Here is a 115,343-nt window from a genome sequence, read left to right as displayed (position 1 = left end):
CCGCGGCGCGCGCCTCGACGAGGTCGGCCCCGGCCCCGGCGGTGACCAGGCCCGCCTTCCGGGCGTGCGCGACCGTGTCGGTCACGCCCTCCTCGCCCGCGTCGAAGACGTGGTTGCCCGCGAGGGTGACGACGTCGAACCCGGCGGCGGTCAGCGCGCCGAGCGCGGCCGGGTCCGCCGGTGGGGCGGGGACGTCGGTGGAGACCTGCACCGTGGTCGTCGAGTGCGGGCCTCGACGTGGCCGACGGTCACGTCCGCGGCGCGCAGCAGTGCCGCCGACGGCGCCAGGAACGACGCCGGGTCGGGCTCGTCGAGGATGAGGTCCCCGACCGAGGCGACGGTGATGCCCGTCGGTGCCGTCATGCGGGGACCTCCCGGGTGTGGCGGGACAGGAACGTGCGCAGCCGCTCGCTCGACGGGTCCCCGAAGATCTGCGACGGCGGCCCGGTCTCGACGATGCGGCCGGCCTCCATGAACACCACGCGGTCGGCGACCTCGCGGGCGAAGGCCATCTCGTGGGTGACGACGACCATCGTCAGGCCGTCGGTGGCGAGGCCGCGCAGGACGCCGAGGACCTCCTCGACGAGCTCCGGGTCGAGCGCCGAGGTGGGCTCGTCGAACAGCAGGATCCGGGGCCGCGTGGCGAGCGCGCGGGCGATCGCGACGCGCTGCTGCTGGCCGCCGGAGAGCTGGCGCGGGTAGTGGTGCATGCGGTCGCCGAGACCGACCCGCTCCAGCAGCGTCGTGGCGTCGCGCTCGGCGTCGGCGGCGCTGCGGCCGTGCACCCGCCGCGGCGCCTCCGTGACGTTGCGCAGCGCGCTGAAGTGCGGGAACAGGTTGAACTGCTGGAACACCATGCCGATGCGCCGGCGCTGGGCGGCGGTCCCCCTCGGGGTGAGCGGGCGCAGCGCGCCGCGGTGCTCGGAGTAGCCGAGCAGCTCGCCGTCGAGGTACATGCCACCGCCGTCGATCGACTCGAGCTGGTGGACGCAGCGCACCAGGGTCGACTTGCCGGAGCCGGACGGCCCGATCACGACGACGACCTCGCCCTCGGCCACGTCGAGGTCGACCGCGTCGAGCGCGGTGTGGTCGCCGAAGCGCTTGGTCGTGCCGCGCAGGGACAGGACGGGGTTCACGAGGCACCTCCGGAGGGGGTCGTCCGGAGGTGACCGCGGGCGAAGCGGCGCTCCAGCCTGCGCTGCCCGATCGTCAGCAGCGTGACGACCGTCAGGTACCAGAGGCACGCCACGATCAGCATCGGGACGATCTCGTAGGTCTGGTTGTAGATCACCTGCACGGAGTGCAGGAGGTCGTTCATCGCGATCACCGAGACGAGTGCGGTGCCCTTCACGACCGTGATGAACTGGCTGCCGGACGGCGGGATGATCACCCGCATGGCCTGCGGCAGGATGATCCGGAAGAAGGTCTGCGCCGGGGTGAAGCCCATCGCCGAGGCGGCCTCGCGCTGGCCGTGGTCCACGCCGAGGATCCCGGCGCGGATGATCTCGGCCATGTACGCGGACTGGACCAGCGACAGGCCGATGACGCCCGCGGTCAGCGGGGTGATCAGGTCGTTGGCGTCCCAGCTCAGCAGCGTCGGGCCGAACGGGACGCCGATCGAGATCCGCGGCAGCAGGTAGGCCAGGTTGAACCAGAAGATGAGCTGGACCAGCGGCGGGATGCCGCGGAAGACGCCGACGTAGACGGTCGCGGCCCACCGGGTCGGCCCGAAGTCGGACAGTTGAGCGGCGGCCAGCGCGCCCCCCAGCACGGAGCCGATCAGCATGGCGAGGACGGCGAGCAGCATCGTGGTGCCCAGACCGCGCAGCACCGACGGATCGAACAGGTGCTCGGCCACCACGTCCCACTGGAACCGCTCGTTGCCGACGCCGAACGCGACGAGCTGGACGGCGATCAGCGCCAGCACGGCCGAGGCGATGATCCGGCCCGGCCGGAGCCGGGGACGCGCGGTGGCGACGTCGTGCGGCCTGCCCGGTGCGGCCCCGGCGGTGGTACCGGTGGCAGGCGTGCCGGTCGTCCCGGCGGCGGTCACGGTGCGGTCCCCGCGTTGTACTCGGGGGCGGGCACGGTCACGTCGTCCAGGCCCCACTTCTGCATGATCCGGCGGTAGCTGCCGTCCCGGAACAGCTCCTCGAAGGCGCCCTGCATCGCCGGCCCGAGCTCGCTGGACTTGGCCACGTAGAGCGCGAGCTTGTCGGCGGTCGCGCCCTGCTCCTGGGTCTGCGTGACGTAGGTGTAGGCGCCCTGCTGCTGGCTGGTCACGTCGATCGCCGCGGCCTGGGTCATGCCCGCGGCCTCGGCCCGGCCGGACTGGGCGGCGAGCAGGGTGGCGTTGGTGTCGGCCAGCCCGACGGACTCCACGGCGCCGCGCCCGGTCCGCTCGCAGTAGCCGGAGAGCCGGCGCAGCTGTTCCTCGACGACGCTGGCCGAGACGACCGCGACGCGCCGCCCGCAGAGGTCCTCGGTCGCGGCGATCGGGGTCGGGGCGTCCGCCGGGACGACGTAGGACGTCCGGGTGGTCATCCAGGTGACGGTGTCGAACTGGCGCTCGCGCTCGGCGGTGACCTTCACCGGTCCGTTGAACGCGTCGTAGCGGCCGGCGAGCATGCCCTGCAGCGCCGCGGGCAGGCTGTCGACCACACTGGTCTCGATCCGGACGCCGAGCACCCGGCTCAGCTCGTCCTGGATGTCGGCGTCGATGCCGGTGATATCGCCGCCGCCGCCGACGGTGCGGTAGGGCGGGTGCGAGTCCCCGGCGAACCGGATCACTCCCGACTCCTTGACCGAGTCCGGCAGCGTGGCGTGCAGTGCGGTGTTCGCGCCGGGCTGCGGGGGCGTCCGGGTGGGTTCCCCGACGGTCGCTCCACAGCCGGTGGCCAGCGCGGCCGACGCGGCCACGACCGCGAGGGCCCAGCGACCTGGGCGCGAGTGGCGGATGAGGCGCATGGCGAGGTTCTCCCTGCGTTGGGTCGAGCCATGTGGTCGTCGGGGCCGGGATGGTGCACCGGACCATTGCCGACGATGATGGCGACGAGCGTCGCATGAGATGTCGCCTAAGACAACACCCCGCTTCCGCTGTGCGGAAGTCCGACCGGCGACACGTACGCTCCCGGACGGAGGGATGCCGATGTCGGACGACGGGTGGGCCAGGGCCGAGCCGCAGCTGCTGCTGACCTCGCTGCTCGGCGACTACTGGTACTGGCGGGACGAGCACATCCCGTCCGCGGCGCTGGTGCGGCTGCTCGCCGAGTTCGGCATCGGGCAGGAGAACGCGCGTGCCGCGATGCGCCGGCTCGCCGCGAAGGACCTGCTGACGGTGTCCCGGCACGGCCGGACGACCGCCTACGGCATCCCGCCCCGGACCAGCGACGTGATCGTCGACCGCACGCACCGGATGCTCACCTTCGGAGCGTCCGCCCCCGAGTGGGACGGGTGCTGGACGGTCGTCGCGTTCTCGGTGCCGGAGCAGGAGCGCGAGGTCCGCACCGCGTTGCGGTCCCGGCTGCGGGTGCTCGGCCTGGCCGCCCTCTACGACGGGCTCTGGGTCTCGCCGCGCGATCTCGCCGGGCCCGCCCGCGACCTCGTCGCGGAGCTGGGCGTCGCGCGGGCCACGGTGCTGCGCGCGACCGAGGTGCCCGGCGGGCCGTCCGGCGGCGGGCCCGCGGCGGCGTTCGACCTCGACGGGCTGGCCGCGGACTACCGCGGATTCGTGCGGACCTACGAGCCGCTCCGCGAGGACCTGGCGGCCGGGCGGATCGGGCCGGCCGATGCCCTGCGGATCCGCACCGAGCTGCGGGTGGCGTGGCGGGCCTTCCCGGAGCGGGACCCCGACCTCCCCGCCGAGATGCTGCCGCCGGGGTGGCTGCGCACCGACGCCCAGCGGCTGTTCCTGGAGGTCTACGACCGGCTCGGACCGCTGGCCGAGCACCGGTTCCGGCAGCTGCTCGCCGAGTCCGACCCGGATCTCGCCGAGCTCGCCTCGCACCACGACAGCACGCGGATCTCCCGGCTGCACGACGAGCTCGGCGACCGGGGCTCGCGCGGGGACACGCCGTTCGAGCAGGCCGTCCGGGCGCGCAGGCTGGACGAGGTGCGGCGCGGCCGCCCCTCGGTCTGAACGACAGGAATCCTTCCGCTCTACGGGTGACACGGGCCACTCGGTCTTGCGCTCACGCATCTCCTCGCCGCACTCTCGCCTCATCTTCATCAGGGAACCTGATGATCAACCAAGGAGGTTCGGGTGGCATTCCTCGATCCCGCGACGTGGCAGGACCGGGTGTTCACCGGTGCCTGGACACCCGGTGGCGACGGCGTCCGCGAGGTCCGCGAGCCGGCCACCGGTGCCGTCCTCGGCTCGGTCGGCGCGGCCGGCCCCGCCGACGTCGACGCCACCGTCGAGCGGGCCGTGGCGGCGCAGAAGGAGTGGGCGGCGACCCCGCACACCGAGCGCGCCGCCGTCCTGCTGCGGGCCGCGGCCCTGTTCGCCGAGCACGCGGGCGAGATCTCCGACTGGCTGGTCCGCGAGTCCGGGTCGGTCCGGCTCAAGGCCGGCATCGAGATCGACGGCTCGGCGGGCGAGTGCACGCAGGCCGCCGCGCTGGCGTCGGCCCCGTACGGCGAGCTGCTCCCGGCCGCGGGCCGGGTGAGCCTGGAGCGCAGGGTGCCGGCCGGCGTCGTCGCGGTGGTGTCGCCGTTCAACTTCCCGCTGCTGCTGTCGATGCGGTCGGTCGCCCCGGCGCTCGCGCTGGGCAACGCGGTCGTCGTGAAGCCGGACCCGCGCACCGCGGTGTGCGGCGGCGTCGTCATCGCGCGCGTCCTCGAGGCCGCCGGGCTCCCGGCCGGGGTGCTGCAGGTGCTGCCCGGCGGCGCCGGTGCCGGGGCCGCGCTCGTCGAGCACCCGCGGGTGCCGGTGCTGTCCTTCACCGGGTCCACCCGGGCCGGGCGGGCGATCGGCGCGAAGGCCGGCGAGCTGCTCAAGCGCGCCCACCTCGAGCTCGGCGGGAACAGCGCGCTCGTCGTGTGTGCGGACGCCGACCTGGAGGCCGCCGCCTCCTGCGGGGCGTTCGGCAGCTTCCTGCACCAGGGGCAGATCTGCATGGCCACCGGCAGGCATTTGGTGCACCGCTCGCTCTACGACCGCTACGTGGAGCTGCTCGGCAAGAAGGTCGAGCAGCTGCCGGTCGGTGACCCGTTCACCGGCGAGGTCGCGCTCGGCCCGATCATCGACGACGGCCAGCTCGCGAAGGTCGCCGATCTCGTCGAGCGCAGCGTCGCCGCCGGCGCCCGGCTCGTGCAGGGCGGGACCGCCGACGGCCCCTTCTTCCGGCCCACCGTGCTCGCCGACTGCCATCCGGGCGTCCCCGCCTACGCCGAGGAGGTGTTCGGCCCGGTCGCCTGCGTGCGTCCGTTCGACACCCTCGACGAGGCCGCCGAGATGGCGTCCGACACCGAGTACGGGCTGTCCCTCGGCGTCATCACCGCCGACCCCGCGGCTGGGCTCGCACTGGCCGACCGGATCCCGACCGGCCTGGTGCACGTCAACGACCAGACCGTCAACGACGACCCGTCCGCCCCGTTCGGCGGTGTCGGAGCCTCCGGCGTCGGCCGGGTCGGCGGCGCCCGCGCCAACGTCGAGGCCTTCACCGAGACCCAGTGGGTCACCGTCCGCGCGGAGTCCGCGCGCTACCCCTTCTGAGAGGAACGACCATGACCGAACCCTGGGGCAACACCGTCCTCGTCGAGTTCGACGAGGGGATCGCCTGGGTCTCGCTGAACCGCCCGGACAAGCGGAACGCGATGAGCCCGACCCTGAACGACGAGATGGTCGCGACCCTCGACGCCCTCGAGGGCGACCCGCGCTGCAGGGTCCTCGTGCTCACCGGCTCCGGCGACGCGTTCTCCGCCGGGATGGACCTCAAGGAGTACTTCCGCGAGGTCGACGAGTCCGGCGACCCCGGCCTGCAGATCCGGGTCCGCCGCGCCTCGGCCGAGTGGCAGTGGAAGCGCCTCTCGAACTGGTCCAAGCCGACGGTCGCGATGGTCAACGGCTGGTGCTTCGGCGGGGCCTTCACCCCGCTCGTCGCCTGTGACCTGGCGATCTCCGACGAGGAGGCGCAGTACGGCCTGTCGGAGATCAACTGGGGGATCCCGCCGGGCGGCGTGGTGTCCCGCGCGCTCGCGGCCACCGTGAGCCAGCGCGACGCGCTGTACTTCATCATGACCGGCGAGCCGTTCGACGGGCGCCGGGCCGCCGAGATGCGGCTGGTCAACGAGGCGGTCCCGGCCGGGCGGCTGCGCGAGCGGACCCGCGAGCTGGCGCTCAAGCTGGCGTCGATGAACCCGGTCGTCATGCGGGCGGCGAAGGTGGGCTACAAGCTCGCCCAGGAGATGCCGTGGGAGCAGGCCGAGGACTACCTCTACGCCAAGCTCGAGCAGTCCCAGTTCCTCGACGCCGAGCGCGGCCGGCAGCAGGGCCTGAGCCAGTTCCTCGACGACAAGTCCTACCGCCCGGGCCTGTCGGCGTACGCGAGCGAGTAGCCCGGTGCGCGACGACGGACTGGGGTCGTGGCCCGCGCGCCGCGCCCGGATGACGCCGGGCCGGACGGCGCTGGTGCACGGCGACCGCCACGACACCTACGCCGACCTGGCCCGGCGGACCGCGGCGCTCGCCGCCGGGCTGCGCGGGCTCGGGGTGCGGCGCGGCGACCGGGTCGGCTACCTCGGCCCGAACCACCCGGCGTACCTGGAGACACTGTTCGCGACCGCGTCGCTCGGGGCGGTGTTCGTGCCGGTCAACGCCCGGCTGGCGGCCCCCGAGCTGGCGTTCGTGCTCGACGACGCCGGGGTGTCGGTGCTGGTGCACACCCCGGCGGCCGGGGCGCTGGTCGACGCCGCCGCGGCCCGGACGCTGCGCGAGCGGCTGGTCGTCGGCGGCTCCTACGACGCGCTGGCCGGCGCCGCGGCGGAGCCGGTCGACGAGCCGGTCGGGCCGGACGACCCGTGCCTGATCATGTACACCTCCGGCTCGACCGGCCGGCCGAAGGGTGCGGTGCTCTCGCACGGCAACCTGACCTGGAACTGCGTGAACGTCCTGGTCGAGTCGGACCTCTCCGGCGACGAGGTGGCGCTCGTCGCGGCACCGCTGTTCCACACCGCGGCGCTCGGCATGACGTGCCTGCCCACCCTGCTCAAGGGCGGGACGTGCGTGCTGATGGAGGCGTTCGACCCGGCCGCCGCGCTGGAGCTCGTCGCCCGGCACCGGGTGACGCTGCTGTTCGGCGTCCCCGCCATGTACGACGCGCTCGCCGCCCGCCCCGAGTGGGCGGACACCGATCTGTCGAGCGTCCGGACCCTGCTCTGCGGCGGGTCCCCGGTCCCGGCCGCGACCGCGCGCCGGTGGCTGGAACGGGGCCTCGCGTTCGTGCAGGGCTACGGGATGACCGAGACCGCGCCCGGCGTGCTCGTGCTGGACCCGGCGTCGGCACGGACCAAGGCGGGCACCGCCGGGGTGCCGTCGTTCTTCACCGACGTCCGGATCGCCGGCCCGTCCGGCGCGCCGGTGGCACCGGGGGAGCGGGGCGAGATCCTGGTGCGCGGGCCGAACGTGATGCTCGGCTACTGGAACCGGCCCGACGCCACCGACGAGGCGCTGGCCGGGGGCTGGATGCACTCCGGGGACGTCGCCACCGCCGACGCCGACGGCTACGTCACCGTCGTCGACCGGATCAAGGACATGATCATCTCGGGTGGGGAGAACGTCTACCCCGCGGAGATCGAGTCCGCGCTGTACGAGCATCCGTCCGTCGAGCTGTGCGCGGTCGTCGGCACGCCGGACGCGCGGTGGGGCGAGGTTCCCCGGGCGGTCGTCGTCCTGCGGGCCGGGGCGGCGGCGGACGCCGACGGCATCCGGGCGCACCTGCGCGACCGGCTCGCCGGGTACAAGGTGCCCCGGCACGTGGACTTCGCCGACGACCTGCCGCGCACCGGGTCCGGGAAGGTCCTCAAGGCCGCCCTGCGGGAGCGGTACGGATGACGGCGACGACGCCCGCCGCGCCGGTGCGGGAGGATCCTGCGGTGCCGGACCGACCGCTCACCCTGTACCTCGTCAAGCGCCTGGAACTGGCGATCCGGGCCCGGATGGACGAGGCGCTGCGCCCGCACGGGCTCACCACCCTGCAGTTCACGGCGCTCACCGCCCTGCGCGAACGGGACGGGCTGTCGTCCGCGCAGCTCGCCCGGCGCTCCTTCGTCACCCCGCAGACGATGAACGAGATGGTGCGCTGGCTGGAGAAGCACGGCCACGTCGTCCGCCGCCGGGACCCGGACAACCGCCGTGTCCTGCTGCTCACCCTGACCACCACCGGCCGTGACCTGCTGGAACGCTGCGACCCGCTGGTCGGGGCGATCGAGGAGGAGATGCTCGGCGCGGTGCCCGGCGTCCAGCACCCGCTGTTCCGGCAGAGCCTGGAGCTCGGCTACACCGCACTGACCGACCCCGGGGAGGGGACATCGCCGTGACGCTCGACCTCGACCGGCTCGTCGCGATCGACGTGCACACCCACGTCGAGCAGGACGGCCACGGCTGCCTGTCGCTCGACCAGGGACTGATGGACGCCTCGGCCGGGTACTTCCGCGCCGGCCAGGACCGCACCCCGACCGTCGCGACGATCGCCGCCCACTACCGGGAACGGTCCATGGCGGCCGTGGTCTTCACCGTCGACGCGGCCACGGCGACCGGGCATCCGGCGCTGTCGAGCGAGGAGATCCTCGACGCCGCGGCGGAGCACCCGGACGTGCTGATCCCGTTCGGCTCGGTCGATCCGCACGGCGGTGCCGCGTCGGTGGCCCGGATCCGCCGGCTGGCCGAGCGCGGCGCCCGCGGCTTCAAGTTCCACCCGTCGCTGCAGGAGTTCGAGCCGGACGACCGTGCCCACTACCCGCTGTACGAGGCCGTCGCCGAGGCCGGGGTCCCCGCCCTGTTCCACACCGGCCAGACCGGGATCGGCGCGGGCCTGCCGGGCGGGCGCGGCATCAAGCTGCGCTACTCGAACCCGATGCTGCTCGACGACGTCGCGGCCGACCACCCGGACCTGACGATCGTGATGGCGCACCCGTCGGTGCCCTGGCAGGACGAGGCGATCGCGATCGCCACGCACAAGGCGAACGCCTACATCGACCTGTCCGGCTGGCGGCCGAAGTACTTCCCTCCGCAGCTCGTGCGGGCCGCGGGCAGCTACCTGCGGGAGAAGGTGCTGTTCGGGTCGGACTTCCCGGTGGTGACGCCGGACCGGTGGCTGGAGGACTTCGCGGGCCTGGACCTGCGCGACGAGGTGCGCCCGCTGATCCTCAAGGAGAACGCGGCCCGCGTGCTCGGCCTGCGCTGACGGTGCACCATCTCCGTGGAGGGGCGGACGTACCGCACGGCCGCCCGGAGGAGGCCGCCATGCCCCAGGACCCGTTCCGCGATGCGCTCGGCCCGCTCGAACCGCTGCTCGGCCGGCTGTTCGAGACCCTGGGCGACCTCGACGGCACCTCCGGTCAGGACACCGACCCCGACCGTCGCCCACCCGGGAGCCGGGGGACCCGCGGGCTCGACCGGTTCGGCCGCGACCTCACCGCGGACGCCGCCGCCGGGCGCCTGGATCCCGTCGTCGGGCGCGCCGCCGAGATCGACGCCGCGCTGGAGGTGCTGGGCCGCCGGGCGAAGAACAACCCGGTGCTGGTCGGCGAACCGGGCGTCGGGAAGACCGCGATCGCCGAGGGGATCGCCGCCCGGGTCGCGGCGGGCGAGGTCCCCGCGGTCCTGCGCGGCGTGCGGGTGGTCGCGCTCGACCTCGCCGGGATGGTGGCGGGCACGAAGTACCGCGGCGAGTTCGAGGAGCGGCTCACCGCGGTGATCGACGAGGTGGTCGCCGCGGACGGGCGGATCGTGGTGTTCGTCGACGAGCTGCACCTGGTCGTCGGAGCGGGCGGCGCCGCCGACGGGGGCGCGATGGACGCCGCGTCGATCCTCAAGCCCGCGCTCGCCCGCGGCGCGCTCCGGATGATCGGCGCGACCACCACCGAGGACTACCGCCGCCACATCGAACGGGACGCGGCGCTGGAGCGGCGCTTCGAACCGGTCCCGGTGCCCGAACCGACCGAGCCGGAGACCGTCGCGATCCTGCACGGGCTGCGCGCCCGGTACGAGAGCCACCACGGCGTCCGGCTGACCGACGGCGCGCTCGACGCCGCGGTCGCGCTGTCCGCCCGCTACCTCCCGGACCGGTTCCTGCCGGACAAGGCGATCGACCTCGTCGACCGGGCCGCCGCCCGGGCCGGGATGCGCACCGCGGGCGGCGACGCCGCGGCCGGTGCCGCCGCGCGGCAGGCGGAGGAGCTGGGCCGGGCCCGGGAGGTGGCGGTCGACTCCGAGGACTTCGAGCGGGCCGCGATGCTCACCCGGGAGCTGGAACGGCTGCGTGCCGCGTCCCCGTCCGGCGGGCGCCCGGAGATCACCGCCGACGACGTCGCCGAGATCGTCTCGCGGCGCACCGGCATCCCGGTCGCCCGGCTCGGCACCGACGAGCGCGACCGGCTGCTCGCGCTGGAGGACCACCTGCACGCCCGCGTCGTCGGGCAGGACGACGCCGTGGAGGCCGTCGCCGACGCCGTCCGTGCCGGCCGGGCCGGGCTCGGCCACCCGGACCGGCCCGTCGGGTCGTTCCTGTTCCTCGGGCCCAGCGGGGTCGGGAAGACCGAGCTGGCCCGGGCGCTCGCCGACGCGCTGTTCGACTCGCCGGACCGGATCGTGCGCCTCGACATGAGCGAGTACACCGACTGCGCGTCGGTGTCCCGGCTGATCGGCGCACCGCCCGGCTACGTCGGGCACGACGACGGCGGCCGCCTCACCGAGGCCGTCCGCCGCACCCCGTGCTGCGTCCTGCTGCTCGACGAGATCGAGAAGGCACACGTCGAGGTCACCTCGGCGCTGCTCGGTGTGCTCGACGCCGGCCGGCTGACCGACGCCCGCGGCCGCACGGTCGACTTCCGGCACACCATCGTGATCATGACGAGCAACCTGGGCTCGGAGCAGCTGCTCGCCGCCGCCACGGCCGGGACCCCGCTCGACGACGTCCGCGAGCCGCTGCTGGCGCTCGCCCGCGGCCACTTCCGGCCCGAGTTCCTCAACCGGATCGACGAGATCGTGCTGTTCGCCCCGCTCCCCCCGGCGCAGCTGCACCGGATCGTGGAGATGATGCTGGCCGAGACGGGGGAGCGGCTGCGCGTCCAGGGTGTCACCCTCGACGCCGACGACGCCGCGATCGACCTCCTCGCCCGCCGCGGGCACCGGCCCGAGCACGGCGCGCGGCCGCTGCGCCGCACCATCGGCCGCGAGGTGGAGCGACGGCTGTCCCGGCTGCTGCTGTCCGGGGACCTGCGGCCCGGCGGGACCGTCCGGCTCACCGCCGACGGTGACGAGCTGGACGTCGCGGTGACGCCGGGGTGAGGTGGGCGCTCAGCGCGCCATGCCATCCGCGGCGAGGTCGTCGGGGCGGCGCCGAGCCGGGGGAGACCGAGGATCCGCCGCCGCACCGCGTCGCGGCCGCCGTCGGCGGGTGCGGTGCCGTCGACGAACTCGTGCAGCAGCGCGGCGAACCGCGACGGCTGCTCGGCGTGCGGGAAGTGCCCGGCACCGGGGAAGACCTCCAGCCTGCTGCCGCTCAGCCGTTCGTGGGCGGCGAGGGTGTGCTCCAGCGGGATGACCTTGTCCCGGTCACCGCCGACCAGCAGCACCGGGACCTCGTCGAGCAGGTGCAGTCGCTGCGCACCGTCGAGGCGCTGCCCGGACGGTTCGAGTGCGCCGCGGGCGGTGTGCACGAACGCGCCGCGGGTGCCGCGGTCGGCGAAGGACTCCCAGGCCGCGTGCACGCCGTCGACGTCGGAGGCGGGGACGCTGCCCACCCGGTGCGCGATCTGGTGCACGGTGCGGCGCATCCAGCGCGGGGTCAGCGACGCCGCCGACCGCAGCACCAGCTCGGTGCCGGGCAGGCTGGCGGCGCGCAGCGCCAGTGCGAGGTCGTGGCCGAGCCCGCCGCTGGAGACCAGCACCACCCGCTCCACGTACTCGGGGAACTGGTGCGCGAACTGCATCGCCACGCCGCCGCCGAACGAGTGCCCGACGATCGTCACCCGCTCGATGCCGAGGGCCACGAGCAGGTCGCGCAGGCCGGTCGCGAACCCGCCGAGCGAGCAGTCGCCGCTGCGCGGGGCCTCGCTGGAACCGTGACCCAGCAGGTCCGGGGCGATCACGCGCAGGTGCTGCCCGAGCGGGGCGAGCACCGGTGCCCAGGTCGAGGAGCTGCCCGCCAGGCCGTGCACGAGCAGGACGGCCCGCCGGTGCTCCGCACCGGTCTCGCGGTAGCTGACCCGCTGGCCGTGCAGCAGGATCTCGCGCTCCGCAGGCGACTCACCCGTCATCCGACACCTCCACTCCCCGGCCCGCCGCTCTTCCGGGCGGGGGCCCCGGGGTCTCGACATCGACGTTACCGCTGGTACCGGGGCGGGGATCCGCCGGTGTGGCGGGGCACTCGCCCCCGGTCGACCGGCGTCGTACGCCCGGGTGAGGGCGGTCGCACACGCCACCCGGCAGGCCCCCGTCGCACCCCGGGTGCCCGCCGGAACCGGGGTCGAGAGCCGTCCGTATCCGCCGCTCGACCACGCGCACGGTGTGGTCGAGCGTTCGGGTACGCATCGGACTCTCGCGAACAAGACCAGGGCGGAGAACTCAGCCATCGACTCCCCCCGGCGGTCAGACGGCCGATCCCTCAGCCGGAATAGAGGCTCAGGGATCGGGTCATCGATCGCACGATGTCTTCGTCGCCCAGCACGCCGATGGCGATGAGGTCGAGGTCACCGTCCGCGGCTGTCACCGCCGCTCGATAGGCACAGAAGTCATTGTTCAGGCTGCGACCTTCTTCGCTGAACACGACGTGCTCGACCGAGTCGTCTCCCAGCGCCCTTGTTGCCAGGGGTGCGCAACTGGCTGGGCCGTCTCTTCAGGACGACCACATTGTGGCGCACGCCCGCATGTCGAAGTACCCTTGAATCCAGAAGTGGATCGGATTCGAAATAGCTGGGAACTCTCAGGGCGATCTGGCCCATGAGAATCGCGCAGACATTGGCAACGACGCCGCTTTCCAGATTTCGGGATACGGCAAGTGCGGCACGAATGGCTGCCTCCTGGGTAGAGGTGTGGAGAGCGCCTTCGGCGAGGCGGTGACTCACGGATGGTCACTGCGGCCGTGGGGTCGAGCGAAGACGACGAAGGCCATCCGTTCTCCTTTAGCAAGAACCTGTAAGGGTTCGCGCCGGTGGTGCTCTGCCACCAGTCGGTTCGTGACTGCGAGCGACCGCGCCTCCTTCGTCAGGCGCACGCCTGCGTCGGTATTGGAGCTCACTTCGACGCGGTGGTTGTATTTCACGCTGAGCTTGCTCGTCAGTTCCAGAGTAGCGGGGTGGTGGTAGAGAATATCGAACTGGCTCTCCTTCGTCTCGGCTCCCTCGGAGGTGATCAGAACAATGTCTGGCAGTGAGGCGATGAAGGTTTCGACGGCAGTCAGCCCTGGGTTGAAGAAGAACCGCCTGATCTCCGGGTAGGCTGCTGGCACGAGAAGTCCGACCGAGAATCCGTCGAGGACTACCTGCGCCGCTTCTTCGAAGGACGGATATCCGTCGATTCGACCCGTCAGTCCGCGAAATTCGTGCAACGCGACCTCCACGCTGCACGTGAGTCCGTCCGGTTCGTCGGCCAGCGTGCTGATCGAGTTGTACCGGTGCCTCGAGGTGAAGGTGAAGCTGTAGGCAGGGCGTGACGGCGGGTCCATCGTCCGCGTGGGCCGGGAGGGCCTCGATGGGCTCGGCGTGACGTCGTCAGCAGACATGACTCCCCTGTGTGTCATTCGTCGACCCCGGCGTCGGTCACGGTGTGAACGCCACCCGCAGTCCGAGTGCAACTAGCACGACACCGGAAATGTGATTGATGGTTCTTCGAACGGAGTCTCGTGTGAGAATCCTGTGCGTCGCGCCGGCCAGCCATGATGTGACTCGCCACCAGGCAAGTGCGATCGCGACGAAGATGACCGTGAGTGAGATGGAAGTGTGCACGCGCGACTCGGAGATGCCTATGAACTGCGGGAGCAGGGTGATGAACAGTAGAGCGATCTTCGGGTTCAGGATGTCGCTGATGAAGCCTTGCCGGAACGCGGTCCGGCGATCGATGACGATGATCTCCTGAGACGGCCGAGGGCTGGGTCGTGCACCGCCTGTTCTCGTAAAAGCATCCTTGCCGTCAGGGATGTCTGGGGCTTTCCCCGTGAGTTCGACACGTTCACTCCACGTCGTCCACAAGGTAGAGACTCCAAGCCAGATCAGATACATCGCGCCCGCGATCTTGACAATGCCGTATGCGGTTGCGGATGCCGCCAGGAGCGCCGACAGTCCCACGACGGACGCGGCGGCGTGGACAACTATCCCACTGCATACCCCGAGTCCGGTCCACCACATTGCGTTGCCGCCACCGCGCATGCTGTTGCGGAGGCCGAGTGCCGTGTCCGGTCCGGGGACAACGGTCAGAACAGCAACCACGACGGCAAAAGATGCTGCGTGCTCAGGCAGAGTCATTCTGCACTCAGTCCTTCGTGGTGGCGGTCCAGATGCTGCAGATCGGCTCGGCGGCCTCTGCTTCCGCAGGGATTTTCTCGCGGTGCGGATCGTACATCGAAGGTGAGGAAGGTGAACATTCTTGTGTCGCGATGTCCGGCCCCGGGGCTTGTCGGGCCGCTGCACGATGTGCCGTTCCGGGGGCGGTAGCGCTGTCGCGCGTGCCGTGTCGAGGAACTCACATCGACATCGTCTCGTCGGTGGCGGTTCGGCGATGAACTCATCCTCGCCGTGGACAGGTGCTCGACGACACGCCGTGCGAAGGGAGGAATCCGCGTCGGACACGGGGGTCCCGGCGACAGGACACCTCCGACGACATGGCCATCGCCGGAGACGCTCGCGATGCTCGAGCGGCCTGACGGCGGCCTGGTCGGTCGCCGGTGCCACGGTGTGAGCATCGGGTGCTCACGTCGATGGCCTCGGCGCGGGAGATCGATCCTGGTCGGGCCGCCATCGCTCCGCCATGCCGGCCCGCCGGGAGAAATCAGGCCGAGGCGGCGCGGCCCCGGTCCAGGGCGGCCGTGTACCAGGTGAGGAACCCCTCCACGGACGCCTCGACGACCGGGGAGAGCGGCCCCGGCCGGTACCCGCGCGACGCGATCCCGGCGTAGTTGTTCTCGCACAGCTCCCAGTCCTGCTCCGAGGTCGAGCGCCACACCGCGGTGAGCGCGTCCGTGTCGACGCCCGAGGCGTCGGCACGGACCAGGAAGCAGACCTCGACGTCGGTGGTGCCGACGTCGACGGGGGAGAGCCGGGTCGTCACCGCGTAGTCGCAGTTGGCGTGCGCCCACAGGTCCGGCAGCCCCACGATGCGCAGGCTGCCCGCGTCCTCCGCGGTCAGCGTGCCGAGGAACGGGGCGACGGGGCGGCCGTCGAGGGACTCGGTGACGAACCCGTCTCGCAGCGGGAGCCGGGCGGTCCGGTACCAGGCGCCGCCGGGGAAGCTGACCTCCTCGCCGGGGAGCCCGCGCCGCGCCCACCGCGCCCGGGCCTCGGCGAGTGCGGCCTCGTAGCGCGGGCTCGACCGGACGTCGCCGTTCACGCCGTGGTCGAAGTTGGACAGCGTGAACTCGGGGTGGCTGCCGCGGCAGTGGTAGCACTCGCGGTTGTTCTCCACGAGCGTCTTCCAGTTGGCCGCGACCCGGTAGGACAGGCGTGCCTCGACGCGGGCGTCGGCGAGCCGGTGCGGGGCGAGCTGCGGGGCCAGCGCCGCGGCGAACCCCTCGATGTCCGGCGGGTCGGGGGCCAGGCAGAGGAACACCAGCCCCTCGATCTCGCGGACGGCGACGGGGGCGAGCCGGTAGTCGCCGACCGGGAAGCCGGTGCCCATCAGCCGGGCTGAGCGCAGCCGGCCGTCGGTGCCGTAGACCCACTGGTGGTACGGGCAGACGAACGCGCGGACGCAGCCGCGGTCGGCGGTGGTGAGCCGTGACCCGCGGTGCGCGCAGACGTCGTGGTGGGCGTGCAGCGCGCCGTCCTCGCCGCGGACGACGATCACCTGGTCCCGGCCGACGTCGCGGGTGACGTAGTCGCCGGGGTGGGCCAGCTCGCAGGTGTGGCCGGCGAACAGCCACCCGGTGGCCCACACGTGCTCCAGGTCGGCGGCGAAGACGGCCGGGTCGGTGTAGGCGGCCTGCGGCAGCGACAGCCCGGGCCGGCGGGTCAGGAGTGCGGCGTCAGACATGGAACGTCCTGCCGTGGCCGGGCTCGGTCAGGGCGGGCCGGTCGAGCGCGAACCGGCCGACCGGGTGCCGGGTGCGGCCGGTGGTGGCCAGTTCGGCGAGGATCCGGCCGAGCAGCGAGGCGAACTTGAACGCGTGCCCGGCCCCGACCGCGACGCTCACCCGCGGCGAGCCGGGCACGGTGTCCAGGACGAAGTCCTGGTCGGGCGGGATCGTGTACAGGCAGGTCTTCGTGTACAGCTCCGGCCCGAGCATCCCGGGGACGTGCTCGGCGAGGAACTCCTCCTGGCGCTTGCGGCGCAACGGGTCCGGCTCGTAGGTGCGGGTGTCGGCGGTGACCTCGGGGCCGCCCATGTGCTGGCCGAGCTTGGTGGCGACCTCGCCGTACACCGGGAAGTCGTAGTAGTTCTCCGCGCCGTGCCACATGAACACCGGGAACCGCTCCGGCGAGAACTCGAGGAGGTTCGGCGTCGCGTAGTAGGTCACCTGTTCCTGGGTGACGGTCAGCGGCAGGGCCGGGAGCAGGCCGTCGAGCACCTCGTTGGTGCGTGCGTCCGCGGTCACGACGACGTGCTCGGCGCGGTAGACCTCGTCGTCGGTGACGACCTCGACGTGCCCGCCCGCGTCGTGCACCGCCCGGACCGGGGTGTGCTCCCGGACCTGGGCGCCGTACCCGCGGGCCAGCGCGACGTGCGTGGCGTTCGCGCGGCGGGCGTCGACGATCCCGGAGCGGCGCTGGTACACGGCGCGCTCGGAGCCCGACAGCCGGAACTGCGGCCAGCGCGTGGTGAGCGCGTCGGCGTCGAGGACCTCCAGTTGGACGCCGTGCCGGGCGGCGACGTCGACGTAGCCGTCGATGTCGCGGCCCCCGGTGGCCAGTCCTCGGCGGGCCTCGACGTCCTCGATCACCAGCCCGCCGGTCCCGGTGACCAGGGTCTGGCCGGAGAGGCACTCGACCTGGTGCCAGGCGTCGTAGGCGGCGGGGGCGAGCGCGGCGTAGGCGTCCTGGTGCTGGGCGAGGCGGATGATCCGGCTGTGGTCCTGGCTCGCGCCGTGGTCGTGGCCGAGCGTGTGCCGCTCCAGGCCGAGGACCCGGGCGTAGGGCGCGGCGGCGCGGGCGAGCCAGAACAGGGCGGCGGAGCCGAGGCCGCCGCAGCCGACGACGACGAACGGATGATCGGAGTTCACGCGGTGCTCCTGGGCCGGGGTGCGGGAGACACCGTCCACCGTGACCGGACGTGCCCGGCCGTGGGGCGGATCCGTGATCGCGGGCCGCGATGCTCCGATAAGGATGACCTTATGATCGGTCGATGGACGTCGAGCTGCGTCAGTTGCGGATGTTCCTCACCGTCGCCTCGGAGCTGCACTTCAGCCGGGCGGCGGCCCGCATGCACGTCAGCCAGCCGGCGCTGAGCCAGCAGGTCCGCACGCTGGAGAAGGCGCTCGGCACGCCGCTGTTCGACCGCACCAGCCGCGCCACCGAGCTCACCCCCGCCGGACGGGTGCTGCTGGAGGCCGCGCCGCGGGTGCTGTTCGAGGCCGAGCGGGCCCGGACCCGTGTGGTGCAGGCCGCCGAGGGGTCGACCGGCCTGCTCGCCGTCGGCTCGGTGGGCACCGCGCTGGCCTCGATCGCGCCGCGGATCCTGCGGACGGTCCGTGCCCGGTTCCCGGACCTGCAGATGCAGGTGTCCCAGCACGACACCGCCGCGCAGATGGTCGCGCTGGCCGAGGAGCGCCTCGACGTCGGCCTGGTCCGCGCGGCCGCCCCGACGACCGCGGTCACCGTGGAGGAGCTGGTCGCCGAACCGCTGCTGGTGGTGCTTCCCGGCGACCATCCGCTGGCCGTCCACGACACCGTCGACGCCGCCGATCTGGCGGGGGAGTCGTTCGTGCTGTGGCCGCGCCCGCTGGGGGCCGAGTTCTTCGACATCATCACCGGCTACTGCCGCGACCACGGGTTCTCACCCACGATCGTCGCCGAGGGCGCCGACATCGAGACCCAGCTCAGCCTCGTCGCGGCCGGGATCGGGGTGTCGCTGCAGCCGTCGTACTACGCGAACCTGCGCCCGCCGGGGGTGGAGTTCCGGCCGCTGTCCGGTGCGGTGCCGACGGTGGCGCTGCAGGTGGCGTGGCGGCGCCGGGACCGCTCGGCGGCCGTCGGGCACTTCGTCGAGGCCGCCCGGGTGTGTGCGGGCGACGGCGCCGGCTGACCGCCGTCGCCGGTCGATGGGCCGATCGGCGGTTGCCCACCGGCGTAGCGTCGGACGCACTCCTCCGACGTGCCCCCGGACCCCGGGCGTGCTCACCGATCCCTCCGGCGACGGCCGGGAGATCTCCCGCTGCGCATCCGCCGCCCCGGGATCCCACGATCGAGAGGCAGGGACTGTCATGGCACGACTCGTGAGGATGAGCCTCGACGACCCCGAGGAGGTCCGCCCGTTCGAGGGGGACTCGGGCCGGCTCGAGCTGGTCAACGTCGCCGCCGGCGGCGTCGGGCGCGCGACGTTCAACCCGGGCTGGCGCTGGTCGCAGCACGTCGCCCCGATCGCCGGGACCGACAGCTGCGAGGCGGCCCACATGGGCTACGTGATCTCCGGCCGGATCACGGTCCGGATGGACGACGGCGAGGAGGAGACCTACGGCCCGGGGGACTTCATGATCGCGCCGCCGGGGCACGACGCGTGGGTGCTCGGCGAGGAGCCCTGCGTCGTCATCGACTGGCAGGGGTTCGCCGACTACGCCAAGCAGTGACGCCCGCGGGGTGAGGTCCGGGGCGGGTGCGCGTCACCCGCCCGGACCGGCGGGCGGCTCGCGCGTGGTGACCAGGGTGCACACCGCGGACGAGAGCAGCAGCAGCCCGCCCGCGTGGAAGATCGCGCCGACGCCGGTGAGGCCGGCCAGCCCGCCCGCGGCGAGCGGCACGACGACCTGTCCGATGCGGTTGCCCGCCAGCCGCACGGACAGCGCCGCCGCGCGGTTGTGCCGGTCGGCGACGGTCGTCACCCAGGACATGGTGAGGGGCTGGCCCAGCCCCCAGAAGAAGCCGACGACGAGCATCATCAGGGTCAGCAGCACGACGTCGGCGGTGAGCGGGACGAGCGCCATCGGGACGCCCGAGGCGAGGGTGGCCGAGACCAGCAGGGCCCGCCGCGGGACGGTCCGCAGCAGCAGCGGCATCGCGGCCCGGGAGACCACCGACGCGACGCTGCGCACGGTGAGCAGCATCGTCACCGTGCCGACGCCCAGGCCCATCGACTGCCTCAGCAGCGGCAGGTAGGCCATGAGCAGGTCCATCCCGGTCAGGACGGTCAGGCTGGAGTAGACGGCCGGCTTCATGCCCCGGGCGCCGAGGATCGCCAGGGTGCTCTGCCGGGCGGCCGCGGCCTCGGCGCGGCTGACCTGGATGCGCTCGGCCGGGACGAACCAGAACGCCAGCGGCACGGCGAGCGCGGCGAGCCCGGCCATCACGAGCAGGGCCGGGGTGGTGGCGAGCTGCTCGCCGGTCGTCGTCCCGCCGTTGGTGAGGGTCGCGACGAACCCGGCGACGGGGAACCCGACCAGCTGCCCGGCCGAGACCCCCAGCGTCAGCTGCCCGAACCGGGCGTCGACCTTCTCCGGAGGGGACCACAGCGGGATCAGGCTCTGGCACGCGACCGTGTGCAGGATCTGGCCCAGCCCGAGGACCGCGCTGGCACCGATCAGGAACGCCGCCGACGGGCTCACCGCGGCCACGAGCACCGCGACGACGGTCAGCACCAGCCCGAGCCGGACGACGAGGACCCCGCGGCCGCGGTCGACCGCGCGCCCGATCTGCAGCGCGACGACGAGGGGGAGGAGCGCGAACGCGCCGGTGATCAGGCCGACGGTGACCGCGTCACCGCCGAGCGCGAGCGCCCGGTAGGAGATCAGCGTGCGGACGCCGGCGAGCACGGCGTGCGAGAGCAGCGTGGCGAGTACCAGGCACGGGAACCAGTGCGCGCGCAGCGAGCGGGGCCGGGGACGCTCCACCGGAGGTGGTCAGGAGGCCGCGGAGCCGGGGGCGTCCCCGCTCACCGGCCCGGTGGCACGCAGTTCCTCGCTGGTCTGGCGCAGCTCCCACGCGTGCATGACGTGGGCGTGCATCGCGGCCCGGGCGGCGGGCCCGTCCCGGCGGCCGAGCGCCTCCAGGATCGCGTCGTGGTCGTGGTCGAGCGCCCGGCTGAACTCGGTGACCCCCCACAGCGTCACCGAGGGCTTGAACCGGGCCCAGAGCAGCTGGATGCCCTCGATCATCACCGACGACGTGCTCTCGTAGATGGTGAAGTGGAGGTCCTTGTTGAGCAGCGACAGGGTCGCCGGCTCGGTGCCCTCGGCGGTGGCCCGGACCAGCCGGTCGTTCGCGGCGACGATCGCCGCGTAGCCCTCGTCGGTCATGCGCTCGGCCGCGACCTCGCAGGCCAGGCCCTCCAGCTCGGCGCGCATCCGGTAGAGGTCCTGCGCCATCTCCGGCGTGAAGTCGCGGACGGTGGCGCCGCGGTGGCTCGTGTACTCGATCGTGCCGTCGGCGGCGAGGATCCGCAGCGCCTCGCGGACCGGGGTGGGGCTGACGCCGTAGCGCTTCGCGATCGCGGTCTGCCGCAGCTGGTCGCCGGGGTTGATGACGCCCTGCTGGAGATCGGCCTTGAGCCGGTCGAGCACGTAGGCCGTGCGCGACTTCGGGGGCGCGTCCATCTCGCTCATCGGCTGCGGCGCTCCTGGTGTCGGTCGGCAGGCTTCGGCCCGGGTTCGGCCTGGTTTCGGCACGGCTCCGCAGGACGGACCGCGGCGCGGGGTGAACGTAGCACGTCGGTACTTTCCATGGTCAGTTGACTAGATTTTATAGAATCTATTGACCCGCGTTCCATGGTCGTGTTTGCCTCTTGTCCGCCGGCCGGGTGACCCCGATCACCGGCGGACAGGCCCGCCGACCAGCGCAGGAGGCAGCAGGGTGACCCGCACCGTGGTGAGCACACCCGTCCCCACGTCGACACCGTCGACACCGGGCCGGTGGGCCGGACTGACACCGGAGCACCGGGACCAGCTCCTGCACCTCCTCGTGGACGCGCTCGGCCTCGCCGCCGCCGGCGCCGCGAACGACGACGCCCGGCGGGTGCTCGACGGCCTCGCCGCCGTGTCCCCGGGCACCGTCGCGGTGCCGTGGACGGACCTGCGCCTCGCCGCGCCGCAGGCCGCGACCGCGCTGTCCACGCTGATCCACGCCTGGGACTTTGACGACACCCACGACGAGGCCGTCGTGCACACCGCCGCCGTCGTCGTCCCGGCGGCGCTGGCCGCGCTGGCGACCGCACCGGTGCCGGGGGAGCGGGTCCTGGACGGGCTCGCCACCGGCGTCCAGCTGCTGTCCCGGCTGGCCCGGCTCACCGGGCCCCGGCACGGGGTCATCCGGACGGCCGGCCTCGGGGCGCTCGCCGCCGCCGCCACGGCGGCGACGGTCTGGGGGCTCGACGAGGCCGCGACCGGCGACGCGATCGGGCTGTGCCTGGGGGCGGCGCTCGCGCCGTCGACCCGGCAGGCCGTCGTCGACGGGTCGGTCGCGAAGCGGCTCCAGCCCGGTCTCGCCGCCGCCCACGGGCTGACGGCGGCGTCGCTCGCCCGGGCCGGTGTCGCCGGACCGGCCGGCTGGCTCGGCGGGACCTTCGGCGTGCTGCCCGGGTCCGACCTGACGCTGTCCGGCCTGCTCGCCGGGCCCGCCGAGCTCGACGCGGTCGCCCTCAAGCCGTACCCGGCCTGCCGCTACACCCACGCCGCGCTGGCCGCGGCCGAGCAGCTGCACGCCCGCCGGCCCGGCGCGGACACGGTGCGCCGGATCGTCGCGCACCTGCCGGCCGGGTCCGCCTACGAGCTGGTGGCCCGGCCGTGGCAGGACCGCGGCACCCCGCTGGTCGACGTCCAGTTCTCCCTGCCGTGGCAGCTCGCCGCGCTCTGGGTGACCGGTCGCTACGACCTCGGCACGCTGCGCCGCGACCTCGGCCGCGCCGACGTCGCCGCCGCGGCCGCCCTGGTCGAGGTCCGCCAGGACCTCCCCGAGAGCGCCGTCATGTCCGGCGCCCGGGTCGAGCTGGAGACCACCGACGGCGTCCACGACGTCGCGGAGGCCGCCATGCCCGGCGCCGGCGCGGCCCGGCCCGGCCGCGACGCCGTCGACCGCAAGCTCCTCGGCTGCCTGGAGGTCGCCGCGGTGCCCGACGCCCGCGCCGCCGCCGACCGCCTGTGGCAGCTGGCCGCCGACCTCCCCGGCCTCGACGCGGCCGGAGCCGCCGCGGCCGTCACCGACCGGACCGGCCCGGCCTGATCCCGGCCCGCACCCCGCTGTTCAGCACCGACGTACGACGAGAGGGAACGACCACCATGGACTTCGGCCTCACCCCCCGAGCAGACCACGCTCGTGGAGTCCGTCTCCAAGCTCGCCGAACGCGAGTTCGGCGCGCGGGCCTTCCAGCGCGACGGGTTCGCCTGGGACTCCCTCAAGGTCCTCGCCGACCACGACCTGACCGGGCTCACCCTGCCCGTGGAGGTCGGCGGGCAGGGCGCCTCGCTGCTCGACGCGGTGCTCGTGATGATGGCGATCACCAAGGTCTGCCCGCACAGCGCCGACGCGCTGCAGGCGAGCAACTTCGGCGCGATCCGCCAGGTCGCGAAGTTCGGCTCCGAGCACGTGCGCCGCGAGGTGCTGCCGCTGTTGCTGCGGGGCGAGGCGCTCGTGACCGCCGGGATGAGCGAGCCCGACGCCGGCAGCGCGCTGACCGACCTGCGCACGACCGCCCGCTACGAGGGCGACCACGTCGTGCTCGACGGCCAGAAGTGCTGGAACTCGCACGGCCCGGACGCGACGCACTCGGTCGTCTGGTGCCGGTTCGGCCCGTCGTCGCGCGACATCGGGGCGGTCCTCGTCCCGTTCGACGCCCCCGGTTTCACCCGGGGCAAGCGTGAGCTGCACATGAGCGGCGAGTCGCACTGCCAGCTGTTCTTCGACGGCTGCCGGGTGCCGAAGGAGTACGTCCTCGCCGACAGCGGCGCGCTGCGCAGCATGCTGTCGATCTTCGGCGTGGAGCGGATGGGCAACGCCTCGCGGGCGCTCGCGCTCGCCGAGACCGCCTACGAGCGCGCCGTCGAGCCCGCGAAGGTCCGCAAGGCCTTCGGCAAGTACCTCTGCGAGTTCCAGGGCCTGCAGTGGAAGTTCGTCGACATGAGGGTGGAGCTCGACGCGGCCCGGATGCTGCTGCTGCGGGCGGTCGCCAACGCCGACGCCGGCGCACCGGACGCGACCGAGGCGGCGATCGCGAAGCTGCACGCCAACCGGACGGCCTTCCAGGTCGCCAACGAGGCGATGCAGGTCTTCGGGGCCTCGGGCTACAGCCAGGAGTACCCGCTGGAGTACATCGTCCGCCGCACCCGCGGCTGGATGATCGCCGGCGGCTCGGTCGAGATCCTCAAGAACACCATCGCCGGCTCCGTCTTCGGGCGCCGCTTCGACCAGCGGGCGGGGGCGGGCGCGTGAGCATCACCGGAACCGGCACCACCGCACCGCAGGCGCAGCGCGGGCTCGACGGCGCCACCGACGTCCTCGTCGACTGGGTCGTCGCCGCGGCCGCGGCGCCGCTGCCCGCCGAGGTCGAGCACCACGTGCGCCGCCTGCTCGTCGACTACGTCGCCGCCGTCGTCCCCGGCTCGGCGACCGACGTCGCGCGGGCGGGCGCGACCCACGTCGCCGGCACCTACGGGACGACCGGGCGCACCGCCACCGCGATCGGCCTCGGACCGGTCTCGGCCCCCGGCGCCGCGTTCCTCAACGGCACGAGCGCCCACAGCCTCGAGGTCGACGACGGCTACACCCCCGGCAGCGTGCACCCGAGCAGCGTCTGCTTCCCGGCCGTGCTCGCCGCGGCGGAGGCCCGGGGCAGCGACACCACCACGACGATGCGGGCGCTCGCCGTCGCCCTGGAGGCGGTGTCCCGGCTCGCCGCCGCGGGGCACCCCGCGACGTGGCGCAACCACTTCCACAACACCCCGCTCGCCGGCGTCGTCGGCGCCACCTGCGGGGTGGCCGTCCTGCACGGCCTCGACGCCGACCGGCTGCACGACGCGCTCGGTGTCGCGGCCTCGCACGCCGGCGGGCTGTTCGCGTTCCTCGGCAAGAACGCCGAGGTCAAGCGGGTGCACCCGGGCAAGGCCGCGCGCGACGCGATCGTCAGCGTCGAGCTCGCCGAGGCCGGTGTGACCGGGCCGCGCCCGATCCTGGAGACCCGGCACGGCTACGTCGAGGCGTTCGCCGACGGCGGCTTCGACGCCGGCACCCTGCTCGACGGGCTGGGGGAGCGGTGGGTCGTGCTCGACTCCTACGTGAAGCCCTACCCGTCCTGCCGGCACCTGCAGGGCCCGATCGACGCCGTGCTGGCGCTGCGCGCGGAGCACGGGGTGACCGTCGCCGACGTCGCGCGGGTCGACGTCGCGACCTACACCGTCGCCTCGCACCACGCGAGCACCGAGGTGGACTCGCTGCTCGACGCCCAGATGAGCATCCCGTTCGCGATGGCCACCGCCCTCGTCCACGACGAGGTGGGCCTCACCGAGTTCGGTCCCGGCGCCCGCCGCGACCCGGCACTGCTCGATCTCGTCGGCCGGGTGCACGTCCGCGCCGACGAGCAGGCCGACGCGGACTACCCGGTGCTGCGCACCGCCGTGGTGACGCTGACCCTGCACGACGGGCGGGAGCTCACCGAGCGGGTCCCGACGCCCTACGGCGAGCCGGGCAACCCGGTCAGCGACGACGAGATGACCGCGAAGCTGGTCCGCCTCGCCGCGCCGGTGCTCGGCCGCGACGCCGCCACCGGGCTCGCCGCCGAGCTGTGGACCTTCGCCTCGCTCGACGTCGTCGCCCGCACCGACGCCCTCTGCCGGGGTGCGGCATGACGCAGCTGACCGACCGTCCGGCGGGTGCCGCCGGTCCCGCACGGTCCGACGTGGGCCGGGCGCTGCTCGCACCCCGCTCCGTCGCGATCGTCGGCGCCTCCGACGACGCGCGGAAGACGACCGCGCGCCCCCTGCGGTTCCTGCGCGAGGCCGGCTTCACCGGCGGGGTCTACCCGGTCAACCCGCGCCGCGAGACGGTGCTGGGGGAGCGGGCCTGGCCCGACATCGCCTCGCTCCCGGAGGTCCCCGACCACGTCTTCGTCCTCACCGACACCGCGCGCGTCGTCGACACGGTCCGCGAGTGCGGCGAGGCCGGGGTGCCGCTGGTGACGGTGCTGTCCGGCGGCTTCGGTGAGGGCGGGCCCGAGGGCCGGGAACGGCTCGACGCGCTGCTCGACGTCGCCCGCCGGTACGGCGTCCGCGTCGTCGGCCCGAACAGCATCGGCGTGGTCAATCCGCGCAACGGCATGTTGCTCACCGCGAACGCCGCGTTCGCCGAGCCCGACCTTCCCGTCGGGCCGTCGTTCGTCGCGTCCCAGTCGGGCAGCGTCATCGGCGCGCTGATGACCCGGGCGAAGGCCCGCGGCCTCGGCTTCGCCGGGTTCGTCTCCACCGGCTCCGAGGTCGACCTGACCCTCGGCGAGATCTGCGAGGCCACCCTCGACGACCCCGAGATCGGCTCGTACACGCTGTTCGTGGAGTCGATGGAGAACGCGGGCCCGCTGGCCCGGTTCGCCGCGGCCGCCGCCGAGCGCGGCCGGCCGGTCACCGTCTACAAGCTGGGCCGCAGCGACGCGGCCGCGGCCCTGTCGGTGTCGCACACCGGGGCGCTCGCCGGCGAGGACGACGAGGCCGACGCCTTCTTCCGCGCCTGCGGGTTCGCCCGGGTCGACAACTTCGAGGCGCTCATCGAGGCCGAGGCCCTGCAGCGGCGGATCGGCCCGCCCGGGCCGGTCCGCGCCGACCGGATCGGGGTGATCACCTCCACCGGGGGCGGCGCCGCGATCGTCGTCGACCAGCTGGAGACCCGCGGCGTCACCGTGGCCCGGCCGAGCCCCGCGGTGTTCCGCGGGCTCGCCGCGCTCGGCCTCGACGTGGCCGAGAACCTCATCGTCGACCTCACGCTCGCCGGCACCCGGCACGACCTCGTGCTCGGCGCGCTGGACGTGCTCCGGTCCAGCGGGGAGTTCGATCTCGTCCTGTTCGTCGTCGGCTCCTCGGCGCGGCTCAACCCCGAGCTCGCGGTGTCCGCGATCGCCGAGGCGGCCGCCGGCGGCGAGGTGCCGCTGGCCGCCTGGGCGCTGCCGGACGCGCTCGAGTCGCTCCGCATGCTGAACGACGCCGGCGTCCCCGCCTTCCGCACCGCGGAGGCCTGCGCGGAGGCGGTCGCCGCGACCCTGGCCCGGCGCCCGGTCGATCCTGCCGTGCTCGGCACCCGGGACACCGGCGCCGCCGAGGCCCCGGCCCGCACGCTCGACGAGAGCGACTCGGCCGGCGTCCTGGCCGGGCTCGGGGTCGCGTTCCCCGCCGCCACGACGTGCGACGCCGCGGGCACGCCGGCCGCGGAGCCCGCCTGGCCGGTGGTCGTGAAGGCGCTGTCGGACCGGCTGCCGCACAAGTCCGACGCCGGTGCGGTCGTCCTCGGCGTGACCGGGCCCGACGAGCTCGCCGGCGCCGTCCGGACGATCACCGCGAACGTCGCCGCGCACGACCCCACGATCGAGCTCGGCGGGTTCCTGGTTCAGGAGATGGTCGGCGACGCGGTGGTGGAGGCGCTCGTCGGCTACCGGGTGAGCCCGTCGGTGGGGCCGCTGGTGATGCTCGCCGCCGGCGGCGTCCACGCCGAGCTCTACGACGACTCCACGCTGCGCCTCGCCCCCGTCACCGCCGAGGTGGCCCGGGAGATGGTCGGCGAGGTGACGGCCATGCGCATCGCGCGCGGGTTCCGCGGCGGACCGGCCGGGGACATCGACGCGCTCGTCGACACCGTCGTCGCGGTGTCCCGGCTCGCCGTGACCCGGCCCGACGTGGTGGAGGCCGAGGTCAACCCGGTCGCCGTCCGGCCACGCGGGAAGGGAGCCGTCGCCCTCGACGCACTGGTCCGCGAGGCGGACCGGTCATGATCCGTCCGCCCCGCCCGTGAACCGACACACATCCGAGGACACACCATGGACGTGAAGATCAACGACTTGTCGCTGACCTACGGCGACTTCACCGCGGTCGAGCACCTCAGCCTCCACATCTCCGACGGCGAGTCCCTGGTGCTGCTCGGGCAGTCGGGGTGCGGCAAGACCAGCACGATGCGCTGCGTCGCCGGTCTGGAGGACCCGAGCGGCGGCTCGATCGCCATCGGCGGGACGACCGTGTTCGACGCGGCCGCCGGGCTCAACGTCGCACCGAACAAGCGCAACGTGGGCCTGGTCTTCCAGTCCTACGCGGTGTGGCCGCACATGACGGTGCTGGAGAACGTGTCGTTCCCGCTGCGGATGAAGCGGCGCCCGAAGGCCGAGATCCGCACCCGGGCCCTGGAGACCCTGGAGCTCGTCGGGCTGGCGCACCTCGCCGACAAGGGCGCGAGCCTGCTGTCCGGCGGCCAGATGCAGCGGGTCGCGCTGGCACGGAGCCTGGCGATGGAGCCGAACGTCATGCTGCTCGACGAGCCGCTGTCCAACCTGGACGCCCGGCTCCGCGAGGACCTGCGGGTGGAGCTGCGCCGGCTGCAGCTCGAGCTCGGGCTGACCTCGATCTACGTCACCCACGACCAGGGCGAGGCGCTCGCCCTCGCCGACCGCATCGCGATCATGCAGCACGGACGGATCTCGCAGCTGTCCACGCCGGTGGAGACCTACCGGAGCCCCGCGTCGGCGTCGATCGCGGAGTTCCTCGGGGTCGCGAACATCTTCCCGGTCGCCGCGCCGCGGGCGGGGGAGCGGCGGCTGCGGCTGACCGGTCACGACGTCGAGATCGCCGCCGACGCCGTCGTCCCGCCGGGCGACGACCTCAGCGTCTGCATCCGGCCCGAGCCCGTCCGGGTGCGGACCGAGCCGCGCGACGCGGGCCCGAACTCGTGGCCCGGCACCGTCACCGTCAGCGTGTTCCAGGGCTCCTTCATTCGGTGCTCGGTCGCGCTCGACGCCGGGCCGACGCTGGAGGTCCAGACCCAGGACGCGTCGGTCCCGGTGCGCCAGCACGACCGGGTGCACGTCGAGATCGACCCCGCCCACGTCCAGGTCCTCCCCCGGGAGGCCGGGCCCGCCGACGCGGCCCCGGGGTCGGACGCCGCCGGTGACGCCGGCCGGGCGGCCCCCGGCGACGCGGCCCCGCGGACGTCGCACGGCCGGCCGGTCGCGGCGTCCGCGACCCGGGAGGGCTGAGCCGTGGCGATCCTCCAGGAGCCGCCCCGCACCGGCACGGGAGAGACCGCGGCACCCCCGCCGCGCGCACGCATCGGCCGGCGCCGCCGCCGGCTGCCGACCGTCCTCGTCCTGGTCGTGCTGGCGGTGCTCATCGTGCTGCCGGCGGCGATGGTGCTGCTCGCGGCGTTCAGCGTGGACGTCCCCCGCCCCGGGAACATCACCTGGGACCTCACGCTCGGCAACTTCGGGGTGTTCACCGACCCGCAGACGCTGACGGCGTTCGGGAACTCGATGGTGATCGGCGTCGTGTCGACGGCGCTGGCCTGCCTCATCGGCGGGTCGCTGGCGTTCCTCGCCGCGCGCAGCGACATCCCGGTCCCGCGCTTCGTCTACCTGGTCGGCCTGATGCCGATCTTCCTGCCGTCCTACGTCGGCGCGCTGGCCTGGTCCATGCTCGGCGGCCCCAACGCCGGCCTGCTCAACATCGCGCAGGCCGACCTCGGACTCTCCCTGCCAGTCGACATGTACTCCGTGCCGGGGATGATCGTCGTCTTCGCGATGTACTACTCGCCCTACACCTTCCTGCTGGTGCACGGCGCGATGTCGATGATGAGCCCGGACCTGGAGGAGGCCGCGCGGGTGCACGGCGCGACGTCGCGCCGGATGCTGGGCCTGGTCTCGTTCCCGCTCGCCACCCCGGCGCTCATCGGCTCGGCGATGCTGACCTTCATCCTGGTCTTCGAGAACTTCCCGGTCGCGCAGATCCTCGGCACACCGGGCGGCGTGGACACCCTCCCGACGCTGATCTTCCGGCTGCTCAACACCAGCCCGTCGCGGGGCAACGAGAGCGCCGCGATCGCGGTCGTGCTCGTCGCCGTCGTGCTGCTCGCCACCTGGCTGCAGCAGCGGATGCTGGCGAAGCGGTCGTTCACCACGGTGACCGGCAAGGGCATCCGGCAGAAGAAGGTCGCGCTGGGCCGGGCCCGGATCCCGGCGCTCGTCGCCGTCCTGGGCTTCTTCGCGCTGTCGATCGTGCTGCCGGTGCTGGCGCTCGTGACCGTCGCCGGTCAGAGCTCGCCCTACCTGACCTCGCTGACCCAGCTCGCCGAGCCGGGTGGGCTCGACTTCAGCTCGTTCTCCGACGTGCTGGTCTCGTCGAGCTTCCAGGAGGCGGCCTGGCACAGCCTGGTCGTCAGCGTGTTCGCGGCGAGTGCCGGCGTGGTGCTGGCGTTCCTGTGCGGCTACCTCGTCTACCGCACCCGGGCGACCGGGCGGTCGCTGGTCGAGGGGATCTCGATGATCCCGCTGGCGCTGCCGGCCGTCGTGCTCGGCATGGGCCTGCTGTGGACCTGGCTGGTCATGCCGGTCCCGCTCTACGGCACCCTCGCCGTCCTCGTCATCGCGTTCCTGGCCGTGCAGTCGCCGCAGGGCTTCCGCGGGGTCGCCTCCTCGATCCTCGCGACCGACCGCGACCTCGAGGACTCCGCGGTGATGCTCGGCGCGCACCGGGCCCGTGCGGTCACCAGCGTGACGGTGCCGCTGATGAAGGTGGGCCTGCTGTCGACGTTCCTGCTGCTGCTCATGCTCAGCATGCGCGAGCTGACGGTGCCGTTGTTCCTCTACACCAGCGACACCGAGATCCTCTCGATCGCGATCTACGACGCGTTCGAGAACGGCGGCGCGCTGCGCGAGGCCGCGGCGATGAGCGTCATCTACACCGCCTTCATGTTCGTCCTGTCCTACATCCCCCGCCGCCTCGCGCGGTAGTCACACCGGCGGACGACGACGTCCGTCCCGGCAAAGGAGCTGACCCATGAAGAGGACACGCACGAGCGGCCTGGTCGCCGCACTCGCCGCGGGCGGCCTGCTGCTCGCGGGCTGCGGCGGGGGAGGTGGCGGCGGCACCGACACCGTCGCCGAGGGGATGCTCGCGCTGCCCGCCGTGGACGACGCGAACGGCCTCGTCGTCGACGGCGAGCAGGTCGCCGACGCCGCCCTGCTGGAGGCCGCCCGCGGCGACACGCTCGTCTGGTTCACCGGGTCCGGCAGCGAGAGCGCCGAGCTGACCGCGGACCGGTTCACCGCGGAGACCGGCGTCCAGGTCGAGGTGACGCGGATGCCGTCGGCGAAGCTCAACGAGCGGGTGCTCAGCGAGGCCGGGGCCGGGCGGCTGTCGGCGGGCGTCGTCACCATCACCGACCCGCTGCTCGCCGAGGGCCTCGCCGAGCAGGACGTGTTCGTGCCCTACACCGAGATGCCGACCCACGACACGCTGACCGGCACCGAGAACGTGACGTGGGACGGCGGGGCCTACTACACGTCGTACTACTCGGCCTACGCGTTCGCCTACAACAACCGGGCCGTCGAGGCCGGGAACGTCCCGTCCAGCTGGAACGACCTGCTGGACCCGCGGTGGAAGGGCCGCATGGGCGTCGTCAACGCCGGGGCGGGCGGCACCGTGCAGGGCCTGGCCGCGTTCCAGGAGGACGTCATCGGCCCGGACTACTGGGCCGGGCTCGCCGCGCAGCAGCCGCGGATCTTCGACACCACCTCGGTGCAGCTGGAGGCACTCGCCCGCGGCGAGATCGAGATCGCGACGGCCGGCTTCAACAGCACCTACGGCGCGGAGCGGTCCGGGGCGCCGATCAAGCTCGTCGTGCCCGAGGAGGGCGTGTCCGGCACCTTCAACATGCAGGGCCTGACCAGTACCGGGCAGGACAGCCCGGCCGCGAAGCTGTTCATGAACTGGACCTGGTCGAAGTCGGGCCAGCAGTTCGCCGCCGCGCAGGGGTTCATCGGGGCCCGCACCGACATCGAACAGGTCCCGACCGGTGACTACCGGCTCCCGAAGGCCGACGACCCGTCGTTCGTCGTCTACAGCCCGGAGCAGGCGGAGACCGAGGGCGCCGACATCGTCCGGCGCTGGAACCAGACCTTCGGCTTCAACGGCTGACCCGGCACCACCCCACGGGACGCCCCGGTCCGACAGGACCGGGGCGTCTGTCTATCTGCGCCCACCCACCCACCCACCCACCCACCCCGCCCACCCCACCCGACCTCCCCACGGACGCTCACCGGTTCCGTCGACGCGCACGCGATCGGGCGAGCGCCGGCGGAACCGGTGAGCGTGTCGTGGTCGGTGATCAGTCCAGGAGGATCAGGGAGAGTTTGCGGGCCGCGCATGCGGGGCGTGGTGAGTGCTCCAGCTCCACGGTGAAGTCGATCGCGACGAGGACGCCGCGGTCGCGGGGCTCGGCGTCCGCGACCGTCGCGTGCAGCCGGACGCGGGACCCCACCGGGACCGGCGCCGGGAACCGGACCCGGTCCCAGCCGTAGTTGAGCCGCGCCGTCCCCAGCTCGAACCGGTACAGGTCGCCGGCCAGCGCGGAGATCAGCGACAGTGTGAGCTGGCCGTGCGCGATCGTGCGGCCGTAGGGCCCGGACGCGGCCCGCTCGCGGTCGACGTGGATCCACTGGTGGTCGCCGGTCGCCGCGGCGAACGCGTCGATGCGGTCCTGGTCCACGGTGGTCCACGGCCCCGGGCCGAGCTCGGCGCCGACCGCGGCGTCGAGCCCGTCCCGGGTGGAGACGACGAGCGGGCCGCCCGTCACATGAACCGCCCGCCGGTGACCTCGGCCGTCGTGCCCGTCATGTACGACGACAGCGACGACGCGTAGAACAGCGCCACGTTCGCGACCTCGTCGATCTCACCGACCCGCTGCAGCGGGATCTCGGACATCTTCTGGTCCCACGCCTTCTGCGGCATCGCCTCGGTCATCGCCGACCGGATCAGGCCCGGCTGGATCGCGTTGACCCGCACGCCGTGGTGCGCCATCTCCTTGGCCGCGGCCTTCGTGAGCCCGACGATCCCGGCCTTCGCCGCCGAGTAGTTGGTCTGCCCGACCATCCCGACCTTCCCGGACAGCGAGCTGATGTTCACGATCGCGCCGGACTTCTGCTCCCGCATCCGTGCGGCGGCGAGCCGGGTGCCGTTCCAGGTGCCCTTGAGGTGGACCTGGATCACCAGGTCGAAGTCGTCCTCCGACATGGTGCGCATCGTGGCGTCGCGGGTGATCCCGGCGTTGTTGACGAAGACGTCGAGCGAGCCGAACGTCGTCACCGCGGTGTCGATCAGCGCGGCGACCTCCTCGGCGGAGACGACGTCGCAGCGGACGCCGACGGCGACCTCCTCGCCACCGAGCTCCTTCGCGGCGGCGCGGGCGGCGGCCTCGTCGAGGTCGCCGAGCACGACGCGGGCGCCGTGCTCGACGTAGGTGCGGGCGATGGCGAGCCCGATGCCCTGGGCACCACCCGTCACGACGGCGGTGCGGCCCTCCAGCAGTGCGGTCATTCCGGTCCTCTCTCTGGTCGGTTCCCGGTCGCGTGGCGGGGCCACGGCACCCGGGGAGTCAGGTGAAGCGGGGTTCGCGGCGCTCGGTGAAGGCCGCCCGGCCCTCGGCGGCGTCCGGGCCCTGGCCTGCCAGCGACACGGCCACCCGCTCCGAGGCGAGGAAGTCGGCCAGGCCCGCGTGGGTGCGGGCCGCGAGACGCTTGGTCAGGGCGTTGGACTCGCGGGGCCCGGCCGCCAGCCGTGCGGCGATCTCGCCGGCCCGCGCCGTCGCCGTCCCCGCGGGGACGACCTCGCTCACCAGGCCGGCGTCGGCCGCGGCCGGGGCGCTGAGCCGCTCGCCGAGCAGCAGGTGGCGGGCCGCGCGCTGCGGGCCGAGGCGGCGGGGGAGGTGGTAGGCGGTACCGGCGTCGGCGGTGAGGCCGCGCGCGGCGAACGGGGCGGCGAAGAACGCGTCGTCGGCGGCGACGACGAGATCGCAGGACAGCACCAGGCCCCAGGCCGCACCGACGGCGTAGCCCTCGACGGCGGCGACCACCACGACGTCGGTCCGCACGATCGTCTCGACGACCTCGTGCACCAGGGCGAGCCGGGAGGCGGGGCCGAAGAGCCCGTCGGCGGCGGAGGGCATCGAGCCGACGTCGCCACCGGAGGAGAGGTAGGAGTCCCCGCCCGTCAGGACGACGGCGGCGTCACCGCGCCGGGCCGCCGCGCCGAGCTCGGACAGGAGGCGTTCGAGCAGGGTGTGGTCGAGCGCGTTGCGGCGGTGCGGGCGCTGCAGACGGAGCGTGGTCACGCCTGCCGAGCCGTCGACGGTGAGCGGATCCTCGGGAGCTGGTGTCACACTCTATAGAATGTAGTCGACGGGGTGGGTGGGGTCGAGTACCTCCCGCCACCGCACATGCTGTCGGCTTTCCGCACAGACCGTCGGCTGTCCGCACAGGCTGCCGGCTCTCCGCACAGGTCCTGTCTCGTGCGGGACGCCCAGAACCTGTGCGGCTCACGCCGAGCCTGTGCGGCCGGGACGGTCGACCGGCTCGACGTCGGCCGCCGTCGCGGGACCGTCGGGAGCGTGCGGTTCGGCCGTCTCCAGCGGCACGTGCTCGGCGCGGATCACCCCGATCTGCACCGCCTGCCGTCCGGTGACGGCGTCGAGCAGCCAGTCGGTCGCGACCCGCAGCCGGTTCCCCGGCATCGACAGCAGGTGGTACCCACGGGTGACGACCGTGGCCGCGAGCCCGGACAGCGGGACACCCAGCGGGTTCGCGGCCGCGTCGGCGCCCCCGAGCTCGACGACGAAGCCGAGGTCGTGGTGCGCGTAGGTGCCGGGTTCGCCGTAGCCCAGTGACGCGGCCACGTTCCGCGCGGCGAGCGCGCCCTGCCGGGTGGCGTGCTGGGCGGTCATGGCGGTCGGGGTGCCGCCGCGGGTCACGTCCGGGACCGCGGACGCGTCGCCGCAGCCGTGGATCTCGGGTCGCCCGGGAACCCGCAGGTCGGTGCCGACCACCAGGCGTCCACGGTCGGTCGGGAGGCCGAGGTCGGCGACGAGCGGGTCGGGCCGCACCCCCACGCACCAGACCAGCGTCCGCGTGTCGATCATCTCGCCGGAGGTCAGGCGCACCCGTCCCGGCGTGGCCTCGGCGACCGACTCCCCGGTGCGGATCTCCACCCCGCGCCGCCGCAGGACCCGGTCCGCGGTGCGGGACAGTCTGCGGTCGAGCTCGGGCAGCACCCGCGTCGCCCGGTCGACGAGGACCCACCGGACCGGCGTCCCGCGCAGCGCCGGACGGTCGCGGGCCATCAACGCCGTCAGCATCGCGCCCTGCGCGGCGACCTCGGTCCCGGTGTAGCCCGCACCGACGGTGACGAAGGTCAGCCGGGCCCGGCGCTCGGCGTCGTCGTCGGTGGTCGCTGCGATCTCGATCTGGCGGACCATGTGGTCGCGCAGGTACAGCGCCTCGGGGATGCTGCGGAAGCCGTGCGCGTTCTCCGCCACCCCCGGTATCGGGAGCAGCGCGTTGACGCTGCCCGCGGCCAGCAGGAGACGGTCGTAGCGGATCTGCCCGTGACCGCCGTCCGGATCGCGCCAGGCGACGGTGCGGGTGTCGACATCGATCCGCTCGACGGTCCCGAGCACGATCTCCGCCCCGCGCAGCGACCGGCTCAGCGACACCGCGATCAGGCGGGGCTCGAGCGTCCCGACCGCGACCTCGGGCAGCAGCGGCAGGTACACGAAGTGGTCCTGCTGGTCGATCACGGTGATCCGGGCCCGCCCGCGCAGCCTCCGCAGCAGACCCCGCGCCGCGGCGTGCCCGGCGAACCCGGCTCCCACGACGACGACGTGCGGCAGGCCGTCTGGTGCGCCCGGGGCTGCGCGCCCGAACGGGAACCGTGGTGGACGGGTCATCGTGCGGTGTCCCTTCGTCCTTCGTCCGCGCCGGGCCGGCCCGGCGCACCCGAGGACTCCGCTCCGCTGTCCACCAGGCGCGAACCTGACGCGCGTCCGGCACATCCGCTGTGCCCACGGAGCACATCCGGTGCCGGGTCCCGTGCGAGGTCCCGGTGTGGGCGATCGTGCGAGCCCCTGACGCCTGAGCATGGCCGGTCCGACCGGGGTGCCGGGCTCCGCCGATCGGGCGGACCTTCGCAGTGACGGGGGCGCACCGTCCTGGCGAGGCCTGGCGCGAGCGCCACCGCGAGCCCTGGAGCGGCCGTCGGCGCGCAGCTCCGCGCGCACCGTCCGTGCCGCAGGCCGCCCGGCGGGAACCGCACAGGCTCCGGGCTGATCGCACACACGGTTGGGCCACCGCACAGGACAGATCCTGTGCGGGCGCAGCGCAAGATGTGCGGTGCGGTGCGGTGCGGTGCGGGCGTGGGGCGTGGCGGCGCGTGGCGCGTGGCCCGGCACCGGCACCGGCACCGGCACCGGCATTGAGCTCGGGCACGAGCCAGTTGAGCGCAGCGCGCGGGCACACGGTACGTAGAGCCGCACAGGATCTGACGTGGCCGCACAGACCGTGGGCACACCGCACAAGTCAGGATCCGTGCGGGTGCTGGGCAACCTGTGCGGGTGCCGGGTGCCCCGTGCGGGTGCGGGGCAAGCTGTGCGGATTCCGTCGATGTGCCGCCCGGACGCTGCCGCCAGGGCGCACCCCCCGCCCTACAACGGCGTGCAGCCGCTCAGATCAAGGCGGAATCGCACAGGATGCGGGCCGCCGCACAGGGTGTGGGGCTGCCGCACGGAACAGAGTCTGTGCGGGAAACCGTCAACTTGTGCGGAAGGTTGGCAGCGTGCGCCGGAACCACGGAAACCGTGCGGCTCCGGCGCTCGGCATGTGCCGACCGCAGCCGCTCGGCGCGGTTCTGATCCGGTGGTGGCGGGGGTCAGGGGGTGGCCGGGTGACGGTTCCCCAGTTCGGCGAGGACGGCGTCGGCGGCGGTGTCGAGGCCGCCGGCGGCGCGCTGGACGTCGCCGAGCTCGCGGGCGCGCTCGGTGAACGCGGGCTCGCGGAGCAGGCGCTGGAGCTTGGCGTGGACGTCGTCGACGTCGACGAGGTCGGGGCGGTCGACGGCCAGGCCGATGCCGGTGTCGGTCGCCCGCACCGCGTGGTCGTACTGGTCGACGTTGGTCGGGCGGACCAGGACCGGCGTCCCGAACCAGAGGCTCTCGTGGATGCTGTTGCTGCCGCCGTGGGTGAAGAACGCCCGCACGTGCGGGTGCTCCAGCACCGCGTGCTGGGAGTGGAGCCAGTCCACGACCTTCAGGTTCGCGGGCCGGTCGGCGGGGTCGGGGAGGAAGCGCTGCTGGTCGGCGCGGAGGACCCAGAGGATGCCGTGGTCGTCGCCGAGCCTGTGGGCCAGCTCGACGACCGACCGGATCTGGTCCGCCGTCATCCGGGTGATCGAGCCGAAGGCCAGGTACACGGTGGACGGGTGCGCGTCGAGCCACTCCGCGACGCCGGCGTCGCGCTCGTCGTGGCGGACCGGGGGGACGAGGGCTCCCACCATCCGGACCCGGTCGGGGACCGGCAGCGGGTAGTCGACCCCGGGGACCGAGAAGCAGAGCAGCGAGCGGGCGCCCGCGTTCTGCACGGGGACGCGCAGGGTGCGCGGGTCGATCCCGAGCTCGCCCATCCCGCGGTGCAGCCGGACGGCCTTGCGGAACACCGAGCGGTCGAGGAACAGGGTGCCGGTGCCGATCCCGAACCAGATCCGTTCCAGCTCCTGGCGGCGGGTGCGGTGCAGCGGCAGCCCGGACGACGGCGGCGGGAACCCGCGGGGCAGGTCGTGCTCGACGAGGCTGCTGAGCAGGCACGGCGCGGTGATGACGTAGGGGATGCCGCGGGTCAGCGCGACCTGCACGGCGTGCGTCGCGAACCGGTTGATCACCATGAGCGCGGGGCGGACACGCTCGACCACCTCGTCGAGCGCCTGGTAGCGCTGCATGAGGTGGTCGACGTCGAAGAGCTGTCGGGCCCGCGCGCGCAGACCGCGGACGCGGGAGCGCTGGTGGATCCGGGCGTAGGTCGCGTCGTCGATCATGGTGAGCGCCAGGTCCGGGTTCACCGGTCCCAGGGAGACGAACTCGACGGCGCTCCGGTCGGCGAGCTCGCCGACCGGGCCGCGCAGGTTCTCGTCGGCGGCGAACACGAGGTCCGGCACGCCGCGCCGGGCCAGCTCGCCGGCCAGGACGAGGCTGGTGGCGGCCTCCCCGGTGGAATGGGTGCAGCAGAACAGGATCGGCTGCGCGCCGGCCCCGTCCGCCTGCTGCGCGGCGTCGTCGGCCGGCCGCGTGCCCGTGGTCTGCTCCATGGGCCCAGCCCACCACCGACCGGGCCGGGAAACCCCCGGAGTCACGGCTGCGGTGCCGGAAGGTGCACCCCGGTGACGAGCAGGCCGTGGCCGGTGTGCCAGCGCCCGGGGAACACGGTCACCCGCTCGCCGTGGACCAGCGGCCCCGGGACGAGCAGGCGGGCGGAGAAGGTGCCGGCGCCGGCGTCGAACACGATCTCGGCCTCGTCGAAGTCCAGCTCGCGGCCGGTCAGCGGGTACCACGCCTTGAAGACGCTCTCCTTGGCGCTGAAGTACATCCGGTCCCACGCCGTCCCCGGGCGGCGCCGGGCGAGGCCGTCGAGCAGGGCGCGCTCGGAGGGCAGGGTGACCGTCTCGAGGACGCCGTCGGGCAGCGGCGCGTCCGGCTCGGCGTCGATGCTCACCGCGGCGGACTCGGCGGCGGGGGACACGGCCGCCGCCCGGTACCCGGCGCAGTGCGTCATGCTGCCGACCACGCCGGACGGCCACTGCGGGGCCCCGCGACGGTTCGGCAGGATCGGGGCGGGGGAGCGGCCGAGCCTCCCCAGGGCGCGGCGGGCGAGCCTGCGCACCGTGGTGAACTCGCGCCGCCGGGACTCCACGGCCCGCGCGACGAGCTCCTGCTCCTGCGGGAACAGGCCCTCGCCGGGGTGCTCCTCGTCGTCGTAGGCGCACTCGGTGACGACCCGGCCGGGCAGCACCTGCTCGATCACCGCACACCTCCGGCGACCGGCGCGGGCAGCACCGCGCGCAGCGGCTCCCGGGGCGGCCGGGGCCGCCACTCGCGGGGATAGCCCACCGAGACCTCCTCGAACCGGACCCCGTCGTGGTAGGTGACGCGGGGGATGTGCAGGTGGCCGTAGACGACGGCGGCGGCGCGGAACCGGACGTGCCAGTCGGCGGTCAGCTCGGTGCCGCACCACTGCGCGAACTCCGGGTACCGCAGCACCCGCGTGGGGTGGCGCACCAGCGGCCAGTGGTTCACCAGCACCGTCGGCAGGTCCGGGTCGACCGCCGCCAGCCGGCGTTCGGTGATCGCGGCCCGGCGGCGGCACCAGGTGGCGCGGTCCGGGTAGGGGTCCGGGTGCAGGAGGAACTCGTCGGAGCACACGACGCCCGCGTCGTGCGCGATCCGCAGCGACTCGGCCGCCGTCGTCGCACCGGGGGCGTGGAAGGAGTAGTCGTAGCCCACGAACAGCGGCGCCACCGCGACCGGCCCGCCCGGGCCGTCCCACACCGGGTACGGGTCCTCCGGGGTGTCGACGCCCAGGCCGCGGCAGGTCTCGACGAGCGCCCGGTAGCGCGCGTCGCCGCGCAGCGTGCAGGGGTCCTGCGGGTGGGTCCAGAGGTCGTGGTTGCCGGGGGTCCAGACGACGCGCGCGAAGCGGCCGGCGAGCAGGCGCAGCGTGGCCTCGATGTCGGCGTACATCTCGCCGACGTCACCGGCGACGATCAGCCAGTCGCCGTCCGACGACGGGCGCAGCGACTCGACGAGCGCCCGGTTCTCGGCGTGCACGACGTGCAGGTCGGCGACGGCCAGCAGCTGGGGTTCGGGCACGGTGGTCCTCCCGGGTCGGTCGGGGAGCGGTCAGGGGGTGCGGGCGGAGTGCAGGCGGGCGTAGGCGCCGCCGGCGCGCAGCAGCGTGTCGTGGGTGCCCTGCTCGACGATCCGGCCGGACTCCATGACCACGATCAGGTCGGCGTCGCGGATCGTCGACAGCCGGTGGGCGATGACGAAGCTGGTCCGCCCGGTGCGCAGGGTGGCCATGGCGCGCTGGATCAGCAGCTCGGTGCGGGTGTCGACGGCGCTGGTGGCCTCGTCGAGGACGAGCACCGCCGGCCGGGCGAGGAACGCCCGCGCCACCGTGATCAGCTGCTTCTCCCCGGCGCTGGCGCCGCCGGAGTCGTCGTCGAGGACGGTGTCGTAGCCGTCGGGCAGGGTCCGGACGAACGTGTCGACGCAGGTGGCGCGGGCCGCCTCCGCGATGTCCTCGCGGGTCGCGTCCGGCGCGCCGTAGGCGATGTTCTCCGCGATCGTCCCGCCGAACAGCCAGGTGTCCTGCAGGACGAGCCCGAAGCGGGAGCGCAGGTCGGCGCGGGTCATCGTCGCCGTGTCGGTGCCGTCCAGCAGGATCGTCCCGCCGTCGATCTCGTAGAAGCGCATCAGCAGGTTGCCCCGGGTGGTCTTGCCCGCGCCCGTCGGGCCGACGATCGCGACGGTGCTGCCCGGCTCGACGCGCAGCGACAGGTCCTCGATGAGCGGGGTCTCCGGGGTGTAGCGGAACGACACCCGGCGGAACTCGACGCGGCCGGCCGGGGCGCCGGGCGTCACCGGGGTGCACGGCTCGGGCTCCTGCTCGGGCGCGTCGAGCAGGGTGAACACCCGCTTCGCCGAGGCCACCCCCGACTGCAGCCGCCCGGCCACCGAGGCGATCTCGACGATCGGCTGGCTGAACTGGCGGGCGTAGAGGATGAACGCCTGCACGTCGCCGAGGGTGAGCGAGCCGGAGAGCACCTTCCAGGCCCCGACGACGGCGACCACCAGGTACCCGAGGTTCGCCACGAACATCATGACCGGCTCCATCGCGCCGGACGAGGTCTGGGCCGACGCCCCCGCGCGGTACACCGCGTCGTTGCACTCGGCGAACCGGCGCTGCGCCTCGGCACGGCGGTGGTGGCCGCGGATGAGGGCGTGCCCGGTGCAGACCTCCTCGACGTGCGCGTTGAGCGCGCCGTTCGCCTCCCACTGCGCGGTGAACTGCGGGTGGGCGCGGCGCCCCAGCCAGGTCGCGAGCAGCCCCGACACCGGCACGCTGAGGATCATCACGACGGCCAGCGACGGGGAGATGACGACCATCAGCGTCAGCATCGCGACCAGCGAGAGGATCGAGGTGATCAGCTCGGCGAGGGTCTGCTGGAGGGTCTGCTGCAGGTTGTCGACGTCGTTGGTGGTGCGCCCGAGCGTCTCGCCCGCGGGGTGCCGGTCGTAGTGCCGCAACGGGAGCCGGGACAGCTTCGCCTGCGCCCGGCCCCGCAGGTCGTGGATCACCCGCCACACCACGGACGCGACGATCCGGCCCTGCGCGAGGGTGAACAGCGACGCCCCGACGTAGACCACGAGCAGGACCAGCAGCAGCCGCCCGACCGACGCGAAGTCGACGCCGGTGGCCGGTCCGGGGCTGCCGGCGGCGTCGCCGCCGGGCCCGCCAGGACCGAGCACCCCGACCGCGACGAGGTCGGTGACCCGGCCCAGCAGCAGCGGCCCGACGGCGTTGAGCGCGATCCCGGCGACGCCGGTGAGCAGCGCGAGCGCCACCGGGCTGCGGTGCGGCCGCAGCAGCCCGACGAGCCGGCGGGCCGGGCGGTCACCCGGCCCCGGGGGTGCCGCAGCACCCGCGGCAGGCGTGGCCGGGTCCTGCTCAGTGACGTCCGGCGAGGCCATGGGCGGCGTCCTCCTCGGTGAGCTGTGAGTGCGCGATCTCGCGGTAGGTCGGGCTGTCGCGCAGCACGTCGTCGTGGGTGCCGTCGGCGACGAGCCGCCCGGCGTCGAGGACGACGACCCGGCCGGCGTCGCGCGCGGTGGAGACCCGCTGGGTCACGGTGATCACGGTGGCGCCGGCGGTCCACGGGACCAGCGCTGCCCGCAGCGCGGCGTCGGTGGCCTGGTCCAGCGCGGAGAAGCAGTCGTCGAACAGGTAGACGCCGGGGCGGCGGAGCAGGGTGCGGGCGATGCACAGCCGCTGGCGCTGGCCGCCGGAGACGGTCGTGCCGCCCTGCGCGACCTCGGCGTCCAGCCCGCCGGGCATCCGGGCGACGAACCCGTCGGCCTGCGCGACGCGCAGCGCCTCCCAGAGCTCGTCGTCGGTCGCGTCCGGACGCCCGAAGCGCAGGTTGCTCGCGACCGTGCCGGCGAACAGGTAGGGGCGCTGCGGCACGAACCCGACGGCGTCGGTCAGCACCGCCGGGTCGAGCTCGCGCACGTCGGTGCCGCCGACGCGGACGGTGCCGGCGGTCGGGTCGACCAGCCGCAGCACCAGGTTCAGCAGGGTCGTCTTGCCGCTGCCGGTGCTGCCCAGCACCGCGACCCGCTCGCCGGGCTCGACGGTCAGGCCGATCCCGTGCAGGACGGCGCGTTCCGCGCCCGGGTAGCGGAACTCCACGTCGTCCAGCTCCACCCGGCCGGTGGGGCCGCGCATCGGGACCGGGTCGGCCGGTGCCGGGACGCCCGGTTCGGTGTCGAGGACCTCCATGATCCGGCCCGCGCACACCCGGGCCCGAGGGACCTGCAGGAACACGAACGCGACCATCACGACCGACATGAGGATCAGCGACAGGTAGAACAGGAACGCGCTGAGCGCGCCGAGCTGCATGACGCCCGCGTCGATGCGCCGGGCGCCGACCCACATCAGGACGACCGTGAACAGGTTCATCAGCAGCAGCACCAGCGGCAGCATGGTGGCGATCAGCCTGCCGACCCGCTGGGAGAGGTCGAGGAACGCGTCGTTGGTGCGGGTGAAGCGCTGCTGTTCGTGGTCGTCGCGGACGAACGAGCGGACCACCCGCACCCCGGTGATCGACTCGCGGAGCAGCCGGCCGAGCCCGTCGAGGGTGACCTGCATCCGGTCGTAGAGGGTGCCCATCCGGGCCATCAGGAGTCCGAAGCAGACACCCACGACCAGCACGAGGACGACCAGCAGCAGCGCCAGTGGCACGTCCTGCTGCAGCGCGAGCACGACGCTGCCCACGCACATCAGGGGAGCGGAGACGACGACGCCGAACCCGGACCGGGCGAGGTTCTGGACCTGCTGGACGTCGTTGACCGTCCGGGTCAGCAGTGACGCGGTGCCGAACCGGCCGACCTCCCGGGCGGAGAAGTCGAGGATGCGGCCGAACACCGCGGAGCGCAGGTCCCGGCCCATCGCGGTGGAGGTGCGGGCACCCAGCGCGGTCGCGGCGAGCGCCGCGACGATCTGCGCGACGGCGACCCCCGCCATGATCGTCCCGAGCTCGGCGATCCGCCCGGGATCGGCCCGGACCACCCCCTCGTCGATGAGGGCCGCACCGAGCGTCGGCAGCAGCAGCGTGCCGGCGATCTGCACGGTCTGGAGGACGACGAGCACGCCCGCCGGTCCGGCGTAGCCGCGCAGCTGGGCGCGCGCGAGTCTCGACAGCACGTGAGGACACCCCGGTTCACGGCGGCCGCCGCGGGCCGCCCGGTGGACGGTGCCGGTGGCAGACCGGCCAGCACAGCCGACCAGACCGCGGACCCGGAATCCCCCAGTTCCGCGCACGATTTTCCGCGGCCGCACTCGTGAATTCCCTACACCCCGGAGAATTCGTTGACACCGTCTCACGGACCTTGCCAGCGTGCGGCGTGTCTCTCGTCCGGACAGCGTATTCGCCGCCGTGCCGACGGCCGGTCGACGCGTGTGGGCGGGCTCGGTAACGGTCGAGAAGGGAATCCCCATGTCCAAACGAGCTCTCATCACCGGAATCACCGGTCAGGACGGGTCCTACCTGGCGGAGCACCTGCTGTCGCAGGGCTACCAGGTCTGGGGCCTGATCCGGGGGCAGGCCAACCCCCGCAAGACGCGGGTCAGCCGGCTGGCGTCCGAACTGGACTTCGTCGACGGCGACCTGATGGACCAGGGCAGCCTGGTCTCGGCCGTCGACACCGTGCAGCCCGACGAGGTCTACAACCTCGGCGCGATCTCGTTCGTCCCGATGTCGTGGCAGCAGGCCGAGCTCGTCACCGAGGTCAACGGCACGGGCGTGCTGCGGATGCTGGAGGCGATCCGCATGGTCTCCGGGCTCTCGCCGTCGCGGACCGCGTCGCCGGACGGGCAGATCCGCTTCTACCAGGCGTCGTCGTCGGAGATGTTCGGCAAGGCGGCGGAGACCCCGCAGCGCGAGACGACGCTGTTCCACCCGCGCAGCCCCTACGGCGCCGCGAAGGCGTACGGCCACTACATCACCCGCAACTACCGCGAGTCGTTCGGGATGTACGCGGTGTCGGGCATGCTGTTCAACCACGAGTCGCCGCGCCGCGGCCAGGAGTTCGTCACCCGCAAGATCTCCCTGGCGGTCGCCCGGATCAAGCTCGGCCTGCAGCGCGACCTCGCGCTGGGCAACCTCGACGCGGTGCGCGACTGGGGCTACGCCGGCGACTACGTCCGCGCGATGCACCTGATGCTGCAGCAGGACGAGGCCGACGACTACGTGATCGGGACCGGGCAGATGCACTCGGTGCGCGACGCCGTGCAGATCGCGTTCGACCACGTCGGGCTGGACTGGCGGGACAACGTCGTCGTCGACCCGGCGCTCGTGCGCCCGGCCGAGGTCGAGGTGCTGTGCGCCGACAGCGTGCGGGCCCGCCGTCGGCTGGACTGGACGCCGGAGGTCGACTTCCCGGAGCTCATGCGGATGATGGTCGACTCCGACCTGGAGCACGTGGCCCGTGAGAACGAGTACGGCCACCTGCTGCTGGCCGCCAACTGGTGAACCGGCGGGCCACACACTAGGGATTTCCGGCCCGAATCGTCCGCACAATCGTCGGTGGTGAGCTCCTCCGCCGCGCGGCGGAATGGAGCGGCGATTCGGTTCCCGCCGGACGTGTGCGGAATTCCGGCGCGATTGTCGAGTGGGCGTCGGCTGCGAGACGGGTGGAGTTGGGATGGACAACGAACAGAAGCTCCGGGACTACCTCAAGCTGGCCACGGCCGATCTGCGCCGCAGCCGCCGGCGGGTGAGCGAGCTGGAGTCCGCCGCCCAGGAGCCGATCGCCGTCGTCGGGATGGCCTGCCGCTATCCCGGCGGTGTCCGCAGCCCCGAGGACCTGTGGCGGATGGTCGAGGCGGGGGAGGACGGCATCACGCCGTTCCCCACCGACCGCGGCTGGGACACCGCCGCGCTCGCCGGCTCGCCGACGGCGTCCGGCGGGTTCCTGCACGACGCCCCCGACTTCGACGCCGAGTTCTTCGGCATCTCCCCGCGCGAGGCCGTCGCGATGGACCCGCAGCAGCGGGTCGTCCTGGAGTCCGCGTGGGAGGCGTTCGAGCGGTCCGGGATCGACCCGGTCTCGCTGCAGGGCAGCCGGACCGGCGTGTTCGTCGGCGCGATGGCGCAGGACTACCGGGTCGGCCCGGCCGACGGTGCCGAGGGCTTCCAGCTCACCGGCAACACCGGCAGCGTCCTGTCGGGACGCATCTCCTACACCTTCGGCACGGTCGGCCCGGCCGTCACGGTCGACACCGCCTGCTCGTCGTCGCTGGTCGCGGTCCACCTGGCCACCCAGGCCCCGCGCGGCGGCGAGTGCTCGCTGGCGCTGGCCGGCGGTGTCACCGTGATGTCCGGGCCCGGCACCTTCATCGAGATGGGCCGGCAGGGCGGCCTGTCGGCCGACGGCCGCTGCCGTTCCTTCGGCGACACCGCCGACGGCACCGGCTGGGCCGAGGGCGTCGGTCTGCTCGTGCTGGAGCGGCTGTCCGACGCGCGCCGCAACGGGCACGAGGTGCTCGCCGTCGTCCGCGGGTCCGCGGTCAACCAGGACGGCGCGTCCAACGGCCTGACCGCCCCGAACGGCCCGTCGCAGCAGCAGGTCATCGAGCAGGCGCTGGTCAACGCCCGGCTGTCGGCCGGTGACGTCGACGTCGTCGAGGCACACGGCACCGGCACCACACTCGGCGACCCGGTCGAGGCGCAGGCACTGCTCGCCACCTACGGCCGCGACCGCGACGCCGGGCGCCCGCTGCTGCTCGGCTCGGTCAAGTCCAACATCAGCCACACCCAGGCCGCCGCGGGCGTCGCCGGCGTGATCAAGATGGTGATGGCGATGCGGCACGGGGTGCTGCCCCGCACGCTGCTCGCCGAGGACCCCAGCCGGCACGTCGACTGGTCCCCGGACACCGTCCGGATCCTCACCGAGAACACCGGCTGGCCGGCCACCGGCGCACCGCGCCGCGCCGGCGTCTCGTCGTTCGGGATCAGCGGCACCAACGCGCACACCATCGTCGAGCAGGCCCCCGAGCCCGAGGGGGCGGAGGGGGACGAGCACGCCCCGCCCGCTGACGCACCCGCCACGACCGAGGCCGGCACGCTGCCGGTCCTGCTCTCCGGCCGCACCCCCGAGGCGCTGCAGGCCCAGGCCGCCGCACTGCAGGACGCGCTCGCCACCGCCCCCGGCACCCCGCTGACCGACGTCGCGTGGTCGCTGGCCACCACCCGGACCGCGTTCGCCCACCGCGCCGTCCTGCTCGCCGCCGACCGCGACGCCCTAGCCGGTGACCTCGCCGCGCTCGCCGCCGGTGACCCCGCGGCCGCCCGCGACACCGTGACGGGCGAGGCCCGCGCGGAAGACCGGCTCGCCGTGCTGTTCACCGGGCAGGGTTCGCAGCGGATCGGCGCGGGGCGCGAGCTCGCCGCCCGCTTCCCGGTGTTCGCCGAGGCGCTGGACACCGTGCTCGCCGCGTTCGACCCGCACGTGCAGGGTCCGCTGCGCGAGATCCTCCGGGGCACCCCCGACGGCACCCCCGACGATTCCGACGGCACCGACGGGACCGCCGCCGCGCTGCTCGACGACACCGCCCACGCCCAGCCCGCGATCTTCGCGGTCGAGGTGGCGCTGTACCGGCTCGTCACCTCGCTCGGCGTCACCCCGGGCCACCTGCTCGGACACTCGGTCGGCGAGATCGCCGCCGCACACGTCGCGGGCGTGCTGTCCCTCGACGACGCCGCCACACTGGTCGCCGCCCGCGGCCGCCTGATGTCCGCGCTGCCCACCGGCGGCGCGATGGTCGCCGTGCAGGCGTCCGAGTCCGAGGTCGAGCCGCTGCTCGACGGGTACCGCGACCGGGTCTCCGTGGCCGCGGTCAACGGGCCGTCGGCCGTCGTGCTGTCCGGCGCCGACGAGGCCGTCACCGCGATCGCCGGCCGGCTCGCCGACGAGGGGCGCCGCACCCGGCGGCTGCGGGTCAGCCACGCGTTCCACTCGCCGCTGATGGAGCCGATGCTCGACGAGTTCCGCGCCGTCGTCGAGGGACTCGACCTGCAGGCGCCGCTGATCCCGATCGTCTCCGACGTGACCGGCGAGCTCGCGACCGTCGCCCAGCTCACCTCGGCCGACTACTGGGTCGAGCACGTCCGCAGCGCCGTCCGGTTCGCCGACGGCGTCGACTGGCTCGCCCGCCACGACGTCACCGCGTTCCTGGAGCTCGGCCCCGACGGCGCCCTGTCCGCCATGACGCGGGACTGCCTCGACGCCGCGGCCCCCGGCGCCACGGCGTCCGTCGCCGTGCCCGCGCTGCGCGCCGGGCGGCCCGAGGAGCAGACCCTCACCGCGGCACTGGCCGCGCTGCACACCCACGGCACCGCCGTCGACTGGGCGGCCTGGTTCGCCGGAACGGGCGCCCGCCGCACCGACCTGCCCACCTACGCGTTCCGGCGCCGCCGGTTCTGGCCCAAGGCGATCCAGACCGGTGCCGCCGACCTGCGCTCGGCCGGTCTCGGCGCCGCCCGCCACCCGCTGCTGTCCGCCGCGGTGTCGCTCGCCGACTCCGAGGGCGCGCTGCTCACCGGCCGGCTGTCGCTGCAGACCCACCCCTGGCTGGCCGACCACACCGTGCGCGGCACCACGCTGCTGCCCGGGACCGCGTTCCTGGAGCTGGCCGTCCGGGCCGGGGACGAGGTCGGCGCGACCGCGTCGAGGAGCTGACCCTCGCCGCCCCGCTGGCCCTGCCCGAGCAGGGCGGGGGCGCGGTGCAGCTGTGGGTCGGGGCCCCGGACCCGGGCGGCCGCCGCACCCTGACGGTCTACGCCCGGCCGGACGCCGACCCCGACACCGAGCACGACCTCCCGTGGACCCCGCACGCCACCGGCGTCCTCGCCGCCGCCGGCGCGGCCGCGGCGACCGTCGACGCGACCGAGTGGCCGCCCGCCGGGGCCGAGCCCCTCGCGGTCGACGACCTGTACGACCGCCTCGCCGAGAACGGCTTCGGCTACGGGCCGGCGTTCCGCGGGCTCACCGCGGCCTGGCGCCGCGACGACGCCGTCCACGCCGAGATCGTGCTGCCCGAGGCCGGCCGCGCCGACGCCGACGCGTTCGGCCTGCACCCGGCCGCGCTCGACGCCGCCCTGCACGCCGCCGGGTTCGTCGAGCTGGGCGAGCGCAGCCGCGGCGGGATGCCCTTCTCCTGGGAGGGCGTCACCCTGCACGCGAGCGGTGCGGGGACCCTGCGGGTGCGCCTGACCCCGGTCGCCGACGACGCGATCGCCGTCGCCGTCGCCGACGGGACCGGTGCGCCGGTCGCCACCGTCGACTCGCTGGTGCTGCGCGGGGTCGCCGACCACGACGTCGACTCCGCGGGCGCGGTCGCCCGGGACGCGCTGTTCCGGCTCGACCGGACACCCGTCACCCCGGCCGGGGAGGCCCCCGGCAGCGTCGTGATCGCCGGTCCCGACGTGCTCGGCCTCGCGGCACACCCCGGGCTCGACGCCACCGCGACCGCGCCGGACGGGCGCGACGGCGTCGCCGTGCACCCGGACCTGGCCGCGCTCGCGGGCGCCGACGGGCCCGCCCCCGAGGTCGTGCTGCTCGGCCTCGCCGGGGGGACGGGGCCCGCGGAGGCGCACCGGTGTGCCTCCGAGGCGCTCGCCGCCGTCCGCATCTGGCTCGACCACTCCGACCGCTTCGACGGGTCCCGGCTGGTCGTCGTGACCCGCGGCGCCACCACCGGCGACGGCATCGCCGCGGCGGCCGCGTGGGGCCTGCTCCGTTCCGCCCGCTCGGAGAACCCGGGCCGCTTCGCGCTGCTCGACCTCGCCGCGGACGCCGACCTCACCGACCTGCCGCTCGCCGCGCTCACCGCCGACGAGCCCGAGCTCACCCTGACCCGCGACGGGCTGCGGGCCACCCGGCTCGTGCGCCGGCCCGCCCCGCACGACGCGGGGGACGGCCCGTCCTTCGGCGACGGCGCCGTCCTGGTCACCGGCGGGACCGGCGGCCTCGGCGCCGTCGTCGCCCGGCACCTGGCCGGCGCGCACGGCGTGACCGACCTGCTGCTGGTCAGCCGGCGCGGCCCGGCCGCCGACGGCGCGTCGGAGCTGGTCGACGAGCTCGCCGCCGCGGGCGCGCGGGCCGACGTCGTCGCCTGCGACGTGACCGACCGCGACGCCGTGGCGGCCCTGTTCGGCGAGCACCGGGTCTCGTCCGTGGTGCACACCGCCGGGGTCCTCGACGACGGCACCGTCGGCTCGCTCACCCCCGAGCGGCTCGCGACGGTGCTGCGCCCGAAGATCGACGCCGCCTGGAACCTGCACACCGTGGCCGCCGAGCAGGACGTGGAGCTCGCCTCGTTCGTGCTGTTCTCGTCGGTCGCCGGGGTGTTCGGCAGCCCCGGGCAGGCGAACTACGCCGCCGGCAACGCCGCCCTCGACGCGCTCGCCGCGCACCGCCGCGCCGCCGGCCTGCCGGGGCTCTCGCTGGCCTGGGGCCCGTGGGAGCGGACCGGCGGGATGACCGGTGGCGTCTCCGACGACGACATGGCGCGGATGGCCCGCGCCGGGACCCCCGCCCTGACCGTCGAGCAGGGCCTGGCGCTGTTCGACGCCGCGCTCGGCTCGGCCGACCCGGCCGTCGTGCCGGTCCGGCTCGACCTGCCCGCCCTGCGCGCCGCCGGGGACGTGCCGCCGCTGCTGCGGTCGCTGATCCGGACCCGGGCCCGGCGCACCGCCGCCACCGGCTCGGCGACCGCGAGCGGTCTCGCCCAGCGCCTGGCCCGGCTCGACGCCGAGGGCCGTGAGGAGCTCGTGCTCGACCTGGTCCGTGGCCAGGTCGCGCTGGTGCTCGGGCACGCCGGTGCCGACGACGTCGACGCCGGCCGCGCGTTCCGCGACCTCGGTTTCGACTCGCTGACCGCCGTCGAGCTGCGCAACCGGCTCGGCACCGTCACCGGGCTGCGGCTGCCCGCCACCCTGGTCTTCGACCACCCGACCGTCCGGCACCTCGCGGCCCACGTCACGGCCGAGCTGCTGGGCACCGAGGCCGAGGTCCTGCCCGCGAACCGCGCGGGCGCCGACCCCGCCGACCGCGACGACCCGATCGTCATCGTCGGCATGGCCTGCCGCTACCCGGGCGGGGTCTCCACCCCCGACGAGCTGTGGCGGCTCGTCACCGAAGGAACCGACGCGATCTCCGGGTTCCCGACGAACCGGAACTGGGACGTCGAGGCACTCCACCACCCGGACCCGGACCACCCCGGCACCACCTACAGCCGGTCCGGCGGGTTCCTGCACGAGGCAGGCGAGTTCGACCCGGCGTTCTTCGGGATGAGCCCGCGCGAGGCGCTGGCCACCGACTCGCAGCAGCGGCAGCTGCTGGAGACGTCCTGGGAGGCCGTCGAACGGGCCGGGATCGACCCGTCGACGCTGCGCGGCACCGCCACCGGTGTGTTCGCCGGGGTCATGTACAGCGACTACAACGCGGTGCTGGCCGGGCCCGAGTTCGAGGGCTTCCAGGGCGTCGGCAGCTCGCCGAGCCTCGCCTCCGGCCGGGTCGCCTACACCCTCGGGCTGGAGGGGCCCGCCGTCACCGTCGACACCGCCTGCTCGTCGTCGCTGGTCGCGATGCACTGGGCGATGCAGGCGCTGCGCACCGGGGAGTGCTCGCTGGCACTCGCCGGTGGCGTCACCGTGATGTCCACCCCGGCGGCGTTCGTCGACTTCGCCCGCCAGCGCGGCCTCTCACCGGACGGCCGCTGCAAGGCGTTCTCCGACGACGCCGACGGCGTGGGCTGGTCCGAGGGCGTCGGCATGCTCGTGCTGGAGCGGCAGTCCGACGCCGTCCGCCACGGTCACGAGGTGCTGGCGGTCGTCCGCGGGTCGGCCGTCAACCAGGACGGCGCCTCCAACGGCCTGACCGCGCCGAACGGCCCGTCGCAGCAGCGCGTGATCCGCCAGGCGCTGGCGAGCGCGGGGCTGTCCACCGGCGACGTCGACGTCGTCGAGGCGCACGGCACCGGCACGACCCTGGGCGACCCGATAGAGGCGCAGGCGCTGCTCGCCACCTACGGCCGCGACCGGGACACCGACCGGCCGCTGCACCTCGGCTCGCTGAAGTCGAACATCGGACACACCCAGGCCGCCGCCGGCGTCGCCGGCGTGATCAAGATGGTGCAGGCCATGCGGCACGGGGTGCTGCCCCGCACGCTGCACGCCGACGTCCCGTCGTCGCACGTGGACTGGACCGACGGCGCGGTGGAGCTGCTCACCGAGGACACCGCCTGGCCGGAGACCGGCCGCGCGCGCCGCGCCGCCGTGTCGTCGTTCGGGATCAGCGGCACCAACGTCCACACCGTCCTCGAGCAGGGCCCCCCGACCGCACCCGCCGACGAGCCCGGGCGCACCCCGACCGTCGTGCCGCTGCTGCTGTCGGGCCGCGGCCGCGCCGCCCTGCGCGGGCAGGCAGCCCGGCTGCTCGGGCACCTCCGGGACCACCCCGGGACCCGCACCGTCGATCTCGCCCACTCGCTCGCCACCACCCGCACCCGCTTCGACCAGCGGGCCGCGGTCCTCGCCGGCGACCGCGACGACCTGCTCGCCTCGCTCGGCGCGCTCGCCGCCGGACGCCCGGACCCGCTCGTCGTCGAGGGGGAGACCGCGGGCCGTGCCCGCCTCGCGGTGCTGTTCACCGGCCAGGGCAGCCAGCGCGCCGCCATGGGCCGCGAGCTGTACGCCGCGCAGCCGGTGTTCGCCGCCGCGTTCGACGAGGTCTGCGCCGAGCTGGACCCGCTGCTCGACCGCCCGCTCGCCGGGGTCGTGTTCGCCGACGAGGGCACCGACGACGCCGCGCTGCTCGACGAGACCGGCTGGACCCAGCCCGCGCTGTTCGCGGTCGAGGTCGCGCTGTACCGGCTCGTGGAGAGCTGGGGCGTGCGCGCCGACCTCGTGGCCGGGCACTCGATCGGCGAGATCACCGCCGCGCACGTCGCCGGGGTGTTCACCCTCGCCGACGCCGCCCGGCTCGTCGCCGCCCGCGCCCGCCTCATGCAGGCCCTGCCCACCGGCGGCGCCATGATCGCGATCCGGGCGGGCGAGGACGAGGTCACCCCGCTGCTCGACGACCGGGTCGCGCTCGCCGCGGTCAACGCGCCGGACTCGGTCGTCGTCTCCGGCGACGCCGACGCCGCCGCCGCGCTCGCCGCGACGTTCGCCGAGCAGGGCCGCCGCACCCGCACGCTGCGCGTCAGCCACGCGTTCCACTCGCCGCACATGGACGGCATGCTCGACGACTTCCGCGCCGTCGCGGAGGGGATCGCCTACGGCGCACCCCGGATCCCGGTGGTCTCCGACCTCACCGGCGCCCGCGCCACCGACGACGAGCTGTGCGACCCCGGGTACTGGGTGCGGCACGTGCGCGAGGCCGTCCGGTTCGCCGACTGCGTCACCACGCTGCACGCCGAGGGCGCGACCGTCCTGCTGGAGCTGGGACCCGACGCGCCGCTCACCGCGATGGCCCGGGAGACCCTCGGGGACGGCGCGGACGTCGCGCTGGTGCCGTTCCTGCGCGCCGACCGGGGCGAGGAGCTCGCCGCCGCGACGGCCGCCGGGCTGCTGCAGGTCCACGGCGTCGACCTCGACCAGGACGCCCTCCTCGCCGGGACCGGCGCCCGCCGCACCGCGCTGCCGACCTACGCCTTCCAGCACGAGTTCTACTGGCCGCAGCTGCCCGCCGCCCCCGCGTCCGGCGGTGCCGACGCCGACCCGGCCGACCGGCAGCTGTGGGCCGCCGTCGAGCGCGGCGACGCCGCCGAGCTGGCCGGCATCCTCGGCCTCGACACCGACGACGGCGCCACACCGCTGCTGCCCGCCCTGACCACCTGGCGGCGCGGCAACCGGGAGAAGGCGCAGCTCGACACCCTGCGCTACCGCGTCGAGTGGACCCGGCTGCGGCGTCCCGCCGCCCCGGTCCTCGACGGCACCTGGCTGCTGGTCTCCACCGGTGCGACCGCCGACGCCGAGGGCACGCTGCTCGACGGGCTCGCCGACGCCCTCGGCGCGCACGGCGCCCGGGTCCGCCGCCTCGTCCTCGACGACGACTGCGCGGCCGACCTCACCGACGTCGCCGCGCAGCTGGCCGAGGGCACCGACGAGGGGGACCCCGCCGCCCACGTGCTGTCCGTCCTGCCGCTGGACGAGCGCCCCGCGGAGGGTGCCGAACCGCTGACCCGCGGCCTCGCGCTGACCGTCGCGCTCGTCCAGGCCCTCGCCGACGGCGAGGCCGGCAGCGCCGGGATCGGGGTGAGCGGCCGGCTCTGGACCGCGACCCGCGGCGCCGTCTCCACCGGGCCCGCCGATCCGGTCACCCACCCGCTGCAGGCCACCGCCTGGGGCCTGGGCCGCAGCGTCGCCCTGGAGCACCCGCGGCTGTGGGGCGGCCTCGTCGACCTCCCGGCCGAGCTCGACCCGCGCAGCGGCCAGCGTCTCGCCGGCGTCCTCGCCGAGAAGGACACCCCCGACGGCGAGGACCAGGTCGCGCTGCGCGCCTCCGGCGTCTCCGGGCGGCGGCTCGTCCGGCACACCGTCGACGCGCTGCCGCCGGCCACCGCCTTCACCGCCACCGGATCGGTGCTGGTCACCGGCGGTACCGGCGGGTTGGGCGCGGAGGTCGCCCGCTGGCTGGCCCGCTCCGGCGCGGCGCACCTGGTGCTCACCAGCCGCCGCGGCGCCGACGCCCCCGGCGCCGCCGAACTGCGCGACGAGCTCACCGCGCTCGGTGCCTCGGTCGCGATCGAGGCGTGCGACGTGACCGACCGGGACGCGCTCGCCGCCGTCCTGGACGCCGTGCCCGCCCACGCGCCGCTGACGGGTGTCGTGCACACCGCAGGCGTCGGCCACTACGACGCACTCGACACCCTCGACGTCGGCGGCGTCGCCGCCCGCGCGAGCGCCAAGATCGCCGGCGCCGCGCACCTCGACGACCTGCTCGGCGACCGCGAGCTGGACCTGTTCGTGCTGTTCGGCTCCGTCGCCGGGGTGTGGGGGAGCGGTGCGCAGAGCGCCTACGGCGCCGCCAACGCCTATCTCGACGCGCTCGCCGCACACCGCCGCGCCCGCGGCCTCGCCGCGACGGGCGTCGCCTGGGGCCCGTGGGCCGGGTCCGGGATGGCGGCCGACGACGCCGTCGCCGGGACCCTGCAGCGGCAGGGCCTCGGGATGCTCGATCCCGGCCCGGCCATGGCCGAGCTGCGCCGCGCCGTCGTCGACGGCGACGTCACGGTCACCGTCGCCGACGTCGACTGGGACCGCTACGCGCCGCTGTTCACCTCGGCCCGGCCGAGCGCGCTGATCTCCGGCCTCGCGGACCTGGGAGAGCCGGAGGCCGGTGCGGGCGTCACCGAGATCGTCACGAGGGTCCGCGCCCTCGACGAGCCCGCCGGGACGCGGCTGCTCGCCGAGCTGGTCCGCGGCGAGGCCGCCACCGTGCTGGGCCACGGCTCGGCCGACGCCGTCACCGAGTCCCGCGCCTTCCGCGACCTCGGCTTCGACTCGCTCACCGGGGTCGAGCTGCGCACCCGCCTCGGTGCCGCCACCGGCCTGACCCTGCCCAGCACCCTGGTGTTCGACCACCCGACGCCGCTGGAGCTCGCCCGATGGCTGCGCGCGGAGATCCTCGGCGCCGCCCTCGACGTCACCGGCCCGGTCGCCACCGGCGCCGCCGACGACGAGCCGATCGCGATCATCGGCATGGCCTGCCGGTTCCCCGGGGGTGTCTCCTCGCCGGAGGCGCTGTGGGACCTCGTCACCTCCGGCACCGACGCGATCACCGACTTCCCGGTCAACCGCGGCTGGGACACCGCCGCGCTGTTCGACCGCGACCCGGACCGCCCCGGCACCACCTACTCCACCCGCGGTGGCTTCCTGCACACCGCCGACGAGTTCGACCCGTCGTTCTTCGGGATCTCGCCGCGCGAGGCGCTCGTCATGGACCCGCAGCAGCGGCTGCTGCTGGAGACCACCTGGGAGTCGTTCGAGCGGGCCGGGATCCGGCCCGACACCGTCCGCGGCAGCCTCACCGGCACCTTCATCGGGTCCAGCTACCAGGAGTACGGGCTCGGCGCGGGCGACGGCGCCGAGGGCCACCTCGTCACCGGCACCAGCCCGAGCGTCCTGTCCGGCCGGCTGTCCTACGTGTTCGGGCTGGAGGGCCCGGCCGTCACCGTCGACACCGCGTGCTCGTCGTCGCTGGTGGCGCTGCACCTGGCCTGCCAGTCGCTGCGCAACGGCGAGAGCAGCCTCGGCGTCGCCGGCGGTGCCACGATCATGACCACGCCCAACCCGTTCGTCGCGTTCAGCCGCCAGCGCGCGCTGGCCCGCGACGGCCGTTGCAAGGCGTTCTCCGACGACGCCGACGGCATGACCCTCGCCGAGGGCGTCGGCATCGTGCTGGTCGAACGGCTCTCCGACGCCCAGCGCAACGGCCACCCGGTGCTCGCCGTGATCCGCGGCTCCGCCATCAACCAGGACGGCGCCTCCAATGGCCTCACCGCCCCGAACGGGCCGTCCCAGCAGCGGGTCATCCGGCAGGCGCTGGCCAACGCCCGGCTGGAGCCCGGCGACGTCGACGCCCTCGAGGCGCACGGCACCGGCACCCCGCTGGGCGACCCGATCGAGGCCCAGGCCCTGCAGACCACCTACGGCCGCGACCGCGACCCGGAGCGCGCGCTGCTGCTCGGCTCGGTGAAGTCCAACATCGGGCACACCCAGTCCGCCGCCGGCGTCGCCTCGGTGATCAAGACGGTGATGGCGCTGCGGCACGGGGTGCTGCCCCGCACGCTGCACGCCGACGAGCCGTCGTCGCACGTGGACTGGTCGGGCGGCAGCGTCGCGCTGCTCGGCGAGCAGACCGCATGGCCCGAGACCGGCCGCCCGCGCCGCGCCGCGGTGTCGTCGTTCGGGATCAGCGGCACCAACGCGCACGCCGTCCTGGAGCAGGCGCCGGCCGCGGACGTCGCCCCCGAGGTCCTGCCGGGCCCCGCCGGGGCCCTGCCGTGGGTGCTCGGCGCCCGCGGCGGTGCCGCACTCCGCGGGCAGGCCGACCGGCTGCTCGCCCACCTCGAGACGTCCACCGACCGCCCGGCCGACGTCGGGTACGCCCTGGTCACCGCGCGGGTGCCGTTCGAGCACCGCGCCGTCGTCGTCGCCGCCGACCCCGCTGAGCGGACGGGCGGGCTGCGTGCTGTCGCCGCCGATGGGCCGTCCGGGGTGGTCGCCCGCGGCGTCGCCGACGTCGACGGCCGCACCGTGTTCGTCTTTCCCGGGCAGGGCTCGCAGTGGCTCGGCATGGGCGCGCAGCTGCTCGACGAGTCCCCGGTCTTCGCCGACCGGGTCGCCGAGTGCGCCGAGGCACTCGCCGAGTTCACCGACTGGTCGCTCGACGACGTGCTCCGCGGCGCCGAGGGGGCGCCGCCGGTCGAGCGGGTCGACGTCGTCCAACCCGCCACCTTCGCCGTCATGGTCGGCCTGGCCGCGCTGTGGCGCGCGCACGGCGTCGAGCCCGACGCGGTCGTCGGCCACTCCCAGGGCGAGATCGCCGCCGCCGTCGTCTCCGGTGCGCTGTCGCTGCGCGACGGGGCCCGGGTGGTCGCGCTGCGCAGCCGGGCGATCGCGCGGTCGCTGGCCGGGCGCGGCGGCATGATGTCGGTCGCGCTGCCGGTCGCCGACGCCGAGGAGCACCTCGCCGGCTACGAGGGCCGGGTGTCGGTGGCCGCCGTCAACGGCCCCCGCTCCGCGGTGCTCGCCGGCGAGCCCGACGCACTCGACGAGCTGCTCGCCGCGTTCGACGCCGCCGACGTCCGCGCCCGCCGGATCGCGGTGGACTACGCCTCGCACTCGCACCAGGTCGAGGACCTGCGCGACGAGCTCGCCACGACCCTCGCCGGAATCGCCCCGCAGCCGTCGCAGGTGCCGGTGTTCTCCACGGTCACGGGCGACTGGCTCGACACGTCCACGATGGACGCCTCCTACTGGTACGAGAACCTGCGCAACCGGGTCCGGTTCGCCGACGCCGTGGAGGCGCTGCAGGACGGCGAGTACCGCACGTTCGTCGAGTCGAGCCCGCACCCGGTGCTGTCGATGGCCGTGCAGGACGTCCTCGACGACGCCGGCACCACCGGCGTCGCCGGCGGGACGCTGCGCCGCGACCAGGGCGGCTACGACCGGTTCCTGCTGTCCGCGGCCGAGCTGTACGTCCGCGGGCTCGCCGTCGACTGGGCCCGCCTGTTCGACGGGACCGGTGCGTCCCGGGTCGACCTGCCCACCTACGCCTTCACCCGCGAGCAGCTGTGGGTGGTCCCGCCGGCCGTCACGGCCGCCGCCGACCCCCAGGACGAGGCGTTCTGGGCCGCCGTCGAGGACGGCGACGTCGCCGCACTGACCTCCACCCTGGACACCGACCCCGGCGCGGTCGCCGCCGTCCTGCCCGCGCTAGCGACCTGGCGCCGCGGGCGCCGGGACCGCTCCACCCTGGACTCCTGGCGCTACCGCGTGGCCTGGAACCCGGCCGGGTCACTGCCGCAGCGCACCCTGGACGGCACCTGGCTGCTCGTCACCGCCGACGGCGTCGACGACGCCGAGGTGGCCGGTGCGCTGGCCGCGCACGGCGCCGACGTGCGCCGCGTCGTCCTCGACGCGGAGTGCACCGACCGCACCGTGCTGGCCGGGCGGCTCACCGCCGCGACCACGGACGGGGAGGACCCCACCGGTGTCGTCTCCGGTGTCGTCTCGGTGCTCGCCGAGGCCGACGCGACGACCGTGCCGGAGACCGGCCTGGTCACCGGCGTCGCGCTGACCGTCGCACTCGTCCAGGCGCTCGGCGACACCGGGATCGACGCGCCGATGTGGGCGCTGACCCGCGGCGCCGTCACCACCGGCCGTGCCGACGAGGTCACCTCCCCGGTCCAGGTCCAGGTCCAGGCCCAGGCCCAGGTCCTCGGCATCGGCTGGACCGCCGCGCTGGAGCACCCGCAGCGCTGGGGCGGGACGATCGACCTGCCCGCCGCCCTCGACGACCGCGCCGCCGCCCGCCTCGCCGCCGTCCTCGCCGGGGAGCTGGGCACCGACGACCAGCTCGCGCTGCGCCCCACCGGCGTGTTCACCCGGCGGATCGTGCGGGCCGAGCCCGCCGGCGCCCGCCCGGCCCGCGAGTGGAACCCGCGCGGGACCACCCTGGTCACCGGTGGATCCGGCACCCTCGCACCGCACCTGGCGCGCCGGCTCGTCGAGCGGGGCGCCGAGCACGTCGTCCTGCTGTCCCGGCGCGGCCCCGACGCCCCCGGCTCGGCCGAGCTGCTCACCGAGCTCGGCGACACCGGCACCGAGATCGAGGCCGTGGCCTGCGACATCACCGACCGCGCCGCCGTCGCGGGGCTGCTGGAGCGGCTCTCCGCACAGGGCCGCACGGTGGGCACGGTCCTGCACACCGCCGCCACCATCGAGCTGGCGACCCTCGACGCCACCACCCAGGACGAGGTCGCCCGGGTGCTGCACGCCAAGGTCACCGGCGCGCAGGTGCTCACCGACCTGCTCGACGAGCAGACCGCCGAGCCGGCCGAGGTCGTCCTCTTCTCCTCCACAGCGGGCATGTGGGGCAGCGGCGCGCACGCCGCCTACGTCGCCGGCAACGCCCACCTCGCCGCGCTGGCCGAGCACCGGCGGGCCCGTGGCCTGCCTGCGACCTCGGTCGCCTGGGGCATCTGGGCCGACGACCTCAAGCTCGGCCGGGTCGACCCGGCCGCGATCCGGGGCAGCGGCCTGGTGTTCATGGACCCGCAGCTCGCGCTGAACGGACTGGAGCGGGCCCTCGACGACGCCGAGACCGTCGTCGCGGTCGCCGACGTCGACTGGGACACCTACCACCCCGTCTACACCTCCGGCCGGCCCACGCCGCTCTACGACGAGGTCCCCGAGGTCGCGGCGCTCACCGCGGCCGCCGAGCGGACCGCGGGCACCGTGGCCGAGGGCGAGTTCGCCGCCGCGCTGAGCGGGCTCTCCGACGCCGAGGCGCTCCGCCGGATCCTCGACGTCGTCCGCACCGAGGCCGCCGCCGTGCTCGGCCTCGCCGCCGCCGACGACCTCACCGACCAGCGCGCGTTCCGCGACGTCGGGTTCGACTCGCTGACCGCCGTCGCGCTGCGGAACCGGCTCGCGTCGGTCACCGGGCTGACGCTGCCGTCGACGATGGTCTTCGACCACCCGACCCCGGCGGCGCTCGCCGCGTTCCTGCACGGCGAGCTGGCCGGGGCCACCCCGGTCGCGGTCGCCGCGCCGTCCACCACGGCCGCGCAGGACCGGGACGACCCGATCGTCGTCGTCGGCATGAGCTGCCGGTATCCCGGCGGGGTCGCCTCCGCCGAGGACCTGTGGCGGGTCGCCCTCGACGAGGTCGACGCGATCTCCGGGTTCCCAGCCGACCGCGGCTGGGACGCCGCGGGCCTCTACGACCCGGACCCGGACCGCGCCGGGCACACCTACTCGACGCAGGGCGGGTTCCTGCGCGACGTCGCCGACTTCGATCCCGGCTTCTTCGGGATCTCGCCCCGCGAGGCGCTGTCGATGGACCCGCAGCAGCGGCTGCTGCTGGAGACCACCTGGGAGACGTTCGAGCACGCCGGGATCGACCCGGCCGCGCAGCGCGGCAGCCGCACCGGCACCTTCATCGGCGCCAGCTACCAGGACTACGCGTCCGGGGTGCCCGCCGCCGAGGGCGCCGAGGGCCACATGATCACCGGCACGCTGCCCAGCGTGCTGTCCGGGCGGGTCAACTACCTGTTCGGCTTCGAGGGACCGGCCGTCACGCTCGACACCGCGTGCTCGTCGTCGCTGGTCGCGATGCACCTGGCCTGCCAGTCGCTGCGCAGCGGGGAGAGCTCCCTCGCGCTGGCCGGCGGTGTCAGCATCATGTCCACCCCGATGTCGTTCGTCGGGTTCAGCCGCCAGCGGGCCCTCGCCGAGGACGGCCGCTGCAAGGCCTACGCCGACGGCGCCGACGGCATGACCCTCGCCGAGGGCGTCGGCCTCGTCCTGCTGGAGCGGCTGTCCGACGCCCGCCGCAACGGGCACGAGGTCCTGGCGGTCGTCCGCGGGTCCGCGGTCAACCAGGACGGCGCCTCCAACGGCCTCACCGCGCCGAACGGGCCGTCCCAGCAACGCGTGATCCGCCAGGCGCTGGCCGGGGCCGGGGTCGCGCCGAACGACATCGACGTGCTGGAGGGCCACGGCACCGGCACCGCGCTCGGCGACCCGATCGAGGCGCAGGCGCTGTTCGCCACCTACGGCGCCGGCCGCGAGCCGGAGCGGCCGCTGCTGCTCGGCTCGGTGAAGTCCAACATCGGCCACACCCAGATGGCGTCCGGCGTCGCCAGCGTGATCAAGCTGGTCCGCGCGCTGCAGGACGGGGTCGTCCCGAGCTCGCTGCACATCGACGAGCCCTCGACGCACGTCGACTGGTCCTCCGGGGCGATCGACCTGCTCACCGAGCGCACCGCGTGGCCGGAGACCGGCCGCCCGCGGCGCGCCGCGGTGTCGTCGTTCGGGATCAGCGGCACCAACGTGCACACGATCCTGGAGCAGGCCCCGGCCGTCCCGGCCGATGTCCCCGCCACACCCGCGCCGGACGGGGTCCCGGCCCCGGTGCTGGTCTCCGGCCTCGGCGAGGCCGCGCTCCGCGACCAGGCCGGACGCCTGCTGGACCTGCTCGACGCCCGCCCGGAGCTCCGGCCCGGCGACCTCGCGCACGCCCTGGGCACCACCCGCGCCGCCCTGGAGCACCGCGGCGCCGTGGTCGCCGCCGACCGCGACGAGCTGGTCCGCGGCCTCACCGCGCTGCGCGACGGCGGCACCGCACCCGGCGTCGTCCGGGGCACCGCCGGACGCGGCCGGACCGCGTTCCTGTTCACCGGGCAGGGCAGCCAGCGCGCCGGCGCCGGTGCCGAGCTGTACACCCGGTACCTGGTGTTCGCCGACGCCCTCGACGACGTCCTGTCCCGGCTGGACGCCGGCGCCGACGGCGGCCCGCCGCTGCGCGACGTCCTGTTCGCCGAGCCCGGCTCCGCCGACGCGGCGCTGCTGGAGCGCACCGGGCACGCCCAGCCCGCGCTGTTCGCGCTCGAGGTCGCACAGTTCCGGCTGCTGGAGTCCTGGGGCGTCGTCCCCGACCTGCTGGCCGGGCACTCGATCGGCGAGATCGCCGCCGCGCACGTCGCGGGCGTCCTCTCGCTCGACGACGCCTGCACCCTCGTCTCCGCCCGCGGCCGCCTCATGCAGGCCCTGCCCACCGGCGGGGCGATGGTCGCCGTCGAGGCGGGCGAGGACGAGGTCACGCCGCTGCTCACCGGGGGCGTCGGCATCGCCGCCGTGAACGGGCCGGCCGCCGTCGTCGTCTCCGGCGACGCCGACGAGGTCGACGCGATCGCCTCCCGGCTCGCCGGGCAGGGGCGCCGCACGAGCAGGCTGCGGGTCTCCCACGCGTTCCACTCGCCGCTGATGGAGCCGATGCTCGACGAGTTCCGCGCGGTCGCCGACCGGCTGGACTACGCGGTACCGGCGATCCCGGTCGTCTCGACCGTCACCGGCACCCTGGCCACCGCCGCACAGCTCACCGACCCCGCGTACTGGGTGGAGCACGTCCGGGCCACCGTCCGCTTCGCCGACGGCGTCGCCGCGCTGGCGTCGGACCACGACGTCCGGACCTTCGTCGAGCTCGGGCCGGACGGCGTGCTGTCCGCGGCAGCCCGCGACACCGTCGGCGACGAGCCGGGCACCGTGCTGCTGCCGATGCTGCGCAAGGACCGCCCCGAGGAGCGCACCGTGCTCGCCGCGGTCGCCGGCGCCCACGCACACGGCACGGCCCTCGACCGGCGGGCGCTGCTCGCCGGGTACGGCGCCGGGCGGATCGCGCTCCCGACCTACGCGTTCCAGCGCGAGCGCTACTGGCCGGAGACGGCGGGCGTCCCGGCGGCCGGCCCGGCGCCGGAGGGCACCGGGGCCGACGCCGAGTTCTGGGCCGCCGTGGAGCGCGACGACGTCGAGGGACTCGTCGGCTCGCTCGGCCTGGACGACGCCACCGTCTCCGCGATGGTCCCGGCGCTGACCGCGTGGCGCCGCCGCCGCGGCGAGCAGGCCACCCGCGACGGGTGGCGCTACCGGATCACCTGGACCCCACGCACCGGGTCCCCGGCCGGCGGCGACCTCGACGGGCGCCGGCTCGTCCTGGTCCCGCAGGGCTACCGCGACGACGCGACGGCCGTCTGGGCCGCCGACGTCGAGGCCGCACTGGGCGCTGGGAGCGCCGAGCGCGTCACCGTGACCGGCACCGACCGCGCCGTGCTGGCCGCGGCGATCACCGCGGCCGCGGGGGAGGGCCCGGCGTTCGCGGGCGTCCTGTCGCTGCTGCCGCTCGCCGACGGCGACGCCGGGCCCCCCGGCGTCCCCGCCGCGCTGTCGCTGACCACCACCGCCGTCCAGGCGCTCGGCGACGCCGGGGTCGACGGTCCGCTGTGGACCGTCACCCGCGGCGCCGTCGCCGTCGGCCGCTCCGAGCAGGTCACCGAGCTGGACCAGGCCGCCGCCTGGGGCCTGCTGCGGACCGCGGTGCTGGAGCTGCCCGGCCGGATCGGCGGCACCGTCGACCTGCCCCCGTCGATCGACGCCCAGGCCGCCCGGCGGCTGCGCGGCGTGCTCGCGGCGGCCGACGGCGAGGACGCGGTGGCCGTGCGCCCGTCCGGCGTCTTCCTGCGCCGGCTCGTGCACGCCCCCGCCCGCACCGGCGGCACCTCCACCCCGTTCGACGCCACGGCCGGCACCGTCCTGATCACCGGCGGGACCGGCGGGATCGGCGGCCACGTCGCGCGGCGGCTCGCCCGTGACGGCGCCGCGCACCTGCTGCTCGCCGGGCGCCGAGGGCCCGACGCCCCCGGCGCCGCGGCCCTGCGCGCCGAGCTGGAGGAGCTCGGCGCCCGCGTCACCGTCGCCGCCTGCGACGTCGCCGACCGCGACGCGCTGGCCGCGCTGCTGGGCGACGTCCCCGCCGGCCTGCCGCTGGTCGGGGTGTTCCACACCGCGGGCGTGCTCGAGGACCGCGTGCTCGACGCGCTCACCCCGGAGAACTACGGCGGGGTGCTGCGTGCCAAGACGGTCGCGGCCCAGCACCTCGACGAGCTGACCCGCGACGCCGGGCTCGCCGCGTTCGTGCTGTTCTCCTCGACCGCAGGCACGATCGGCGCCGCCGGGCAGGGCAACTACGCCGCCGCGAACGCCTACCTCGACGCGCTCGCCGAGCACCGGCGGGCCCGCGGCCTGCCCGCGCTGTCGGTCGCGTGGGGGCCGTGGGACGGCTCCGGCATGGTCGCCGACGCCGCCGAGGTCGCCGCCCGGGTGCGGCGCGGCGGGTTCGAGCCGCTCGACCCCGAGGCGGCCGCGTCCGCGCTGCTGCGGGCCGTCGACGCGAGCACCGACGGCGGGGAGACCACCGTCGCGATCGCCGACATGGACTGGGAACGGTTCCTGCGCGCGTTCGGCTCCGTCCGCCCGATGCCGCTGGTCGCCGACCTCCCCGAGGTCGCGCGGCTCGCCAGCCCCACCACCGGCGGCGACACCGGCACCGGCCTGCGGGGCCGGCTCGCCGCCCTGCCCGGCGACGAGCGCCTCGGCGTCGTCCTCGACGTGCTGCGCACCCAGGTCGCGGCCGTGCTCGGGCACGCCGACCCGCGGACCGTCGACGACGACCGCGCGTTCCGCGACCTCGGCTTCGACTCGCTGACCATCCTGGAGCTGCGCAACGCGCTCAACGCCGCCACCGGTCTGTCGCTGCCCGCGACCCTGGTCTACGACCAGCCGACCCCGCGGGAGATGGCCGGGTTCCTGCTCGGCGAGCTGCTCGGCACGCTCCCCGACGAGCGCGGCCCGGTCACCGCGACGGCCACCGGCGACGACCCGATCGTCGTCGTCGGGATGGCCTGCCGGTTCCCCGGCGGCGTCCGCACCCCCGACGACCTGTGGGAGCTCGTGGCGGGCGGTGGCGACGGCATCACCGCCTTCCCCGACGACCGCGGGTGGGACCTCGCCGCACTCGGCGACGGCGCCTCCGCGACGCTGCAGGGCGGGTTCCTCGACGGCGTCGCCGACTTCGACGCCCGGTTCTTCGGCATCTCCCCGCGCGAGGCGCTCGCCATGGACCCCCAGCAGCGGCTGCTGCTGGAGACCACCTGGGAGGCGTTCGAGCGGGCCGGGATCGACCCGGCGACGCTGCGCGGCTCGGACACCGGCGTCTTCGTCGGCACCAACGGCCAGGACTACGCGACGCTGCTGCGCCGCTCCTCCGACGACGTCTCCGGCTACGCCGCCACCGGCAACTCCGGCAGCGTCATGTCCGGCCGGCTGTCCTACGCACTCGGCCTGGAGGGGCCGGCCGTCACGATCGACACCGCCTGCTCGTCGTCGCTGGTCGCCCTGCACTGGGCCGGCCGCGCGCTGGCGGCCGGGGAGACCGACCTCGTCGTCGCCGGCGGCGTGTCGGTGATGTCCGGGCCGGACTCGTTCGTCGAGTTCTCCACCCAGGGTGGCCTCGCCCCGGACGGGCGCTGCAAGCCCTTCTCCGACGACGCCGACGGCACCGCCTGGTCCGAGGGCGTCGGCATGCTGGTGCTGGAGCGGCTCTCCGACGCGCTCCGCCACGGCCACCGCGTGCACGGCGTGATCGGCGGTTCCGCGGTCAACCAGGACGGTGCCTCGAACGGGCTCACCGCGCCCAGCGGGCCGTCGCAGCAGCGGGTCATCCGGCAGGCGCTGGCCGACGCCGGGCTGGCCCCGGGCGACGTCGACGCCGTCGAGGCGCACGGCACCGGCACCACGCTGGGCGACCCGATCGAGGCGCAGGCCCTGCTCGCCCCCTACGGCCGCGACCGCGACACCGCGCGCCCGCTGCACCTGGGCACGGTCAAGTCGAACATCGGCCACACCCAGGCCGCCGCCGGCGTCGCCGGCGTCGCCGGCGTGATCAAGATGCTGCTGGCGATGCGGCACGGCACGCTGCCCCGCACGCTGCACGCCGGCACGCCGTCGTCGCACGTGGACTGGAGCGGCGGCACCGTCGCGCTGCTCGACGAGGCCCGGGACTGGCCGGAGACCGGCGGCACCCGCCGGGCCGGTGTCTCGGCGTTCGGCGTCAGCGGCACCAACGCGCACGTGATCGTCGAGCAGGCACCGCCCGCCCCGGAGACCGCCGCCGACCTGCCCGGTGAGGTGCCGTGGGTGGTCTCCGCCCGCTCGGCGGCGGCGCTGCAGGAGCAGGTCGACCGGGTGGTCGCCCACGCCGGTGCGCACACCGCCACCGACGTCGCCGCCACCCTGGCCCGCGGCCGCACCCTGTTCGGCCACCGCGCCGTCCTCCTCGCCGGGCCGGACGGGATCCGCGAGGCCGCCCGCGGCACCGCGCCCCGCACCCCCGGCCGGACCGCGTTCCTGTTCTCCGGGCAGGGCGCGCAGCACGCCGGGATGGGCCGCGAGCTCCACGAGCGCCACCCCGCCTACGCCGAGGCACTCGACGAGGTCCTCGCCCGGTTCGACGTGCTCCTCGACGCACCGCTGCGGGACGCGCTGTTCGCCGAGCCCGGCTCGGCGGCGGCCGACCGGCTCGACGAGACCGGCACGACCCAGCCGGCGCTGTTCGCCGTCGAGGTGGCGCTGTACCGGCTTCTGGAGTCCTGGGGCCGCACCCCGGACCTGGTCGCCGGGCACTCCATCGGCGAGATCGCCGCCGCGCACGTGGCCGGCGTGCTCTCCCTCGACGACGCGTGCGCGCTCGTCGCGGCGCGGGCGTCGCTGATGCAGGCGCTCCCCGCCGGTGGCGCGATGGCCGCCGTCGAGGCGGCCGAGGACGAGGTCACCCCGCTGCTGGGCGACGGCGTCGCGATCGCCGCGGTCAACGGGCCCGCCTCGCTGGTCGTCTCCGGCGACGCCGACGGGGTCGCCGCGGTCGCGGACCTGCTCGCCGCCGACGGCCGCCGGACCCGGCGGCTGCGGGTCAGCCACGCGTTCCACTCGCCGCTGATGGACCCGATGCTCGACGGCTTCGCCGCCGCGGTCTCCGGGATCACGGTCGCCGAGCCGCGGATCCCGCTGGTCTCCACCCTCACCGGTGCCCCGGCCAGACCGGAGCTGGGCGAGCCCGGCTACTGGGTGCGCCACGTCCGGGAACCCGTGCGGTTCGCCGACGCCGTCCGCGCCCTGCACGACGCCGGCGCGACGACGTTCGCCGAGATCGGTCCCGACGCCGCGCTGCTCGCCCCGGCCCAGCAGACCCTGGACGCGGTGGCCGCGGCCGACGGCCCGGCACCGGTCGTCGTCGCGCTCCAGCGGCGCGACCGCGACGCCGGCACCGCGCTGCTCGACGGGCTGGCGACCCTGCACGTGCACGGCGCCGGTCCGGACTGGACGGCCGTGCTCCCCGGCGGCCGCCCGGTCGAGCTGCCGACCTACCCGTTCCAGCGGGAGCGCTACTGGCCCGAGCCCGGCGCCACGGCCGGCGCCACCGGAGGGGCCGACCCCGCCGACTCGGCCTTCTGGGCTGCCGTCGAGCGGGAGGACCTGGAGAGCCTGTCGGGCTCGCTCGGCGTCGACGGCGACACGCTCGCCACGATGGTCCCGGCGTTGTCCGCGTGGCGGCGCCGGCACGGCGCGGAGTCCGCGGCCGCGTCCTGGCGCTACCGCGAGACGTGGACCCCCGTCCGCACCCCGGACGTGACCGTCGCCGGGCGGACGCTCGTGCTCGTGCCCGCCGGGCACGACGGCTGGGCCGACGCCGTGGTGACCGCGCTCGACGGGGACGCCGTGACGGTCGGCGACGACCTCGCGGTGCTCTCCGCGCGAGCCGGCGCCGGAGCGGCCCCGGACCGGGTGGTGTCGCTGCTCGCGGCCGGGACGACCGGACTGCCCCCGGCCGTCGCCCACCCGTCCGCGCTGCTCGACGCGCTGCTCGCGGCCGGGATCGACGCCCCGCTGTGGTGCGTCACCCGGGGTGCGGTCGCCGCGGAGGGCACCACCCCCGCCGCCGGGCAGGCCGCGCTGTGGGGGACCGGCCGGGTCGCCGCGCTGGAGGCACCGCAGCGGTTCGGCGGCCTCGCCGACCTGCCCGCGGGTCCCGGCCCGGTGACCGCCGCGGCCGCCGCGGCACTCGCCGCGCTGCTCGCCGGCCCGGGCGGGGAGAGCGAGATCGCGGTGCGCGCCACCGGCGCCTACGCACGCCGACTCGTCCGCTCGGGCGGTGCCGGTGGCTCCGCCGGGACGGCCGCGGGCGGCTGGCGCCCGCGGGGCACCGTGCTCGTCGTGGGCGGCACCGGGGAGCTGGGCCGCCGCGCCGCGCGCCGGCTGGCCGCCGACGGCGTCACGCACCTGGTGCTCACCGCACCGGCCGCCGACGGCGACGTCGACACCGACGCCGTCACCGCCGAGCTGGAGGGGCTGGGCGCGGCGGTCACCGTGTCGGACGCCGATCCCGCCGACCCGGCAGCGCTCTCCGCACTGCTGGACGGTGCGCCAGGGGGGCCCGGGGCGCCGACCGCCGTCGTCCACGCCGGCGGGGCACCCGGCGACGGGGACCTCGCGGAGGTCCTCGCGTCCGTCGAGGCGCTCACCACGGCGCTCACCACGGCGACCACGTCGGGGGACGTGGCCCGTGACCTCGACGCGGTCGTGCTGTTCGGCTCGATCGCCGGGGTCTGGGGCGTGCGCGGACGGGCCGTCGAGGCCGCCGCCGGCGCCCATCTCGACGCCGTCGCCCGCACCCTGCGCGGCCACGGTGTCCCCGCGACGGCCGTCGCCTCGGGTGCCTGGACCGACCTCGCCGACCGCTCGACCGCGGCCCACCTGCGGATGAACGGCCTGCCCGCGATGGACGGCGACGCGGCGATGGCCGCGCTCGGCCGCGCCGTCGCCGACGGGTCGGCCGCCGAGATCGTGGCCGACGTCCGCTGGGAGACCTTCGCCCCGGTCCACCACGACGCCCGCGCCACCACCCTGTTCGACGCGCTCCCCGAGGCCCGCACCGCGCTGTCCGGCGCGGCCCGCGAGCGGGCCGGCCGCGAGGCCGCCGCGAGCGGGTACGGGCAGTGGCTCGCCGAGCAGCCCGAGTCCGAGCGCGACGCGATCCTGCTCGACCTGGTCACCGCGAAGGCGGGGACCGTGCTCGGCCTGGACACGACGGACGGCGGCGAGCCGCTGGAGCCCGACCTGCCCTTCCGGGACCTGGGCTTCGACTCGCTCACCGCGGTGGACCTGCGCAACCAGCTCACCGCCGTCACCGGCGTCGCGCTGCCCGCCACCCTGGTGTTCGACCACCCGAACCCGGCCGCGCTGGCCGCGCACCTGCGCGATGAGCTGATCGGCGGGGGTGCCGCGGCCGCCGGTCCCGTCGCCCCCCTCGCCACCGCCGCCGGGGACGACCCGATCGTCATCGTCGGGATGGCCTGCCGGTACCCGGGCGGCGTCGCGTCGCCGGAGGACCTGTGGCGCCTCATGGCCGACGCCGTCGACGCCGTCGGGGAGTTCCCCGACGACCGCGGCTGGGACCTCGACACCCTCGCCGGTGACGGCCCCGGGCGCAGCGCCACCACCCAGGGCGGGTTCCTGTACGACGCCACCGACTTCGACCCGGGCCCGTTCGGCGTCTCGCCGCGCGAGGCCCTGGTCATGGACCCGCAGCAGCGGATCCTGCTGGAGACCTCGTGGGAGGCCCTGGAGCGGACCGGCATCGACCCGGCCTCGCTGTGCGGCAGCGCCGAGTACGGCGTGTTCGTCGGCGGCGGCTCCGGTGACTACCGGCCGAGGCCGGGCAGTGGCAGACCACCCAGTCCGCGAGCCTGCTGTCGGGCCGCGTCGCCTACACCTTCGGTGTCCAGGGGCCCACGGTCTCGGTGGACACCGCGTGCTCGTCGTCGCTGGTCGCGCTGCACCTGGCCGCGCAGGCGCTGCGGGCGGGGGAGTGCTCGATCGCGCTCGCCGGCGGCGTCACCGTGATGGCGACCCCGGTGGGCTTCGTCGAGTTCAGCGCGCAGGGCGCGCTGTCGCCGGACGGGCGCTGCCGCGCCTTCTCCGACGACGCGAACGGCACCGGCTGGTCCGAGGGCGTCGGCATGCTCGTCGTCGAACGGCTGTCCGACGCCCGCCGCCGCGGCCACCGGATCCACGCGGTGCTGCGCGGCTCGGCCATCAACCAGGACGGCGCCTCCAACGGCCTCACCGCACCCAGCGGTCCGGCCCAGCAGCGCGTCATCCGGCAGGCACTGGCCAACGCCCGGCTCGCCCCGGCCGAGGTCGACGCCGTCGAGGTGCACGGCACCGGCACCACCCTCGGCGACCCCATCGAGGCGCAGGCCCTGCTCGCCACCTACGGGCAGGACCGCGAGCAGCCCGTGCTGCTCGGCTCGCTGAAGTCGAACATCGGCCACACCCAGGCCGCGTCCGGCGTCGGCGGCGTGATCAAGATGGTGCTCGCCATGCAGCACGGTGTGCTGCCGCGCTCGCTGTACGCGGAGAACCCGTCGTCGCACGTCGACTGGACCGCGGGCGACGCCCGGCTGCTCACCGCGCACACCGGGTGGCCCGAGACCGGACGCCCGCGCCGGGCCGGGATCTCTTCGTTCGGCGCGAGCGGCACGAACGCCCACGCGATCCTGGAGCAGCCCCCGCACACGGAGCTCCCCGCGCCCGCCGACGGCACCCCGGACGACGGCGCCGCCGTCCCGGTGCTGCTGTCCGGCCGGTCCGCCGACGCGCTGCGGGCCCAGGCCCGCGCCCTGCTCGCCCACCTCGGCGAGCACCCGGAGCTGCGCCGCCTCGACCTGGCCCACGCACTGGCGACCGGCCGGGCCGCGTTCGACCACCGGGCCGCGGTCACCGCCACCGGGCGGGACGAGCTCGTCGCGGGGCTCACGGCCGTCGCCGACGGCGGCACCGCCGCGCAGGTCGCCACGCACCGCCTGGAGCGCAGCGGCCGCAGCGCCGCCCTGTTCTCCGGGCAGGGCGCCCAGCGGCCCGGGATGGGCCGCGAGCTGTACGAGCGGCACCCGGTGTTCGCCGAGGCCTTCGACGCGGTGCTCGCCCGGCTGGACGGTCACCTCGTCCGGCCGCTGCGCGAGACCGTGTGGGGGACCGACGCGGACGCGCTCGCCGAGACCGGCGCGACCCAGCCGGCGCTGTTCGCGGTCGAGGTCGCGCTGTACCGGCTCGTCGAGTCCTGGGGGGTCCGCCCGGACTTCGTCGCCGGGCACTCGATCGGCGAGATCACCGCCGCGCACGTCGCCGGGGTCCTCGACCTCGACGACGCCTGCCGGCTGGTCGCCGCCCGCGCCCGCCTCATGCAGGCACTCCCGGCCGGCGGCGCCATGGTCGCCGTCGAGGCCGACGAGGACGAGGTGACCCCGCTGCTCACCGACGGCGTCGCGATCGCCGGGGTGAACGGGCCCGGCTCGGTCGTCCTCTCCGGCGACGACGACGCCGTGACCGCACTGGCGGGTGTCCTCGCCGACCGGGGCCGCCGCACCAGCAGGCTGCGGGTCAGCCACGCCTTCCACTCGGCACGGATGGACCCGATGCTCGCGGAGTTCCGCACGGTCGCCGAGGGGCTCGACTACCACGAGCCGCGCATCCCGGTGGTGTCCAACCTGACCGGGGAGGTCGCCGCGGCCCACGAGCTCCGCTCGGCGGAGTACTGGGTGCGGCACGTGCGGGGCACCGTCCGGTTCGCCGACGGCGTCCGGGCACTCGCCGCCCGCGGCGTCACCACGTTCCTCGAGCTCGGTCCGGACGCCGTGCTGTCCGCGCTCGTGCCGCGCAGCGCGCCGGACGCGGTCGCCGTCCCCGCACTGCGCCGCGACCGCGACGAGGACGCGACGCTCGTCGCCGCACTCGCCCGGCTGCACACCCACGGCGCCGGCCCGCGGTGGGCGGCGTTCTTCGCCGGCCACGACACCCGCCGGGCCGACCTGCCGACCTACCCGTTCCAGCGCGGCCGGTTCTGGCCGGACGTCATGCCGGGCCAGGAGACCCGCGCCGCCGCACCCGCCGGGCCGGGCACACCCGACGAGATCGACGCCGCCTTCTGGGAGGCCGTCGCCCAGGAGGACTTCTCCGCGCTGGAGTCGCAGCTCGACGTCGAGGGCGCGGCCCTGTCCGCGGTGCTGCCCGCGCTGATGGACTGGCGCAGCCGCCGTGCCGACGAGGCGCGGCTGGCCCGCTGGCGGCACCGCATCGTGTGGAAGCGCCTGACCGGCCCCGCCGCCGGGCAGCGCCGCACACCCGAGGGCACCTGGCTGGCCGTGCTGCCCGACGGCGTCGCCGGGGACCCGTGGGTGACCACGGTGCTCGCAGGGATCGGTACCGGCGGTGCCGAGGTCGTGACCGTCACGACCGGGTCCACCGACCGGGCCGAGGTGGCCGCCGCGATCACCGCGCAGCTGCCCGCCGGGACCCCGGTCGCCGGTGTCGTGTCGCTGCTCGCCCTGCGCGACGACCTCACCGGCGACGTGCCCGAGGGGATCGGGCTCACCACCGGCCTGCTGCAGGCGCTCGGCGACGCCGGCGTCGACGCCCCGCTGTGGTGCGTCACCCGCGGCGCGGTCTCCACCGGCGGCTCCGACCGCCCGGCACGGCCGCAGCAGGCCGGGATCTGGGGCCTGGGCCGGGTCGCGGCGCTGGAGTACCCGCAGCGCTGGGGTGGCCTGGCCGACCTGCCCGAGGACCCCGACCCGCGCGCCGCGGCGGCGCTCGGCGCCGTGCTCGCCGGCACGGACGGCACCGGTGACACGGAGCAGGGCGAGGACCAGGTGGCCGTCCGCGGCTCCGCGGTCCTGGCCCGCCGGCTCGTCCCGGCCCCGCCGAGCGAGGACACGACGGCGTGGACGCCGAGCGGCACGGTGCTCGTCACCGGCGGCACCGGCGCCCTCGGCGGGCACGTGGCGCGGCGGCTCGCCGCCGACGGCGCGCAGCACCTGGTGCTGCTCGGCCGCCGCGGCCCGGACGCACCGGGCGCGGACGCGCTGCGTGCGGAGCTGGAGGCGCTCGGCGCGGGCGTCACCGTCGCCGCGTGCGACGTCGCCGACCGGGAGCAGCTCTCCGCTGTGCTGGACGCGATCCCCGCCGACCGGCCGCTGACCGGTGTCGTGCACGCCGCCGGCGTCCTCGACGACGGGATCCTCGACCGCCTCACCCCCGAGCGCTACCAGGAGGTGTTCCGGTCCAAGGTCACCGCCGCGCTGCTGCTCGACGAGCTGACCGCCGGCGCCGGCCTGGAGGCGTTCGTCCTGTTCTCGTCCGCCTCCTCGGCGGTCGGCAACCCCGGCCAGGCCAACTACGCGGCCGCCAACGCTGTGCTCGACGCGCTCGCCGAGCAGCGCCGGGCCCGCGGTGCCGCGGCCACCTCGATCTCCTGGGGTGTCTGGGGCGGCGGCGGGATGGCGGGCGACGGCTCCGCCGACGACGCGGCCCGCCGCACCGGGATCGGTGCGATGGACCCGGCGCTGGCGGTGGAGGCCATGCTCCGCCTGGTCGCGGCGACGGCGCCCACCGCGGTCGTCGCCGAGGTCGAGCTCGACCGGTTCGCCGGCGCGTTCGGCGGCACCCGCCCCAGCCCGCTGCTGCGCGAATTCCCCGGCTACGCCGAGCTCGTCGCCGGGCAGGCGGGGCCCCGCCCCGGCGCGGGGGAGGACGACCTCGCCGCGACGCTCGCGGCACTGCCGCCCGCACGGCGGCTGGACACCGTCGTGGACCTGGTGCGGACCCGTGCCGCGCAGGTCCTCGGCTACCCCGGCACCGACGACGTCGGCGCCGAACGGTCCTTCCGCGACCTCGGCATCGACTCCCTCGGCGCGGTCGAGCTGCGCAACCAGCTCGGCGCCGCCACCGGCCTGGGACTGCCGGCGACGCTGGTGTTCGACCACCCGACCCCCGCCGCCCGGTACCTGCTCGACGAGCTGGCCGGCGACGACCCCGACGCCGGCGGCACCGGTGGCGAGGAGGCCGAGATCCGCGCCGCGCTCGCCACCGTGCCCCTGGAACGGCTCCGCGAGCTCGGCGTGCTGGAGCCGCTGCTGCGGCTGACCGGCCGTGGCGAGGACCCCGCCGGCGACGACGACACCGGGAGCGGTCCCGGCGGCCCCGAGGTCGACGCGATGTCCGTCGACGACCTGGTGCGGGCCGCCCTCGACGGCCGGTCCGACGACCTGTAGCGCGAGTGAGGAAGCAGACGATGAACGAGAACCACGCACCCGCCGGTGGCAACGACGTCGTCACCGCGCTGCGCGCCGCGGTGAAGGAGACCGACCGGCTGCGCAGGCAGAACCGCATGCTGCAGGCCGCGGCCACCGAGCCGATCGCCGTCGTCGGCATGGGCTGCCGGTTCCCCGGCGGCGTCGACTCGCCCGAGGCCCTGTGGGACATGGTCGCCGGCGGCACCGACGTGATCTCCGGGTTCCCCACCGACCGCGGCTGGGACCTCGACGCGCTGCACTCCGGCGGCACCGACGCCCGGGACACCGAGATCAGCATGCGGGGCGGGTTCCTGGACGGCGTCGCCGACTTCGATCCCGGCTTCTTCGGGATCTCGCCGCGCGAGGCCGTCACGATGGACCCGCAGCAGCGGCTGCTGCTGACCACCGCCTGGGAGGCGATCGAGCGCGCCGGCATCGACGCCGGCCGGCTGCGCGGCAGCCGCACCGGCGCGTTCATCGGCACCAACGGGCAGGACTACGCCTACCTGCTGGTCCGCTCGCTCGACGACGCGACCGGCAACGTCGGCACCGGCATCGCCGCCAGCGCCGCGTCCGGGCGGCTGTCCTACACCCTGGGGCTGGAGGGGCCCGCGCTCACCGTCGACACGGCCTGCTCGTCGTCGCTGGTCGCGCTGCACCTCGCCGTGCAGTCCCTCCGCAACGGGGAGTGCTCCCTGGCTCTGGCCGGCGGCGTCAACGTCATGTCGACGCCCGGCTCGCTGGTCGAGTTCAGCCGCCAGGGCGGGCTGGCCCGCGACGGCCGCTGCAAGGCCTTCGCCGAGGGCGCCGACGGCACCGGCTGGTCCGAGGTCGCCGGGATCCTCGTGCTGGAGCGGCTCTCCGACGCCCGCCGCAACGGGCACCCGGTGCTCGCCGTCGTCCGCGGCTCCGCGGTCAACCAGGACGGTACCTCGAACGGGTTCACCGCGCCGAACGGGCCGTCCCAGCAGCGCGTCATCCGCGCCGCGCTCGCCAACGCCGAGCTGTCCACCGGCGACGTCGACGCCGTCGAGGCGCACGGCACCGGCACGCCGCTGGGCGACCCGATCGAGGCGCAGAGCATCCTCGCCACCTACGGCCGGGACCGCGAGCGGCCCCTCGCGCTCGGCTCGGTCAAGTCGAACATGGGCCACACCCAGGCCGCGTCCGGCGTCGCCGGCGTCATGAAGATGATCATGGCGATGCGGCACGGGGAGCTGCCCCGCACCCTGCACGTCGACCGCCCGTCGACCCACGTCGACTGGTCCGCCGGCGCGGTCGAGCTGCTCACCGAGGCGCGCCCGTGGCCCGCGGCGGACCGGCCGCGGCGCAGCGGCGTCTCCTCCTTCGGGGTGAGCGGCACCAACGCGCACGTCATCGTCGAGCAGGCACCCGCTCCGGCCGAGCCCGCCGCCGAGCCCGCCACCCGCGTCCCGCAGGTCCTGCCCTGGACGATCTCGGCGCGCACCCCGGCCGCCCTGCGCGACCAGGCCGCCGCGCTGCTCACCCACCTGGACGGCGACGGCGCACCCGCCGCGCTGGACACCGCGTACTCGCTCGCCACCACCCGCGCCGCGCAGGAGCACCGGCTCGCCGTCGTCACCGGCCCGGACGGCCGCGCCGGGCGCGACGCGCTCGCCGGCTGGCTGGAGCACGGCAGCGCGCCGGGCGTCGTGCTCGGTCAGGTCACCGGGCGCCCCCGGCTCGCCGCGCTGTTCTCCGGGCAGGGCGCGCAGCGCCTCGGCATGGGCCGCGAGCTGCACGCCCGGTTCGGAGTGTTCGCCGCCGCGTTCGACGAGATCGTCGCGCTGCTCGGGGAGGACCTCCGGGAGGTCGTCTGGGGGGACCGGGACACCGACGCCGCCGCGCTCGACGAGACCGGCCGGGCCCAGCCCGCGCTGTTCGCGGTCGAGGTCGCCCTGTACCGGCTCCTGGAGTCCTGGGGCGTGACCCCGGACGCCGTCGCCGGGCACTCGATCGGCGAGATCGCCGCCGCCCACGTCGCCGGCGTGTTCTCCCTCGACGACGCCTGCCGGCTGGTCGCCGCGCGGGCGTCGCTGATGCAGGCGCTGCCCCGCGGCGGCGCCATGGTCGCCGTGGAGGCCACCGAGGACGAGGTCGCCCCGCTGCTCACCGACGGCGTCGCGATCGCGGCCGTGAACGGGCCGTCGTCGGTCGTGGTGTCCGGCGAGGAGGACGCCACCCTGGCCGTCGCCGCCCGGCTCGCCGACCGCGGCCGGCGCACCAGCCGGCTGCGGGTGTCGCACGCGTTCCACTCGCCGCTGATGGACCCGATGCTCGACGAGTTCCGCGCCGTCGCCGAGGGCCTGTCCTACGCCGAGCCGCAGATCCCGCTAGTCTCCACCCTCACCGGCGCCCCGGCCACGGCGGAGCTGTGCGACCCCGGGTACTGGGTCCGCCACGTCCGCGACGCCGTCCGGTTCGCCGACGGCGTCCGCGCCCTCACCGACGCCGGGACCGGGGTGTTCCTGGAGATCGGCCCGGCCGGCGTGCTCACCGCGCTCGCCGCGCAGTCCGCCCCCGACGCCACCGCCGTCGCACTGCAGCGCACCGACCGCGACGAGGAGGCCGCCGCCGTCGCCGCGCTCGCCGCGCTGCACGTCGCGGGGACCCCGGTCGGCTGGGAGGCGTTCCACGCCGGCACCGGCGCCCGACCCACCGACCTGCCCACCTACGCGTTCCAGTACGAGCGGTACTGGCCGAAGGCCGTCCACCGGGCCGGTGACGCCGCCGGGCTCGGGCTCGCCCCCGCCGACCACCCGCTGCTCGGCGCCGCCATGTCCGTCGCCGGGTCCGACAAGCTGCTGCTCACCGGCACCCTGTCGCTGGCCACCCACCCGTGGCTCGCCGAGCACGTCGTCGGCGGCATGGCGTTCTTCCCCGGCACCGGGTTCCTCGAGCTCGCCGTCCGCGCCGCCGACCAGGCCGGCTGCGACCGCGTCGAGGAGCTCATGCTCGCCGCGCCGCTCGTGCTGCCCGCCACCGGCGCCGTCCAGATGCAGATCGCCGTCGGCGCCGCAGGCCCGGACGGCGTCCGCGACGTGAGCGTGTACGCCCGCCCCGCCCAGGACCCCGACGCCGACTGGACCCGGCACGCCACCGGCCGGGTCACCACCGGCGAGCAGGTCGAGGAGTTCGACGCGACCACCTGGCCGCCCCGCGACGCCGAGCCCGTCGCCGTCGACGGCCTCTACGACCGCTACGCCGGCAACGGCCTGGAGTACGGCCCGCTCTTCCGCGGCCTGCAGGCGGTGTGGCGCCGCGGCGACGAGATCCTCGCCGAGGTCGCGCTGCCCGCCTCCGGCGCCGACGACGCCGCCGAGTTCGGCCTGCACCCCGCCCTGTTCGACGCCGTCCTGCACAGCACCGTGTTCGCCTCCGCCGACGGTGACGACCGCAGCCTCCTGCCGTTCGCCTGGAACGGGGTGTCGCTGCACGCCGCCGGCGCGACGGCGCTGCGCGCGCGCGTCACCTCCGCCGGCGAGGACGCCGTCCGGATCAGCGCCGCCGACCCGCAGGGCCGGCCGGTGATCTCCGTCGAGTCCCTCACCCTGCGCGCCGCCGGGCCGGACGCGGCGGGCCCGGGCCGCCGCGACGACACGGGATCGCTGTTCCGGATGGACTGGGTGCCGCACACCCTCACCACGGCGGATGCGCCCGCGAGCTGGGCGATCCTCACCGGACCGGGCGCGCGGGGAACGGCCGCGGACCGGCTGGGCGCCGCCCTCGCCACCAGGACCCCGGCCGCCGGCGGATCGGGTGCGCCCGCCCCCGTTCGCACCGTCACCGACCTCGCCGAGCTGCACGGCGGTCCTTCCGGGAACGTCCCGGATCTCGTCGCCGTCCCGCTGGACGCCTGCGGCTCCGGCGACACCGACCCGGCCGCCGCGCACACCCTGGTCCGCGAGGTCCTCGCGCTGCTCCAGCAGTGGCTCGCCGACGACCGGCTCGCCCGCACCCGGCTGCTGTTCCTCACCCGCGGCGCCGTCGCCGACGGCGCGGGCGGCCCGCTCGACCTCGCCACCGCCCCGGTGTGGGGCCTGCTCCGCTCCGCACAGTCGGAGAACCCCGGCCGGCTGCTGCTCGCCGACCTCGACGACACCCCCGCGTCGCTCGCCGCCGTCGCGCAGCTGCCCGCACTGTTCGACGCCGACGAGCCGCAGGCGCTCGTCCCACCGGCCGGGACGCCGTGGCGGCTCGGCTGCCGCGCCAAGGGCAGCCTCGACGGCCTCGAGCTGGCACCGCACCCGGACGTCCTCGCCCCGCTCACCGGGCACGAGGTCCGGGTCGGGATCCGCGCCGCCGGCCTGAACTTCCGCGACGTCCTCAACGCGCTCGGGATGTACCCCGGCGACGCCGGGCTGTTCGGGTCCGAGGCCGCGGGCGTCGTCACCGCGGTCGGACCGGACGTCACGACGCTCGCCCCCGGCGACCGCGTCACCGGCATGCTGTTCGGCGGGTTCGGCCCGCTCGGCGTCACCGACGAGCGGATGCTCACCACCGTCCCGGACGGCTGGGAGTGGGAGACCGCAGCGTCGGTGCCGCTGGTGTTCCTCACCGCCTACCACGCGCTCGTCGACCTGGCCGGCCTCCGGCCGGGGGAGAAGGTGCTGATCCACGCGGGCGCCGGTGGCGTCGGCATGGCCGCGGTGCAGATCGCCCGGCACCTCGGTGCCGAGGTCTATGCGACGGCGTCGGAGCCGAAGCAGGACGTGCTCCGCTCGCTGGGGGTCGCCGACGACCACATCGCGTCGTCGCGGACCCTGGACTTCGCCGTCGAGTTCCCCAGCGGTCTCGACGTCGTCCTCAACGCCCTGTCCGGGGAGTTCGTCGACGCCTCGATGGGGCTGCTCGGCGACGGCGGCCGGTTCCTGGAGATGGGCAAGACCGACATCCGCGACGCCGCGGACCTCCCCGCCGGGATCACCTACCGGTTCTTCGACCTCGGCGCCGTCGACCCGCACCGCATCCAGGAGATGCTGCGCGCGCTCCTCGACCTGTTCGCCGAGGGTGCGCTGTCCCCGCTGCCGGTCCGCAGCTGGGACGTGCGCCACGCCGTCGAGGCGTTCCGGTTCATGAGCTCCGCCCGGCACGTCGGCAAGCTCGTGCTCACCGTCCCGCCGCCGCTCGACCCGGACGGCACCGTGCTCGTCACCGGCGGCACCGGCGGGCTCGCCGCCGCACTGGCCCGTCACCTCGTCACGACCCACGGCGTGCGACACCTGCTGCTCACGAGCCGCCGCGGGCCCGGCGCGCCCGGCGCCGGCGACCTGCGCGACGAGCTGATCGCGGCCGGCGCCGAGGTCACCGTCGCCGCCTGCGACGTCGCCGACCGCGACGCGCTCGCCGCCCTGCTCGACGCCGTCCCGGCCGCGCACCCGCTCACCGCGGTCGTGCACACCGCGGGCGTCCTCGACGACGGCACCGTCACCTCGCTGACCCCGGACGCGGTCGACACCGTGCTGCGCCCCAAGGTCGACGCCGCCTGGCACCTGCACGACCTCACCCGCGACCACGACCTCGCCGCGTTCGTCCTCTACTCCTCGACGGCCGGGGTCATGGGCGGCCCCGGCCAGGGCAACTACGCGGCCGGCAACACCTTCCTCGACGCGCTCGCCGCGCACCGGCACGCCCTCGGGCTGCCCGCCACCTCGCTGGCCTGGGGCGCCTGGGAGCAGGGCGCCGGGATGACCGGCGGCCTGTCCGACCACGACGTCGCCCGGGTCGGCAGCACCGGCGGCATGCCCCTGCTGTCCGTCGAGCACGGCCTCGCGCTCTACGACGCCGCGACCCTCGCCGCGGAACCCCTCGTCGTCCCGCTCGGCCTCACCGGCGGCGGGAACCTGCCGTCGGCCGACGGCGTCCCCGCCGTGCTGCGCGGCCTCGTCCGCACCGGCGGCCGCCGCCGGGCCGGCACCGCCGGCGTCGCCCGCGCGGGCCTCGCCGAGCGTCTCGCCGGGCTGCCCGCCGACGACCGCGGCCCCGTCCTCGTCGATCTCGTCCGCACCGAGGCCGCGACCGTCCTCGGGCTCGGCGGCCCCGACGGGATCGACGCCCGCCACGAGTTCCGCCGCATCGGCTTCGACTCGCTCACCGCGATCGAGCTGCGCAACCGGCTGGGCACCGCGTCCGGGCTCACCCTGCCCGCCACGCTGATCTTCGACTACCCGACGCCGGAACGGCTCGCCGCGTACCTGCTCGACGAGCTGGCCGGGGACGACGCGGCGACCGTCCCCGACGACCCCGTGACGGCGCGCGCCGACGCCGACGACCCGATCGTCGTCGTCGGGATCGGGTGCCGGTTCCCCGGCGGCGTCGGCTCCCCGGAGCAGCTGTGGGACCTCGTCGCCGGCGGCACCGACGCGATCACCGGCTTCCCGCCGGACCGCGAGTGGGACCGGCACCCACCGCTCGGCGGCGGCGAGCCCGGCGAGCTCACCGGGCAGGGCGGGTTCCTCGACGACATCGTCGGCTTCGACGCCGAGTTCTTCGGGATCGCCCCGCGCGAGGCCCTCGCCATGGACCCGCAGCAGCGGATCCTCCTCGAGGTCGCCTGGGAGGCCGCCGAACGCGCCGGGATCGACCCGCACACGCTGCGCGGCAGCCGCACCGGCGTCTTCATGGGCGTCTCCGGCCAGGACTACTCCGGCCTGGTCATGCGCTCCGCCGACGACATCGCGAGCCACGCGACCACCGGCCTCGCGGTCAGCGTCGTGTCCGGGCGCCTCGCCTACGCCCTCGGCCTGGAGGGCCCCGCCCTCTCGGTCGACACCGCCTGCTCGTCGTCGCTGGTGTCGCTGCACCTCGCCGCGCAGGCGTTGCGGGCGGGGGAGTGCGACATGGCACTCGCCGGCGGCGTCACCGTGATGACGACCCCCGCGAACTTCACCGGCTTCTCCCGGATGGGCGGCCTCGCCGGCGACGGGCGCTGCAAGGCGTTCTCCGACTCCGCCGACGGCACCGGCTGGTCCGAGGGCGCGGCCGTGCTCACCCTGGAGCGGCTCTCCGCCGCGCGCCACCACGGGCACCGGGTGCTCGCCGTCGTCCGCGGGTCCGCGGTCAACCAGGACGGCGCGTCCAACGGCCTCACCGCCCCGAACGGACCCGCCCAGCAGCGGGTCATCCGGCAGGCGCTGACCGACGCCGGACTGTCCACCGCCGACGTCGACGCCGTCGAGGCGCACGGCACCGGCACCCCGCTGGGCGACCCCATCGAGGCCCAGGCCGTACTCGCCACCTACGGCCGCGACCGGGCCCCGGAGCAGCCGCTGCTGCTCGGCTCGGTGAAGTCCAACATCGGGCACACCCAGTCCGCGGCCGGTGCCGCCGGGCTGATCAAGATGATCATGTCGATGGCGCACGGCGAGCTGCCGCGCACGCTGCACGTCACCGAGCCGTCGTCGCACGTCGACTGGTCGGACGGCACCGTCGCGCTCCTCACCGAGCAGACCCCGTGGCCGGAGACCGGGCACGCCCGCCGCGCCGGGGTGTCGTCGTTCGGGATCAGCGGCACCAACGCGCACGTGGTGCTGGAGCAGGCGCCCGCGGAGCCCGCGCCGGCCGCGGCGTCCACCCCGGACGTCGTCGCCTGGCCGGTCTCCGCGCGGACCCCCGCCGCACCCGATCTGCCCCCGTCCGGTGTCGCGCACACCCTCGCCACCGGGCGCGCCCTGTTCGAGCACCGCGCCGTGCTGCTCGCCGGGCCCGAGGGGACCACCGAGGCCGCCCGCGGCGCCGCCGTCACGCGCGGCACCGCGTTCCTGTTCTCCGGGCAGGGGGCGCAGCGCCTCGGCATGGGCCGCGAGCTGCACGCCCGCTCCGCGGTGTTCGCCGACGCGTTCGACGAGATCGTCGCCCTCCTCGACGCCGAGCTCGGCTGCTCGCTGCGCGACGTCGTCTGGGGCGACGACGCCGACGCCCTGGACCGCACCCGCCACACCCAGCCGGCGCTGTTCGCGATCGAGGTGGCGCTGTACCGGCTCGTCACGTCGTGGGGCGTGCGGCCCGACCAGCTCGCCGGCCACTCGGTCGGCGAGATCGCCGCCGCGCACGTCGCCGGGGTGTTCTCCCTCGCCGACGCGTGCCGGCTGGTCGCCGCCCGCGCCCGCCTGATGGACGCCCTGCCCGCCGGCGGCGCGATGACCGCCGTCGAGGCGGGCGAGGACGAGGTGATCCCGCTGCTCACCGGCGGGACCGCGATCGCCGCCGTGAACGGGCCGGCGGCCGTCGTCGTGTCCGGTGCGGCCGCCGAGGTCGACGCCGTCGCCGCCGAGCTCGCCGGCCGCGGCCGCCGCACCACGGCGCTGCGGGTCAGCCACGCGTTCCACTCGCCGCTGATGGACCCGGTCCTCGACGACTTCCGCGCCGTCGCGCAGGACCTCACCTACACGCTGCCCACCATCCCGGTCGTGTCGCTCCTCGCCGGTGCGGGCTCGCCGCACGACCTGGCGACCCCGGAGCACTGGGTGCGCCACGTCCGCGAGTCCGTGCGCTTCGCCGACGGCATCGCCACCCTCACCGGCCGCGGCGTCACCGCCTTCCTGGAGATCGGTCCCGACGGCGTGCTGTCCGCCCCGGCCCGGGCCGCGCTGCCCGGCACCGGTGACGACGCGGCCGTCGTCACGCCCGCGCTGCGGTCCGGCCGCGGCGAGGAGGCCGCGCTGCTCACCGCGCTCGCCCGGCTGCACGTCGCCGGCGTCGACGTCGACTGGGCGGCCGGGCTCACCGGCACCGGCCGCGGCGCCGACCTGCCCACCTACGCCTTCCAGCACGAGCGGTTCTGGCCGCGGCTCGCCACCGGCGAGACGACCGGCACCGGCGACGACGCCGAGTTCTGGGCCGCCGTCGAGCGGGAGGACGTCGGCGAGCTCGCCACCCGGCTCGACGTCGACGGCGACCGGCTCGGCGCCGTCCTGCCCGCACTCGCGGCCTGGCGGACCCGGCGCCGCACCGACGCCTCGGTGGACCGGCTCCGCCACCGGGAGACCTGGCGCCCGCTGGCGCTGCCCACCTCCGCCGGACCGGTCCGGTACCTGGTGCTCGTCCCGGCCGCCGCGGCCGGTGACCCGTGGGTCGGCGACGTCGTCGCCGCGCTCGGCCCGGACACCCGCCGGGTCGACCTCGCGGACGGCGACACCGGCCGCGCCGGGCTCGCCGCGGCGCTCACCGAGCACGCGACCGCCGGGACCACCGGCGTCGTGTCCCTTCTCGGGCTCGACGAGACCCCGTGCGTGTCCACCGTGGACGACACCGGATCCGGGGTGGACGCGGTGCCCGCCGGGCTCGCCGCGACCGCGGCGCTCGCCGCCGCGCTCGCCGACACCGGCGTCGCCGCCCGGGTGCACGCCGTGACCCCCGCGGCGCCGTCGCACCGGCGGGCGAGGCACCGGCCGCACCCCTCCAGGCGGCCGTCTGGGGTCTGGGCCGGGTCGCCGCGCTGGAGCTGCCCCGCCAGTGGGGCGGCCTGGTCGACCTGCCTGCCGAGCTGGACGCCGCCACCGCCCGCCGGCTCCCTGCCGTGCTCGCCGGAGACGAGGACCAGGTCGCGCTGCGCGCCACCGGCGCCCACGGCCGCCGCATGACCCCGGCACCGGCCGGGCCCGCCGACGGACCGGCGGGTGAGCCGGCCGGGGACTGGACCCCGACCGGCACCGTCCTGATCACCGGCGGCACCGGCGCCCTCGGCGGGCACGTCGCCCGCCGGCTCGCCGCCGACGGCGCACCGCACCTGGTGCTGCTGGGCCGCCGCGGCCCGGACGCCCCCGGCGCGGACGCGCTGCGCGCGGAGCTGGAGGAGCTCGGTGCGGGCGTCACCGTCGCCGCGTGCGACGCCGCCGACCGGGACCAGCTGTCCGTGGTGCTCGGCGCGATCCCGGCCGACCGGCCGCTCACCGGCGTCGTGCACGCCGCAGGCGTCCTCGACGACGGCGTCCTCACCGGGCTCACCACCGAGCGCCTCGGCGGGGTGTTCCGCGCCAAGCTCGCCCCCGCACTGCTGCTCGACGAGCTGACCCGCGACCGCGAGCTCGACGCGTTCGTCCTGTTCTCGTCGGTGGTGGGCAGCGTCGGCAACCCCGGCCAGGCCGGCTACGCCGCCGCGAACGCCGCCCTCGACGCGCTCGCCGCCCGCCGCGTCGCCGAGGGCCGCCCGGCCACCGCCGTCGCCTGGGGCGCCTGGGCCGGCGACGGCATGGCCGCCCGGCACACCGGCACCGGGACGACCCCGGACGGGCTGCTGGACCCGGACCTCGCCGTCCGGGCGATGGTCCGGGCGGTCGCCGAGCAGCAACCCACCCTGGTGTTCGCCGACCTCACCCGCCCGCGCCGGCTGGAGGCGCTGCTGTCGGTGCGGCCCAGCCCGCTGCTCGCGGACCTGCCCGCCGCCCGGGACATCGCCCGCGCCGCGGAGGAGACGCGCCGCCTCGACGACGCCGCGGGCGGGCTGCGCGCCCGGCTCGCCGCCGCCGGACCGGACGACCGGACCGCCGTCCTGCTCGACCTGGTGCGCGACACCGCGTCCGGGGTGCTCGGGCACTCCGGGCCGGACGCGATCCGATCCGCGAAACCGTTCCGCGACCTGGGCTTCGACTCGCTCACCGCGGTCGAGCTCAGCAACGCGCTGTCCGCCGCGACCGGCCTGTCCCTGCCCGCGAGCCTCGTCTTCGACCACCCCACGCCGCGTGCGCTGGCCGCGCACCTGGTCGCGGAGCTGACCGGCGAGACCGGCAGCGCCGAGCCCACCGGGGTGACCGTCGCCGTCGCCGTCGCCGTCGCCGACGACCCGATCGTCGTCGTCGGGACGGCCTGCCGGCTCCCCGGCGGGGTCACCACGCCCGACGAGTTCTGGCGGATGCTCGTCGACGGTGACGACGGCATCACCGGCTTCCCCACCGACCGCGGCTGGGACCTCGACGTCCTCGCCGGCGACGGCCAGGGCCGCAGCGCCACCCGCGAGGGCGGCTTCCTGCACGACGCCGCCGGCTTCGACCCCGCCTTCTTCGACATCTCGCCCCGCGAGGCCGTCGCGATGGACCCGCAGCAGCGCCTGCTGCTGGAGACCACGTGGGAGGCGTTCGAACGCACCGGCACCGACCCGGCCCGGCTGCGCGGCAGCCGCACCGGCGTGTTCGTCGGCACCAACGGGCAGGACTACGCGAACCTCCTGCTGCGCTCCCCGGACGACGTCGAGGGCCACGCCGGGACCGGCCTCGCCGCGAGCGTCATCTCCGGCCGGCTCGCCTACGCGTTCGGCCTGGAGGGCCCCGCGGTCACCGTCGACACCGCCTGCTCGTCGTCGCTGGTCGCGGTGCACTGGGCGGCCCAGGCGCTGCGCGCGGGGGAGTGCGACGCCGCGCTCGCCGGCGGCGTCACCGTCATGTCGACCTCCACCAGCTTCGCCGGGTTCACCCGGCAGGGCGGCCTCGCCCCCGACGGACGGTGCAAGGCGTTCTCCGACGACGCCGACGGCACCGGCTGGTCCGAGGGCGTCGGCGTGCTCGTGCTGGAGCGGCAGTCCACCGCGGTCGCCCGCGGGCACGAGATCCTCGCCGTCGTCCGCGGCTCCGCCGTCAACTCCGACGGCGCCTCGAACGGCCTGACCGCGCCCAACGGGCCGTCCCAGCAGCGGGTCATCCGGCAGGCCCTCGCCTCCGGCGGCCTGACCCCGGCCGACGTCGACGCCGTCGAGGCGCACGGCACCGGCACCGTGCTCGGCGACCCGATCGAGGCGCAGGCCCTGCTCGCCGCCTACGGCCGGGACCGGGAGCACCCGCTGCTGCTCGGCTCGGTGAAGTCCAACATCGGCCACACCCAGGCCGCGGCGGGCGCCGCCGGCCTGATCAAGATGATCCTCGCGCTGCGGCACGGCACGCTGCCGCGCACGCTCAACGTCGCCGCCCCGTCGAGCCGGGTCGACTGGACCGCCGGGTCGGTCGAGCTGCTCACCGAGCAGGTGCCGTGGCCGGAGACCGGGCGCGCCCGGCGGGCCGGGATCTCGTCGTTCGGGATCAGCGGCACCAACGCCCACGTCGTGCTGGAGCAGGCGCCGGAGCTCCCGGCACCGGCTGCGGTGACCGCGCCCGCCGTCACCCCGTGGGTGGTCTCCGCCCGCTCCGGGCCCGCGCTCGACGCCCAGCTCGACCGGCTGCGCGCCGCGACGGCCGCCCGCCCGGACGTCGCCGCCGCCGACGTCGGGTACGCGCTGGCCACCGGCCGGTCGGTGTTCGAGCACCGCGCCGTGCTCCTCGCCGGCGCCGGGGCAGCCGGTGTCACCGAGGTCGCGCGGGCCGAGGCGATCGAGCGGTCCACGGCGTTCCTGTTCTCCGGGCAGGGTGCCCAGCGCCTCGGCATGGGCCGCGAGCTGCACGCCCGCCACCCCGTGTTCGCCGACGCGCTCGACACCACGCTCGCCCACCTGGACCCGTCGCTGCGCGACGTCGTCTGGGGCGACGGCGACACCGCCGCCGCCGCGCTCGACGACACCGGCGCCACCCAGCCCGCACTGTTCGCCGTCGAGGTCGCGCTGTTCCGGCTCCTGGAGTCCTGGGGCCTCACCCCGGACGCCGTCGCCGGGCACTCGGTCGGCGAGATCGCCGCCGCCCACGTCGCGGGCGTGTTCTCGCTGGAGGACGCCTGCACGCTCGTCGCCGCCCGGGCCCGCCTGATGGCGGCCCTGTCTGCCGGTGGCGCGATGGTCGCCGTCGAGGCGGACGAGGAGGAGGTCGCGCCGCTGCTGACCGGCGGCGTCGCCGTCGCCGCCGTGAACGGCCCGTCCGCGGTGGTCCTGTCCGGGACCGCCGACGAGGTCGACGCCGTCGCCGCCGAGCTGGCCGGACGGGGGCGCCGCACCACGGCGCTGCGGGTCAGCCACGCGTTCCACTCGCCGCTGATGGAGCCGATGCTCGACGGGTTCCGCGCCGTCGTGGCCGGGCTGGACCCCGCCGAGCCGCGGATCCCCGTGGTCTCGACGGTCACCGGCGCCCCGGCCGCCGCCGAGCTGTGCGACCCGGAGCACTGGGTGCGGGGCGTGCGCGACACGGTGCGCTTCGCCGACGCGGTGCGGGCGCTGACCGGCCGCGGGACGACCGCGTTCCTGGAGATCGGGCCGGACGCCGTGCTGTCCGCCCCGGCCCGCTCCTGCGTCCCCGACTCCGCGGTGGTCGTCCCGGCGCTGCGCGGCGCCGGCGACGAGGACCGCACCCTGCTCACCGCACTGGCCCGGCTGCACGTCGCCGGGACCGCGGTGGACTGGGCGGCCGTCCTCGACGGGACCGCGACCCGGCCGGTGGCGCTGCCGACGTACCCGTTCCAGCGGGAACGCTTCTGGCCCACCGTCGCCGCCACGACCCCGGCCGACGCCGGTGGCCTCGGCCTGCGCGCCGGCGGGCACCCGCTGCTCGGCGCCGCGACCGCCGTCGCCGGGTCGGACGAGATCCTCCTGACCGGCCGCCTCACGCCCGCCGACCTGGGGTGGGCCGGCGACGACCTCCCCGCCCTCCCCGCGTCGGTGCTCGCCGAGCTCGCCGTCCGCGCGGGCGACGAGATCGGCGCCACGACCGTCGAGGAGCTGACGATCACCGCGCCGCTGCCCACCGGGGCGCCGCGGCTGCTGCAGGTGAGGGTCGGCGAACCGGACGACGACGGCCGCCGGCCCGTCGACGTGCACTCGCGGCCCGCCGAGGGCCCCGCCGGGGGCACCGGGGACGTCGACGGTGCGGGCCGGTGGCTGCGGCACGCCACCGGCGTGCTGACCGCGGCCCCGGCCACCGATCCGGCGGCCGGGGCGGGCACCGGGCAGCCGGCCGGTGCCGCGTGGCCGCCGCCGGGCGCGACGCCGCTGCCCGGCCTGCCCGGCGCCGTCGGGCCGGTCACCGTCCGGGGCGGCTGGCAGCACGACGGGGCCCTGCTCGCCGAGCTCGAGCTCACCGGGCAGCCCGCCGCCGGTGCCGCGTACACGCTGCACCCGGCCCTGCTCGACGTCGCCGCCCGGTTCGGCGCGCCCACCGACGACGCCGACCTCGCCGCCCTGCGGGACGTCACGCTGCACGCGTCGGAGGCCACCGTGCTGCGGGTCCGGCTCACCGACCGCGGCGACGGCACCCGGACCCTCGCGGCGTCGGACGCGCAGGGGGCACCCGTGCTCACCGCGGGCGCGCTCACCCTGGCCGAGCCCGCCGCCACGACCGGTCCGGCCGGGTCCACCGACGCCGCCCTGCTCACCCTCGACTGGACCGCCGCACCCCCGACCGACCGGACCACGACGGCCGGGTGGGGGGTCCTCGGCGACGGCCTGCCCGAGCTCGACGACGCCCTGGCCGCGTCCGGCGGGACCCCGCCGGTCCGCGCGACCTCGGTCGGCGCGCTGCTCGACTCCGGCGACCCGCTGCCGCCGGTCGTCCTCGCCCCGGTCTCCGGGGACCCCGGGCCGGACGGGGCCGGTCTCCCGGCCGCGACCCGTGCCACCACCGGCGCCGTGCTGGAGCTGCTGCAGCGCTGGTCCGGGGACGCCCGCACGACCGGCTCCCGCCTCGTCGTCGTCACCCGGGGTGCGGTCGCCGCCGGTGCGGGCGACGTGCCCGACCTCGGCGCGGCCCCGGTCTGGGGGCTCGTCCGGTCCGCGCAGTCCGAGGACCCGGGCAGCGTCGTGCTGCTCGACCTCGACCCGGCAGCCCCCGGTGCCGGGCTCGGCGCCGCCCTGGAGGCCCTGCCCGGCCTGGCCGCGGCGGGGGAGACCCAGGCGGCCCTGCGCGGCGGCGACCTCACCGTCGCCCGCCTGACCCGGGCCACGCCGGACGCCCCCGCACCGGCGGCGTGGGACCCGGACGGCACCGTCCTGGTCACCGGCGGTACCGGTGGCCTCGGTGCGCTGCTCGCGCGGCACCTCGTCAGCACCCGCGGCGTGCGGCACCTGCTGCTCGCCGGCCGCCGCGGCCCGGCCGCCCCCGGGGCCGCCGAGCTGCGCGCCGAGCTCACCGCGCTCGGCGCCGAGGTCACCCTCGCGGCCTGCGACGTCGCCGACCCGGCCGCCGTCGCCGGCCTCGTCGACTCGGTCCCCGCCGCACACCCGCTGACCGCGGTCGTGCACACCGCGGGCGTGCTCGACGACGCCACCGTCGGGTCGCTCGACGCGACCCGGATGGACCGGGTGCTGCGCCCGAAGGCGGACGCCGCATGGCACCTGCACGAGGCGACACGCGAGCTGCCGCTGGCCGCGTTCGTCCTGTACTCCTCGGTCGCCGGGATCACCGGCGGCCCCGGCCAGGGCAACTACGCGGCCGCCAACAGCTTCCTGGACGCGCTCGCCGCGCACCGTGCGGCACGCGGCCTGGCCGGACTGTCGCTGGCCTGGGGGCCGTGGTCCGCCGACGCCGGCATGACCGGCACCCTCGACGCCGCCGAGCGGGAGCGGCACGAGCGCTCCGGGATGCCGCCGCTGCAGCCCGACCAGGGGCTCGCCCTGTTCGACACCGCCATCGCCCGCGGTGACCGGTTCACCGTGGCGGCCCGGTTCGCCGCCGGGGCCGGAGCGGCCGCGGGCGACGTCCCGGCCGTGCTGCGCGCCCTGGTGCGCAGCAGGCGCCGGACCGCGGCGGCCACCGAGGGCGCGGGCGGCCTGCTCCGGCGGCTCGCCGGGCTGGAGCCCGACGCCCGGTACGCCGAGCTGCTGGAGCTGGTCCGCACCGAGACGGCGGGCGTGCTCGGGCACACCGGCGCCGACGCCGTCCCGGCCGACCGGGACTTCAGCCGGCTCGGGTTCGACTCGCTCACCGGCGTCGAGCTGCGGATGCGGCTGGCCGCCGCCACCGGGAGCCGGCTCCCGGCGACGCTGGTCTTCGACCACCCCACCCCGGCCGAGGTGGCCCGCCACCTCGACGGCGAGGTCGTCGGCTCCGCGGGCCCGGCGGCAGCGGCGTCGCCGCTGGCCGAGCTGGACCGGCTGGAGGCAGCACTGTCCCCGGACGGCGCCGACCCCGAGACCCGCAGCGGGGTCGCCCGCCGGCTGCGCCGCCTGCTGGAGCGGTGGGACGGCGCCCGGCCCGACGGGGCCCACACCGACGGCCGCACCGCCGTCGACGAGCGCCTCGACGCGGCGAGCACCGAGCAGGTCCTCGCCTTCATCGACAACGAACTCGGCCGGTCGTCGGCGAGCTGACCCCGGACCCCCACGAACGAGAGAGGCGGACAGGACCATGCCCGACGAACAGAAGCTCGTCGACTACCTGAAGTGGGTCACGGCCGATCTGCACGACACCCGCCGACGGCTGGCCGAGGCGGAGTCCGGGCGGGACGAGCCCGTCGCGATCGTCGGCATGGCCTGCCGGTTCCCCGGCGGGGTCCGCTCCCCGGAGGACCTGTGGGAGCTGCTCGCCGGCGGCCGCGCCGGCATCGGCCCGTTCCCCGACGACCGCGGCTGGGACCTCGACGTGCTCGCCGGTGACGGGCCCGGCGCCAGCGCCACCCAGCGCGGCGGGTTCCTGCCCGGCGCCGCCGAGTTCGACCCGTCGTTCTTCGACATCTCCCCGCGCGAGGCGCTCGCGATGGACCCGCAGCAGCGGCTGCTGCTGGAGACCGCGTGGGAGGCGTTCGAGCGGTCCGGGATCGACCCGGCCGGGCTGCGCGGCAGCCGCACCGGCGTGTTCGTCGGCACGAACGGGCAGGACTACACCCACCTCGTCCTCGCCTCCGGCGACGACATGGGCGGCTACGCCGGGAACGGCCTCGCCGCCAGCGTGCTGTCCGGGCGCGTGTCGTTCGCCCTCGGGCTGCAGGGCCCCGCCGTCACCCTGGACACGGCGTGCTCGTCGTCGCTGGTCGGGCTGCACCTCGCGGCCCAGGCCGTCCGCAGCGGGGAGTGCGGCCTCGCGCTGGCCGGTGGCGTCACCGTGATGACCACCCCGGCGAACTTCTCCGGGTTCAGCCTGCACGGCGGCCTCGCCCCGGACGGGCGCTGCAAGGCCTTCGCCGACGGCGCCGACGGCACCGGCTGGTCCGAGGGCATCGGCCTGCTCGTCGTCGAGACGCTGTCCGACGCCCGCGCCAACGGGCACCCGGTGCTCGCCGTGCTCAGCGGGTCGGCCGTGAACCAGGACGGCGCGTCGAACGGGCTCAGCGCCCCGAACGGGCCCGCGCAGCAGCGCGTGATCCGCCAGGCGCTCGCGAGCGGCGGGCTGTCCCCGGCCGACGTCGACGCCGTCGAGGCGCACGGTACCGGCACCGCGCTCGGCGACCCCATCGAGGCGCAGGCCCTGCTCGCCACCTACGGCGCCGACCGCGACCCCGGCCGGCCGCTGCTGCTCGGCTCCGTGAAGTCCAACCTCGGCCACACCCAGGCCGCCGCCGGCGCCGCCGGGGTGATCCGGACCGTGCTGGCACTGCAACACGCGACGCTGCCACGGACCCTGCACGTCGACGCGCCGTCGAGCCACGTCGACTGGTCCGCCGGGGCGGTGCGGCTGCTCACCGAGCAGACCGCCTGGCCGGAGACCGGACGGGCCCGCCGCGCCGGGGTGTCGTCGTTCGGGATCAGCGGCACCAACGCCCACGTCGTCCTCGAACAGGCCCCCGCCGACCCGGCGGAACCGGCGGAGCCCGCGGTGTCGCCGCGGGCCGTCGCCTGGCCGGTCTCGGCCCGCTCCGCCACGGCGCTCGACGCCCAGCTGGAACACCTCCGCGCCCTCGGGCCGGGGCACGCCCCGGCCGACGTCGGCCACGCCTTGGCCACCACCCGCAGCGCGTTCGCGCACCGCGCGCTGCTCGTCCACACCGCGGACGGGCTCACCGAGGCCGTCCGCGACGTCGTGCCCACCGGCGACCGCGGCGGGCTCGCGGTGCTGTTCTCCGGGCAGGGCTCGCAGCGGCTCGGCGCCGGCCGGGAGCTGCACGCCCGGTTCGGAGTGTTCGCGGCCGCGTTCGACGAGACCGTCGACCTGCTCGACGCCCGGCTCGGCACCGCGCTGCGCGACGTCGTCTGGGGCACCGACCGGGCCGCGCTCGACGACACCCGGCACACCCAGCCCGTGCTGTTCGCGACCGGGGTCGCGCTCTACCGGCTCGTCGAGTCCTGGGGCGTGCGGCCCGGCCACGTCGCCGGCCACTCGGTCGGCGAGATCACCGCCGCGCACGTGGCCGGGGTCCTCTCCCTCGACGACGCCTGCACCCTCGTCGCCGCCCGCGCCCGGCTCATGGCCGACCTGCCCGCGGGCGGGGCGATGGTCGCCCTGCGGGCCCGCGAGGACGAGGTCGCCCCGCTGCTGGGCGACGATGTCGCGATCGCCGCCGTCAACGCCCCCGACGCGGTCGTGGTCTCCGGCGACGCCGACGCCGTCGCCGCCGTCCGGGCCCGGTTCGACGCCGACGGCCGCAGCACCCGCGCCCTCGCCGTCAGCCACGCGTTCCACTCACCGCTGATCGACCCGATGCTCGACGCGTTCGCCCGGGTCGTCGACGGCCTCACGTTCGCCGAGCCGCAGATCCCCGTCGTGTCGAACCTGACCGGCGCCGTCGACGGCGGGCTCACCGACCCCGGCTACTGGGTCCGGCACGCCCGCGGCGCCGTCCGCTTCGGTGACGGCGTCGCGGCACTGGCCGGGCTCGGCGTCCGGACCTTCCTCGAGCTCGGCCCCGACGCGGTGCTGTCCGCGCTGGTCGCCGAGAACGCGCCCGACGCGGTCGCCGTGCCCGCGCTGCGCCGCGACGCCGGCGAGGAGGCCACCGTGCTCGGCGCGGCCGGTGCACTGTGGACCCGCGGGACCGGCGTCGGCTGGGCGGCGGTCGCCGAGGGCACCACCACCCCGCACGCCGCCCCGGTGCCGCTGCCGACCTACCCGTTCGACCGGGAGCGGTACTGGCCGACGCTGCGGGCCGGCACCGTCGACGCGGCCGGGCTCGGCCTCACCGCCGCCGGGCACCCGCTGCTCGGCGCCGCCGTCGCCCTCGCCGACGCCGACCGCACCGTCCTCACCGGACGGCTCTCCCGGCGGACCCAGCCGTGGCTGCCCGGCGGTCCGGTGCCCGCCACCGTGTTCGCCGAGCTCGCGGTCCGCGCCGGTGACCAGGTCGGCGCCCCGCGGGTCGAGGAGCTCGATCTCGTCGCCCCGCTGAGCGTCGGCGACCGCGACGGCGTGGCCCTGCAGGTCTCCGTGGACAGCGCCGTCGACGCCGCCGTGGACAGCGCCGTGGACACCGGCACCGGCACCGGTGCCGTCGGTGGGCGCCTGCGGCTGACCGTGCACGCCCGCCCCCCCCGACGACGCGCCGTGGACCCTGCACGCCCGCGGCGTCCTGGCACCCGACGACGGCCGGGACACCGTCGCGGACCCCGGCGAGTGGCCGCCGCGCGACGCCCGGCAGGCAGCCGGCACACCCGGGACGTGGGTTCGCGACGGCGAGATCCTCGCCGAGGTCACCCTCCCCGACGGCGCCACCGCCGACGGCTGGGGCCTGCACCCCGCGCTGCTGGACGCGGCCCTGCGCACCGCCGCCGCGCTCGGCCGGGACGCCACCACCGACGCCACGACCGACGCCGCCACCGGGCCGGACCGGATCGAGGGCCTGACCCTGCACGCCACCGGCGCCGGCACGCTGCGCGTGCGGATCACCGGGACCGGTCCCGGGACGTTCGCCCTCGTCGCCACCGACCCCACCGGCGCCCCGGTGCTCACCGCCGACACCGTCCACACCGGAGGGACGGGCGACGCGCAGGCGCCCGCCGCGACCGGGCAGGGTGGGCTGTTCGGCCTGCACTGGACCCCCGTCGAGCTCGGCGACCGTGCCGCGGGCACCCGCTGGGCCGTCGTCGGCGACGACGAGCTCGACCTCGGCTACGCGATGCACCGCGCCGACGAGACCGTCAGCGCCTACGCCGAGTCCCTCGGCGGGGCCGTCGGCGACACCGGGCTCGCCCCCGACGTCTTCCTCATCCCGGTCGTCGGCGACCCGGACGGCGGCGCGGCCGCCGTGCACACCCTGACCACCCGGGTGCTGGGCCTGCTGCAGGAGTGGCTCGACGAGCCGCGCCTCGCCGACGCGCGCCTCGTCGTCGTCACGCGGGGTGCGGTCGCCGCCGACGGCGGGACCGTCACCGACCCGGCGGCCGCCGCCGTCTGGGGCCTGGTGCGCGCCGCGCAGACGGAGAACCCGGGCCGGATCCGGCTCGTCGACCTCGACGACACGTTCCGCTCGGCCGGAGTCCTGCCGCACCTGCTGCTCCTCGACGAGCAGCAGCTGCTGGTCCGCGACCACGCGGTCCGCGCCGCCCGCCTGGCCCGGCTGCCGGAGGCCGCACCGGACACCACACGTCCGGCGGCGGACTGGGACCCGGACGGCACCGTCCTGGTCACCGGCGGCACCGGTGGGCTCGGTGCGCTGCTCGCCCGGCACCTCGTCACGACCGGCCGGACCCGGAACCTGCTGCTGGCGAGCCGGCGCGGCCCGGACGCCCCCGGCGCGGCCGCGCTGCGCGACGAGCTGACCGCGCTCGGCGCCGCCGTCACGGTCACCGCGTGCGACGCCGGCGACCCCGACGCCGTCACCGCGCTGGTCGGGTCCGTCCCGGCCGGGCGCCCGCTGACCGCGGTCGTCCACACCGCCGGCGTCCTCGACGACGGCCTCACCGGCTCGCTCACCCCCGAGCGCCTCGCCGGGGTGCTGCGTCCCAAGCTCGACGCCGCGTGGCACCTGCACGCCGCGACCCGCGAGCTGCCGCTGGCCGCGTTCGTCCTCTACTCGTCGGTGTCGGGGATCCTCGGCAGCGCCGGGCAGGCCAACTACGCCGCCGCCAACGCGGGCCTCGACGGGCTGGCCCGGTACCGGGCCGGGCTCGGGCTGCCCGCGGTGTCGCTCGGCTGGGGCCCGTGGGGCCGGGGGAGCGGCATGACCGAGCAGGTCGGCGACGCCGACCTGGAGCGGATGGCCCGCGGCGGGCTGCCCGCCCTCGACGCCGCCGACGGTCTCGCCCTGTTCGACGCCGCACTCGCCCGGCCGGAGCCGGTCCTCGTCCCGACCCGGATCAACGTCGCCGGGCTGGCCGTGCAGCAGGCGCTGCCCGCGCTGTGGCGGGACCTGGTGCCCCGCACCCGCCGCACCGCCGCCGCGGCGGGCTCGTCGCCGGTCACGGTGCGGGAGCGGCTGCGCCACCTCGACCCGGCCGGGCAGGAGGCGCTGCTCGTCGAGCTCGTCACCGGCTACACGGCCGGGCTGCTCGGCCACGAGGACCCGGCGGCGGTCGACCCGGAGCGCGGCTTCCTGGAGCTGGGCTTCGACTCACTCGTCGCGGTGGGGCTGCGCAACCAGCTCGGCGAGGTCCTCGGGCTGCGACTCGCCGGGTCGATCGTCTTCGACAGCACGACCCCGGTGAAGCTCGCCCGGCGGCTGCACGAGCAGATCGAGCAGGCCCCCGCACCCGGTGCGACGCCGGTCGCCACGGCCGGGCGGCCCGCGGCGCACGGCGACGAGACGCTCGTCGGCATGTTCCACGCCGCCGTCCGCGGCGGGAAGCTGGTGGAGGCGATGCGGATGCTCAAGGCCGCCGCGAACACCCGTCCGATGTTCGCGTCCCCGGCCGAGCTGGAGGAGCTGTCCGAGCCGGTCACCCTCGCCGAGGGGCCCACCGACCCGCGGCTGATCTTCGTCAGTGCGCCCGGTGCGACCGGCGGCGTGCACCAGTACGCCCGGATCGCCGCGCACTTCCGCGGCAGCCGGCACGTGTCCGCGCTGCCGCTGATGGGCTTCGCACCCGGCGAGCAGCTGCCCGCCACCAGCGAGGCCGCCGCCCGCATCGTCGCCGAGAGCGTGCTGCTGGCCAGCGACGGCGAGCCGTTCGTCATGGTCGGCCACTCCACCGGCGGCTCGCTGGCCTACCTCGCCGCGGGCGTCCTCGAGGACACCTGGGGCGTGCGGCCGGAGGCGGTCGTCCTGCTCGACACCGCCTCCATCCGCTGGGACGCGGCCGAGGGCAACGACCTGGACCGCACGACCCGCTTCTACCTGGCCGACATCGACTCGCCGTCGGTGACGCTGAACAGCGCGCGGATGTCGGCGATGGCGCACTGGTTCATGACGATGACCGAGATCGACTCGCCCCCGACGACCGCGCCGACGCTGCTCGTCCGCGCCGCCCGCGACGTCGAGGACTTCATCCTGGACACCTCCGCGGTGCCCGCCGACGCCGTCGTCGACATCGACGCCGACCACCTCTCGCTCGCCATGGAGCACTCGTCGCTGACCGCCGGCGCGATCGAGACCTGGCTCGCCGAGCTGCCCGCCCCGACCACGGAGGACGTCTCATGAGCACCCCGGCCACCTGCCCGGTCACCGGTGACGGGCCGCCGTCGCTGGGTGGGCAGACCCCGCCCGTCCTGCGGATGAGCCCGCTGCTGCGCGAGCTGCAGCAACAGGCGCCGGTCTGCCGGGTCCGCACCCCCGCCGGTGACGACGGCTGGCTGGTCACCCGCTACGCCGAGCTCAAGTCCCTGCTGCACGACGAGCGTCTCGGCCGCGCGCACGCCGACCCGCCGAACGCCCCGCGGTACGTGCAGAACCCGTTCCTGGACCTGCTCGTCGTCGACGACGCCGAGCAGGCCAGGGACCTGCACAAGGAGATGCGGCGGCTGCTGACCCCGCAGTTCTCCGCGCGGCGGGTGCTGAATCTGATGCCTGCCGTGTCCGCGATCGCCGAGGAGGTCCTCGACGGGTTCGTCGCCGCCGGCGCCCCCGGGGACCTGCACGGCGGGTTCTCGATGCCGTACTCGCTGACCGTCCTGTGCGCGCTGATCGGTATCCCGCCCGCGGACCGCCCCGCGCTCGTGCAGACGATCATGACGATGGGCGACCTGGACGACTCCGAGCGCGTCGCCTCGGGTCAGGCCGAACTCTTCGGCCTGCTGTCCGGCATCGCCCGGCGCAAGCGGATCGACCCCACCGACGACGTCATCTCCCGGCTCTGCGACCAGGTGCCCGACGAGCGGATCGGCCCGATCGCCGCCGGCCTGCTGTTCGCCGGCCTGGACAGCGTCGCCAGCCACGTCGACCTGGGCGTGCTCCTCTTCTCGGCCTACCCGGACCAGCTCGAGGCCGCGCTCGCCGACGAGCGCACCATGCGCGAGGCCGTCGAGGAGATCCTGCGCTGCGCCAAGGCCGGCGGCTCGGTGCTGCCCCGCTACGCCACCGACGACGTCGAGATCGGCGACGTCACCATCCGCACCGGCGACCTGGTGCTGCTCGACTTCACCCTGGTCAACTTCGACACCGAGGTGTTCGACGAGCCCGAGGTGTTCGACATCCGCAGGCAGTCGAACCCGCACCTGACCTTCGGGCACGGCATGTGGCACTGCATCGGCGCCCCGCTGGCCCGGATGTCCCTGCGGATCGCCTTCACCCAGCTGTTCACCCGGCTCCCCGGGCTGCGCCCCGCAGGTCCGGTGGAGGAGATGCGCCGTGGCTCCGAGGGCCTCTCCGGCGGCCTGACGGAGCTCCCCGTGACCTGGTGAGTCTCGTGATCACGGATCGGGAGGGGAGACGGCCACATGCGGCCGCGTGGCTTCCCGATCCGTGATCAGGTGGGTGTCGGCGCCCGGTCCGGGGCCGGGCTTCGTGGCCCCCGGGCCGGAGGGTCGCAGCCGGCCGATGGGGTGGCGCGGCGCGGTGGATGATCCGGTGCGCCCACGAGGGGGGCCCGACGGCAGCTCGATCCCGTGCCGCGCTCGTGTTCTGCACCGGCTCGCGGTGCTGAGCAGCGGGTCCGGGTGGGCGCCGGACTCGGTGATCACGGATCGGGAAGGGGTCCGGTCACATCTGTCCGGGTGGTTTCCCGATCCGTGATCACGTGGCTCGGCGGGAGCGCCCTGTGTTCCCGGTCCGATCCGGCGGCAGCTGCCGGGGATGGCACGGGCGTGGTGGGAGGGGTGCCACGAGGGGTGTCGGACACCAGCTCGATCCCGTGCCGGGAGCGCTCGTCATCGGCACCGGCTCGCGCTGCTGAGCAGCGGGTCCGGGTGCGGGCCGAGCCTGGTGATCACGGATCGGGAGGAGAACCGGCCACATCTGTCCGCATGGCTTCCCGATCCGTGATCACTGGTGTCAGGTCCAGGTCACCGGGAGCTCGTGCAGGCCGAAGTGTCAAGTGCCGGGTTTGGTAGAGGCTGAGTTCTCATGCTCCGGCGGGCTGCCGGGCGGTCGTGGTGGTGGCGTTATGGATCTCGTACTCGACCGGCGGGACGAAGCCGAGTTCGCCGTGTAGTCGGCGGTGGTTGTACCAGTCGACGTACTCGGCGACCGCGAGTTCAAGGTCGCTGATCCCCGCCCACGGCCCCTTGTTGCGGATCAATTCGGCCTTGAACAACGAGTTGAATGCCTCCGCCATCGCGTTATCATAGGAATCGCCGACCGACCCGACGGAAGCGACGACACCAGCTTCGCCGAGCCGCTCAGTGTAGCGAATGGCAACGTATTGGACACCGCGGTCCGAATGATGCGTTAACCGCGACAGATCTGCACCGCTGCGTTCCCTGATCCAGATCCCCATGTTGAGTGCGTCTAGGGCGAGATCGGTGTAGAGATGACGTGACAGCTGCCAACCCACGATCCTCCGGGAGAACGCGTCCAAGACGAACGAGGCATACACCCAACCGGAATGCGTCTAGATGTAGGTGATGTCGGCGACCCACAACCGGTTCGGGGCCGTCGCGGTGAAGTCGCGCTCGACCAGGTCCGGGCGCAGGTCGGGGCTGTCGGCACGGATGGTGGTCCGCGGCACCCGCTGCCGCCGGACACCGCGCAGGCCTGCGGCTTTCATGAGCCGGCCGACGGTGCACCGCGCGACCGGCCGGTCGTCCACGCCGCCTTCGCGGCCCAGCTGTGCCCAGACTTTCCGGACGCCGTAGACGCCGTAGTTCTCGGCGTGCACGCGTGCGATCTCGGCGGAGACGAGGATGTCGCGTTCCGCCCGGGCCGAGGGTGGACGGGTCTTCGCCGCATAGTAGGCACTCGGGGCGATCGGGATACCGGCGTCTTTCAGCACGGCACAGATCGGCCCGACCCCGAACTCGTTCCTGTTCTTGTCGATGTAGTCGGTGACTACCGTTGCGGGCGGTCGAGCTCCGCCGCGAAGAAAGCCGAAGCGGACTTGAGAATGGTGTTGGCCCGGCGGAGTTCACGGGTCTCCCGCTCCAGCTCCGCCAGCCGAGCGGCCTGATCGGTCGTCGTCCCAGGCCGGGATCCAGCGTCGATCTCGGCTTGCTTCACCCAGCCGCGCAGGGTTTCCGGAAGGATTCCCAGCTGGTCACCGATACGGCGGCAGACGTTCGTGCCGGCGTTGACAGGGTCGGCCTTGGCGTCGAGGACCAGCCGGATCGCTCGTTCCCGCAGCTCGTTGGGGTGCTTCCGTGGGGCTGCCATCGCTGCTCATCATCTCCTGGCTTGACACCCTCCATCAAACCCGGCGCGAGACACTTCACCACCCCCGCTTTGCACTTGCAGACTTCCGCAAGTCTATAAGTCCGCATCCGATGCGGCCACAGAGGGTCGGAAAGCTCCCGTTCGCCGTCAGGGCGGGTTCCCGTCCGCGTCAATCCGAGCCGCGTCCGCCCTGCTGGCTGCCCGTCCTGTGGCGCGCCGCGGGCACGCTAAGACCGTTGCTCCGCCCACCTGGGCTGTGCGCCCTCCTGCGGCCGTCCACCGCGGTGCCCGGCTAGGTTGAGCGGGTGAGCAACGAAGAGCTGCTGCGCCGCTACCAGGCAGGTGGCGGTCGGCTGGCCGCCTCGAACGCACAGGGGCTCGCCGTTCCCCCGACCTTGAAGACCGCCGTCGTGACGTGCATGGATGCCCGCATCGACGTCTTCGCCCTGTTCGGGCTCGCACTCGGCGAAGTACACGTGCTGCGTAACGCCGGAGGAGTGGTCACCGACGACATCGTGCGGTCGCTGGCCATCAGCCAGCGCAAGCTGGACACGCGCGACGTCGTCCTCGTCCAGCACTCCGGGTGCGGGCTGGCCACGTTCACCGACCACGAGTTCACCGAGGAGCTCGCCGAGGAGACCGGCCGCCGGCCTCAGTGGCGGACCCACGCCTTTGCCAGCCCGGTCATCAGCGTTCGGCGCGACATCGTGCAGCTGCGCCACGAGACCTTTCTCCATCCCGACACCGTCGTCCGAGGGTTCGTCCTCGACATCGAGCAGTTCACCCTCGAAGAGGTGTTCACGCAGTGAGTCGACCTGTCGGCCGCTCTGCCACACCCGACGCCGCTCACCAGGCGGCACTCCCGGTCGCTGATGTGCGAGGGACAGGGGTCTCAGGTGTTACCCGCGGTGTGTCGCACTCTCTGTGACGACGACGGAGCCAGTTCGCGCATCATGTCACGCTCGGTGCATACGAGAGGGCTCCAACAGAGTGGGTTGGTCGAGATGTCGGCCTCCGGGAGAACCATGACGTCCGCTACGGCCTCGCCGCCGGCACGCAGAGTCCTACGCCAGAAGCGCCGGGGGCCGGGTAGCCCGGTGGTGCAGGCGCAGGGGTGCGCCAGCTCGGTGTCGGCCAACACCGCCTATCGGGCCGGGGCCGACGACACGCTGTGTGTCGATCCGCTCCGCCGTCTGCATGCCGGCCCGGACATCTCAGAGGTCTGACTACCAAGCCGAGGACGTAAGACCGAGAGTTCCACGGGCCGTAGGGCCCACCAGCCACGATGACGCGGGACGAGTTGGGGGCCGCGCCATCACGCCCGGACGGGTGGGGTCATGTCGGGGGATGTGACCCCGCCTGGGCCGGGCGGTCGATGCCCTCGTCCCCCTGGACGAACAGAAGGCGGGTGTGGTCGATCCTGAACAGCTAACGGTGGAGCTTCATCGTGAGGTGGCCGGTCTGCGAGACGATCGGCCTGCTGTCAGGCACGCGGCGGCAAGCCGGCATGGGCCGGCTGTATAAGCCGCGCGGATCCTGAACCATGAGTGACCGGCGAATACTGGAGGTCTCGAATATCGCACCTGTGCCAGTCAACGGGCGCTGGCTTCGTTCCATGCAATTGGCGTGCAACTAGCGGCGGACAACGACGGTCAGCCGAGGTTCAGTGCGCCTGTGGTTCCTCCTGCTCAGCGTCGACGAGCGCGGGTTCGGCGAGACCTTCCAAACTGGCTACGTTCGCAGCAACGTTCTGCGGTCCTGATCCCCTCCTAGGATCGGCGCTGTGGTTCGCTACGAATGCGGGGACTGTGGGGCGCTACTGGAGTGCGACGATCAACGCTGCGGACAGTGCGACAGCCCTAACCGAGCGATCTACGCCGACGCCGACGCCGCCGTCGGCCTGGATGCGCGAATCAACACGCAGGCCCGGTACGGGGCGCCCGGTCAGATTAGGCCACACCGCAGGACCTACGACGAGATCCGGTGGAGTCATGATCGGCACCGTATAGAAAGACGGATCATGATCACAGACAACGAGAACGACTACTCTTTGCAGGAGTGGCGAACCCTAGACGCTGACCAGGTCACCTGGCGTAAGGAAAGCAAGCTGAGCGACCCAGCGCTCCACGGAGAGTCTGCTCGTCGCTCGGAGCCGCCTCTCCCAGAGTGAGTGACTAACTGAGTGACAACTGCACTACCGATCGCCGGACGTCGACGGATGTCACCGGACGGTTGACCAGCACGGAGTCTGCGCTCAGCGCAGCTCTAAGACCCGCCGCCAGTGCCTGGGGGTCAAGGGGTCGCAGGTTCAAATCCTGTCGTCCCGACAGGCCGTACGACAGCCCGTTGATCTGGACATGTTCCAGGTCAACGGGCTGTTTCGTTCTCCGGGTGGACGACACCGTGTGGCTCAGCGCCGGTTCCGCTCGGCGAGCTCCTTGAAGTTCAGCAGCTGCCGTCGGGCCATGACCAGGTCGCCGACGGACAGCCCGACGCCCACCCAGCGGTTGACGTTCATGACGACCTTGAGGAGCAGGCGCGTCGTGTCGTGGTCGTGTGGCACGAGCACGTAGGACATGACGGCGCCGATGACGGTGCCGGTCAGCTGTCTCCCCGGGTCGACCGACACGATCCGGCCCATTCCCCGCCCACCGGCGGTGGTGAACCGTTCTCCGACGCGGGGGTCGGGAAGGCCCACCAGCTCGCGGGGCGAGCGCCGGCCCAGGTTGTCGATCCAGTCGTACGAGTACGGCGCCAGCCTGACCTGCGCGACCCACGGCCACAGAGCCTCGGCGGGCGCCTCGACGGTCACGCCTCGCCACACCTGCACCGTGGGGGAGGCGACGACGTCGTCGCACGGGTAGGAGCGTGCGACCTCGTGGTCGCTCACACCCCACCGGTCACCGAGCATGCCCCGATCCTGCACCATCGTCGCCGTCCGACGGGCGGGCGCGCTCCGCCCGGGCCGCGGGCTGGGCCCGCCGCGCCGACGCCGCGCCGTGCAGGAGGGCGAAGCGCTCGTCCTCGTGTCACGGACGGGTACGCAGCAGCGATGCGGCGAGCAGCGCGACCTCGACCTGCAGCCGGTCGTCGCCGAGCGGCCGGCCCCGCAGGTCCTCGGCCTTGCGCACCCGGTAGTGCACCGTGTTCTTGTGCAGGTGCAGCCGGCCGGCTGCCTGCGTGTAGCTGCCCCCGGAGGCGAGGAAGACCCGCAGCGTCTCCCGCACCTGGTCGACACCGGGCTCGTCGGAGTCCAGATCGGACAGTACGCGGGCGACCCAGCGGCGCAGGTCCTCGGTCCGTTCGGTGAGCAGGGCCGGGATGGCGACGTCGTCGAACTCCGTCACCGGCGGGGTGAGGACGGAGTTCTCGACGACCGCCCGGGCCCGGACCGCCTCGGCGAGCGACCCGCGGAACCCCGACAGGCCGGCCGCGGGCGCTCCGAGCGCGACACACACGTCGCCCGGCATCCGGGCACGGAGGAGCTCGACGTCGAGCGTCGGTGCGGTCGGTCCGGAGTGCCACGCCCACAGCGTGCGGCTGTCGGCCAGCACCGTCAGAGGGGGCCGCCCCGCCGCGTCGTGCAGCAGGCGGGCACCGGCCTGGAGCAGCCCGTCGTCGTCCGCGGCGTCCGTCGGCCCCGACACCCAGAGCACGGCCGCCCGGTGCCAGCCGCGCACCGGCAGCCCCAGCAGCTCGTCGGCGGCGCTGTCCGAGAGCGGATCGGTGTCGAGGACCATCCGGATCCTGGCTGCCAGGCCGGCGCCGGAGCGGGTGCTCCACCGGCGCCGCTCGGTCTCGTAGATGTCGATCAGCCCTTCGACCACCTGGTCGATGTAGCGGTTGGTGCGCTCGGACAGCGACGCCACCGCGGCCAGGACGACGTCCGGGTCGCGTCGATCGCCCCGGCGCAGCGAGTCGAGCGCCCACTGCCCGAACCGGTGCTCGCCGAGCCGGTAGGCGCGCAGCAGGGCCTCCAGGGACAGCTCGTGCTGGGCGAAGCGGCGCGCGTACTCCGCCGCCGCCGGCGGGACCGCGATCTGCTCGACCGGGATCGCGTGCGCCAGGAGGTCCACGATGCCCACCAGGTTCGCCGAGGTGCTGGCGACCATCAGCTGCCGCACGGCCTCGTCGTGCCGGAACTCCGGGATCATCTCGACGAACCAGTCGGTGAGCTCGACGGTGAGTTCCGGAAACCGGGCGTCGATGTCACGGGCGACGGTCGCCACGACGTCGTCGACGTGGGCGGACATGCCGCCGAACCTATAGCGCCCGACGACCGCGACCGACACCACCCGCGACGTTCACCTGTCCGGGGCCGGGTTTGTGCCGTGCGCACAACGGCGGTCCGCGACTTCATGACGTGCGCCCATGGTGACCGTCACACCGCGGTCCTACCTTTCCTCCACCCGACAACGACCGTCCGGAGGATGGCCCCGATGCACATCGCCGTGCTTCCGCAGGAACGGGCAAGGACCGCACCGCACTCACCGTGCGTCGCCGACGACGCCCGGGCGCTCGACAACTCCGCGTTCGCGCACGCGGTACTCGGCGCGGCGGCGGCGCTCCGTTCCGCGGGCGTGGCACGCGGCGACGTCGTCGCCGTGATGCTGGCGAACCGGGTGGAGTTCGTGGTGACGCTGTTCGCCGCGTGGCACCTCGGCGCCGTCGTCACCCCGGTGAACCCCGCCCTGACCACCGACGAGGCCGGCTTCCAGATCACCGACGCCGGCGCGGGCGTCGTCGTGGGGGAGCGGGCCGCCTCGGACCTGGTGACGCTGGACGTCGCCGAGCTCGACGCCGATCCGGACACCGCTCCCGCGCCCTCCACGGTGGAACCGGACGGGCTCGCGCTGCTGATCTACACCAGCGGGACCACCGGGCGTCCCAAGGGCGTGATGCTCGACCACACGAACATCGGGGTCATGTGCGAGACGATCGTCGCCGCCCTCGGGCTGGACGGCTCGGACCACAGCCTGCTGGTCCTGCTGCTGTTCCACGTGAACGGGATCGTCGTCTCGGTGCTGTCGCCGTTGCTCGCCGGCGGGTGCGCGTCGATCGTCGGCCGGTTCCGCGCCGGCTCCTTCGCCGCCGAGCTGGAGCGCGTCCGTCCGACCTACTTCTCCGCGGTCCCCGCGATCTACGCCATGCTCGTGGCGCTGCCGCGCGAGGTGCAGCCGGACACGAGCTCGTTGCGCCGGGTGATCTGCGGCGCCGCACCGATGCCTGCCGAGCTCATCGCCCGGTTCGAGCAGCGCTTCGGGGTCCCCGTGATCGAGGGGTACGGCCTGTCCGAGGCGACCTGCGCCTCGACGCTCAACCCCCCGTCCGGACCGCGCAAGCCGGGGACGGTCGGCCTGCCGCTGCCCGGGCAGCGGATCGCGCTGGTCGACGCCACCGGAGCCGTCGTCACCGCCGGGCCGGGGGAGGTGGTGATCTCCGGGCCCACCGTCATGCGCGGCTACCTGAACCGTCCGGAGGAGACCGCAGCGACGATCAGGAACGGGTGGCTGCACACCGGTGACGTCGGGCGGTTCGACGACGACGGCCATCTCGTCCTCGTGGACCGGATCAAGGACATGATCATCCGTGGTGGGGAGAACCTCTACCCCAAGGAGATCGAGAACGCGCTGCATGCGCACCCGGCGGTGAACGAGGCGGCGGTCGTCGGTGCACCGGACCCGGTCCTCGGCGAGGTCCCGGTGGCCCACGTCGCCCTGCTCCCCGGGAGCTCGGCGACACCCGACGACCTGACCGCGCACTGTGCCGGCCGGCTGGCCCGGACCAAGGTCCCGGCGCGCATCACGATCGTCGGTTCCCTGCCGAGGAACCCGGTCGGAAAGATCGACAAACCGGCGTTGCGCCGGATACCCGAACCGGCCGGCTGACCCGCTCGGCCCCACCTCCTCCGCCCGCGGACCCGACGGTCCGGCGGGCGGCCCCACCGTGCCGCAACGAGCGGCTCCGCCGACGACGACGTCTCGCTACAAGGGGTTTCACCATGGGTTTCACGACGGGGAAGTTTCCCCCGGTCGATCCGGACACGTTCCTGGACGAGCCGCTGTCGGAACGGACGAGGACGCTCGCGCTGCACTGGGTGCAGTACGGGTTCGGATCGCCGGCGATGATCCCGCTCGTCTACGTGTTCAAGCTGCTGTTCCTCTACATCCTGGCCGGGACGGCGCTCATCACGTGGACGTCCGGTGTCGGCCCGTTCTGGGACGTCGCGGGCTGGTGGGACGAGCCGATCGTCTACCAGAAGCTGGTGCTCTGGACCGCGATGCTCGAGGCCGTCGGGGTGGCCGGCTCCTGGGGCCCCATGGCAGGCAAGTTCACGCCGATGACCGGGGGGATCCTGTTCTGGGCACGACCGGGCACGATCCGGCTGCGCCCGTGGAAGGCGGTCCCGGGCACCGCCGGCGACACCCGCACGGTGCTCGACGTCGCGCTCTACCTCGCGCTGCTCGCCTCGCTGCTGGTCGCGATCGTGCTTCCCGGCGTGCCGTCGGCGTCGCTGAGCGCCGTGCTGCCGGACGACACCGCAGGACTCGTCGCTCCCTGGCTGATGATCGCTCCGGTCGTCCTGCTGGTGCTGTGCGGCCTGCGCGACAAGACGATCTTCCTCGCGGCCCGGAGCGAGCAGTACCTGCCGGCCATGCTGTTCTTAGGTCTCCTGCCGTTCGTCGACATGATCGTCGCGGCGAAGCTGCTGATCTGCACCGTCTGGATCTGCGCGGGCATCTCCAAGTTCGGGCGGCACTTCACCAACGTGATCCCCCCGATGGTGTCCAACAGCCCGTGCATCCCGTCGACGTGGATCAAGCGGATGCACTTCCGGGACTTCCCGCGCGACGTCCGCCCGTCCCGGCTCGCGACGTTCATGGCGCACGTCGGCGGCACCACCGTCGAGATCATCACGCCGCTGGTGCTGCTGTTCTCCACGAACCACTGGCTGACCCTGGCCGGGGTGGTCCTGATGGTGGTGTTCCACCTCTTCATCACCTCCACGTTCCCGCTGGCGGTGCTGCTGGAGTGGAACCTGCTGTTCGGCTACCTGACGATCTTCCTGTTCCTCGGATTCCCGAACGAGGCGGGCTTCGGGCCCGCCGACATGTCCTCCCCGGCGCTGACCCTGGCGATCGTGGCCGGCCTGGTGGCGTTCCCGATCCTCGGGAACCTGCGCCCCGACCTGGTGTCGTTCCTCCCGTCCATGCGCCAGTACGCCGGTAACTGGGCCTCGGCGCTGTGGACCTTCACCCCGGGTGCCGAGGCGAAGCTCAACGGCCTGCCCCACCGGCCGACGAAGAACCAGATCGACCAGCTGCAGGCGTCCGGCTACGCCCCCGCTGCCGCCGAGATCACCCTGCAGCAGACGATCGCCTGGCGCTCCCTGCACTCCCAGGGCCGCGGCCTGTTCTCGGTCCTCGGAGCCCGGCTCGACGACATCGAGTCGCGCACCGTGCGCGAGGCCGAGTTCGGGTGCAACTCCGTCATCGGGTTCAACTTCGGCGACGGGCACCTGCACGACGCCGACCTCATCGACGCCATCCAGAGGAGGATCGGGTTCGCACCCGGCGAGTTCGTCGTCGCCTGGGTCGAGTCCCAGGCCATCCACTCGAAGGTCCAGCACTACCAGCTGATCGACGCCGCGCTCGGAGTGATCGAGACCGGGTACTGGAACGTCGCCGACGCCGTCGCGGAGCAGCCCTGGCTGCCCGACGGCCCGATCCCGCTCACCGTCACCTGGCGTGCACCGGAGCGCGCCGACGAGGCAGGCACCGGGAGCGCACCCGTCCTGACCACCGGTTCCGAGGAGGAGTCATGACCGCAGCGCTGCAGGGCCGGGTCGTGGTCGTGACCGGCGCCGGGAAGGGGCTGGGCCGGGCCGTGGCCGAGCGGTTCGGAGCCGAGGGCGCGACCGTCGTGGTCTCCGACATCGACGGGGACGCCGCGGAGAGGGTGGCCGCCGGGATCCCGGGGGCCTCGCACCGGCCGTGCGACGTCCGTGACGAGCAGCAGGTCCAGGACCTGGTCGCCGCGACCGTGGACCGGCACGGCGGGCTGCACGTGCTGGTGCCCAACGCCGGCGTCGGGAAGGCCGAGGCACTGCTGCAGATGGATCTGGCGGCCTGGCGCGCGGTCACGTCGGTGAACCTCGACGGTGTGTTCCTGTCGATCCGCTACGGCGCCCCCGCGATCATCGCCTCGGGCGGCGGCACGATCGTCACCCTCGCCTCGGTCACCGCGACGACCGGGTCCGCCCTGGTCGGTCACTACGCCGCGGTGAAGGCAGGGGTGGTCAACCTGACCAGGACCGCGGCCACCGAGCTGGGGCCGCACGGCGTGCGCGTCAACGCGTTGCTCCCCGGCTTCGTCGACACCGATCTCGTCACGTCGGCCGCTCCCGACTTCGAGGCGGCGCTCGGTCTGCCCCCCGGCGGGTTCGACGGCCTCATCGAGCAGAAGCAGGGGCGCTACGGCACGCCCGGTGAGATCGCCGAGGCGGCGCTGTTCTTCGCCTCCGACCGCTCCGCCTTCTGCAACGGCAGCGGCCTCGTCCTGGACGGCGGCCTCCACGCCTCCCTCCTCTGACCCCCGGCGTTCCCGATCCCCCAGGAGTACGACATGACCCCACTGCCGTGGGCAGGACCGTCCTGCCGGCCGGCCGAGGCGGGCGGATGAGCACCGCGACCGTCGTCGGGGCCGGCCCGAACGGCCTCGTGGCGGCCGCAGTCCTGGCCCGGGCCGGGGTCGAGGTGACCGTGCTGGAGGCCGCCGCCGAGATCGGGGGCGGCACCCGCACGGTCGAGGGCATCGTGCCGGGCCTGCTGATCGACCACTGCTCGGCCGTGCACCCCATGGCGGTCGGTTCGACGGTGCTGCGCGAGCTCGGCCTGGAGCGGCACGGGCTGCGATGGCGCCTGCCCGAGATCGACTGCGTCCACCCGCTCGACGGCGGCGACGCCGGTGTCCTCCACCGGTCGGTGGAGGACACCGCGGACGGGCTCGGGCCCGACGGACGGGTGTGGCGGGCGCTGCTGGCCGGCCCGTCGCGCGGCTACGACACGCTGGCCGAGGACGTGCTGGGTCCGCTGCTGCGGGTTCCGGCGCACCCGCTGAGGCTGGCCCGGTTCGGGGCTCCGACGGTGCTCCCGGCCGAGGTCCTCGGCCGGGCGTTCCGTACCGAGCGGGGCCGGGCGCTGTTCATGGGTACTGCGGCGCACGCGTTCCGGCCGTTGAACCGGCCCCTGTCGAGCGCGATCGGGATGGGGATCCTGACGGCCGGGCACCGGCACGGCTGGGGGGCCGCCGAGGGTGGCTCCCGGGCGATCACCGACGCTCTCGCCGCGTCGCTGGGCGAGAGCGGCGTGACGATCGAGACCCGGACCCCGGTGAGCTCGGCCGACGAGCTGCCGCCCACCGACATCACGATCTGGGACGTCGGTCCCGACCGGCTCCCCGCGCTGCTCGGCGACCGGCTCCCGCCACGCATCGCCCGCGCCTACCGGCGCTTCCGGTACGGGCCGGCCGCGTTCAAGGTCGACTACGCGGTCCAGGGCGGCATCCCCTGGACGCGGCCGGAGGCGCGCCTGGCCGGCACCGTGCACGCCGTCGGCTCCGCCGGGGAGAACGTGCACGTCGAACGCGAGGTGCACGCCGGCCGGATGCCCGGGCGACCGTTCGTCCTGGTCGGACAGCAGTACCTCGCGGACCCGACCCGCTCCGCGGGCGACGTGCATCCCGTCTACGCCTACGCCCACGTCCCGTACGGCTACACCGGCGACGCCACCGAGGCGATCACCGCGCAGATCGAGCGGTTCGCGCCCGGGTTCCGGGACCGCGTCGTCGGGACCCTGCGCACCGGGCCACGGGAGTTCGCCGGGAACCCGAACTTCGCCGGGGGCAACATCCTCACCGGCGCCAAGGACGTCCGGCAGCTGGTGTTCGGGCCGCGGACGACGCTGCAGCCCTACGACACCGGGGCACCCGGTCACTACCTCTGCTCGGCGTCGACGCCGCCGGGACCGGGCGCGCACGGGATGTGCGGGGCACACGCCGCCGCGCGGGCGTTGACGCGGCTGGGGCGGGGAGCGGTGTCCGGACCTGCCGGGGCGTCCCCGCCCGACTCCGTGACGGCCCGCGCGCCGGCGCGCCCGGTACCCGCCACCTCCGCGTCCGCTCGCGAGGGCACGACCCTCTGGCGCTCGGATCTGCTGTCGGACTGGGCCCGCTTCCCCCTGACACCGCTGGCCCGGACGATGGGGCCGATCGCCACGGCCGACGCCGCCTGGTCCGAACTGGCGGACACGACCACCGGTCGCCCGGCGGTCGTCGTCCGGGACGGTCAGGCATGGCTCGACGCCGACGTCGCCGGACCGCGGCGGGCGGGCCGGCCGGTCACGGACGGGCTCCGCAGCCTGCACACCGAGGTGGACGCCGTGCGCGAGCGGCTACCCCGGATCGGACGGTCCGCCCAGCGGTCCGGTCCCACCGCGAACCGGTGCCGCGACCTCCTCGTCGAAACCGTCGCGCTGTCGGCGCCGGCAGTCCGTGCACTCGCGCACGCCGAGTACCGGCTGCTCGCAGCCGGCTCACCGGCGCCTCAGGTCGACGAGTCGCTGGTGGGCGGCCGCTCGTGCCGGCTGCTCGACGCGCTCTGGGAGGTCAGCCGGGTCGTCGCCCGCAGCTCCGACGGCTCGCTCCTGCTGAGCCGCGGGTTGCCGGGCCTCGGCGGCCGGCTCGGCACCGGCCACCCGGGACCCGCCCGCGAGGTGTTCCGCGCCGTCCGGTCCCTGCTCGACCACCACGGGCATCTCGGCGCTGCACCCTGGGACCTCGGTGTGCCGAGCTGGCGGAGCGACCCGTCCGGGATCCTGGCCCTGATCGACCGGCTCCGGACGGTCCCGGACGACCACCCGCCTCCCGTCGTCCGGCGGCCGAGCACGCCCCCCGCCGCGGCGGGGGAGCTCGGCGGCTGGGCCACGCTCCGAGCCGATGCCATGGACACGGTCTCCCGCATCGTCGCCGTGCAACGGACCATCGTGCGGCAGGCCGGGCGGGCCCTGCAGGAGGACGGCCTGCTGTTCGACGCTGCGCACGTCGCCATGCTCGACGGCGAGGAGCTCGTCGGCTGCGTGCCGGAGGACGTCGCCCTCCGGACCTACGACCACAATGCGCTGGACCTGTGGCTCCCGCCGCGGGAGATCGTCGGGCCGGTGCCGGCGGCCGTGCGGTGGATCCACGCGCGGGACGTTCCCCGCCTCGGGCCGGGCGAGGTCGTGCACGGCAGCGGAACCGGCGGCCGTGTCCGGGGCCGGGCGACCGTGCTCCGATCACCGGCCGGGGCGTCGCGCGTCCGTCCCGGCGACGTCGTCGTCGTCGCGAGCGGCGGGGCGGAGTGGCTCCCCGCGGTCCTGCTCGCCGGGGCGGTCGTGGTCGATGCCGGTATGTCCTGCTCGCCGCTCGCGGCCTTCTGTCGGATGTCCGCCGTCCCGTGCGTCATCGCCACGGAGACCGCGACCGTCCGGATCCGGGACGGCGACGACCTCGTCGTCGACGGTGCACTCGGGACGGTGACCCGCCGGCGGGGCTGAACGGGCCCGTCGCACCGCCCGGCGCGAGGGTGAGCCCGCGCCGGCCGGCGTGGAGTCACATCGCCAGCAGGACGTACGCGACCGGGACGGCGCCGCTCACAGCCGCCAGGAACGCGGCGGCGAGGGTCAGGACGCGGCTCGTACGGACGGGCGAGGTCGCGGTGTCGGGGGAGGTGCGGGGCAGAGCGGTCATTGCTTCTCTCTCATCGTCTCGGTGCGGATCGTGCTGACGCCTGGTGCATCGCGCCGGTCCGTTGCTTCGTTCCCGATGCGCGCGGTGTTCTGCCTCTCCTCGCCCCGACGGAGTGCCCGCGCCCACCCGGTCCCGGCCGGTCGTGGACCACCCGCCGGGACGCGGTCACCCGCCGTCCCGGCGACACGGGTCGCGCATGCCGAGCAGCCCGGCCGCGAGCTCCGCGTAGTGGGCGCCGAGCTCGTCGGGGGTCCAGCGCCCGCCCGGTTCGTACCAGCGGGCGACGTCGATGCCCAGCGAGAGGATCGCGGCGGTCGCGGCCCGCTCGTCGGGAACCGACAGGACGCCCGCGGCGGCCCCGCGCCCGACCAGCTCGCGGACGGTCCGCTCGGTCTGCCGGCGCAGGTCGAGCACCTCGGCGCGATGGTCCCCGTCGAGCGCCCCCAGCTCGTACTGGACCACCCGCGCGAGCGTGCGGTGTTCGGCGTGCCACCCGGTGAAGGCGCGCACCAGGACGTCGAGTGCCCGTCCGGGGTCGGGGTCCGCGGCCGCCGCCTCCCGCACCAGCGCGAGTGCCAGTGCGTGCCCGTGCCGGGCGAGGGCGAAGAGAACCTCCTCCTTGGAGGCGAAGTGGACGTAGAGGGCCGCGGTGCTCAGCCCGGAGCCCTGGGCGATGTGCCGGAGGCTGGTGCCGTGGAAGCCGCGCTCGGCGAACGAGTCCAGTGCCGATTCAGCGATGCGGCGTTGCGTCGCGTTCGGCCACGCGGCCCAGGGGTCCTGTGCCGCGGGCATCGCCTTGACCGGATCCGTCACGGCTCCGTAGCTTACTGATCGATCAGTAAGTTGGTGGCCCGCCTGTGAGGGAACGACGATGCCGCACGCCCGCGACCTGATCCTGTCCCGGCAGGATCTCCACTTCCTCCTCCACGACTGGCTGGACGTCGAGGCACTCACCACCCGTCCGCGGTTCGCCGACCACTCGCGGGAGACCGTCGACGCGGTGCTCGACCTGGCCGCGGAGATCGCCACCGAGAAGTTCGCCCCGCACAACCGGCGCAACGACGTCGAGGAGCCGGTGTTCGGCGGCACCGACGGGGTCGGCCGGGTGGAGCTGCACGACGAGGTCGCCCCCGCCCTCCGCGCGGCCGCGGAGGCCGGGCTGCTGTCCGCGACGATGGACGAGGCGGCGGGCGGGCTGCAGCTGCCGCACGTCGTCGGCGTGGCGGTGCAGGCGTGGTTCCACGCCGCCAACGTCGGAACCTGGGCCTACGCGATGCTGAGCGTCGCGAACGCGAACCTGCTGCTCGCCCTCGCGGACCCGGCCCTGGTCGAGCGGTACGTCCCGCCGATGCTGGAGGGCCGGATGCACGGCACCATGTGCCTGTCCGAGCCGCAGGCGGGATCCTCGCTCGCCGACATCACCACCCGGGCCGAGCCCGCGCCGGACGGGACCTACCGGGTCACGGGCACCAAGATGTGGATCTCGGGCGGGGACCACGAGCTCGGCGAGAACATCGTGCACCTCGTGCTGGCGAAGGTCCCGGGCGGACCGGCCGGGGTCAGGGGAATCTCGCTGTTCCTCGTCCCGAAGATCCTTCCCGACGGCCGCCGCAACGACGTCGCGCTCGCCGGGGTCAACCACAAGATGGGCTACCGGGGCACGGTCAACACGCTGCTCGCCTTCGGGGAGTCCGGCGGCGCCGTCGGGCACCTCGTCGGCGCGGAGGGTCAGGGCCTGGCCGCCATGTTCCTGATGATGAACGAGGCCCGGGTCGGCGTCGGCGTCGGGGCCGGTGCCGCCGCCCTCGCCTGCACCGGCTACCTCAAGTCCCTCGACTACGCCCGGAGCCGGCCGCAGGGCCGTCCGGCGGGAGAGAAGAACCCGTCCTCGCCGATGGTGCCGATCGTCCGGCACGCCGACGTGCGCCGGATGCTCCTGGCGCAGAAGTCCTACGCCGAGGGCGCCCTCGCGCTGGTCCTCTACTGCGGCCTGCTCGTCGACGAGGAGCGGACCGGCCCCGACCCGGAGGAGGCCCACCTGCTGCTGGAGACGCTGACCCCGATCGCGAAGAGCTGGCCGTCGCAGTGGGGGCTCGAGGCCAACGCGCTGGCGATCCAGGTGCAGGGTGGTTACGGCTACAGCCGCGAGTACGACGTCGAGCAGCACTACCGCGACAACCGGCTCAACGCGATCCACGAGGGCACCCACGGGATCCAGGCCGCGGACCTGCTGGGCCGCAAGGTCGTGATGGCCGGTGGGGCCGGGTTCGCCGCGCTCCGGAACCGGATCGCCGACACGATCGGCCGGGCCGGGGCCGACCCCGCGACGTCGGCGATGTCGGAGCAGCTGCAGGGCGCCCTCGACCGCCTCGTCGAGGTGACGGCGATCCTGCACGCCCACCCCGACGCCGAGGAACGCCTCGCCAACGCGAGCGTGTACCTCGAGGCGGCGGGGCACGTCGTCGTCGCGTGGCTGTGGCTGGACCAGGTCCTCGCCGCAGCCGGCCGCGACGACGACCTCGCCCGGGGCAAGCGGGCCGCGGCGCGGTACTTCTTCCGGTTCGAGCTGCCCCGGGTCATGCCGCAGCTCGACCTGCTGGCATCGCTGGACCGCACCACTCTGGACACCGACCCGGCCTGGCTCTGAGACGTGGAGGAGCGGCTGTCATCGACGTCACGATCACCCGGCGCGGGTGCCGAAGGAGTCGACGCGTCCCGGAGGGCGGCGCCGAGCCGGGCCGGCCACGGGCCCGAGTACCTCGCCGAGGCCCTCACGCGGGCAATGGGCACCTGACGCGCCCCGCGGGGCGGGACCGTCCGCTCCTGTGTCCGGATCAGGCCGGCCGTCGGGTGAACTCGTTCCGCAGCGACACGATGCGGCCGTCCGGTCCGACGGTCGCGCACTCGACCCCGGCCGCCGTGACGACGGAGCCGTCGGCGACCCGCGCCGCGCACGCCCACGTCGCCTCCTCCCGGCCGTCGGCGAGGACCCTGGTGTTCCAGTAGTGCGTGGCCTCGACCTGGACGGTGACGAAGTCCCGGTACAGCTCGCGCAGGGCGTCGCGGCCGCGGACGGGGACGTCGTCGAGCTGCACCACGGCGTCGGGGGCGAAGACGTCGAGGAGGTCGTCGAGGGCACCGTCGTCGGCGACGGCCCGGTCGGTCGCGGCGATGTAGCGGTCGAGGGCGAGCGGCGGTGTCGCGGGCATGTCGATCTCCTTCACAGAGGTGCTGGTCGTGGACGGGATCCAGACGCGACGATACGGGACCGTCCCGTCCCACCGTACGGGCGTCGCCGTCCCTGACGCCGCCCGGTAGCGCCGCATCGCGGTCGTGGTGACTCCGAAGGGGCCGTCCACCCCGCCGGTTCACCTGACGTTGCGAAGTAGTTTGCAAGTAGTGCCCTGTCTGCAAGACATCGTGCAGCTAGCGTCTCCCGCGTGTCGCTCCGTGCCGTCATCGACGAGAACCGATCCCGCCTCTCACCGGCCGATCTCGCCGTCGTGGACGTCCTGCTGTCGCATCCGACCGAGGCGGCGTTCCTCCCCGCCGAGCAGGTGGCCGGACGCGCGGGCGTGCACGTGGCGGCGGCGACCAGGCTGGCGAAGAAGCTCGGCTACACTGGCTACCCGCAGCTGCGGTCGACGTTCCAGTCCGAGCTGGTCGTCGGGACGGACGCGGCCGAGCGGGTGCGCCGCAGGCTGGACCGCTCCGACGACGTGCTGGCCGACCTCGTCGAGGACGAGGCGGACGCGCTGCGGGCGCTCCCGCGCGCCGTCGGCGGTGCGGAGATCGACGACGTCGCCGGCCGGATCCTCGCCGCGCGCCGCACTCTCGTCTACGCCCGGGGCAACGCCACCGTGCTCGGCGGGATGCTGGTCCGGCGGTTGCGCCGCTTCGGCCTGCCGGTCGTCGAGCTGCCGGGCTCGGACCGGGACCTGGCCGAGGAGCTGATCTCGCTCGGCCCCGGCGACCTCGTGGTCGCACTGGCCTTCCGCCGCGCGCCGCGCACCCTGCCCCCGCTGCTGGCCACCGCCGAGGAGATCGGGACCCCGGTGGTGCTGCTGACCGACGTCCTCGGGGGTGCGGGCGGCGGATCGCCCACGGTGCTCGTCGCACCGCGGGGCAGCGGGCGCGAGTTCCAGTCCCTCACCGCGCCGATGGCCGTGGTGAACGCACTCGTCCTCGGCATCGCCCGGCTCGCCGAGGACCGCACCACCGCAGCGCTGCGGAGGCTCGACGACCTGCTCGACCGCTTCGACTCCTGACACCCTCACCGCACGCGGAGAACCCCATGTCGCAGCTCCTCGCCCGCACCCTGGCAGCCACCGCCGTCCTGTGCCTGACCCTCACCGCCTGCGGTGGCGGGGTCCCGGACACCGGCGCACCGGCCCCGGCCGCGCCCGACCCGCTCGACACCGCCCCGACCGCCGAGCTCGTCGAACGGGCGCGACAGGAGGGGCAGGTCGTCGTGTACTCCTTCACCAGCCGGATCGCGCAGGTGGAGGCCGAGTTCGAACGCACCTACCCGGGTGTCGACCTGCTCGCCACCGACATCTCCTCCACCGAGCAGATCGCCCGGATCCGGGCGGAGGCCGAGGCCGGCAGCCCGGGCGCGGACGTCGCGTACCTGTCCGACGCGCCCGTCGTGCTCGACGAGCTGCTCGCCGACGGCATGGTCCGCAACTACGTGCCGCCCCGGATCGCCGGCTCGGTGCCGGACCGGTTCCGGGAGCCGTTGCTCGCGAGCAGGCTGTCGACCAAGACGCTCATGTACAACGAGGAGGCGCACCCCGCCGGCCCGCCGGTGACCAACCTCTGGGAGCTGACCGACCCGCAGTGGCGGGGCCGGGTCGTGATGGTCGACCCGCAGGTCCGTGGCGACTACCTCGACCTCATGACCGAGGTCGTCCTGCGCTCGCCCGAGATGGACGAGGCGCACCGGGCGCTGCGCGGTGGCCCGGTCGTCCTCGGTGACGGTATCGGGTCG

General features: G+C 75.0%; 56 protein-coding genes, 3 pseudogenes and 1 other annotated feature (2 of these 60 cut by a window edge). Of the genes and pseudogenes, 32 read left to right on the top strand and 27 right to left on the bottom strand.

What is annotated here, in order from left to right:
• The 5 genes in view from Ae150APs1_RS03405 to Ae150APs1_RS03390 are tightly spaced (each overlapping or abutting the next) and all read right to left on the bottom strand, a layout consistent with a single transcriptional unit that may run on beyond the window.
• Positions 1 to 211: the start of a CapA family protein gene (locus Ae150APs1_RS03405; protein WP_249266197.1), read on the bottom strand. 791 nt of this gene lie to the left of the window's left edge; 211 of the gene's 1,002 nt are visible here — the first part of the coding sequence; the start codon lies at positions 209 to 211; its stop codon lies off the left edge, out of view.
• A complete protein-coding gene (locus Ae150APs1_RS33275; protein WP_249266196.1) occupies positions 151 to 363 on the bottom strand; it encodes a hypothetical protein in 213 nt (70 codons plus the stop codon). Before Ae150APs1_RS33275 ends, Ae150APs1_RS03405 begins: the two co-directional genes overlap by 61 nt.
• Positions 360 to 1,136, bottom strand: a complete 777-nt coding sequence (locus Ae150APs1_RS03400; protein ID WP_075295727.1) for an amino acid ABC transporter ATP-binding protein — start codon at positions 1,134 to 1,136, stop codon at positions 360 to 362. Before Ae150APs1_RS03400 ends, Ae150APs1_RS33275 begins: the two co-directional genes overlap by 4 nt.
• A complete protein-coding gene (locus Ae150APs1_RS03395) occupies positions 1,133 to 2,053 on the bottom strand; it encodes an amino acid ABC transporter permease (RefSeq protein ID WP_075295725.1) in 921 nt (306 codons plus the stop codon). Before Ae150APs1_RS03395 ends, Ae150APs1_RS03400 begins: the two co-directional genes overlap by 4 nt.
• Positions 2,050 to 2,967, bottom strand: coding sequence for a transporter substrate-binding domain-containing protein (locus tag Ae150APs1_RS03390; RefSeq protein ID WP_075295723.1), 918 nt, complete (start codon positions 2,965 to 2,967; stop codon positions 2,050 to 2,052). Before Ae150APs1_RS03390 ends, Ae150APs1_RS03395 begins: the two co-directional genes overlap by 4 nt.
• A 175-nt stretch (positions 2,968 to 3,142) precedes the next feature.
• Between Ae150APs1_RS03390 and Ae150APs1_RS03385 the strand changes: the two genes are divergently transcribed.
• The 8 genes from Ae150APs1_RS03385 to Ae150APs1_RS32575 all read left to right on the top strand — a co-directional run bounded on the left by Ae150APs1_RS03385 (position 3,143) and on the right by Ae150APs1_RS32575 (position 12,289).
• Positions 3,143 to 4,138 (top strand): PaaX family transcriptional regulator C-terminal domain-containing protein, encoded by a 996-nt coding sequence (locus Ae150APs1_RS03385; protein ID WP_075295721.1) that lies wholly within the window; start codon positions 3,143 to 3,145, stop codon positions 4,136 to 4,138.
• 123 nt (positions 4,139 to 4,261) lie between these two features.
• Positions 4,262 to 5,716, top strand: a complete 1,455-nt coding sequence (locus Ae150APs1_RS03380; protein ID WP_075295719.1) for an aldehyde dehydrogenase family protein — start codon at positions 4,262 to 4,264, stop codon at positions 5,714 to 5,716.
• A gap of 11 nt (positions 5,717 to 5,727) precedes the next feature.
• Complete coding sequence (locus Ae150APs1_RS03375; protein ID WP_075295717.1) at positions 5,728 to 6,558, top strand: p-hydroxycinnamoyl CoA hydratase/lyase; 831 nt, start codon at positions 5,728 to 5,730, stop codon at positions 6,556 to 6,558.
• 4 nt (positions 6,559 to 6,562) lie between these two features.
• Complete coding sequence (locus tag Ae150APs1_RS03370) at positions 6,563 to 8,053, top strand: long-chain fatty acid--CoA ligase (RefSeq protein WP_075295715.1); 1,491 nt, start codon at positions 6,563 to 6,565, stop codon at positions 8,051 to 8,053.
• Complete coding sequence (locus Ae150APs1_RS03365; protein ID WP_075295713.1) at positions 8,050 to 8,538, top strand: MarR family transcriptional regulator; 489 nt, start codon at positions 8,050 to 8,052, stop codon at positions 8,536 to 8,538. Before Ae150APs1_RS03370 ends, Ae150APs1_RS03365 begins: the two co-directional genes overlap by 4 nt.
• Entirely contained in the window at positions 8,535 to 9,404 is an 870-nt protein-coding gene (locus Ae150APs1_RS03360; RefSeq protein WP_075295711.1) for an amidohydrolase family protein, read from the top strand. Before Ae150APs1_RS03365 ends, Ae150APs1_RS03360 begins: the two co-directional genes overlap by 4 nt.
• A 59-nt stretch (positions 9,405 to 9,463) precedes the next feature.
• Positions 9,464 to 11,509, top strand: a complete 2,046-nt coding sequence (locus Ae150APs1_RS03355; protein WP_075295709.1) for an ATP-dependent Clp protease ATP-binding subunit — start codon at positions 9,464 to 9,466, stop codon at positions 11,507 to 11,509.
• Positions 11,510 to 11,872: 363 nt separating this feature from the next.
• Complete coding sequence (locus Ae150APs1_RS32575) at positions 11,873 to 12,289, top strand: hypothetical protein (RefSeq protein ID WP_212567349.1); 417 nt, start codon at positions 11,873 to 11,875, stop codon at positions 12,287 to 12,289.
• A gap of 538 nt (positions 12,290 to 12,827) precedes the next feature.
• On the opposite strand, the gene Ae150APs1_RS03345 is transcribed toward Ae150APs1_RS32575, so the two are convergent.
• From Ae150APs1_RS03345 to solA, 5 genes are all read right to left on the bottom strand, one after another.
• The gene (locus tag Ae150APs1_RS03345; RefSeq protein ID WP_083679908.1) at positions 12,828 to 13,031 is read right to left on the bottom strand and encodes a DUF2000 family protein; all 204 of its coding nucleotides are present in this window, start codon (positions 13,029 to 13,031) and stop codon (positions 12,828 to 12,830) included.
• A gap of 252 nt (positions 13,032 to 13,283) precedes the next feature.
• Positions 13,284 to 13,943 (bottom strand): hypothetical protein, encoded by a 660-nt coding sequence (locus Ae150APs1_RS03340; RefSeq protein ID WP_139316791.1) that lies wholly within the window; start codon positions 13,941 to 13,943, stop codon positions 13,284 to 13,286.
• 37 nt (positions 13,944 to 13,980) lie between these two features.
• The gene (locus Ae150APs1_RS03335) at positions 13,981 to 14,682 is read right to left on the bottom strand and encodes a LysE family translocator (RefSeq protein WP_075295703.1); all 702 of its coding nucleotides are present in this window, start codon (positions 14,680 to 14,682) and stop codon (positions 13,981 to 13,983) included.
• Between the two features lie 523 nt (positions 14,683 to 15,205).
• Positions 15,206 to 16,405: an aromatic ring-hydroxylating dioxygenase subunit alpha gene (locus Ae150APs1_RS03330; RefSeq protein WP_075295701.1), complete on the bottom strand. Its 1,200-nt coding sequence runs from the start codon at positions 16,403 to 16,405 to the stop codon at positions 15,206 to 15,208.
• A complete protein-coding gene (gene solA / locus Ae150APs1_RS03325; RefSeq protein ID WP_249266194.1) occupies positions 16,398 to 17,591 on the bottom strand; it encodes an N-methyl-L-tryptophan oxidase in 1,194 nt (397 codons plus the stop codon). The genes Ae150APs1_RS03330 and solA overlap by 8 nt, the downstream gene beginning before the upstream one ends.
• Before the next feature lie 122 nt (positions 17,592 to 17,713).
• Here solA and Ae150APs1_RS03320 point away from each other — a divergent pair, with 122 nt between their 5' ends.
• Both Ae150APs1_RS03320 and Ae150APs1_RS03315 read left to right on the top strand, forming a co-directional pair.
• Positions 17,714 to 18,613: a LysR substrate-binding domain-containing protein gene (locus Ae150APs1_RS03320; RefSeq protein ID WP_075295697.1), complete on the top strand. Its 900-nt coding sequence runs from the start codon at positions 17,714 to 17,716 to the stop codon at positions 18,611 to 18,613.
• 178 nt (positions 18,614 to 18,791) lie between these two features.
• Positions 18,792 to 19,154 carry a cupin domain-containing protein gene (locus Ae150APs1_RS03315; RefSeq protein WP_029240046.1) on the top strand — a complete coding sequence of 121 codons (363 nt, stop codon included), beginning with the start codon at positions 18,792 to 18,794 and terminating at the stop codon, positions 19,152 to 19,154.
• A gap of 33 nt (positions 19,155 to 19,187) precedes the next feature.
• Here Ae150APs1_RS03315 and Ae150APs1_RS03310 read toward each other — a convergent pair whose 3' ends face one another.
• The gene (locus Ae150APs1_RS03310) at positions 19,188 to 20,411 is read right to left on the bottom strand and encodes an MFS transporter (protein ID WP_212567150.1); all 1,224 of its coding nucleotides are present in this window, start codon (positions 20,409 to 20,411) and stop codon (positions 19,188 to 19,190) included.
• A gap of 9 nt (positions 20,412 to 20,420) precedes the next feature.
• Positions 20,421 to 21,122: a GntR family transcriptional regulator gene (locus Ae150APs1_RS03305; RefSeq protein WP_010242450.1), complete on the bottom strand. Its 702-nt coding sequence runs from the start codon at positions 21,120 to 21,122 to the stop codon at positions 20,421 to 20,423.
• A 247-nt stretch (positions 21,123 to 21,369) separates the two neighbouring features.
• Here Ae150APs1_RS03305 and Ae150APs1_RS03300 point away from each other — a divergent pair, with 247 nt between their 5' ends.
• The 7 genes from Ae150APs1_RS03300 (at position 21,370) to Ae150APs1_RS03270 (ending at position 31,661) form a co-directional block, all read left to right on the top strand.
• Positions 21,370 to 22,734, top strand: a complete 1,365-nt coding sequence (locus Ae150APs1_RS03300) for an MmgE/PrpD family protein (RefSeq protein ID WP_075295695.1) — start codon at positions 21,370 to 21,372, stop codon at positions 22,732 to 22,734.
• 93 nt (positions 22,735 to 22,827) lie between these two features.
• Positions 22,828 to 23,940 (top strand): acyl-CoA dehydrogenase family protein, encoded by a 1,113-nt coding sequence (locus tag Ae150APs1_RS03295; RefSeq protein WP_075295693.1) that lies wholly within the window; start codon positions 22,828 to 22,830, stop codon positions 23,938 to 23,940.
• The gene (locus Ae150APs1_RS03290; RefSeq protein WP_249266193.1) at positions 23,937 to 25,352 is read left to right on the top strand and encodes an MmgE/PrpD family protein; all 1,416 of its coding nucleotides are present in this window, start codon (positions 23,937 to 23,939) and stop codon (positions 25,350 to 25,352) included. The genes Ae150APs1_RS03295 and Ae150APs1_RS03290 overlap by 4 nt, the downstream gene beginning before the upstream one ends.
• Positions 25,349 to 27,475, top strand: coding sequence for an acetate--CoA ligase family protein (locus Ae150APs1_RS03285; RefSeq protein ID WP_075295691.1), 2,127 nt, complete (start codon positions 25,349 to 25,351; stop codon positions 27,473 to 27,475). The genes Ae150APs1_RS03290 and Ae150APs1_RS03285 overlap by 4 nt, the downstream gene beginning before the upstream one ends.
• Positions 27,476 to 27,520: 45 nt before the next feature.
• Positions 27,521 to 28,726, top strand: coding sequence for an ABC transporter ATP-binding protein (locus tag Ae150APs1_RS03280; protein ID WP_075295689.1), 1,206 nt, complete (start codon positions 27,521 to 27,523; stop codon positions 28,724 to 28,726).
• A gap of 3 nt (positions 28,727 to 28,729) precedes the next feature.
• Entirely contained in the window at positions 28,730 to 30,475 is a 1,746-nt protein-coding gene (locus tag Ae150APs1_RS03275; RefSeq protein WP_083679906.1) for an iron ABC transporter permease, read from the top strand.
• Positions 30,476 to 30,521: 46 nt separating this feature from the next.
• Positions 30,522 to 31,661 carry an extracellular solute-binding protein gene (locus Ae150APs1_RS03270; protein ID WP_075295687.1) on the top strand — a complete coding sequence of 380 codons (1,140 nt, stop codon included), beginning with the start codon at positions 30,522 to 30,524 and terminating at the stop codon, positions 31,659 to 31,661.
• A 190-nt stretch (positions 31,662 to 31,851) separates the two neighbouring features.
• Here Ae150APs1_RS03270 and Ae150APs1_RS03265 read toward each other — a convergent pair whose 3' ends face one another.
• The 9 genes from Ae150APs1_RS03265 to Ae150APs1_RS03225 all read right to left on the bottom strand — a co-directional run bounded on the left by Ae150APs1_RS03265 (position 31,852) and on the right by Ae150APs1_RS03225 (position 43,042).
• A complete protein-coding gene (locus tag Ae150APs1_RS03265) occupies positions 31,852 to 32,319 on the bottom strand; it encodes a MaoC family dehydratase (RefSeq protein WP_075295685.1) in 468 nt (155 codons plus the stop codon).
• Positions 32,316 to 33,059 (bottom strand): 3-oxoacyl-ACP reductase FabG, encoded by a 744-nt coding sequence (fabG, locus tag Ae150APs1_RS03260; protein ID WP_075295683.1) that lies wholly within the window; start codon positions 33,057 to 33,059, stop codon positions 32,316 to 32,318. The genes Ae150APs1_RS03265 and fabG overlap by 4 nt, the downstream gene beginning before the upstream one ends.
• A 58-nt stretch (positions 33,060 to 33,117) precedes the next feature.
• The gene (locus Ae150APs1_RS03255) at positions 33,118 to 33,900 is read right to left on the bottom strand and encodes an enoyl-CoA hydratase-related protein (RefSeq protein ID WP_075295681.1); all 783 of its coding nucleotides are present in this window, start codon (positions 33,898 to 33,900) and stop codon (positions 33,118 to 33,120) included.
• A gap of 156 nt (positions 33,901 to 34,056) precedes the next feature.
• A complete protein-coding gene (locus Ae150APs1_RS03250) occupies positions 34,057 to 35,463 on the bottom strand; it encodes an FAD-dependent oxidoreductase (protein ID WP_075295679.1) in 1,407 nt (468 codons plus the stop codon).
• 977 nt (positions 35,464 to 36,440) lie between these two features.
• Positions 36,441 to 37,868, bottom strand: coding sequence for a glycosyltransferase (locus tag Ae150APs1_RS03245; protein WP_075295677.1), 1,428 nt, complete (start codon positions 37,866 to 37,868; stop codon positions 36,441 to 36,443).
• A gap of 41 nt (positions 37,869 to 37,909) precedes the next feature.
• Positions 37,910 to 38,581, bottom strand: a complete 672-nt coding sequence (locus tag Ae150APs1_RS03240; RefSeq protein ID WP_010243779.1) for a 4'-phosphopantetheinyl transferase superfamily protein — start codon at positions 38,579 to 38,581, stop codon at positions 37,910 to 37,912.
• Complete coding sequence (locus Ae150APs1_RS03235; protein WP_060575832.1) at positions 38,578 to 39,426, bottom strand: metallophosphoesterase; 849 nt, start codon at positions 39,424 to 39,426, stop codon at positions 38,578 to 38,580. The genes Ae150APs1_RS03240 and Ae150APs1_RS03235 overlap by 4 nt, the downstream gene beginning before the upstream one ends.
• 30 nt (positions 39,427 to 39,456) lie before the next feature.
• Positions 39,457 to 41,310 (bottom strand): ABC transporter ATP-binding protein, encoded by a 1,854-nt coding sequence (locus Ae150APs1_RS03230; protein ID WP_075295673.1) that lies wholly within the window; start codon positions 41,308 to 41,310, stop codon positions 39,457 to 39,459.
• On the bottom strand, positions 41,288 to 43,042 hold the full coding sequence (locus Ae150APs1_RS03225; RefSeq protein ID WP_075295671.1) for an ABC transporter ATP-binding protein: 1,755 nt from the start codon (positions 43,040 to 43,042) through the stop codon (positions 41,288 to 41,290). Before Ae150APs1_RS03225 ends, Ae150APs1_RS03230 begins: the two co-directional genes overlap by 23 nt.
• Before the next feature lie 292 nt (positions 43,043 to 43,334).
• Between Ae150APs1_RS03225 and Ae150APs1_RS03220 the strand changes: the two genes are divergently transcribed.
• The 7 genes and pseudogenes from Ae150APs1_RS03220 (at position 43,335) to Ae150APs1_RS30235 (ending at position 96,660) form a co-directional block, all read left to right on the top strand.
• Complete coding sequence (locus tag Ae150APs1_RS03220; RefSeq protein WP_010232889.1) at positions 43,335 to 44,369, top strand: GDP-mannose 4,6-dehydratase; 1,035 nt, start codon at positions 43,335 to 43,337, stop codon at positions 44,367 to 44,369.
• 172 nt (positions 44,370 to 44,541) lie between these two features.
• Positions 44,542 to 73,135, top strand: a pseudogene (locus Ae150APs1_RS03215) (type I polyketide synthase).
• A 20-nt stretch (positions 73,136 to 73,155) separates the two neighbouring features.
• Positions 73,156 to 82,758 (top strand): type I polyketide synthase, encoded by a 9,603-nt coding sequence (locus Ae150APs1_RS33265; RefSeq protein ID WP_075295669.1) that lies wholly within the window; start codon positions 73,156 to 73,158, stop codon positions 82,756 to 82,758.
• Positions 82,695 to 89,327 (top strand): type I polyketide synthase, encoded by a 6,633-nt coding sequence (locus tag Ae150APs1_RS33260; protein WP_075329524.1) that lies wholly within the window; start codon positions 82,695 to 82,697, stop codon positions 89,325 to 89,327. Before Ae150APs1_RS33265 ends, Ae150APs1_RS33260 begins: the two co-directional genes overlap by 64 nt.
• A 37-nt stretch (positions 89,328 to 89,364) precedes the next feature.
• A pseudogene (locus Ae150APs1_RS33255) lies at positions 89,365 to 92,268 on the top strand (type I polyketide synthase); the annotation flags it as partial.
• 169 nt (positions 92,269 to 92,437) lie between these two features.
• Entirely contained in the window at positions 92,438 to 95,461 is a 3,024-nt protein-coding gene (locus tag Ae150APs1_RS33250; protein ID WP_349289903.1) for a type I polyketide synthase, read from the top strand.
• The gene (locus Ae150APs1_RS30235) at positions 95,458 to 96,660 is read left to right on the top strand and encodes a cytochrome P450 (RefSeq protein ID WP_010232938.1); all 1,203 of its coding nucleotides are present in this window, start codon (positions 95,458 to 95,460) and stop codon (positions 96,658 to 96,660) included. Before Ae150APs1_RS33250 ends, Ae150APs1_RS30235 begins: the two co-directional genes overlap by 4 nt.
• Before the next feature lie 659 nt (positions 96,661 to 97,319).
• Here Ae150APs1_RS30235 and Ae150APs1_RS03165 read toward each other — a convergent pair.
• Positions 97,320 to 98,566 (bottom strand): annotated as a pseudogene (locus Ae150APs1_RS03165) (IS3 family transposase).
• Positions 98,157 to 98,285 (bottom strand) — a sequence feature (AL1L pseudoknot). (Overlaps the previous pseudogene by 129 nt.)
• Positions 98,567 to 98,871: 305 nt before the next feature.
• Here Ae150APs1_RS03165 and Ae150APs1_RS03155 point away from each other — a divergent pair.
• Positions 98,872 to 99,375 carry a carbonic anhydrase gene (locus Ae150APs1_RS03155; RefSeq protein WP_060572284.1) on the top strand — a complete coding sequence of 168 codons (504 nt, stop codon included), beginning with the start codon at positions 98,872 to 98,874 and terminating at the stop codon, positions 99,373 to 99,375.
• A 1,601-nt stretch (positions 99,376 to 100,976) separates the two neighbouring features.
• Here Ae150APs1_RS03155 and Ae150APs1_RS03150 read toward each other — a convergent pair.
• Positions 100,977 to 101,477, bottom strand: coding sequence for a polyketide cyclase (locus Ae150APs1_RS03150; protein WP_075295663.1), 501 nt, complete (start codon positions 101,475 to 101,477; stop codon positions 100,977 to 100,979).
• 118 nt (positions 101,478 to 101,595) lie between these two features.
• Positions 101,596 to 102,819, bottom strand: a complete 1,224-nt coding sequence (locus Ae150APs1_RS03145) for a helix-turn-helix domain-containing protein (RefSeq protein WP_075301617.1) — start codon at positions 102,817 to 102,819, stop codon at positions 101,596 to 101,598.
• A gap of 177 nt (positions 102,820 to 102,996) precedes the next feature.
• Between Ae150APs1_RS03145 and Ae150APs1_RS03140 the strand changes: the two genes are divergently transcribed.
• The 4 genes from Ae150APs1_RS03140 to Ae150APs1_RS34505 all read left to right on the top strand — a co-directional run bounded on the left by Ae150APs1_RS03140 (position 102,997) and on the right by Ae150APs1_RS34505 (position 110,160).
• Entirely contained in the window at positions 102,997 to 104,454 is a 1,458-nt protein-coding gene (locus tag Ae150APs1_RS03140; RefSeq protein ID WP_349289869.1) for an AMP-binding protein, read from the top strand.
• Between the two features lie 113 nt (positions 104,455 to 104,567).
• Positions 104,568 to 106,391 (top strand): DUF3556 domain-containing protein, encoded by a 1,824-nt coding sequence (locus Ae150APs1_RS03135; RefSeq protein ID WP_075295661.1) that lies wholly within the window; start codon positions 104,568 to 104,570, stop codon positions 106,389 to 106,391.
• Positions 106,388 to 107,158: an SDR family oxidoreductase gene (locus tag Ae150APs1_RS03130; protein WP_075295659.1), complete on the top strand. Its 771-nt coding sequence runs from the start codon at positions 106,388 to 106,390 to the stop codon at positions 107,156 to 107,158. The genes Ae150APs1_RS03135 and Ae150APs1_RS03130 overlap by 4 nt, the downstream gene beginning before the upstream one ends.
• A gap of 86 nt (positions 107,159 to 107,244) precedes the next feature.
• Positions 107,245 to 110,160: an FAD-dependent oxidoreductase gene (locus Ae150APs1_RS34505; protein WP_083703808.1), complete on the top strand. Its 2,916-nt coding sequence runs from the start codon at positions 107,245 to 107,247 to the stop codon at positions 110,158 to 110,160.
• Positions 110,161 to 110,215: 55 nt separating this feature from the next.
• Here the strand turns inward: Ae150APs1_RS34505 and Ae150APs1_RS31850 are convergent, their stop codons facing one another.
• On the bottom strand, positions 110,216 to 110,353 hold the full coding sequence (locus Ae150APs1_RS31850; protein WP_168170481.1) for a hypothetical protein: 138 nt from the start codon (positions 110,351 to 110,353) through the stop codon (positions 110,216 to 110,218).
• Between the two features lie 165 nt (positions 110,354 to 110,518).
• On the bottom strand, positions 110,519 to 111,166 hold the full coding sequence (locus Ae150APs1_RS03115) for a TetR/AcrR family transcriptional regulator (RefSeq protein WP_249266192.1): 648 nt from the start codon (positions 111,164 to 111,166) through the stop codon (positions 110,519 to 110,521).
• Between the two features lie 58 nt (positions 111,167 to 111,224).
• Here Ae150APs1_RS03115 and Ae150APs1_RS03110 point away from each other — a divergent pair, with 58 nt between their 5' ends.
• On the top strand, positions 111,225 to 113,000 hold the full coding sequence (locus Ae150APs1_RS03110; protein WP_075295657.1) for an acyl-CoA dehydrogenase: 1,776 nt from the start codon (positions 111,225 to 111,227) through the stop codon (positions 112,998 to 113,000).
• Between the two features lie 187 nt (positions 113,001 to 113,187).
• Here Ae150APs1_RS03110 and Ae150APs1_RS03105 read toward each other — a convergent pair whose 3' ends face one another.
• The gene (locus Ae150APs1_RS03105) at positions 113,188 to 113,562 is read right to left on the bottom strand and encodes a nuclear transport factor 2 family protein (RefSeq protein WP_075301614.1); all 375 of its coding nucleotides are present in this window, start codon (positions 113,560 to 113,562) and stop codon (positions 113,188 to 113,190) included.
• A 231-nt stretch (positions 113,563 to 113,793) separates the two neighbouring features.
• On the opposite strand from Ae150APs1_RS03105, the gene Ae150APs1_RS03100 reads away from it, so the two are divergent.
• Complete coding sequence (locus Ae150APs1_RS03100; RefSeq protein ID WP_075295655.1) at positions 113,794 to 114,621, top strand: MurR/RpiR family transcriptional regulator; 828 nt, start codon at positions 113,794 to 113,796, stop codon at positions 114,619 to 114,621.
• 26 nt (positions 114,622 to 114,647) lie between these two features.
• On the top strand, positions 114,648 to 115,343 hold the 5' portion of the coding sequence (locus tag Ae150APs1_RS03095; RefSeq protein WP_075295653.1) for an ABC transporter substrate-binding protein. Its footprint extends 465 nt past the window's final position; the window shows 696 of its 1,161 coding nt (coding positions 1-696); its start codon is at positions 114,648 to 114,650; its stop codon lies beyond the right edge, outside the window.

Origin of the sequence: Pseudonocardia sp. Ae150A_Ps1, from assembly GCF_001932315.1 — a bacterium.
Taxonomy (GTDB): domain Bacteria; phylum Actinomycetota; class Actinomycetes; order Mycobacteriales; family Pseudonocardiaceae; genus Pseudonocardia.
This window is presented reverse-complemented; position numbering and strand designations above follow the sequence as displayed.

Bases quoted from the DNA above. Each gene is read 5' to 3' on its own strand.
- Ae150APs1_RS33275 (WP_249266196.1), bottom strand. From the start codon at position 363: ATGACGGCACCGACGGGCATCACCGTCGCCTCGGTCGGGGACCTCATC.
- Ae150APs1_RS03390 (WP_075295723.1), bottom strand. From the start codon at position 2,967: ATGCGCCTCATCCGCCACTCGCGCCCAGGTCGCTGGGCCCTCGCGGTC.
- Ae150APs1_RS03385 (WP_075295721.1), top strand. From the start codon at position 3,143: ATGCCGATGTCGGACGACGGGTGGGCCAGGGCCGAGCCGCAGCTGCTG.
- Ae150APs1_RS03375 (WP_075295717.1), top strand. From the start codon at position 5,728: ATGACCGAACCCTGGGGCAACACCGTCCTCGTCGAGTTCGACGAGGGG.
- Ae150APs1_RS03365 (WP_075295713.1), top strand. From the start codon at position 8,050: ATGACGGCGACGACGCCCGCCGCGCCGGTGCGGGAGGATCCTGCGGTG.
- Ae150APs1_RS03355 (WP_075295709.1), top strand. From the start codon at position 9,464: ATGCCCCAGGACCCGTTCCGCGATGCGCTCGGCCCGCTCGAACCGCTG.
- Ae150APs1_RS03340 (WP_139316791.1), bottom strand. From the start codon at position 13,943: ATGTCTGCTGACGACGTCACGCCGAGCCCATCGAGGCCCTCCCGGCCC.
- Ae150APs1_RS03335 (WP_075295703.1), bottom strand. From the start codon at position 14,682: ATGACTCTGCCTGAGCACGCAGCATCTTTTGCCGTCGTGGTTGCTGTT.
- Ae150APs1_RS03330 (WP_075295701.1), bottom strand. From the start codon at position 16,405: ATGTCTGACGCCGCACTCCTGACCCGCCGGCCCGGGCTGTCGCTGCCG.
- Ae150APs1_RS03320 (WP_075295697.1), top strand. From the start codon at position 17,714: ATGGACGTCGAGCTGCGTCAGTTGCGGATGTTCCTCACCGTCGCCTCG.
- Ae150APs1_RS03315 (WP_029240046.1), top strand. From the start codon at position 18,792: ATGGCACGACTCGTGAGGATGAGCCTCGACGACCCCGAGGAGGTCCGC.
- Ae150APs1_RS03305 (WP_010242450.1), bottom strand. From the start codon at position 21,122: ATGAGCGAGATGGACGCGCCCCCGAAGTCGCGCACGGCCTACGTGCTC.
- Ae150APs1_RS03285 (WP_075295691.1), top strand. From the start codon at position 25,349: ATGACGCAGCTGACCGACCGTCCGGCGGGTGCCGCCGGTCCCGCACGG.
- Ae150APs1_RS03280 (WP_075295689.1), top strand. From the start codon at position 27,521: ATGGACGTGAAGATCAACGACTTGTCGCTGACCTACGGCGACTTCACC.
- Ae150APs1_RS03270 (WP_075295687.1), top strand. From the start codon at position 30,522: ATGAAGAGGACACGCACGAGCGGCCTGGTCGCCGCACTCGCCGCGGGC.
- fabG (WP_075295683.1), bottom strand. From the start codon at position 33,059: ATGACCGCACTGCTGGAGGGCCGCACCGCCGTCGTGACGGGTGGTGCC.
- Ae150APs1_RS03250 (WP_075295679.1), bottom strand. From the start codon at position 35,463: ATGACCCGTCCACCACGGTTCCCGTTCGGGCGCGCAGCCCCGGGCGCA.
- Ae150APs1_RS03245 (WP_075295677.1), bottom strand. From the start codon at position 37,868: ATGGAGCAGACCACGGGCACGCGGCCGGCCGACGACGCCGCGCAGCAG.
- Ae150APs1_RS03230 (WP_075295673.1), bottom strand. From the start codon at position 41,310: ATGGCCTCGCCGGACGTCACTGAGCAGGACCCGGCCACGCCTGCCGCG.
- Ae150APs1_RS03220 (WP_010232889.1), top strand. From the start codon at position 43,335: ATGTCCAAACGAGCTCTCATCACCGGAATCACCGGTCAGGACGGGTCC.
- Ae150APs1_RS33265 (WP_075295669.1), top strand. From the start codon at position 73,156: ATGAACGAGAACCACGCACCCGCCGGTGGCAACGACGTCGTCACCGCG.
- Ae150APs1_RS30235 (WP_010232938.1), top strand. From the start codon at position 95,458: ATGAGCACCCCGGCCACCTGCCCGGTCACCGGTGACGGGCCGCCGTCG.
- Ae150APs1_RS03150 (WP_075295663.1), bottom strand. From the start codon at position 101,477: ATGCTCGGTGACCGGTGGGGTGTGAGCGACCACGAGGTCGCACGCTCC.
- Ae150APs1_RS03145 (WP_075301617.1), bottom strand. From the start codon at position 102,819: ATGTCCGCCCACGTCGACGACGTCGTGGCGACCGTCGCCCGTGACATC.
- Ae150APs1_RS03140 (WP_349289869.1), top strand. From the start codon at position 102,997: ATGGCCCCGATGCACATCGCCGTGCTTCCGCAGGAACGGGCAAGGACC.
- Ae150APs1_RS03135 (WP_075295661.1), top strand. From the start codon at position 104,568: ATGGGTTTCACGACGGGGAAGTTTCCCCCGGTCGATCCGGACACGTTC.
- Ae150APs1_RS03130 (WP_075295659.1), top strand. From the start codon at position 106,388: ATGACCGCAGCGCTGCAGGGCCGGGTCGTGGTCGTGACCGGCGCCGGG.
- Ae150APs1_RS34505 (WP_083703808.1), top strand. From the start codon at position 107,245: ATGAGCACCGCGACCGTCGTCGGGGCCGGCCCGAACGGCCTCGTGGCG.
- Ae150APs1_RS31850 (WP_168170481.1), bottom strand. From the start codon at position 110,353: ATGACCGCTCTGCCCCGCACCTCCCCCGACACCGCGACCTCGCCCGTC.
- Ae150APs1_RS03110 (WP_075295657.1), top strand. From the start codon at position 111,225: ATGCCGCACGCCCGCGACCTGATCCTGTCCCGGCAGGATCTCCACTTC.
- Ae150APs1_RS03105 (WP_075301614.1), bottom strand. From the start codon at position 113,562: ATGCCCGCGACACCGCCGCTCGCCCTCGACCGCTACATCGCCGCGACC.